The organism is Aurantimonas sp. C2-5-R2, from assembly GCF_036549495.1.
GTDB lineage: Bacteria > Pseudomonadota > Alphaproteobacteria > Rhizobiales > Rhizobiaceae > Aurantimonas > Aurantimonas coralicida_A.
The window spans coordinates 1-115343 of sequence record NZ_JAZHLJ010000002.1 but is presented as its reverse complement, the minus strand read 5'-3'; the positions used below and the strand labels follow the sequence as shown (position 1 = coordinate 115343).

Genomic DNA, 115343 nt, shown 5'->3' with positions numbered 1-115343 from the left:
TTGCTGATCGTTGCGCGGGTAAAGACCTTTCCCCACCAAGACCGAGGCTGAAGTGAACCACCCCGGGTTTCCCGGAGACTGTTTGGTGTTAATCCAACGCCGCGATTGGCATGGCCTCAAGCTGGGCGTAGTAGGCGTCTTCTGCCTCGGCAGGCGGAACGTTGCCGATCGGCTCGAGAAGGCGCCAGTTGTTGAACCAGTCGACCCATTCGAGGGTGGCGAACTCGACGGTTTCGGCGAGACGTTCGGTTTAGCGAATGCTGACGTATTGGGCGGATTCAATCGGTCAACGCAACATGGATCGTGTCACCTTTGAGCAGCCATGGGTCAAGGACATCGGCCAGGGTCTTCCAACCGAGCGTATTTCGTGGGCCTTGCATTGAAGGTGGCAGCTACGGTAGCGATCGCCTCGGTACTATGCGCGCTGAGGTCAGTCCCCTTCGGGAAGTACTGGCGCAGCAGCCCGTTCGTATTCTCGTTGGTACCGCGCTTCGAGGGGCTATGAGGACAGCAGAAGTAGACCTCGATGCAACGGCGTCGATCCTCCAAGCCGCGGATCGTCGGAATTTGCACCACACCCTGCAATACAATTTGCACCACATTGAACACGACCGGCTTCGTAGAGGTTTTCGTACCATGTCGCATTTTAGAGGATATTGTCCCTCGCTGTGATTTTTGATCGAGTTTCGAGTCTTCTCGACCGCACCAGCCTTCCTCATTGGAAATGTTGGCGTTTGGCATCTACGCCAAAGGCCGGTCGCATTTTCCCACCATTTGCATCAAATTTTGCACTACACGCTTTCAAGATGAAGGTCTGCAGACGAAGGCCTCGTTCCTTGAGTGGCGCGGGAAGCGTGGGATATTTCGCTCTGTCCGCGGGGCGAGCGTAGCGCGGTATTTCGTCGCCCGCCGGATTTCGATCCGGAGGCTGTCAACGCAAGAGCAGTTTCAGACCGACGCGGTGTTAAAAATCGGCCAGGCGGTTCAATCGGGCTTCTGCGATCCGTCCGGTGTCTCGACCTGGGCAAGTCCCAGATCGTCCAGGATGACATAGAGCGCGGGCAGTCCGATCAGCACCAGCACGGTAGAGACGACAAGCCCGAATACCACCGCGATCACCAGCGGGATGACGGCGGTGGCCTGGGTGCTGGTTTCCGCCAGCAATGGCAAAAGCCCGGCCGCGGTGGTAGTCGACGAGATCAAGATCGCCCGCAGGCGGGCGCGGCTCGCCTGTCCGGCAGCGGCTTCGATGCCCATTCCTTCGCTGCGATAACTCTTGATGAACTGCACCAGAAGGATGGAATTGTTGACGACGATTCCGGCCAGTGATGCAGCTCCCACCAGCGAGGGCATCGACAGATTGTAGCCCATGAGAACGTGGCCCCAGATCGCGCCCATGAACGCCAGGGGAATGGCCAGCATGACGATGACCGGTTCCAGATAACTGCGGAACTGGAACGACAGGATGAGGAAGATCCCGAGCAGACCGATCGCGAGGCCGCGCGCGATGGACGCGCCGGTTTCCGCCGTGCTGGCCGCCTGACCCTCGATCGCGACACCGATGTCCGGGTAACGGTCGGGGAGGGAGGCAAGCCAACCCGTCTGGAGATCGGCAACGATCGCACCCGCATTGGCGACGCGCTGGTCCAGTTGGGCACTGACGGTGACGGTCCGCTGGCCGTCGATACGATTGATCTTGGCCCAGTCGCGGGCGGCTTCGACCTCCGTCACCTGCGGTAGCGGCATGGGTGCGCCATTCGGTCCGATCACTACGGTGTCGGTCAGAAAATCGTATGTCGCGCGCTCGCCCCTGCTTTGGCGGACGACGATGTCGATGTCCAGATCACCGATCTGCACTGTTTCGACGATGTCTCCCAGGACATCGGTCCGCAATTGCTCAGCCACATCCGCGGCCGACAGCCCGGCGGCCGCCGCGCCCGGCGCCAGCGACAGTCGTCGTTGCGGCTTGCCGGGGCGCAGGTCGGTAATCACGTTGTAGACGCCCGCATAGGTGGCAAGCTCGCCCGCCAGCTCCGCCGCCGCGCGGTCGAGGCGGCTAAGGTCCGAGTTCTTCAGGCGGATTTCGATGGGAACGCCCGCGGGGCCGAACCCCGGTTCCTGGATCATCAGGCTCACCAGCCCGTCGATCGGACCGATCGCCTCGCGCCAGCGCGTCGTGAGATCGTCGAGCGACGTCGCGCGGATTTCGGCGGTCAGAAGGTCGGCCGAGACGGTCGCAACATGCGGTCCGCTCTCGCCGGCGCTGAGGTTGCGGTTGAAGTCGGCGCGGATCGAGCGCACCAGCGCGGCACCCTCGGGCTGATCCGGTGTCAGCGCTTCGTCGACGCTTAGCAGCGCCGCCGTCACCTGCTCGACCACGGCTTCGGTCCGGGCCAGCGGCGTGCCCTGCGGCATGAGAATGCGCGCCTCCAGCACGTCGCCATCGATGTCGGGCATCGCCTCCATGCGGATGTTGCCGCCGGCGATGAAACCGACCGAGCCCAGCAGCAGCGCCAGCATCGCCGCCAGCGTTATGTAGCGCGCGCGGATCGCCCGATCGGCCAGTGCGCCGACGCCGGATTGAAACCGCGCGAAACCTTTGTCGAAGGTCCTGCGCAGGCGCGATTCCGATTCAGGTCCCTTCCGCCCGCCCTTCAGATGGTGCGGCAGGATCCAGAACGCTTCGATGAGACTAGCCGCCAGCGCCGCCACAAGCACGATCGGAACCACCTCCAGAACGGCGCCGAGTTCGCCCGACAGGAACGACAACGGTACAAACACCGCCGCCGTCGTCAGGAATGACGACATCACGCCGGGTAGGACCTCCCGCGTCCCGTTCACCACGGCGGCAAGCGGGGCCTGTCCCTCGGCCGCGCAGCGCGCGACATTGTCGGTAATGACCACGGCGTCATCCATCACGATCCCGATCGCCATCAGGAACGCGACCAGGGTAATCATGTTGATCGACAGACCCAGCAGCGCCATCGCCACGAACGCTCCGGCGAACGCCACCGGCAGGCCCAGCACCCCCCAGAGCGCCATGCGCACGCGGAAGAACAGGCTCATCACCAGCGTCACCAGCACGAGCCCCATAATGCCATTCTCGACCAGCATCACCAGTCGATCGCGCACAATCGAGGTCATGTCGGTGGTGATGGTCAGCCGCACCGCCGCGCCCCGGCGGGCCTGTTCCAGCGCGACGAATTCCTGCAGGCGGTCCATCACGCTCAGCGCGTCGGTGCGGCCGCTCTTGTAGATATCCAGAACCAGCGCCCGTTCGCCGTTGAAGAGGATCTTTTCCTCGGCCTTCTCGAATCCGTCGGTCAACTCGGCGATTTCGCCAAGGCGCAACTCCGCCGCCGACTTTCCTGAAATCACGATCAGATCGGCCAGATCCGCGATCCGCCGCCGCTGATCCGTGAACCGCAACTGCACATCGGCTTGCGGCGTCTCCAGCGTCCCGAGCGGCATATCGACGTTCTGTCGCCCGATCACGCCGGCGATGTCGCGCACCGACAGGCCGTATTGGCGCAGCAGATCGGCCGAAACCTCGACCTGCCATTGCCGCTGCGACACGCCGCGGACCATCACATCGGCCACGTCCGGCAGAGCCAGCACCGCGTCTTCCAATTGCGCGGCGTAGCGTTCCAGATCGTCAAAGCTCATATCCCCGCTGACGGCGAGGGCGGCGACCTGATCGGTGCGGTGCATCTCCCGGATCACCGGGGCGTCGGCGAGGTCGGGGAAGTCGGTGATCGCCTCGACCTCGGTCTTGATGTCGTCCAGAAACTGGCTCGCCGTGCCGCCCGGCGTCATCTTCGCAAGCGCGTTCGCCAGATTGTCCTCGGCGCTGCATCGAAATTCCTCCATGTAATCGACGCGGCGCAGGCCTTCCTCCAGCCGCTGGCAGACCGACTCCTCGACATCGGCCGCCGTGGCGCCCCGATAGAGAACGGCGATGCTGACCTCGGTCGGCAGAAAGTCGGGAAACGTCTCGCGTTTCAGCTGGGGCGCGGCGATCGCGCCCGCCGCAAGAAAAACGATCAGGAGCAGGTTGGCGGCGGTGGGATGGGCGGCGAACCAGCGGATCACGGCGCACTCTCCGCCGCGGCCCGGGCCAGCGCGGCTTCGGCCTCCGCGTCCTGTCGCGGCCGTAGGCGCATACCCTCGACCGCCGGCACGACGTCGTCGATGATCACCCGGTCGCCCGGTGCGAGACCCTCGCCGATCACCGCCAGATCGCGCAGCGAGAGGTCGATCCTGACTGGCACCCGGCGCAGCCGGTCTTCGTCATCCGCGAGATAGACCGTGTCCTGATGAACCGCGCTCATCGGCACAACGATGGCCGGGGCCTCCAGCGGCGAGGACAGCACCGCCTCGACATACATGCCGCGAACCAGCGGCAGCCGTTCGGGCGGACTCGCGCCGCGATAGGGTTCGTCGACCGAGACGATGGCGCGAACGGTGCGGGTCGCCGGATCGATCTCGTTTTCGATCCGCTCCAGCCGACCGGGCCAGCTCATGTCGCCGGCGGCGACCAGACGGACCTCAGCTGTGATCGCCGACAGATCGAAATGCGCGCCGAGATTCAGCGGCGCTGTCGGCACGGCACGCGATTGGGTCGCGAGCAATCGGCGCAGTTCCGAAAGGCGAACCTGAACCACTGCCTCGGCCTTCGCGATCCCGTCGCCGGTGACCAGCCGCTGACCCGGTGTGACCTGCTGTTCCATCTCCACTTCGACCACACCGATCCGCAGGTCGAACGGAGCGATGATCTCGGTGTCCTCCAGATCCCGCCTCGAGCGGGCCAGCGCGGTTTCGGCCCGCGCCTTTTGCGCGGCCAGGTGGTCGAGTTGACTGGGAATCAGCCGCAGGCGGTTTTCCAGCGTTTGAACGGCCACGCGCTGCTGCACCGTTGCGCGCTCCTGATCGTCCAGCCGCGCTCGCGGCACCGTCCCGCTCGCGGTCAGCGACCGCGCGCGCTCCAGTTCCTGCGTCGCCAGTTCCAGCCGGCGCTGCTCGAGCGTCATCAGATCGGATGTGTTGGAACGCTCCTGCTTCAGTTGGCTGATTTCGGTCTCGAGCGCGGCCATGTCGGCCTCGGCCGCGGCGATCGCCAATTCGTAGCGCGTCGGGTCGATCTGCAAGAGGCGCGTATCGGCGGGAAGGATGTTGCCGTTCTTCAAGCCGGGATGGCGAAAGGTGATCGGTCCGTTGACGCTCGCGACCGCCTGCCAGACCCGCGCCGGTCGCGCCGTCCCGAATCCGCGCGCGGTTAGCATGACCGGCAGCAGCCGCGCCTCGATCACCCGCACGGCAGGCGCCGGCGCTTCGTCCGCGACGCGGTCGGGCGGCGTCTTGGACAACACCATGAAGGCAATGACCGCGGTTCCCGCGGCGAGCGCCAGCAGGATTGGAAAGAGACGTTTCGTGAAGGCCGGGATCGTCATTCCAGCGGTTCCGGTACATTTGCGGTGAGGCGAGTTGAGGGCAGCATCTGTCGGGGCACCTTACGGCCGGGGCGGCAGGAGAGTAGCGCTGATCGGCTCCAGCACGAAAGCGCCGGCCCGGGCGAGGCCGGTGCGCACGTCGTCCCCCAGGCGCGGGAGCACCGTCACCAGCCCGACGAACCGGTTGTGGTTGGTTCCGTCGAGAGCCGAGAGCTCGGATATGTCGATCAGTCGGATGTTGTTGACGTCAGCGAGCGCCTGCACTTGCGGATCGTTGACGTCGCGGGTGCCGATCCGGTCGCGGGACCCGGCGATCCGGCTGGAGACCATCAAGGCGCGGTCGTCCTTGGAAACCAGCAGCGTCATCGGCGGGTCCAGAGGGCCGATGATTTCCATCTGGCGGCGAAAGACATCGACATCGATGTCGGGGGCGGCAAGCACGACGCCGCTCAACCGATCGATGACCGCGCCCTGGCCGGTCAGCCGGAGCTGGCGCAGAGCCTCCGCTGTGAGCCAAGCGCCCATGCTGTGCCCGAACACGGTGATCTTTCCCACCTTCGGATCATTGGCGATATCCGTCAGCACGCGAACGAGATCGTCGCGCGAATAGGTGGCGGCGTCCTTGTCGGCGACGTAACCCGCCACGGATGCCGCCGAAGGCCAGGCGAAGAGAACCGGCGTCTCCGTCAGCTTGCCGTCGATGGCGAGTTGCGCCAGCCTGAACAGCGATTCCTCGAAGCTGTAATTGTAGCCGTGGACGAAGATGACGACATCGCGCTTTCCTGCAAGGCCGCCGGTTCGGCGCGACGGCGCCTGGAATTCGAGCTTCGGCAGGATGGTCCGTTCCGTCACCGCGAAGCTTTGTTCCGGATCCGGCGCACCTTTCGGCCATTCGATCGCCGTCATCACATGATCCTTTGGAACGGAGACGGTGAAGCGCTCGAAGTTCAGTGTCGGAGAACGACCGGACGAATAGTTGCCGTTCGTCGTGTCACGCTGGCGCGTCGTGGCAACCTGGATGGTCACCTGCTCGACCGCCGTCGCGCTCGCCGGAACCACTGCGAGAACCTGCGGGCCGGGTCGCGACGCACAGCCGGTCGCCGTCAGAAAGGCCGCCAGCAGCAACATTGCGGTCCAAAGTGTCCCCGAGCCGCATCCCGGTGCCGAAGTCATGTCGCGACCGCTGCGATGCTGATACGGGCGAGGGGACATATGGTCATCATCCTTCCTCTTCCTTCCGCTGACCGCTGCCGGAAATCAGGCCCCCGAACAGGCCAGCGGCCGCCAACTCCGTTCCGCTTCATGTCGGCCGCTCGCTCTCGGTCGCGTCGGCCGGAGGCGCGGCGAACAGCCCGATTTGAACCTCAAGGAGCCGAATACCTTCGTCGGCCAATTGAAAGGACCGGCCGCTCAGCGACCAACGGACCGCCAGTCCCTGAATAAGCCCGAGCACCAGATACGCGGCATCGTCGGGATCAAGATCCCGACGCAACATCCGCTCGTCCTGGGCCTTGGCGATTTGGCCGGCGATTGCCGCGTGAAACCGGTTCATCAGGCCCAGCACCGACTTGCGCAGAAAATCGTTCTCCGCGTGGAGCTCCCTGGAAAAGAGGATCGCGGGAATCGCGGGTGTCGCCTGGATCAGCCGCAATTGGGCGCCGATCAAGCCACGCAAGCGATCGATCGGTGTGCCGCCACGATCAAGGACGGTTCGCCAGCCAGCGGCCATTTTGTCGGTGATCGTCGCCGCGACCGCTTCCCAGATCGCCTGTTTGGTCGGGAAGTGTCGGAAAATTCCCGGCTGGGTCAGCCCGACCGCGCGGGCAATCGCCTCGGTGGAGAGGCGGTCAGGGCCGAGCTCGTCGGCCAGCCGCAAGGTCGCCTCCAAAATCTCGGCCTTGCGCTCCGGGGCGGGTTTTCGAACGGCCATAACGATTCCAAATATTAGTGATGGAGCACTAACTAAACCATGCATGGCTATTTGCCAATCGCGTATCTGCAAGCGGCTGAAAGGGAAGTGTGCGACCGCCAGGTTAGGCGATAGCCAATAAGACGGTCAGCGGCGCGCCACCCATGACGAAGGCAAGGCTCGGATCCGAGGCTCCACGGCTGCCGCCGATGTTTCCTTGATCTCGCCGCGATTACGGCCTGCACAGGCTGACTCAATGGAAGCATCCGCGCAGAACGCCTTCAGTAAGGCTTCGATGATCAGCAGGAGTTCGGTCCGAGCAATTTTGTGAAAGACTGTCGCCCGACGCATCGCGCCAATACGAGTCCATCGGTCCGCAGCCGCATGAGCTGCTACGACATCGGCACCGGGTCGATCGCAAGCTCTTCGCGCGACCGACTCACGGGCTTTTTCCCGTCGGCCAGTGCGCAGAGCACGAGTAGCCGTTACGGATGCGACAGGCGCCCATCAGATCCGCCGCCTCTTCCAAGCCTGAATCAAATCATCTACATTCATGATGTTGAATTTAAGGAATTTGAATGTTAGATGGAGCACCAGCAGGAAGCACCTGGATTTCCAGGGGCGCGGGCCTGGCCCGCCGATTGACAAAGGAGACGAAGATGACGCTCGATCGTGTGGTATTGTCCTTTGCGGGATTGATGGTCCTGCTGTCGGTGGCGCTTGGCGTGTATGTTTCTCCCTACTGGCATTTGTTGACGGTCTTCGTCGGTCTGAACCTGATCCAGTCCTCGATCACCGGCTTTTGCCCTGCCGCCATCGTGTTCAGAAAGCTCGGCGTGAAGCCGGGTTGCGCTTTTTCCTGACGGCTGAGGCGGGCCGCTCGATCGGCCCGTCAGCCAAAACCTGTGATGCGGAGACCTTTCATGGAATCCTTGCGGGCCGGAGGGTTCATTATCCTTGCCGCCGTGATGTCGTGGTCGGCGGCCGGCGCGGCGGAGTTCGTCGTGCGCGCGCAGACGATCGAGGAAACCAAGGCCGTCTTCGGTCAGGTCGAGGCTCGCGACGTGGTGCCCGCCCGGGCCCGCATCGGCGGGACGCTCCGACAGATCTCGGTCGACGAAGGTGCGCAGGTCGAGAAGGGCGAGGAGATTGCGCTTGTCGTGGACGACAAGATCGCGCTTCAGCTTGATGCGGCCGACGCGCAGATCCGGGCGTTGCAATCCCAACTTGGCAGCGTCCAGACAGATCTCAACCGTGCTCAGGAATTGTTGAAGCGTGGGATCTCGCCGCAATCGCGCGTCGATCAGGCCAGTTCCCAAGTGGACGTTTTGACGAACCAGGTCACCGCCGCCGAGGCCGACCGTGCCGTCATCGAGCAGTCCTCGCGCGAAGGTAAGGTTCTCGCGCCGGCATCCGGCCGGATCCTGACGATTCCGGTGACGCCGGGCTCGGTCATCATGGCTGGCGAAGCGGTCGCCCGTGTCGCCGGCGGGGGCTATTTCCTCCGTCTGTCGCTGCCCGAACGCCACGCGGCGGCAATCGTCGAGGGCGACACGGTCAAGGTCGGTCAACGAATGGTGTCGCGTTCAGCCAACGGTCATCCGCCGGAGCTGCGCGAAGGCCGGCTGGTCCAAGTCTATCCGGAAATTGCCGAGGGCAGGGTGCAGGCCGATGTCGAGGTGGAAGGGCTCGGCGATTACTTTGTCGGCGAACGGACCTTGGTGTGGATCCCCGTTGGTCGCCGGGATGCCATTGCCATTCCGCCGGAAGCTGTGACGACCCGCCACGGCGTTGACTATGTCCGCCTCGCCGGCGAACCGGACCCGCTGGATGTGGCCGTGATCCTCGGCGACAGGGTCATGGTCGACGGCAGCGAAAAAATCGAAGTCCTGAGCGGCCTGCGTGAGGGCGACCGGATCTTGCTGCCATGAATCTCGGAATTGCCGGTCGCCTGACCAAGAGCTTCATCGGTTCTCCGTTGACGCCGCTCTTCCTGCTCGCGGCCTTCGCGCTCGGACTGGTCGCGCTGGTTTCCCTTCCGCGCGAGGAAGAGCCTCAAATCTCGGTGCCGATGGTCGACATCCGGGTGCGCGCCGACGGGCTCAAGGCGGAAGATGCGGTCAAGCTTGTCACCGAGCCCCTGGAAACCATCGTCAAAAGCATCAATGGCGTCGAACACGTCTATTCGCAGACTGAGGACGACGGCGCCCTTGTCACCGCGCGGTTCGAGGTCGGCACCAGCGCTGATTCGGCGATCCTGCGCGTTCACGACAAGGTTTTCTCCAATCTCGACCGTATCCCGGTCGGCATCCCGGAACCGCTGATCGTCGGGCGCGGCATCGACGACGTCGCCATCGCCGTCGTTACATTGACGCCGACGGCGGAGGCCGCCGAACGCTGGACCGCCAACGGTCTGACCCGACTCGCCCGCGAGCTTCAGGTCGAACTGTCGAAGCTTCCCGATATCGGCCTCACCTACATCGTCGGACAGCAGCCCGAAGAGATCAGGATCGAGCCGGACCCCGAGCGTCTGTCGCTTTATGGGATCACGCTGCAGCAACTCACCGGCAAGATTCAGGGAGCCAACCGCTCGTTCCAGGCAGGATTGATCCGGGAAGGCGGCCAACAAGAAGTCCTGGTTGCGGGGCAGACGCTGCAGACGCTTCCGGAAATCGGCAATCTTCTGCTCACCGCCCGCGATGGTCGACCTGTCTATGTGCGCGACGTTGCCGATGTGGTGCTCGCCACGGACCCCAACGAGACACGGGTGACCGCGGTGCGCAGGAACGGGGAGGATTTGGAGCGCGTGCCGGCGGTCTCCCTGGCGATCGCCAAGCGGGCGGGAACCAACGCCGTGGTCATCGCGGAAGAGATCATCGATCGCCTGGAACAGGTGCGCGGCCAGATCTTTCCGGCGGATGTCGAGATGACGATCACGCGCAACTATGGCGAGACGGCCAACGAAAAAGCCAACGAACTGCTGTTTCATCTCGGCTTGGCGACCATCTCGATCGTCGTGCTGGTGGCTTTCGCGATCGGCTGGCGTGAGGCGATGGTCGTGGCCGTCGTGATCCCGACGACGATCCTGCTGACCCTCTTCGCCTCATGGCTGATGGGCTACACCCTCAACCGCGTCAGTCTTTTCGCGCTGATCTTCTCCATCGGCATTCTGGTCGATGACGCCATCGTGGTCATCGAGAACATCGCCCGCCATTGGGCGATGAAGGACGATCGCGGCCGCGCGGAAGCGGCGATCGAAGCGGTGGCCGAGGTCGGCAATCCGACCATCGTGGCGACATTGACGGTGGTGGCGGCACTTCTGCCGATGCTCTTCGTCTCCGGGTTGATGGGCCCTTATATGAGCCCGATTCCCGCCAATGCGTCGGCGGCGATGCTGTTTTCTTTCTTCGTCGCGGTGATGCTGACCCCCTGGCTGATGCTCAAGCTCGGCGGCAAGGGTGGGCACGGCAAATCAAACGTCGGTCACGACGCGATCGGACCTCTCGGCCGCTCCTACATCGCGGTCGCGCGCCCGATCCTGAAGACGCGGGCGCGGTCTTGGCTGTTTCTCATCATTGTGGGCATCGCGACGCTGGCCTCGCTGACGCTGCTTTATACCAAGGATGTCACCGTCAAGCTTCTGCCCTTCGACAACAAGAGCGACCTTCAGGTCGTGGTCGATCTGCCGGAGGGCTCGACGCTCGAGGATACCGACCGGGCGTTGCAGGCCATCGTGGAGCGGATGTCGCCGATCCCCGAGGTCGTCTCCTTCCAGACCTATGCCGGTACGTCGGCGCCGTTCAACTTCAACGGCCTGGTCCGGCACTACTATCTGCGGGCGGCGGCGCAGATGGGAGACGTTCAAGTGAACCTTCTTCCCAAGAACGAGCGCGACCGGCCCAGCCACGATGTCGCCCTGGACATTCGCAGCCGCCTCGCCGGACTCGATTTGCCCGAGGGCACGAGCGTCAAGGTAGTGGAGTCGCCGCCCGGCCCGCCGGTGCTCGCCACACTGCTGGCGGAGATCTATGGCCCCGATGCGCAGACGCGTCGCGCCGTCGCCGCGAAGGTGCGCGAGATATTCGCGTCGGTGCCGTTCATCGTCGACATTGATGATTCCTACGGCGTTCAGGCGACGCGCGCGCGCGCCAGCATCGATCAGGACAATCTCGAATATTACCGGGTCGAGCAAGGCGATATCTACGACACGATCCGGGCGCTCTATTCCGGCAACACGGTGGGGTATTCGCATCGCGGCGAGGGACGTCAGCCGATCCCGATCCGTATCGGGATGGCAAAAGGTGACCAGCGACTCGACGAGCGGGCGCTCGCCACGCCCGTTCCCGCCAACGCCTTGCCGGGCGAGAGGGGTATCGTGGAACTCGGCGACGTCGTGGCGATCACGCGCGAGCCCGCGTCTTTCCCGGTATTTCGCCGTAACGGTCGTGCCGCGGAAATGGTGACGGCGGAACTCGCCGGCACGTTCGAAGCGCCGATCTACGGCATGCTGGCCGTGGCGGACGCGATCGAAAAGGCCGATTGGGGCGATCTGCCCAAGCCGGTCATCGCGTTCAACGGCCAGCCGGATGACGAGAGCCATCCGACGCTTCTGTGGGACGGAGAGTGGGAGGTCACCTGGGTGACCTTCCGGGACATGGGCGCGGCGTTCATGGTGGCGATTCTCGCCATCTACATTCTCGTCGTCGCCCAGTTCAGCTCCTTCAAGCTGCCACTGGTCATCCTGACGCCGATTCCACTTACCTTCATCGGGATCATGTTCGGCCACTGGTTGTTCGCCGCGCCGTTCTCGGCGACGTCGATGATCGGCTTCATCGCGCTCGCCGGCATCATCGTGCGCAATTCCATTCTGCTGGTCGATTTCATTCGCCACACCCGTCACCCGGATCGCCCGCTCATCGACGTGCTTTTGGAAGCCGGCGCGATTCGCTTCAAGCCGATCCTTCTGACTGCGCTTGCGGCTATGATCGGCGCCGCGGTGATCCTGACCGACCCGATCTTTCAGGGGCTGGCGATCTCGCTGCTGTTCGGACTTGCGTCATCCACGGTGTTGACCGTTCTCGTCATACCGGCGATCTACGTGGCGCTGCGGGGCGAGGGCGCGCCCAAGACCTCCGTGGAGGATTCGGAGGTGAGCGCGGCAACGCCCGGCTGATGCATCGGTCGAGGACAGGAAGACTGATGTTGACGCTGCGCCGTCTCGCGGGTGGTTTGCGTGTCTGTCCACGCGAACAGGCGCCGAGGATCGCCCTTGGTCCAACGCGCGCTGCAATTTGGCGGAAGCGCCAGGTCAGTCTTTGCCCGTGTTCCTTTCGACCAACAGGCCGGCGAAGAGACGTTGGAGCGTGACCAGCAGCTCCGTGATCTGCGGGTTCGCGAGCCTGTACCAGACGGTTGGGCCGTCCCGTCGAGAGGCGACCACTCCGGCCGCCCGCATCTTGGCCAAGTGCTGAGAAAGGGCCGATTGCGACAGCCCGACCGTCCGGGCGAGCGCGCTGACGTTCACCTCGCGCTCCTTTACCAACTCGCCGACGATCAGAAGCCGCCGCTCATTCGCGAGGATGCGCAGCAAGTCCCCCGCAGCCGTCGCCTTTCGCTCCGTTGCCGGATTTTCGGACGAACTATTTTTCATTTTTCACGGTGAAACCCATTGGTACTTTGTATGGGCGCAATGGAATTTGATTCCGCAATCGATTTCTCCAAGAATCAATTCTGTCGCTCCATTCGCGGTGCCTTGAGATGTTGCCGCGGCCAGCTCCGAATATTCGGAGGGCCGCGGCCGCCGAAGGCGCATCGGCATCGGTTGCCGATATCACGCCTGCCTCAGGCCATGGCCCGGCTGACCCTCACGGGCAGGCCCTGGCGCACGCTGGCGCCGCTGATCGGCTCCAGCCATGTGCCGGCGACGCGGCGTGTCGGGTCGGCGAAGCCCAGATCGTTGAGGTTCACCCCCGCTCCGATCCACTCGTTGCCGGGACGCTCCTGCCCATCGATGACATGGGTGCCGGCGCCCAGTTCCCGGTGGCCGAAGCCGTGCTCGATGCCCAGGCAACCGCGCATGACCCCGTCGCCGACCAGCGCGAGGCCTGTCACCGTGCCCCCGGGGCTTTCGATGCGGATGGTGTCGCCGTGGCTGATCCCCAGCCGGGCGGCATCGTCGCGATGCATCAGGATCGGGTTGTACGGCTTGATCATCCGCAGCCGTTCCAGCCCGATGGCGTAAGGGTTCATCAGGTTCGACTTGTAGGAGAACGCCAGCAAGGGCCAATCGTCCTCGCTATAGACCTCGCGCATGGGGCTGCCGTCGGCCAGTTCGGCCTGCCTGAACTGGGGCACGCCCCGGTGCCGCTGGCCGGTCTGACTGTCGATCGCCGTGCCCACATCTTCATTGTAGACGCAAAGCGTGCGTTTCCACGGATTGCCCAGGTTCTCGCCATCATGTGCAGCCTTGTAAGGCTGGAAGCGGCCACCGCGGGAATAGAGATAGGCGACGGCGCCACGCTCTTCCTCCGGAAGCACAGCCTCGATTTTGGGCAGCAGCAGGTCCAGCCCGCTCAGCGCCACATCCTCCTCGCTCGCGTCCGGCAGCCGATCGCCCAGATAGGCGATATTGGCTCCTGCACGCAGGAAGAAATCCTCGGCGCTTTCGAGCGGCAGCAGGGTTCCGTCGGCCGCCGGGATCGCCTCGGCGCCGAAACCGGTCAGCCCCAGCTGTTTCGCAGTGGCAATGAAGAACGTCTCCATGCTCACCGGTTGGCCGCCCTCCGTTTTCTGCTGGCGCGGCTCGACCACCGGCCAACAGGCCGTGGTCATCTTGGTCAGGTTGCCCGACCATGCCCCGGTAAACCCCCAGACCTCGTACATCACCGAATCCGGCACGATGTAGTCGGCATACAGGTTGGTCTCGTTGATGAAGCCGTCCACTGCTACGTACAAACCGAGTTTCTTGGGGTCGGCGAGCTTCTCCTCGATCAGGGTGTGCAACCCGGCCTGACCGTAGATCGGGTTGGCCATGCACCCGATCAGCGCCTTGATCGGATAGGGATAGCCGTCGAGCGCGGAGGACAGGTGCTCGGTCAGCGTCGGTGGCGCGAGCGACCGCCAAGGCGCCGTTGCTGGATAGGGGTTCTCGCCGGCCGCGACCTTGCGCTTGTATTCCGATGATTTCTCGTAGGGAAACCCCGAGCGGGAGAGGAAGAGCCCCTTCGGCTTGCGCATGCCGGGGAAGGTTTTCAGATCATAGCGCGGACCCTTGCCCATGCCGTTGAAACTGCCGCCGCCTTGGGCGGAGCCGCCGGTGTGGTTTATCGACCCGGCCAGCAGATTCAGCATTTGCACGCCGAAGGTGGCGTAGAATCCGGTGCTCGACATCATGCCGCCATGGCTGTCCGAGACCGCACGGCGGCCCGCCGCCTTGAACCGCTCCGCGATGTCGACGATCCGCGCTTCGGGGATGCCGCACTCGGCGGCATAGTCGGCCAGCGAACGCTCCTGGGCGGATTCGAGCAGCAAGGCGAGGCTACTTTTCACCGCGACCGTCGCGCCATCGGGAAAATCGACCCGAGCCGACACGAAAAGGCTCGCCTTGCCGGCCGCATCGGACGACACAAGGCCATCGTCGGCCATGACCATCGCCGCGTCATCGTCGGCCCCCGCTTCGGCCTGTCCAAGGTCGGAGCGGCGCAGGAAGTGTCCCTGCCGCGCATGCCCGTCCTCGACGATCACCAGATGGGTCGCGTTGGTGTGACCCACCTCGCCAGCCGCCTTTGCCGCCTTGCCCGACGGCAGGGCCAGGAAATCGGCGGCATAGCCGTCGTTCTCCAGCAGCCAGCGAATCAGTGCCATCGCCAATGCGGTATCGGTGCCGGGCCGGACTGGAACCCAGTTCGATGACGCTCCTGCCGATTTGGTAACCGAGGCATTCAACGCCGGGTCGACCACGACATAGTCCAGATTGCCGCGCGCCCTGGCTTCGGCGATCAGTCGTCCCTGCCGCTTGAACGGGTTGCCCGCCTGGCTGGGTGCTGTGCCGATGAACAGGCCGAAAGTGGCGCTGGCGAAGTCCGGCTTCGTGTGCGCGTACTTCTTCATGTCGTTCATGACCGCACCCGAACCCATTCGGAACGCCAGTCCGCAATAGGATCCGTGATGGCCGTAATTGCGGGTGCCGAAAGCGTTGAACACGAATCGCTTGAGCAGAGCCGAACGGCCGTAATCCGTCGCCTCCATCACCAGAAGCTGGTTGGTCTTCGGCCCGTATTCGGGATTGTTCGGATCGATCGGCGTCTCGTAGTCGTTGATCGCGCGCAGGCCCTCCACCGGACCTTCGCCGAACAGATCGCCGCCCTCGCAGATCTCCTCGATCACCTGCTCGAAGGGGACTTGCGTCCACTGGCCGCTGCCGCGCGGCCCGGTGCGTTTCAGGCAGTGGGTCACGCGGTGCGGGCTGGTGATCTGGGCGATCATCGCATTGCCACGCGCGCAGGCCGTCGAGCGGTTTTCCTGTCCCTGGTCCTGCCAGGCGCTGACGCTGCGCAGCGCCTCCTTGACCGGTGTGGCGTGGTCCAGGTGCTGATCCGCCGAGAGCGGATTGTACGGGTTGCCGGTCACGCGCAGAACTTGGCCGGTCTTGTTGTCAATCCGGACGCGAACGCCGCACTTTGTCGTGACTTTGTCGTGCAACCGTAGCAGACCGTGAAGGCCATGCGCTGGTCCGGGTTGGGGGTGAGCTCTCCGGTGTCGAGATCGACGCGATATTCCGGTGCCGGCGCATTGCCGAAGATCGGATGCTTGGGCTTCTCGCCGGCGCTGCCCGACAGCCCGGCGGCCATCTTTTCCAGCGGTTCGGCATAGCCTGCGGCGAAGGTGGCCGCGCCACCGGCGGCGACGGCGCCCTGAAGCAGTCTGCGACGTGTCTTATCCATAGCTTGGCTCTCCTTCGATGCCCGAGATCTCGGGTACTTCCGCGTGGCCGCCGAGGGCGGCGCGCCAGGGCACGAAAAGATTGATGATCAGGACGACGGCCAGCCAAAGACCGAAGGTGCCGACGATGCCCAGAAGACCCTGCGACCCGAGCGAGATGCTGTAGTCGTTGTATCCGGCGCTGTTTCGCGCCACGGTCTGCACATCCATCAACACGGTCCAGCGGAACATCCAGGCGACATGAAGCGCCAGGAGGCCGACGATCCAGCGAAAGCCGCGCAGCGGCCGTATGACCACCATCAGGCCGGCGCTGAGGAACAGCAGGACGCCGGCGCCCGCGGCCCAGAATGCGACGCCTCGCCATTCGGGATTCAGGCGGACCGACTCGAGCGCCGCTGCCACCGACCCTTCGTTCAGCATGAGACCTTGGGCAAACCATCCGGCCGCGGCGAGGCCCGCCAGAACGGTTGTGCCGAGGATCACGGCCAGCATCTGATTGCCGCCGGTCAGATAGCGCAGACCGGAAAAGCGATTGAGGACCAACACCAGACCCGCGGCGCCGATGACCCCGGTCAGGAGGAACATCGCCGGCAGATATTCCGTGTGCCACAGCGGCCGGCCCTTGAGCACCGCGACCTCGGCCCCTGTATAAAGCATGACCGCTAGCGACATGACGATCGCGGCCAGCCCGGTCAGAACGATTAGCCAGTGCGGACTCTTCCAGCCCCCCAGCGGCGCGATGCGTCCGACGGCACCCTGCAGTCCGGGCGCGTTGGCCCAGGCTTTCAGCGGCTCGCGCCAGACCAGCCAGGCCAAGACCACCACCAGGCCGACATAAAGCGGCAGGAACAGGCTGCCCAGCGACATCCAGGACCACGGCGTCGGATAGGCGTAGAAATGCCAGAAACGGAGCGGTTGGTGCAGGTCTGCCAGAAGCGAGACAGGCGCGACCACGGCGGTGGACATCGCCGCCAGCAACGCCAGCCGCGCCGTCGGCTTCCAGCGATCGCTGCCGAAGATCAGGCCGGGCACGGTCAGCCAGAGCGCGCCGTAGGACAGCGCGATCAGGAAAAAATACTGCACGGCCCAAGGATACCAGGCGATGCCATAGCGCGGGGCGATCAGCTCAATGCTCAGCGAATTCATAACCCAACTCCTGTCCTTCCTCGCCGCGCACATCCCAAAGTCCCGGAACGGCCTGGGGCCGGTCGACGAACCGCTCGTCCATGCCGAGATAGAAGACATGCGGCCGCGTGTTCTTCTCCGGCTGAAGCACCATCAGTTCGTCTCGATGCGCCTCGATCATCTTGGAAATCTGGCTGTTCGAATCGTTCAGGTCGCCGATGATCCGCGCACCCCCCACGCAGGATTCGACACAGGCCGGCAACAGCCCGGCCTCCAGTCGATGAGCGCAGAACGTGCATTTGTCGGCGGTCTGGGTCCGCTCGTTGATGAACCTTGCGTCATACGGGCAAGCCTGCACGCAGTAGGCGCAACCCACGCAGCGGTCGCTGTCGACGACGACGATGCCGTCCTCACGTTGGTACGTGGCCTGAACCGGGCATACCGGCACGCAGGGCGGGTTGTCGCAATGGTTGCACAGGCGCGGCAACATGAATTGGGCCAACTCGCCCGTCTCCACGCTTTCGACCTCGTATTGCGAGACGATCGTGCGGAACTTGCCCAAAGGCGCTTCGTTTTCGATGTGGCACGATACGGTGCAGGCTTGGCAGCCGATGCAGCGGCGCAGGTCGATCAGCATGGCGTAGCGCTTGGCGGGGTCGCCGCCGCGGCGCGGGGGCTGTTCGTTGATCGCAGCGTTGGCCACGCCGGCAAACGGCACGAATGCCGCGCCAGCGCTGATACGCGCGATCTGCCCTAGAAAAAGTCGGCGGGCGTTGTCCATGATGCCTCCGTTCTGATCGCGATTCGCCGACGCTGTTCGACGACTTTCGTCAGACCGTTGGTGCTCCGATGTTGCGACGCACGCTTTGACCTGGATCAAGCGAAATGCGGCCCCTTGCGCCAAGGGTGTTCAGCCGCGAGCGAGTCACCCCAGCGGTAACGAAAACCTTAATATTTTTTTTAAAAACCATGTGGATAGCGGCGTTGTGGCCGACGCGAAATCTCATCCGGCAACATACATGATCGAATTGTGCGGCGCCGAAATCGGCATCTCGCGGGCCGAGCCGATCTGGACGAAGTGTCCACTCCTTCCAATCCGGCGTGCCACAGGTGGAAGGGCGGCTGACGGGCCGCCCTTCCCATTTTGCTTGTCGTGGAAGCGGGACGTCCGCTCAACTCGAAGGGACGATCACCATCTGATGGGCTGTGCCCTCGACTTTCACCTCACTGATCGTGCTCAGGTCATTGACGTCCAGCACCCAGACCTTGGGCTCCTCGGCGCTGCTGACATAGATCTTGCCTGTTCCTGGGATCGTTCTCAGGTGGTAGGGCGCCGGCGCCAACTCGGCGAAGCTGACCTCGCCGCTGTCGAGATCGACCCGGCCGATCCGGCCGGTCTCCCGCACTGCGGCGAACAGCGTCTTGCCGTCCTCTGACAAATCGAGGCCATGCAGCATTCCGCCCATCTCGAAGCTGCGGCGAACCGTCATCGTCTCAGGGTCGATCTCGCTGACCGTGCCGTCGCCGTCATTGGTGACGTACAGGGCGCTTTCGTCCGCGGCCATCACCAGGTGCCCGGGATTGGCGCCGGTGGCGACCGTCGGCCCCGCCGTCCAGCCATCGACGGCGATGCGGCTGACGGTGCCGGCGCCGGCATTGCCGACGAACAGCGCCTCGCCATCCTTGCTGAAGATGGCGTAGTTCGGCGTCGCCGCGGTCTTTACCGTCGTGATCAGTTCGAAGTCCTCGAGCCCGATCACCGAGACAGCGTCGGCGTTGATCAGCGTCACCACGGCGAAGCGCCCGTCCGGGCTGACCGTGACGTGATGCACGGCGCCCGGCACGTCGACCTTGCGCAGGATCTCGCCGCTTTTGCGGTCGATGATCGAAACCGTGCTGACGAGCTCGTCGGACGGTTTCGCGGAGGTCTTCTCCGACATCCCGTGGTGCGCCTCATGGTCCTCCTCGGAGACGCCGACAGGCTTTGCGGGCGCCTCTCCCGCCGAACGAGCGGAGAGGCTTCCGGCGATCAGCAGGCGCCCGTCCGGGGTTCCGGCCAGCCCATGCACCGCCTCGGTTCCGGAGATACGGTCGACCTCGGCGTCCGTCGCCGCGTCGATGGCCAGAATCTGGTTCTCCTCGCCGAGCGGTATGTAGACCAACGGCTCCGCATGGACGGAATCGAGGCCAAAGAGCACCATCGCCAGGGCGATCGGTGCGGCGGAGTGGAGGAAGCGTCGGTGGGTTCTCATCATTGTCTCCAGTTTTTTAGGGATTCAGCATTTGCGACGAGAACGGCCGGCGCGGCGCAAACCCCGGCACTGCCGGGGGCTGCATCGCAAGGCGGCGTCGCGACAGGGAGCCGCGATGGACGCCGGCCGTCCGTAAAAATCAGCTGATCGGGGGGTGGTGAGGCGGGCTTTCCGTCCGTTCCCGGAGCGGGTCGGAGACCGTGGCGATCACCCGGTTCGATCCTTGCGCTCGCAGCAGCGGGCGCTCCGGCGCGACGAAGAAATGCACGCATGGCGCGTGCTGAGGGCACGCGGCGGCGGGGAGAAGGGCTTGCCCGGCATCGGCCTCGCCATCTATGGCGGCCGCGTTCAGGAAACAGCGACCCGTCTCATCTCCGGTGGGTGCGTTCGCCTGGACGGCCGACCAGCCGCATTCGGTCATGGCCATCGGTCCGGCTGCGGCTCCGTGACCGAGGCCCGAGAGCACCAGGGCGAGGACGGCGAGAACGCCGACAAACAGGCTGAACGCCGGTCGACGCGCGTACTGCGTCAGAACCGGACGCCGGTGCTGTCCCGACCGTGCTGTGACCATCCGTAGTTCACCTTTCCCCCACGGATTCCCTTGGGGCGTGATGCGCGTCAAGCGCCGTCTTCCAGCAGGCTGAGCGCGCCTTTGAAGTCCTTCGGATTGCCCTTGCGCACCGGTATGGTCGCCTTGTGTTTGTGTCGGCTCACTATTTCTCCCCCGCCGTCTGCCAGTCAATTCCGGCATCGCCGAAAGGCAAGACAACGCCGCTCGGACTCTCCCTGACGTTGCTCACCCGGGAGACGCTGACGGCGGAGGAATTCGCGCCGCCGCAAAGAGGCCGGTAAATCGCGGCGGGTTCGCCCGGCGTCGCGCGGTCGCCGAAGGCCGCGGTGAAGGCCCTCAAGGCAAACGGATCATAGCCGGCTCGACGGGCGGTCCGAGGGAGGCGCCGAGGTCTTTGCGGCATTTCCGGTGGCGGACCGACTGCAGGTGCTGGCGCCGAACAGGGCGTAGGCGGGACAGAACCGGATGAGCGCAGTGAGGACGAGGATCGCGGCGACGGCATAGGCCACCCACGACCAAGGCGATACCAGCGACGCATAGGCATAGGTGGCGAGCGCAATGCCGAAAAGGATTCGGATAACACGGTCGGCGGCGCCGACATTGGCGGTACTGAACATGGAAAGACCTCCTGCTTGGGTTGAGGTCGGGCGAGCCCATTGTGCCATCGGGTACGGCGCCCGCCGATTGATCAGATTTCGTTGATCGGCACCTACAGATACCGTTTTCCGGACGCGTCCGGCTTGCCTGTCGCGGGAATGAACCGGCCCGATCGCGAAGGCCGCGCGTGGGCCTTGCCCGGCTTTGACGGTTGCCCGGATTGCGGATTGATCTGTCGGGTCATCGCGTTCGCCTCATCGGTCGATGGTGCACATTCGCAGGGCGAAACCGACGCGACATTGATCTGGATCAGTGAAGTTGTCGATGATCATCCGCATTCGAGTGGCGGCCGATCTCGCCCAGGATTTCTACGAGATTNTCCCGCATTTGGCGCCGCTGGCCGATCGCGACGGCGGCAAGCGGTTGACGCCGCCGCACTTGCTGCAAACCACACGAGTCTCGGTCATTCCGCTCTCCCTCCGCCTGGTTGGGTGCGACAGCCGGCTGCGTCCGACGGCATGTTTCCATCACCGTCATCCTCGCGCCCAGATCCGAAGCGGCCGACACTGCCGTAGTGACTCCGGGCGGCCTGTACCTCTCGTCATGATGCACATTGTCTCGATCGATTGTTTGACCTTGCGCAAGTCGCGGCATTCTCTCGTCCTCCAATGGTTCAAAAACCATACTTCAGGGAGGACCACTTCCCTAGGGGCACACCAGTCAACGCCCGGTCGGAACTGCTGGTCAGATCTTCGCCCTGAAACGTCACCCGGCCGGCGCTCGCGTGATCGAGTCCTCCCATGATGTTGAGGAGTGTCGACTTTCCCAAGCCGGACGGACCCAGCATGACGACGAATTCGCCGGCCTCGAGTTCGGCGTCGACGCCGCGCAAGGCCCAGACCTCGACGCCGCCGGTCCGGTAGACCTTGGTGACCCCCTACATCTGGAAGACTGGAGTGACGCTGGACATGCTGGCCAGCTTATTGGTCGTGCGGCCTCGGCACGTTGACCTCCGTCAATTCCAGTTGCCGAGCGGCGCATCGGGCTCGCGGAAGCCCGCGTCTTAGCCGGACATCNACATTCGCAGGGCGAAACCGACGCGACATTGATCTGGATCAGTGAAGTTGTCGATGATCATCCGCATTCGAGTGGCGGCCGATCTCGCCCAGGATTTCTACGAGATTGCGCTGAACGTGATCGCGAGCGCATATCGTCATGCACCGATCTCCAGAAGAGCCCGTCGTCGCAGAATGCGGATATCGCGCGAATCGACCAGCTCGATGAGCCGCTGTTCCTTGAGCCTGGTGAACGTCCGCGACACCGTCTCGATGGTCAGGCCGAGATGGTCCGCGATATCCATTCGCGACATCGGCAGATGGACATGCTCCAGGTCACCCTGTCGCTCGACCATCTCGGCGAGGAAGCTCGCAACGCGTTCGAAGGCGGAGTGCCGAGCGAGCACCAAAAGATACCGTTGAGTCGTTCTCAGGCTCTGCAACGCCAAAGACAGTATGTCTGGATCGACACCATCACTGGTCGAAAGAGGACGCCGGCAGATCCCGATGGCATTGATCGCCTCGGCAAAGAATTCTCGCTCCACGCCGGCTTCGAAGCCGAACGTTTCGCCCGCCAGATGGAATGCGATGATCTGCCGGCGGCCATCGGCCAGCAAGCGATAGACGCGAACCGCGCCGAACTCGACCCGGTAGAGATTGCCGGCCGGATCGCCCGCGGCGTAAATTTCCGCGCCTGCCTGGAAGAAGCTGACGATCTGCGGGCGGGGCGATGCGGCAGCAGAGGGAAACGCCCGGTGATCGATCGTGAAGGGATGCGACCGCAAGGGCGACTGGGCGAGGGTGGAAGCGAGCATTGTTGTTTCCCTTTTCCGTTCTGGTGGGGAAACAATGGCGCCGATCATGGTCGCCCGAAATTCGGTTATGTCCTTAGGGAAATTACGTAGCCTCAGCGCGTTGCCGGACTTCCGGCAATGTTTTCAAGCTTTTGAATCAAAGCGTTGCCCAGAAATGGCTTGGTCAGAATTGTCAGTTGGGCAAAGTCGGTCGGAGGGGGCCGCTTATCCATCAGAAAAATGACCGGCGCGCCGAGACGTTCGAGCGCATCCCATTCGGAGGTGTGATCGCGCACCGCATTTTCGTCGACGATCGCGCAGTCCAACCATCTGACGCGCGGCGATGCGAGAGCCGAGGTGAGTCCGGCATGCGAATCCACCTCGTACATTTCCGCTTCGAGCGCGAATTCGAGCGATTTGCGAAAATCACGGTCGGGCGCCACGACAAGAATCAGGCCGATTGTCTCCACGATACGGGATGCTCCGGACATATGCGTCGCGAGCCGGGCAATGCCCGACCCTTGTTGGTGCAATATCCGTTCTTGGAGAGGCCGCGCCTTGCGTCAGATCAATTTGACCGGTCCCGTGCGCTCGTCGCCGTCCGCTCACCACCCATGTCCACCAGCAGTGCCATGCGGACAAGTTCGGCAAGGCTGCCAGCCTGCATCTTCACCATGATATTGGCGCGGTGAACCTCGACCGTGCGCGGGCTGATATTGAGGTCGAAGGCGACGGATTTGTTGGGAAGCCCTCTCACAACGCCAGACAGGACCTCAGATTCGCGTTCGGTCAATGTCGTGATCCTGGCTTGGATCGCCTGAACATCGACGCCGTCGAGTCGTTGCTCGAGCTCGGCGGCGGCGCGATGAATCGCCGCGATCAACACCTCATCCTCAAACGGCTTTTCGATGAAATCGAGCGCACCGGCCTTCATGGCTTCCACCGCCATCGGCACGTCGCCATGGCCGGTGACGACGATCGCCGGCATCAGTGCCTGCGCGTCCTTCAGACGATGCAGCAAGTCGACGCCGCTCATATCCGGCATGCGCAGATCGGTCACCAGGCAGCTTTTCCCAAGCCCGGGCGCGGCCGCTAGAAAGGCCGTCGCCGAGCCGTGCACGCGCACCGTGAAGCCGACCATGGTCAGCAGGAAGGCGAGCGACTTTCTCACTGCCTCCTCGTCGTCGACGATGTGAACCGTATAGTCACCGATCTCCATTCGAGACCTCCTTCATCGCCGGCAGCGTGAAGCGGAATGTGGCGCCGCCCTTGTCGTTGCCACTCGCCGATATGTTGCCGCCATGGGCCTCCACGATGCGCTTGGAGATGGCGAGGCCGACGCCCATACCGGTGGATTTGGACGTAACGAAGGGCTTGAACAACTGGGCCCCGATCTCGTCGATGATTCCCGTTCCCGTGTCGGAGACTTCCACCACGATATCGCCGCGTCCGTTGGAAGCGGTTCGGATGAGAAGCTCCCGCACTTCGCTGCTGCGCATGGCATCCATCGCGTTACGCATGAGATTCACCAGCACCTGTTGCACCTGAATCTTGTCCACGATGACCATGTCGGCGCCGGGGCTGAACTCGAAAATCGAGCGCACACCCAACTGCCGTGATCCGACCAGCGCCAGCGCCCCGGCTTCCTCGACCAGCACGCGGATATTTTCCGGGGTCTTCTCGGTTTCCCCGCGCGTTACGAATTCGCGCAGATGCCGGATGATCTGGCCGGCGCGGAGCGATTGTCGGACAATCTCTTCCAGCGCTTCGCGCATGCGGATCGCCAGCGCGTCGTCCATATCGCGCAGCAGCCGGGTGCAGCCCTGGGCATAGTTGGAGATCGCCGACAGAGGCTGGTTGAGTTCGTGGGCGAGGGTCGATGCCATTTCGCCGAGATCGCTGAGGCGTCCAAGCCTTGCCATCTCGCCCTGGATTTCCTGCAGCCGCGCCGCCGACTCCTCGCGCTCCGTCAGATCGCGAATGAACCCGGTGAAAAAGATCGAGTCGCCCATCCTCATCTCACCGACCGCCAGCTTCATGGGAAAGGTGGAGCCATCCTTTCGCTGTCCGACCACGACGCGGTCAACGCCGATGATCCGCTTTTCGCCCGTGGTCAGGTAGCGTTGCAGATAGCCGTCATGCTCACCGCGATAGGGTTCGGGCATCAAGACCCGGACGTTCTGACCGACGATCTCGTCCTCGCTATAGCCGAACTGGCGCGTCGCGGCAGCATTGAAGGATACGATCTTGCCGTCCCGTTCAATCACGACAGTCGCGTCGAGAACCGTGTCGAGGATCGAGCGCAGGTGCATCTCGCGGGCATCGAGGGCGCGTTCGGTCGTCGCGATTTTTTCCAGGGCATGACGCAGCGCCGCGCCGGCCAGAGTGATAACGCCGCCGGCCGTGACAAAGCCGACGGCGGTCAGAAGATCGCCGGAGAGCGCCGTCGATGACCTGCCGAAATAAAGCGAGCCGATCAGGGAGAGGACAAGCGCGAGCAGACCTGGCCAGATTCCCCCGGAGATGGAGGCGAAGAGAATCGCTGGCACGAACCAGGCGATGGGCGGATCATCAAGACCGCCCGGCAGCATAATGCCGAGCGCGACCGTTGCGACGACGGCCACCAGTGCCAGGGCATAAGCTGGAAGCCCTTCCGTCCGGACTGCGCCGGCCGCCCGCAGCAGAGGGCCTTTTGCTGCGGGGGTCCCATTACGTGGCACCATTGGTTGGTCGGACATCGCCTTGGAACCTTGCTGGAGCATTTCGGGGCCAGAAAACAGTAAACTCTGACAGGATCAAGAGAGCGCGGCGGCACGGATCTTCGGTGGGGCAGCCGAGGGACGGAAGCGAAGACGATCCACGTTGACCCCTTGAAACCCTCGGATATAGTGACCGCAAAAAAGACGATGCAGAGAAAATATTGCATTGCAACAGCAACGGCGGTGAATGGACTTATGGCCTGGCGCTGTCAAACGGGAGGGACAAAAATGAACAGCTTCAAATTGTTTGGAGGAACAGCTGTCGCGCTTGTCGTCACCATGGGCGTTGCGACCCTCGGTGCTACGGCTCCGGCTCTCGCCCAGATCAAGCTGGTCGGGGCCAGTCAGTTCGACGAGAACCATGCCTTCACCAAGACCATGCGCAAGTTCGAGGAGTTGGTGAAGGCCTGCTATACCGACGAGCCGGTCGAGTTCGAGATGCACCTGAACTCCGAATTGGGCCTGGAAAAGGATTACGTCGCCTATATGAACCAGGGCCTGTCGGTCGACTATGCCGTGGCGTCTCCCGCGCATATCTCGACCTTCTCGAACATGGCGCCATTGATGGACATGCCGTTCCTGTTTCGCGACGAGGAACACTGGAACAAGGTGCTTGAGCAGGATTTGCTAAAGCCCGTCGCCGACGACATCCTCGAAAAGGCCGACATTCGTCTCCTCGGCTATGCGGGCGGTGGCACCCGCAATGTTTTCGCCAACAAGCCGGTGACCAACATGGCGGAGCTCAAGGATTTGCCGATCCGCATGCAGGGTGCGCCGATCTGGACGAGCGTTTTCGATGCGCTGGGCGCCGCGCCCACAGTCATTGCCTATAACGAGGTCTATAACGCGATTCAGACCGGCGTGATCGACGCCGCCGAGAACGAAGCGGCCGGCGTCGAGCAGATGAAGTTCTACGAGGTCGGGCCTGATCTCGCTTTGACCAAGCATGCGATTACCATCCGTCCGCTGTTCATCTCCAACAAGACCTATCAGGGGCTGCCGGAGAAACTGCAGGGATGCATCGACGGGGCAGGCGCGGAGGCTGGCAAATTCGGGCGCGATATCGAGAGCGGCGAGGATTCCAAGAAGCTGCAGGCGATGGTCGACAAGGGCTGGATCAAGACCCACGAGTTCACCGAGCGCGACAAGATGCTGGAGGCGGCCAAACCGGTGTTGGAGGAATATGCCGCCGAACTCGGCGCGACAGACGTCCTGAAGGCCATACAGAACGTGCAGTGACGACGGATCGGTTGAGCTGCGCCGGGGCGAGCCATGGCCCGCTCCGGCGCGACTCTGCCACCACTGGTTTCGTTCGTTTCACCTCACAGGACGATCATGACCCGCGTTCTCGACGCCATCCACCTCGTGCTTAGGCTAGCGCTTGGACTGCTCATTGCCGGTCTGCTCGTCCCAGTCACGGCGCAGATCCTTTCCCGGTTCACCGGGATCGTCCCGCGCTACATCTGGACCGAGGAAATTGCGCGGTTCTGCTTCGTCTGGATGATCATGGTCGGCGCCATGTGCGCGGTGCGGGACGGCACGCATTTCGACCTGGAAGTGCTTCCGGTGTCAGCCAACGCCAAGGTCGAGGCGGCCAAACGCATTTTCGTCCAGCTCATGATCCTCGCGGTCGCCCTGATCTTCATCTGGTATGGCTGGGACTTCATGCTGTTCGGCTGGTACCAGAAGTCGGAAATCGCGGCCCTGCCGATGAACTGGATTTTCGTCGCCTGGCCTTTGACCGGCGTGGTGACGACGCTCTTCGTGATCGAAAAGATCGTCGAGGAGATCGCCGTCGCCAAAGGTACCGCGGCATGACGCCGGGCACTGTCGCGAGCATTTTGTTCGGTCTTCTGTTTCTTCTCATAATCCTGCGCGTGCCGGTCGCGTTCGCCCTGGCGCTTGCCTGCATCCCGGTTTTCTTCATCGAGCCTCGCCTGACACCGGTGCTGGTGCTGCAGGAGATGTTCCGCTCCTACAATTCCTTCGTCCTTCTGGCCGTGCCGTTCTTTCTGCTCGCCGCCAATTTGATGAACGCGGCCGGAATTACCGACAGGCTGATCCGCCTGTCCCGCGCGATGGTCGGCCACCTGCCGGGCGGGCTCGGCCACGTCAACGTGGTCGTCTCGATGTTCTTCGCCGGCATTTCCGGCAGTTCCACCGCCGACGCGGCGGGGATCGGGTCGCTGCTGATTCCGCAAATGAAGAAGGAAGGTTTCTCCCCGTCCTTCTCCGTGGCGGTCACGGCCTGTTCGTCGGTGATGGGCGTCATCATTCCCCCGTCGATCCTGATGGTCGTCTGGGGCGGCTTGATGTCGGTGTCGATCGGCGGCCTCTTCGTCGCCGGCATCCTGCCCGGCATCCTGATTGGGATGGCGATGATGGTGGCGGTGTACGTCTATGCCCGCCGGCATGGCATGCAACCGCACGGCCGCGCGACGCTTGGCGAATTCGCCAGCGCTCTGGTGGGGGCTCTGCTGGCGCTGCTGACGCCGGTCATCATCGTTGGCGGTATCGTCGGCGGTCTGTTCACGCCGACCGAAGCATCGGTCGTCGCTGCGCTCTATGCACTCGTTCTTGGCCTGATCGTCTACCGCGCGGTCGGTCCGCGCGAAGTCGCCCATGTCTTCTATGATACCGGCCGGTTTGCGGCGATCGCCCTGTTCTGCATCGGCACCGCGAGCGCCTTTGGCTGGACGCTGGCCTATTTCAGAATTCCCGCGGCCCTTGTCAGCTATGTGCAAGTCCTGGATCTTGGAATCGTCGAAATGGGTTTCGCGGTCGCGATCGCCTTCCTGATCATCGGCCTCTTCATCGACGCCATTCCGGCCATCATCATCCTCGGCACCGTGCTCTATCCGGTGACCCTCGAGGTCGGGATGCACCCGATCCACTTCGCCATGATCGGCATCATCAGCCTCGCCTTCGGTCTGGTGACGCCGCCATACGGGCTCTGTCTGCTGATCTCGTGTTCGATCGGCGGGATTCCGGTGAAGGCGGCGATGCGTGACGTGGCGTTCATCCTGCTGCCGATGCTGACCATCCTGGTGCTGGTCGTTCTTTTCCCTTCCATCACACTCTGGCTACCACGCCTCTTGATGCCGCAGTTCGTCAACTAATCCTTCGACGCGCCACGTCGGGCGAGAGGCTCGAAACATTGGGCGATCGCGAGGATATCCCAGTCCGCTCCGCCGGGGCCAAAGACCATCAGACCCGTCGGCAGCGATCCGGCGGCATGCATCGGGATCGTCGCGGCGCAACCGTCAAGACAATTGACCGTCGATGGATTGCGTAGAACCAGGGCGTTGAGCCGATCGTAATCGGCCTCCACCTCCGCGATCAGCGGCGGAACGATCGGAATCGTTGGGGCGATGAAGGCGTCGAAATCCGCCGCGAGACCGACAAAGGCGGCCTGGGCGGCGGATCGCTCCACCCGCGCGTGCTTTTCCTCGTCCGGCGCGAAGCTCGCCGCGGCCATGATCCGCTTGAGCACCCGCGGGTCGCCGACCGTCTCCAGCGCATCGAGATGATCGGCGTGGGCGCGGTGCGCTTCCGAGGCCACGATCACCCGATTGATCGCTCCCGCCTGGGCGAGGGCCGGCATGTCGACGTCGACTAGCTCGACGCCGTTGTCGGCCAGCACCTGGAGGACGGAGGCGAAGTCGGCAGCCACCTGCTCGTCGAGGCCCTCGGTGAGAACCGTGCGGACGACACCGATTCGCAAACCCTTGGTTTCCCGTCTTGGCAAGGTTGGCGGTGACTCGCCACTGAGGACGGCATGGACGCCAGCGCAGATCCGGATATCTCTGGCGAGGGGGCCGACGCTGTCGTAGGACTGCGACAGCGGAAAGGCACCGTCGAGCGGCACCTTCGCTTGGGTCGGCTTGAAGCCGGCCAGCCCGTTGAACGCGGCCGGGATGCGCACGGAACCGCCGGTGTCCGATCCAAGCGCGACATCGGCGAGGCCGAGAGCCACGCTGAGCGCGCCGCCCGACGTCGATCCGCCCGGTATTCGCGACGGGTCGTAGCTATTGCCGGGCGTGCCGAAATGCGGATTGAGCCCGACGCCGGAATAGGCGAATTCCGACATGGTGGTTCGACCGAAGGGGATGGCGCCCGCCGCTTTCAATCGTGCCACAGCGGTGGCGTCCGCTTCGGCCGGCGCTCTGTCGGCCAGATAGACGGACGCCGCCGTGGTAATCTCGCCAGCTTCATCGAAGAGGTCCTTGATCGAGATGGTCAGGCCGGCGAGGGGGCCTTGCCGCAGGGTGGGGTCGCGATCAAGCGCTTCCGCCGCACGCATCACTTTTACCGCATCGAAGCGGGTGAAGATTCTCCCGACCGCCTCATCGCTCAAGGCTTCAACCCGGCCGATCGCGGCGGCTGTTCGCTCGGCCGCTCGAAAGCTGAGACGGCCGGACAGGCGGCTTAGAGGCGAGAGGCCGGGCATGGGAATTCCTCCTGCTTGTCAGCGGCAGGCCGAGGCGCCGCCCTTATGGTTCGACAGAGCTCTGCTTGGCTCGTTTTCGGGTGAACGGTGGCCGAAGGACACGCCTTCGCCGTAGGCGGCATGCTTCACTCACCAGGATTTTGTCGGTCGTCCTCGTTACAGGACCGGGGACTCATTCGGGTCCCTGAGCCGTCGAACGTTGGAGACCTCTTCGCCAAGCTCGACCATGCCGATTTTCTCGATCAGCATGGTCGGAGCGAGGCGCTGAACGTCCGATTATCCGCCTCGATCAGCCGTCGAACCGGCCCGAAGCATGGGCCAGCATGGTGTAGACCTTGCCCGTGTCCGACGTGAGATAGGTCTTTGTGAGGTTGTTCTCAGGATCTTTCTTCGCGATATCGCCGAGCAAGCTCTCGAAGTCTGAGAGATAGCGGTCCACGGCCTTCTTGAACTCGCCGTCGCGCTGATATTTGCGACGGATTTCGTCGAAGGTCTGCTGCCCCTTCATCGTGTAGAGACGGCGGGTAAAGACGTTGCGTTCGCCGCTGCGATAGCGGTCCCACAGCTCGACCGATGCCTTGTGGTCGATGGCCCGCGCGATATCGACGGACAGTGAATTCAGCGAGTCCATCACCGAGTCTGGCGAACGGGCCGCTTGCGGCGAACGCACTGCCGGCTGCGGCTCGTCTGGATTCAACGCGGAACTTCCACCCTGCTCCTCGTCGCGCGAGGCCCGACGCAGAAGGTCCGACACCCAGCCGCCCGAACGGCCGCCAGCTTCAGGAGGGCCTGCCGTCTCGCCTGATTGTGCCGCCGGGCGCATCGGCAACGAGTGGTCGCCGCTGGGCCGAGGCTCGGTCGAGCGCATCTCGGCAGACTTTGCCGGTGTGGTTCCCGTGCGGCTTGGCGGATCAAAGTTCGAGCCGCGCAGGTCCCGCGCCAGATTTCCGTCAGTCATGAAGGACGCCGCGATCTGCTCCTCGACATCGCGTTCCTGCTCCTCCGTCAGCTCGGCATCCGGGGAGGGCTGCGTTGTCTGCGGTGCCACCCGGCGCTTTGCGCTGGCCGGTTGCGGAGCCGCCGCAGCGGACCGCGTCGGCGCCGCGCCACGAGTCGACACGTCGAAGGCGCGGCCGGATTGAGAGACGACTTCGGAAAGATCGCGCAGTGCCCGGATCTGGTCCGAGACCGCCCGCCGCATCGCCTCGGTGCTCGTGCGCGTTTCCTCCGGCAATTCGACGACACCGCGTTTGATCTCGCTTCGGGTCGCTTCGAGCTCCTGGCGAATCTCAGCGGCAGTGCGGCGCATTTCCTCGGTTGCGCCTTCGAAACGCTGGCTCGCGTCCTCGATCACCGACTGGACCGCATCGCGCATGGCCTCGGCCGTGGCACGCGATCGCTGTTCCGCTCCCTGCATCTTGCGATCAGCCTCGCCGAGGGTTTCCCCGACCTCGGAAGAGAGCCGCGTCGAGATCAGACGGGAGCGCTGTTCGGTCCGATCGAACAGGCCGTCCATGACCCCCTCGAAGGAACGCATCAGCTCGCCGATTTCCTCGGAGCGCTTTACCAGCCCGGCTGAGAGCTCTTCGATGCCGCCATGTCCACCCTCCAGGGTGGAGCGCAGCGTGGCCTCGCTGGTATCGATGAGTTGCACGGCCTCTGCGAGGACGGCTCCGTGCTCCTGAAACCGGTCGGCGATGCTGGCGACCTTGGAGAAGGCGGTCATCGACAGCTTGTCGAGACGCTCGACATTGCTTTCCAGAAGGCGCGAGGACAGCGAGATCGAATTGGAGGCCTGCTCGGCGCCCTGCGTGAAGCGCGTCCCGCTCTCCTGCAAAGTCGCGTCGATTGCACCGAGATTGCTCGCGGTTTCCTCGACGAGCCCGCGCAGCGAACCACTCGTCTGCGACAGGCGGCCGATCAGGGATCCAACCTCGTGCTGCAGCTGATCGCGCATATCCGCAACGAGGCCGACTGCGGTTGACGTCTTCTCGTCCAATGCGCCGAGAATCTCGTTGGAGGACTGATTGAGACTATCGATCGTTTCGCTGGCCCGCCGGCCGAGCGCGGCGACGAGAGCTGCGTTCTCCGCCCGGAGGCGCTCGGAGGCATCCCTGGTACTATGTTCGAGCAATTGGGCGAACTCGGACCCGTTCTCGCCGAGGCGATCGAACATCGGCCGGGCCTCTTCGTCGAGAATACGCGAGATATCCGCCGTGCGCGCGCTCAACAGTGTGGTCAGATCGCGGGTCTTGGCATCGAGTTCCTCGCCCATCATCCGGGCGCGGGCCGCGATCGCCTGCTCGGACTGACTCATCCTGTTCGACAGGTCTTCGCCGACCGTTCCAGCGCTTTCCAGGAGTTGCTCGCGGGCGCGCTCGGTCTCGACCCGGATCGCGCTCGAAATCGAGGCGAGGTGGTCGGCGAGCTCGCGGCTCCGAACCATCATTTCCTCGCGCGCGCCGTCGGCGTCGCGAAGCAGGCTCTGCGAGGCGTCCGTAACGTCGCCGCGCAGTTGCGAGGCAACCTCCATGACGCCGTCACGCATCGACTGCGATGCGTTGGCGAGCTCGCTGCGGATAAGCTCCGTTGCCCCGGAGAGTTCGCTGCTGAGCGTGTTCGAGCTCAACATTTCGGACAAGCGCTCCGAAACGCCGGCAAGTTCCTCCGTAAAGCGCTGCGAACGCTCCTCAAGGGTTCCCGCCACGCGGTCGGTTTCCGTGCGCAACTGGTACGAGGTGCCGGACAGTCGGCGTGCAAAGCCTTCCGTGTTTTCGCGCAGCGCGACTTCCGCCACTTCGGTCATTTCACGCATCTTCGCCGAGGCATTTTCGACCTGGCTCGCGATCTCACCGGCATCGGCAACAAATCGCTCGCGGCTTTCGTCGCCCGCCGAGCGAATCCGCTCGCTGGCCGCGCCGATCTGGGCCGCGAAGCTCTCGGTGTTGCGGGCCAGCTGGCTCTCAACGGACGTGGTGATCCCGGCGAGGCTGTCGACGAGGGCCAGACGCTGTCCGGCGAGTTCCTCGCGCACGCCCTGTCCCTCTTCGCGCAGGCGACTCGACAGATCGGCCATGGTCCTGGCAAGTTCATCCGCTTCGGTGGCGAACCGCGTGCGCGATTGCTCGGACAGCGAACGGATCACTTCCGCCGCGCCGCCGATGTTTTCGGCAATCCGGCCGCCTTCACCGACGAGGGTGGCGCTGGCCTCGGCCGAGCGGCTCGCCAGATCATCGGCCAGGGCGCCGAGACGCTCGGCAAGACGATCGGCTTCACCGGCGATCTTGACGCGGGCCTCTTCTCCGGACGCCAGGAACAAGCGATCGATGCCGGAGACACTTGCGGAAATCTTGTTGCCTTCGGCTTCGAGGCTCTCGCGGGCGCGGCCCGTTTCCTCGCTCAACGCGGTGGTGGCCGCCGTCACCGTTTGACGGAGCGATTCCGCGATCATCGCAGCGCGATTGTTCAACGTACGCTCGACATTGCCGAGGCCCCGCTCGAGCGCGGCGGAGATCGCGTCGGTCCGCTCGTCCAGCGCGCCGGTGAGGGTGGTCGAGCCGGTTTCCAACGCCGATACGAGATCGTTGCGCCGAAGCTCCAAGGACGACGAGACGTCACCGACACTTTGCTCGATGGCGCGGCGGACGTCATCGGCACGGTCGCCGAGTGTTGCGGCTGCGGAGCGCGCGGCTTCCTCGACGATCGCGGCGAGGCTATCGCGACGCTCTTCAAGCACCGAAGCGAGGCGTAGATCGGCATCGAACAGCGCGTCGCTGATACCTTTGACGCGATCCTCGATTGCCGCGGCGATCGACGCGCGGCCGGAATCGAATTCCTCGCCGATCCGAGCCGTGCGCTCGTCGAGACCGGCAAGGAGTGATCCCTGCGAGCCGTCGACAACGGCGTGAATCGCCGCCATGCGCTCGTCGAGACCATCGACCAGAATGGTGCGCGCCTCCTCGACAATGCCGCGTAGCGCGGCCGTGCGGGCATCCAGCCCTTCGCCGACGCGCATCACCCGATCGCCGATCTCGTCGGCGATGATGCGGGTACGCCCGTCCAGATCACCGATCAACGTCTCGCGACCTTCGGCCATGACGGAGCGAATGGTCTCGAAGCGGCCATCGAGTTCGTCACGCAGAGAGGTCGCGACCCCATCCGCCGCGTTTTGTAGCTGTGCGGTCCGTTCGTCGAGACCCTCGACCACGAGGGACAAGGCGCTCTCGATCGCCGCGAGCTGGGACCCGGCGCTGACAGCGATCCGATTTCCAAAGTCCTCGGTCCGCTCGTCCATCTCGCCGCGCAGGCGCTCGGTGTTTCTGTCGACGTCTCCAACGATCGCAAGGCGCGAATCCTCGATGACGGTTCGCAGCGACTGGACGCGCTCGGAGAGCTCGTCGGCGACATGGCGCACGGCGTCGTCGAAGCCGCCGGAAATTCCGGCAATTCGTTCGTCGAGCGCGGCCAGAAGGGCGCTGTGGCTTTCTTGCGAAGCCGACCGCAACAGGCTCGTTCGTTCGTCGAGCGTCGTGCGAATGGCTTGTTGACGCTCGTCGAGAAGGTTGGCCAACGCGCTCGTCCGTTCGTCGATACCCTTGGCCAAGGCACCCTCACTCGCGCCGATGAGGTCTTCCATGCGAGCAACGGTTTCCTCGATGGCGGTAGTCAGGCTGGAACCACGCTCTTCGAGGTTGCCGAGCAGACTCTGCTGCGCGAAAGCGAAGGATGCGTCGAGATTCTCGCCGTGAGAGGCAATGGTCTCTTCGAGCGCGCTTGCCCGGCCATCGAACGCCGTACGCACTCCTTCCGCCCCGCGTTCGATCGAGGCCTCGATCTCGGCGCGGCGTTGTTCGAGCAAGGTCTCGAGGCGCTCCGCCGTCCGCTCCAGGGCAGCGTCCATCTCGTCGGCCCGCTGCGCAATATTGTCGACGCGGCTGTCACTGGCCAGATCGAAGGCCAACAAGCGATCGTCGATGGTGCCGGCGAGCTTGCCCGTCCGTTCTTCCATCAGACCGTCGAAGCCCGCAACACGCTCGTCAAAGAGGGCGCGCAATTCGCTCGTGCGGGCCTCGAGCGCCATCTGCGTCAGCGCTACCGCATCGCTGGCTTTCATCGAAAGATCCGAATGGCCGGACTGGAAGGCCTCGACGATCTCCTGTGTCCGCTCGGAAAGGACGCCCGCGAAGTCCTTGGTGCGCGTCTCCAGAGCCGCCGTGATGCGATCGGTCGAACGCTCGATCGCATCGGCCCGCTGTTCGATGTTGGTGACCAGCAAGCCGCCGCGGTCGGCCAATGTGCGATCGATCGACGCAATCCGTTCGTCGAGATCGCCGATGGTCCGGCTGTTGGCGTCGGCGAGAATCTGGGTGGCGCGCTCGGTGCGCTCGACGAGGCTGGTGTCGAGGACCTCCAGGAAGCGTCCGGATTCTTCCTCCAGTTTCCGGCTGCGCGAGTCGACGCTCTCGGTGAGACTGGTGAGGAACAAACCGTTCTTTTCGCCGATTTCGCGCATCCGCTCCTCGAACGCGCCATCCAGGCTGGCCAGGAAGGTTTCGCCGTCCATCGCGATGCCGATGGCACGGTCGTCCAGAACGCTGGTGAGATCGGTGAGGAATTTCTCGCTGTTCGCCGCGAGCGTCTCGCCACGTGATTTCAGCAGGCCGGAGGCCGCGTCGCCTGATGCGACAAGGCGGCTCTGGATGTCATGGCCCACGGAATCGAGCTGCTCGAGCAGTTCCACCGACCGGTTCTTGATCTCGGCCGTCCGATTTTCCAGGAGGCGCCCGACCTCGTCGCCGGTCGCGCTCAGCCGTTCGCTCGCCGCGTCGCCCGCCCCAGTGAGCCGGGCCATCAGGCTCTCGCTGTTGGCGGCAATGGTTTCACTGGCGAGGCGGCTGCGCTCCTCGAACATGGCTATGAAATTCTCGCTACGCTTCACATGGTCGCGGGCAAATGCCTCGCCGCGCTCGTCGAGCAGACTGGTGAAACGCTGGGATGCCTCCTCGATCCGCTGCAGGATGTGTTCGGACGTCTGATCGACATCCTCCACGAGCCGCTGATGCGAACCGACGACGGAGGAGCGGAGGTGCTCGGCGTGCGACAGCATCGCCTCACGCTCTGTTCCCAGATCCTGGACGAGCGTGCGAATCTTGCCTTCGTTGTCGGCATACGCCCGCTCGAGGGCACCGACCTCGGTGCTGATGATGTTTTCCAGATCGGAGGTGCGCGACAGTGCGCGCTCGACGCCCTCTCCGAGAGCGGCCACCTCGCGACGAACCGCCTGGCCGACGCTCATCACCCGTTCCGTCGCGATCGTTTCGGGCTCGGCGAGACGCAGCGCCACTTCGGCGAGCGAACGGCTTGTCAGGCGCAAATCGGCGGCACGACGGATCATCACGGCGAAGGCGAAGATCAACAGGACCGGAACGAGGGCGACGGCCGTCAGCAGGAGCAGGTCACGCTGCCGCGCCGGACTGACCAGGCCGCTGGAAAGCGTGGCGACATCGATGCCATAAAGACCCGATGCCATGAAGCCGACAAAGCCGATCCAGGCGATCGATACGGCAAGTGCGATCCATATCGGAGCGCTGGAGGCCCGCCGGTCGAGCAGCGCTTGCGCCATGACGGTCGTGCGTCTTTGCTCGTCGTTGGCGGCGGACTGGGCGTAGGCGCGCGGCGGTTCCGCGCTCCGAGGCGCCGACGGTCCCACCGTCGCGGGCTCGCCAGCCTGTTGAGGACGCGTGGAAGTGCCGCTATCGCGGGACGGTCTCGCAGTCGAATCCGGCGCGATATTTGACGGCCGAGCTGCTTTCTCGCTGGGAGCCGCACTTATCGGAGCTTTCGCACGGCCACCGCCGACCAGGTCGGAAACCGAAGCGCGTCTTGCTCCGCCAGAGGGGGCGGCGTTTTCTTCCGTACGCAGGCGGCCTGCCGTTTCATTGATCTGCCGCTCGAAATCGTCGAGCGAAAATTCGACCTTCGTCGCATCGGCGGATGCGCTTTCCTCGAGATGACCTGACGCCTCCTTCAGATCGTCCGTATTGCCCGGTTCCTCGAAATCGACCCGAAGCGCCTCTTCGATTTCGTTGACCGCGTCGTCAGTGAGCGGGTCGAAGGATTTGGTCTTGGACATCGCTGTCGCGCCTCAATACTCGTTACTATGAACCCGTCACGCCGACGGTCGCCGCGGCGGAGCAAGAGAGTAGCGCCCCCAACCGATGCGGCATGCGCAGATGCCTGGTCGACCGGAGGCGGCTGACAGGCAGTTTCGCATGCTTCATGCTAGTTAGCGACGTCGTTGAAAGAAACCGTAAAACGGGCCGATAGGTACAAGTTTAAACATAAGGTTAACGATCTGGCGAGAAATGCACAGAATTTTCGATCATGGCCGTGGGAGCAAGGGTTGCGCCGCAGCCGCACTGCACCATCAGGCCGCCGCACACCTTTATTCTTCCAAAAAATTTAAGCTTATCTCCACCCTGACTGCTGATGGTGGAGGCTGCGATGCAACTGGGATTGAACAGGATAGCCGGTCGAATCGCGGATGTCAGGTTCGGAGAATGAGTATGGCAGCGGCAACACGGCAGATGGAAGAGGCTTCTACCATCGAATTGGCGGACGGTGCGGTCCGATGTCCGTCGGGGCGGCGGCCGATCGATTTGGTGCACCTCGCCCGTCAGACCTCGGGCGATCGGGGGCTTGAGACCGAAGTGCTCGGGCTCTTGCTGCGGCATCTCGAATTGTTCGAAGGCCGCCTTGAAATTGCTAGCGAAGACGAATGTCGATTTATCGCTCACGCGCTGAAAGGGACGGCCCGTAATATCGGCGCATTTCCGCTTGCCGACGCGGCCCAGCGCTTCGAGGACTCGGTTCTCGACGACGAGGCTGTCGCGGCCTTGCGTTCTGAACTCGATCAGACCGCTCGGTTTGTCCGCGCGCTACTCGGCTAACGCGGCCGCCCTCGCGTCATCGTCGCTTTCATCGTGTTCCTGTTGACTTTCGTCGGCGCCAAACTCTAACGAAGCAAATGAGCGAGCCTTAGCCCGTTCGGTCCGGGCAAGGCGCGCGCGATGGCCAGGACATCATTGGTCCTTGGTCCGGTGTTTCTTGGCCCCGTCTGTTTGGGGGGCGATCCTGTCCCCGAAATTGAAAGCAGAGCGTTGCAGGCATGACAAAGATCACCTTCCTGGCCCCGGACGGAACCCGTTACGACGTCGATGCGCCGAACGGCTCGACGGCAATGGAGAACGCGATCAAGAACGATGTCCCCGGGATCGAAGCGGAATGCGGCGGCGCCTGCGCATGCGCGACCTGCCACGTCTATGTCGACGACGCCTGGACGCAAAAGACTGGCGAGCCCGAGGCGATGGAAGAGGACATGCTCGACTTCGCTTACGATGTCCGTCCGAACTCGCGGCTGTCCTGTCAGATCAAGATCCGCGACGAACTGGACGGCCTCGTTCTGACCGTGCCGGAACGCCAGGCCTGAAAGGCGCGCCGCGTCCCCTTTCGCGGGGAAAAAGCCCAACGGAGACTTGTTTCGATGCAGCGCGTGAAGACCGATGTGGTGATCGTCGGGGCCGGCCCGGTCGGGCTGTTCGCCGTATTCGAGCTCGGACTCTACGATCTCAAATGCCATTTGATCGACATTCTAGACCGACCCGGCGGTCAATGTGCCGAGCTCTACCCCGAAAAGCCGATCTACGACATTCCCGCATGGCCGGTGATTTCGGGCCACGACCTCACCGAGAAACTGCTGCAGCAGATCGAGCCGTTTCACCCGACCTTCCACTTCAACCGCATGGTGACCAGTCTGGAGCGGCTCGAGGGGGGCAGTTACCTGGTGACGACCGACGAAGGCGAGGAATTCGAGTGCAAGGTCGTCGTCATCGCGGCCGGGGGCGGCTCATTTCAGCCCAAGCGGCCGCCGGTGCCGGGCATCGAGGTCTATGAAGGCACCAGCGTCTTCTACTCGGTGCGCCGCATGGACGAGTTCCGTGGCCGTGACGTCCTCATTGTCGGTGGCGGCGACTCCGCGCTGGATTGGACGCTGAACCTGCAGCCGATCGTGAAAAGCCTAACCCTCGTTCACCGACGCGACCAGTTCCGCGCGGCGCCGGACAGCGTCGCCAAAATGATGGCTTTGCGCGAAGCGGGTAAGGTCACATTCCAGATGGGGCAGGTGACGAGTATCGTCGGCCGCGACGGCGTCATGCAAGGCGCCATCGTCAAAGGCCCCGACGGCGACGTCGAGGTGACCGCCGACCGCATGCTGCCGTTCTTCGGTCTGACGATGAAGCTGGGACCAGTCGCCAACTGGGGGCTGAACCTTCACGAAAATCTCATTCCCGTCGATACCGCCAGATTCGAGACGTCCGAGCCGGGCATTTTCGCCATCGGCGACATCAACTGGTATGAGGGCAAGTTGAAGCTGATCCTCTCCGGCTTTCACGAGGCGGCGTTGATGACGCAGGCGGCCAAACGCATCGTTCACCCCGACGACCGGGTGGTGTTTCAGTACACGACGTCTTCGACCAATTTGCAGAAGAAGCTGGGGGTCGGCGGAGCCAGATAGGCAAGGAGCGGTTCTCCCACCGACTCCAGGCGACGCCGGCGCTCACGAACCATCGCCCGTGGGCGGCTTTGCGCCCTTGGTCACAGAGGTGCCGCCGCTTTTTAGATCCTACCCGCCGGCTTCGCCCCACAGATTACGATTAAGGGCGCGCCGGAGCCGGAAATTGACTTCACGACCTTCGATTGTGTCGAATTCGATCTGCGCCTGCTCGTGGCCGGCAAGATAGCGCTGCGTGACCGTGTTCACATGCATTTCCATGTCGGCGCAGGTTCGCTCAGTTCGCAGGTTCCTGACCGCCATCTCCATCCGCTTCAGCCACGTCTTGGCAATGGTCGCGTGCTGGTTCTCATGCCGTTTGATGTCTGCTTCGAGCGTCCGCCAGACCAGCACCGTGCGCGCGGAAACACGCTTGGGTGGCGTCCATTTCGGCAGGGTGATGTGCAGTGTGAGCCCCAGATCCGCGCGGTCAACCGCACAACCTTTGGTAACCTTCTTGTAGGTCACCTTGCCGTCGAATTTCACCTCGGTCGCACCGGGGTGGCGCAGGCCGGTCTCGGCGACATAGGGACCCTGTCGGTTGAGGTCCTCGTCGAGTTCGGCAAGTGTCGAGCCGCGAACGGCGAAATAGCTGGTTTCCTGATCGACCGATCCGGCATGGGCGACGCCCGCCCATAGCCAGGCAAGACCCACCACGATCGACCCCATCCCCGCGCGCATTGCACAGATTCCTTGCGACAAGAAGTTCGTAAGGGACACGCTACCCGATCGCGCACGCAACACAAGCGCCGCCCATCGGCCGTCATAAAACACATGGCCGTGGAACGCCGGTGCTAACGGCCGGCTCCTTGTACGACCGGCCCGTCCGACATCCGCCTTGACAGCGCCTCAGTAAATGGAACATAAAGCGAACATCGAACAAAAAGGGAACTCACTATGCTCACCTTCGCCAAGGACTTGCTGTCTCTCGCCGCTGTGTCGGGTTTCGTCCTCAGCCTGAGTCTTCTGATCCACGCGGTTTAATGCAACGTTTTCTGGGGATCGGACGGTTCGGGTCTTACCCCGTCGAATGGCGTGGGTTACCTCTTGGGCGATGCGCGTAGGGCTTTGCTCTGACGCGCGGTTTGCGAGGAAACGGGACGGGTCCTCCAATCGGTATCGTGCCGCGGTGCCGGAGCCAGTAAAGACGGGGTGATCGGCCATGACGGAACCGGTGGAATGCGATCCGAAATTCATTCACCTTCGGGTCCATAGCGCGTTTTCGCTGCTGGAAGGCGCGTTGCGGCTGGACCAGATCATCCAGTTCGCCAAGACGGACGGATTGCCGGCGATCGGGATCAGTGACACGAACAACCTGTTCGGCGCACTGGAGTTTTCCGAAAAGGCCGCGAAGGCCGGCATACAGCCGATTATCGGATGTCAGCTCGACGTCGACTTTGGCGATACCGAGTCTGAGGAGCGCGGCGGCCGCAAGGACCGGAATTTGGCGTCGATCGCGCCGCTGGTGTTGATCGCCGCGAGCGAGGTGGGGTTCGCCAATCTCGTCGAAATCGTTTCGCTAGCCTATCTCGGACATCCGGATAACCCCAAACCGCACGTCTTGTTCGATTGGGTGGCGGAGCGTGCCGAGGGGGTGATCGCCCTGACTGGCGGGCCGCTGGGGCCGATCGGCGCGGCACTTGCCGCCGACCGGGAGGCGATCGCCCGGACCCGGTTGGAGCGTCTGGCGGCGATCTTCGGCGACCGGCTTTATGTCGAACTGCAGCGCCAGGAAGGGCGGAGCCGCAAGGTGGAGGCCGGAACGGTTCGGCTAGCCTATGATTTCGCGCTTCCCCTCGTGGCGACCAACGAGCCGTTCTTTTTTGGCCGAGACGATTTCGAGGCCCATGACGCGCTGATGGCGGTGGCGAGCAACCGGCTGGTCAGTCACGAGGATCGGCGTCGGCTTTCGCGGGACCACAGCCTCAAATCGCAGGGCGAAATGGCGGTGCTGTTCGCCGATTTGCCGGAAGCCCTTCACAATACGGTCGAGATCGCCCGGCGTTGTTCCTACCGGCCAACGACGCGGGCGCCGATCTTGCCACGTTTCGCCGGCGCCGACGCCGACCCGGTCGAGGCGGAGGGCGCGGAAACCGCCGAACTTCGCCGGCAGGCCGTCGAAGGCTTGGAGAAGCGGCTCGCGGCGCACGGCCTGGCCCCCGGCGAGACCGAGGCGAGCTACCGCGAGCGCCTGGATTTCGAGCTGTCGATCATCGAGCGTATGAAGTTCCCAGGCTACTTCCTGATCGTTTCGGACTTCATCAAGTGGGCCAAGGGGCAGGGGATTCCGGTCGGACCCGGCCGTGGTTCGGGCGCCGGTTCGCTGGTCGCCTATTCCCTGACGATCACAGATCTCGACCCGCTGCGCTTTTCGCTGCTCTTCGAGCGCTTCCTCAACCCCGAACGCGTCTCGATGCCGGACTTCGATATCGATTTCTGCCAGGAGCGGCGCGAGGAGGTGATCCGCTACGTCCAGGAGAAATACGGGCGCGAGCAGGTCGGCCAGATCATTACCTTCGGAACGCTCCAGGCGCGTGCAGTGCTACGCGACGTCGGCCGTGTGCTGGAGATGTCGTACGGCCAGGTGGACAAGCTCTGCAAGCTGGTGCCGCAGAACCCCGCCAACCCGGTGACACTCGCCCAGGCGCTGGTTGAGGAGCCGCGGCTGCAGGAAGCGCGCGAGAAGGAAGAGATCGTCGACCGGCTGATCTCGATCGCGCTGAAGCTGGAGGGGCTCTACCGCCACGCCTCGACCCACGCGGCGGGGATCGTCATCGGCGATCGGCCGCTATCGCAGCTCGTGCCGATGTACCGCGATCCGCGCTCTGACATGCCGGTGACCCAATACAATATGAAATGGGTCGAGCCGGCGGGCCTGGTCAAATTCGACTTTCTGGGGCTGAAGACCCTGACGGTGCTGCAGACGGCGGTGCAGCTCATTGCCCGAAAAGGCATCGAGATCGATCTCACGGCTATCCCGCTCGATGATGCCAAGAGCTACGAGATGATGACCCGCGGCGAGACCGTGGGCGTGTTCCAGGTGGAATCGGTCGGTATGCGCAAGGCGCTGATCGGTATGCGCCCGGACCGGTTCGAGGACATCATCGCCCTGGTCGCGCTCTATCGGCCGGGTCCGATGGAGAACATCCCGACCTATAACGCCCGCAAGCACGGGGAGGAGGAGCCGGACTTCATTCACCCGATGATAGCGCCGATTCTGAAGGAGACGCAGGGCGTCATCATCTATCAGGAACAGGTGATGCAGATCGCGCAGGTGCTTGCGGGATACTCGCTTGGCGAAGCCGACCTCTTGCGCCGCGCGATGGGCAAGAAAATTCGCGCGGAGATGGACAAGCAGCGGGTCCGTTTCGTCGAGGGCGCGGTCAAGAACGGTCTGCAAAAGGCCCAGGCGAACATGATCTTCGACCTGCTGGCCAAGTTTGCCGATTACGGCTTCAACAAGAGCCATGCGGCGGCTTACGCCCTGGTGGCGTATCAGACGGCCTATCTGAAGGCGAACCATCCGGTCGAGTTCCTGGCCGCCTCGATGACCCTCGACGCGGGCAACACCGAAAAACTCAATGATTTCCGCATGGATGCCATGCGGCTCGGCATCGCGGTCGTGCCGCCATGCGTCCGGACATCCTACAAATCCTTCGAGGTGGGTGAAAACCGAATCTTCTATGCCCTCGCCGCGATCAAGGGCGTCGGGGAACATGCGGTCGAGCACATCGTGGAGCGACGCGGCGACGTGGGTTTCGCCTCGCTGGAGGATTTCTGCGCCCGGATCGACCCGAAGATCGTCAACAAGCGCACGCTCGAATTCCTGATCGCGGCGGGCGCGCTCGACTGTTTCGGCCACGATCGGTCGCTGTTGAGCGGCAATATCGAACTGATGTCCTCTTATGCGCTGCGGGTCCATGAGGGGCGGACGTCGGGGCAGCACGACATGTTCGGCTCGGCCGGCGATGCGCCTGAGCCGCTGCGGCTCAACCCGGCGCCGTTGTGGATCGCGTCGGAGAAGTTGTTGCGGGAATTCCAGGCAATCGGCTTCTACCTCTCGGCCCACCCGCTGGACGAATACAAGGCGACGTTGAAGCGGCTGCGGGTGCAGACCCACGCGGAAGTCGTCGCTGGTGTGAAACGGGGCGCCAGCGCCGGCAAACTCGCTGGTACGGTCACCTCGCGGCAGGAACGCAAGACGCGGAGCGGCGGCAAGCTCGGAATTGTCCAATTGTCGGACCCCAGCGGCCAGTACGAGGTCGTACTGTTCTCGGAAGCCCTCTACGCCTTTCGCGACATGCTCGAGCCCGGCACGTCGGTGATCGTGACGGTGTCGGCGGAGGAACGGCCGGAGGGAATCTCGTTCCGCGTCCAGTCGGTTCAGTCGCTGGAAGACGAGGCGGTGCGCATGCAGAAATCACTGCGTGTCTTCATGCGCGACGCCGCGCCGCTGCAAAGTTTTCGCGGTCAGCTCCAAGGCGATGGCGACAGTGAGGTCTCGCTCGTTCTGGTCCGCGACGGCGGCGAACGGGAGATCGAGATCATGCTTCCGGGCCGCTACCGTGTCTCGCCGCAGATGGCGAGCGCCGTCAAGGCGGCACCAGGGGTCCTCGACGTCGAGCTTTTATAAGCGTTTGACGGGAAAGCCGCCAGCAGGGGGAGGGCGCGTGTCCTGTCGTGAGCCGTTCTTGGACTCCTGGGAAGCCGGGTCGTTTTCGTGTCGCCGTGCTGGGCGGGGCACCTCGGAATCGGCGGCCTGTCGGAACGTATAGCCGGTCTCGATCGAGCCTTGGCCGAAGCGGTCGCGCAGGCGATCGAGCGCTGCCTCCGCCTTGGCCCGCTTGGCAGCGCCCGGATCGACGAGATCGTCGGGGTCGGCAAGGGCGGCGGGCCCAAAATCCGCGCAGCCGATACCAATGAGCCGGAACCGCGTTCCATCGATCTCCTTTTCGATCAGGGCGAGACCGGTCTCGAATATCCGATCGGCCAGACGCGTCGGATCGTGGAGTTTGCGATTGCGGGTGCGTGTCCGAAAATCCGCGGATTTCATCTTGAGAACGATCGTCGAAGCGGACAGGTCGGTCGCTTTCAGACGTCGTGCGACCTTTTCGCTCAAGCTCCGCAGGACCGGGACAAGCTGGTCGCGCGTCGACAGGTCGTGATGGAACGTCGTTTCCGCCGATATGCTCTTCATGTCGCCGCGCGGATCGACCGTGCGGATGTCGATGCCGCGCGAGAGGCCGAACAATCGCTGGCCCATGCGGCCATATCGCCTCATCAGGTCGGCCTCGTCCATCGTCTGAAGCTGGCCGATGGTTGCGAGCCCGTCGCGCCGCAATGACCGGTCCATCGCTTCACCGACCCCCCAGATCATCGAGATCGGCTTGTCGCGGAGAAATGCGAGGGTTTCGGCGCGGCCGATCACCGAGAACCCCCGCGGCTTTTCCAGATCGCTGGCGATCTTGGCGAGGAACTTGTTGTGCGACAACCCGACCGAGACGCTGATGCCGAGGTCCCGTTCCACATCGCGCGCGAGACGCGCGAGGGTCAACGCCGGCGGTTGGCCGTGAAGCCGTTCCGTGCCGCTCAGGTCCAGAAACGCCTCGTCGATCGACAGCGGCTCGACCAGCGGCGTGATGGCCAGCATCATGTCGCGGACCGCGCGTCCGACCTCGGCGTATTTCGCCATGTTCGGCGGCAGCACAATCGCATCCGGGCAGAGCTTCAACGCCCTGAACATCGGCATGGCCGAACGGACGCCGTGGATGCGTGCGATATAGCAGGCGGTGGCGACGACCCCGCGGTGGCCACCACCGATGATCACGGGCTGCTGGCGAAGCTCCGGCCGGTCGCGCTTTTCGACGGCCGCGTAGAAGGCATCGCAATCGATATGGGCAATGGCGAGCTCGGCGAGCTCGCCATGACCGACGACCCGCGGGCTGCCGCAGGCGCGACAACGCGCTCCCGCCGTGGCGTCCCGGGCCAGGCAATCCCGGCAAAACCGCAAATGGGGTGGGATGGACATCACGACCTCGGACGATTCCCCGCGGCCAGATTAGCCAAGTCCGTTGGAAAAGGGAATTTCCGGCGATCCGACCGTCGCGATCTATTCAACCCGGTAGGACGCCAGAATGCTCTCGATGATCGTCTCGGCCTCGTTCCAATGGGCCGCCGCATGCGCGCCGGCAGGAAGCGGCGGCAGATGCGGCCGGAAGACGGTGTTTGCCATCAAATGCAGCAGATGTACCTCAGGCACGCTCTTGCGGACACCGGCAAGATTGGGCGGCAGATCGTCGGCGAAGACGAGCGGACCGGGCCAGCGTTCCGAGAGTTCAGCGACGATCGCGCCTTTCGAGCGCTCGGTTGCGATCATCGGATAATGCAGACCCTTTTTGTCGAGCAGGGCCCGCCGGTATGGATAGTAGGACGGCGTCATCGCTGTCAGAAATACGATGTCGGCCTTGCAGGACAGCCGGTCGAGAGCGGCGGCGACGCCCGCGACCAAGGGCTGTCGCGTTTCCTGGGTCTCGTAGAGGAGCTCGGTCACGCGATCCAGCTCCGACCCCGACAGGGCCGCTCCAGTCGAAATCGACCGGACGTTGCCGGTCAGCTTGAAGCTCTCAGGGTGGAGGCGCGCGCCGTGTTCCTCGAGCAGCCGGCCGAACGGATCGATGAATTCGAGGACGACCTCGTCGACATCCAGCACCAACAGCGCGTCATGGGACTTGGTCAGCGATGCGATCGGTGGACCGGCGGTGACGCTGCCGCGGCTCACGGTTGCTCCACAAATGCGCTGTCGCCCAACGCCTGCCGGGCTGCGGCGACCCGGGAAGGATCGGTTTCGGCGTCGGCCGCGAAGGCGAGGACCGTCGGCTCGTGTGCGAGAATGAAATCGAGAACCCCGGGTAAAAAGCCCGGTGTCGCGGCGGCTTGACGCAGCGCCGGCACGTCGAGTCCGGTCAGCGCCAGGAAGCGGTCGAACAGCGTCCGATCGGCAGCGATAAAGGCGAGCGCCGCGACCGCCAGGGCTTCCGCTTCCTGGCGATTCATCCCGGCGCCGCCAACGCCGCCGTGCAACCTTTTGTTATCGTTAAGAGATGGCAACCCGTCCATTCCCACTTCTTAAATCGAATCAGCGTAGAAGGGACCTCGATAGCGCAAGATCGCAAGTCGGTCGAGGCAAGGAGTGTCGCCCATGGCGAAGACCGTGATGATCGTCGAAGACAACGAACTCAACATGAAGCTCTTTCGCGACCTGATTGAGGCACATGGTTACGCAACCGTGCAGACTCGCAGCGGACTGACCGCGATGGATCTCGCCCGCGAACATCGTCCCGACCTGATCCTGATGGATATCCAGCTTCCGGAAATTTCCGGCCTCGACGTGACGCGTGACCTCAAGGCCGATCCCGAGCTGAGCAGGATCCCCGTGATTGCGGTTACGGCCTTCGCGATGAAGGGCGACGAGGAGCGAATCCGTCAGGGCGGCTGTGAAGCCTATATTTCGAAGCCGATCTCGGTCACCAAGTTCATCGACACCATCCGCTCCTTCCTGGGCGAAGCCTGAGGGCCGCGCCATGACCGCTCGAATCCTGCTCGTCGACGATATCGAGATGAACCTTCGCGTGCTCGAGGCGCGGCTGTCGGCCGAATACTACGATGTGGTGACCGCGATGAGCGGCGCGGACGCGCTGGAGATCTGCCGTAACCAGCCCATCGATCTCGTGCTCCTCGACGTGATGATGCCGGAGATGGACGGCTTCGAGGTCTGCCGCCAGCTGAAGGCCGACCCCCGCACGATGTATCTTCCCATCGTTCTGATTACCGCCCTCGATCAGCCCTCCGACCGGCTTGCCGGGCTTGAGGCGGGCGCCGACGATTTTCTGACCAAGCCAGTCCGCGATCTGCCGCTGTTCTCTCGGGTCCGCAGTCTGACGCGCCTCAAGCTGGTGACAGACGAATTGCGGCGCCGCGCCGAAACGGCGATCAACCTCGTCGCGGAGGAGCATGCCGGCGACGGGCGCGAGGTGCTCGCCAGGCTCGCCTTCTACGGGGAGGATGTCGACGAGACGCGGCGGATCCAGAAATATCTGAAGGGCGTGGTGCAGGTCGAGGCCGTCGCCGATGCGGCAAGCTTGATCGCCGCCGCCGTCAATGGGGCGGCCGACGCCGTGTTGGTCGACATGGCAGCAAAAGCGGTCGATCCGTTGCGGCTCGTATCGCAGTTGCGGTCGAACGAGGCGTCGCGGCTCCTGCCGGTCCTCGCGATCGCGGAAGCGGAAGATGATGAAACGGCTGCCCGTGCCCTGGAACTGGGTGCCAACGACTACATCCAGCGTCCGCTCGACCGCCACGAACTGATCGCCCGCATCCGAACCCAAATGCGGCGCAAACGCAACGACGAGCGCCTTCGGCAATCGGTCGAACAGACAATTGAGCTTGCCCTGTCCGATTCCCTGACGGGGCTGCATAATCGCCGCTTCTTCGAGACCCATCTCGCCACGGCCGTGCAGCGCGCTCGCACCACCGGAGCGAGCTTCTCGGTGCTGATCGCCGACATCGATCACTTCAAGCGGGTCAACGACGGCTGGGGGCACGAGGCGGGCGACCGCGTGCTCAAGCAGTTTTCCGCAAGGCTCAACGATTGCCTGCGTTCCAGCGATCTGGCGTGCCGGTTCGGCGGCGAGGAGTTCGCGATCCTGATGATCGACGCCGATTTCGACACCGCCATGTCGATCGCCGACCGTATCCGTCGCAGCGTATGCGATACACCCTTCGACATCGGCGGCGAAATGATCGATGTGACCGTCAGCGAAGGCTTTGCCGTCTTCGACGGCGCGCGCGACGACGCGGCGAATTTGGTGAGGCGGGCCGACCAGGCGCTTTATGCGGCCAAGCGCGGCGGCCGCAACCGGGTCGGTACCGCGGAGGCGGCTTGAAAACAGACCGGAGGTTGCAACGGCGGTTTGGCCTCTCGACCTCGGAAGCATCGGCCCCGTAGGGAGGGGCCACCGCCGGTCGAGGAAGCGCCTAGCGTATCATCTTGATACCGCTTCGAACGAAGCCGAAACAAAACGGCCTTAACCATTTCTTAAAAGTCTAGACCCAATGGCGCGCAATGTCGTTGCAATTGAATCGGTTCTGGGCGAGTCTCCAGACAGAAATCGAAGGTCAAGAGCTAGACGGAAGACCTTCGAAGTTACCCCCATGGAATGCTCAGGTCCGCCGCATCTCCTGGGTCCCGTGGGGAGGTCGGTCGGTAGCGTGCGCATGCGGTTTCCTCGTACCGTTGTGCGTTGCCGGCCGGCCACTTTTTTGCGGCGCCCCCCGCCGACGATCACCCGATCCCTATTGCCGCTGATATCGCGCTTCGTTCAACCGATGCCGTTTGGCGAACATGCGCGCCAACGGTTTTCTCGCCGTGGCCTGTGGCCCGGCGGCGCTTGGCAAAACAAGGCGGCACTCCAAAACCAAAAGCGCCGCCCCGTTGCCGGAGCGGCGCCATCATCGGCCGATCGTGCCGAAAATTATTTGATTTTCGCCTCACGAAACTCGACGTGCTTGCGCGCGACCGGGTCGTACTTGGTCTTCACCATCTTCTCGGTCATCGTGCGGCTGTTCTTGCTCGTGACATAGAAGAAGCCGGTGTCGGCTGTCGAGAGGAGCTTGATCTTGATGGTGGTTGCCTTCGCCATGGCCTTATCCGTTCGCTGATGCGCGTCGTCATTTTCGATCGAACCGGGCGCGGGCCGATTCCGTTCGCTACGACTGCGGCTGAAACTGTTTCGGCTTGTGGGATTAACTGCATAACAGCCGACACACCACGCACCAACGCGCCGTCGCGATGCGGCGGCGAATTCGACGCGGACCATAGCCAAGCTCGTCGGCAAGTCAAGCCCGTCTCGCCCACGCCATTCGCCCCAGCGTAAGGACGAGGTAGAGGCCGAAGAAGAGGGCGAGCGCCCAAGCGAATCCGTTGGCTCCGAACAGATCCATCGACGAGCCGATGGCCTGCGGACCGACGAGCATGCCTGCGGAATAACAGAAGATGAAGGCGGCATTCGCCGAGGCGAGTTCGGAGCCGGCGAGCTTCGATCCCAGATGCGCCAGCCCCACAGTGTAAAGGCCGGCCACGACGCCGCCCCACAGGAACAGGAGTGTGGCCATCAACATCCAGTCTTGGGCCACCAAAGGCAGCGACAGGGTTCCGATGAGGCCGATCAGCGCGAAGAGCGACAACAGGCTGCGGCGATCCCGGACACGATCGGACACAAGGCCGATCGGAATCTGCATCAGGACATTGCCGAGGCCTATCGCGGTCAGCAACAGGGCGGCGGATGATTCCGAAAAGCCAAGCCGTTCGCCATAGATCGGAAACAGCGCGAAGCCGCCTGACTCCACGGCTCCGAAGATCAGCACGGCGCCGGTCGCGGTCGGGACGGCGAATATGTATCGCCAGAAGGAGCCGCGTTGACGCTCTCCGAGAGCGGGCTGTCGGTTCCAGGCGAAGAACAAGGGAATCGCCGAGGCAAAGATGACGCCAGCGCCGATCGCGAAGGGCAGGATTCCCGTCGAGCCGACTTGCGAGAAGATGAACGGTCCGGCGGCGAAGCCGAGCGACAGGACGGTCGCGTAGATGCCCAGAACGAAGCCGCGCTTGCCGGGCGGTGCCGCCGCGGTGATCCAGAATTCGGAGAGGACGAACAGCGCCGTGATCGCGAAGTGGAAGACCAGCCGCAGCGGAAACCAGGTCCAGAACGGTGTCAGGAAATAGAAGCCGAGAGCCGAGATGCCTGAGAGAGCAATGGCAATCAGCATCGACAAGCGAACGCCGAGACGGCGTGCGATCGGCGTGATCAAGGGCGCCGCGAGGAGCGAGGCAATTCCGGCAACGGCGGTGTTGGCGCCGATCAGGCTTGCCGAGATCCCCCGTTGCTCGAGAATGACACTGAGCAGGGGCAGGCCAAGGCCAAGGGCGATACCGACCGCGCTGATCGAAGCGATGGCGGCGCCGGCCGAGACCCAGTCGACCTGTTCGATCTCGTGTTCGGCTTGTGCGACGATGTCATCGGGCGTCCATTTGCCCATCCGGCGGGTCCGCCCATGCCGTCAGAGAAAATCGCGGACGAATCGCCCGCGAACGGCCCGGTAGAAGGGCATGGGGCGTGTCGCGTCGCGCCACGATCCGTCCGCGATCCGCGCCTCCAGATCCGCGAGAACCCGCAAGGTGATGGCGGCGAGTGATAGTTGCTTGACCTGATCGATGGTGAACCATTCGACCGCTTCGAGTTCATCGGTCGGCAGGTCCTCGAGCGACGGCCCGTGCGACATCTCGGTAGCGGACACACAGAAGAAGCGGGTGTCGTAGCGCCGAGGCGGCCCCGGCGGCGTGATCGCGCGCGCCAACGGCACAAGGCGTCCGGGATCCGGGCGAATTCCCCGGTCGGCGAACATGCCCCAAAAGCCGGCCGTCCGGCCTTCGAACGCACCAGGCGCCCCCACCATCGCGCCCGCCTCCTCGAAGGTCTCCCGAATCGCGGCGAGGGCGGTCGCGGTCGCCCTGCGAGAATCGAACCGGGCTGGGGGCCCCGCGCAAAGCCGCGCAAGGGCCGGTTCGGAGAGGGTGAAGGCCGAAGCCAGGGCGAGATCAGCGGCATCCACCCGGCCGCCGGGAAAGACATAGCGGCCTGGCATGAACACGTGTCCGGCCGCCCGCCGCCCCATCAAGAGACGCGGCGCCGGGCCAGCCTCGTCGACGATGATCAATGTTCCCGCGTCGCGGGGCCGCTGCTTGGGTCCGGCAGGCCGCGGGCCGTCGGGCCGCATTCGTCCGGCATCCAGCGCCGCCATGGCTCCGGTCTCGCTCAACCGTATGGCTCCTCGTCGGCCTCTCCGCCGAAGCCGCCGAGACGCAACGCCCACTGCAATGCGATAGTTGCGCCTTTCAACGGTTGAAGCAGCGCGAGCGAAAGGAAGAGCGTGATCGGGACCCAAATCGCCAAATGCGTCCACATGGACAGCGTGACAGCACGCTCCACGAACATGAACAGGCCGACCACGATATGGCCGACGATAAACACCGTCAGATAGGGCGGCAGGTCGTCGGCGCGGTGATGGTGAATTTCCTGGTGGCAGACCGAGCAGGCGTCCACGCTCTTGAGATAGCCGCTGAAGAGCTTGCCCACGCCGCAATTAGGGCACCGGCAACGAAGGCCCTTGAGCAGCGCCGGCCCCACCGGCCGGACGCTGTCGGGGCTGCTTGCCCGAACCGCGTATTCGCTGTCGATCATCTGCTGGCTCATCGCCGTTTCCTGGCCTTCCCCGCAACGTTCTTGTCGCGTCCTGTGGAGCGCCGGCGTCCGCCTGCCTTGTGGAAGGAGCCGGTCGTGCGCGGCAGTTTGCGGGGCTCGCTCAACATCTCGAACTGCATCGAGCCGGCCAGTGGCAGCGCCTCTTTGAGGCGCACCTCTACCGAATCGCCCAGGCGAAAGCCATGACCGCTCCGGTCGCCGACCAGCGAGCGGCCCACCTCGTCATAATGGAAGAACTCGTTGCCGAGCGTCGAGATCGGCACGAAACCGTCCGCCCCAAAGGCTGGGAGAACGACAAACAGTCCGGCCTTGGTCACGCCGGTAATCCGCCCGTCGAAATCCTCGCCGACGCGATCGGCGAGATGATGGGCGATCAGCCGGTCGACGGTGTCGCGTTCCGCCGCCATGGCGCGACGTTCGGCGCGCGAAATGTTCTCGGCGGTCTGTTCCAGGGTCTCCTCGTCCTCGCGGCTCAGCCCACCCTCGCCAAGGCCGAGCGCGGTGATCAGCGCCCGGTGAACGATCAAATCGGCATAACGACGGATCGGCGAGGTGAAGTGGGCGTAGCGGACGAGGTTGAGACCGAAATGTCCGATATTCTCAGGTGAATAGACCGCCTGCGACTGCGACCGCAGCACTACCTCGTTGACGAGGCTCTCGTGCTCGCTCGCCTTCACCTGGGTGAGGATGCCGTTGAAATGCGATGGCCGCAGCGAGCCGCTCTTGGCCAGCGATATCTCCAGCGTCCGCAGAAAGTCGCGCAAGGATTCGAGCTTGGCGAGCGAGGGCGCGTCGTGGGCCCGGTAGATCAGTGCTTGGCGCTTCGCCTCGAGCGTTTCGGCCGCGGCCACATTGGCCAGGATCATGAACTCCTCGATCAGCCGGTGGGCGTCGAGGCGCGGCGGCACGACGACCTTGTCGACATGCCCGTCCGGCCCCAGGACGATCTTCTTCTCCGGCAGGTCGAGATCCAGCGGTTGCCGGCGCGCGCGCTCCGCCTTGGCGAGGCCATAGGCTTTCCAGAGCGGCTTCAGCATGTCGTCGACGACCGTCGGATGCACGTCACCCGGCGCACCGTCGATCGCCGCCTGGGCCGCCTCGTAGGACAGCTTGGCGTGGCTTTTCATCATGATGCGATGGAAGCTGTGACGCCGCTTTTCGCCATGCGCCCCGAGAATCATCCGGACGGCGAGGGCGGGGCGGTCCACCCCCTCACGCAGCGAGCAGAGTTCGTTCGAAATGCGCTCCGGCAGCATCGGCACGACGCGATCCGGGAAATAGACCGAATTGCCGCGAAGCCGGGCTTCGGCGTCGAGCTTCGAGCCCGGGCGGACATACAGCGCGACATCGGCGATGGCGACCGTGACGACCATGCCGCCGGGATTGGCGGGATCGTCGTCCTCCACCGCATGCACCGCGTCGTCATGGTCCTTGGCGTCGGCCGGATCGATGGTGACGAGAGACAGCCTCCGCCAATCCTCGCGGTCCTTCATCGTTGCCGGGCCGGCGGCCTCGGCTTCGGTGATCACGGCTTTCGGAAAAATATGCGGGATGGAGTGAGCATGCAGCGCGATGGTCGAAATCGCGCGCTCGGAGTTCATCGAGCCGACGACGTCGACGACCGTAGCGATCGGCAGGCTCGTGCGATGGCGCGGCCCCGGCGCGATCTCCACCAGATCGCCGTCCTTGGCGTGGTTCGTGTCGCCCGCCCGCACGATATATTCAAGTTGCTTGCGCTCGACCGGTTCGACGCGGCCCCCGCCGCCCGGCTGCGCGCGGAACACGCCGAGCGCCAAGGTTTTCTGCCGTTCCAGCACCCGGATCACGCGGGCGATTTTAGCGCCGCCCTCGTCCTCGTCGATCCGCGCCAGGATACGCTCGCCAAGACCGGCCACCGGGCCCTTGTCACGATCCTGGCTAACGGGCAGGCGAGGGCGCTCGCCGTCTCTTTCCGCGTCCCAGCTCACGGGTTCGGCGATCAGTCCGCCATCATCGTCGCGGCTACGGATTTCGAGAACCGCCACGTCCGGCAACGCACCGGGCGTCGAAAACCGTTTGCGGCCGCCGGCGAGGACGCCTTCGGCCTGCAGGTCGGCAAGGAGGTCCTTCAGGGCGACGCGCTCGTCGCCCTTGACCTGAAACGCCTTGGCGATGTCGCGTTTGCACGAGCGCCCCGGATTGTCCGTGATGAAGCGGAGCACCGCCTCCCGGCTCAATTCCGGGCGCGTTTCGCCCTGAGGCCGACCCCGCGCCATCGGATCAGTCCGCGTCCCAAGGCAGCGACTCGTCGCCGGTCGCGGAGGATTCGGCGGGTGGCTTCTTCGCCGCTTTGCTCTTGGCGGGTGCCTTCGCCGCCGCCTTCTTCGCCGGCGTCTTGCCGTCTGCGGCAGTTTTGGCGGCAGCTGCCTTCGCCTTGGGCTTGGCGGCCGCCTTAGGCTTGCTCTTGGCTGCAGCCTTTTTCGCGGGTCCCTTCTTGCCGGTCTTTTCCGCCCGTTCGTTGAGCAGCTGGATCGCCTCTTCCAGCGTCACGCTCGACGGGTCCTTGCCCTTCGGCAGCGTGGCGTTGATCTTGCCGGTGTTGACATAGGGGCCGAAACGGCCGTCGCGCACGGTGATCTGGCCGCCGAGCTGCGGGTGTTCGCCGAGTGTCGCCAGAGCCGCCGGTTTGCCGCGACCGCGACCACCGTTCTCCTTCTTTTCGGCGATGACGGTAACGGCCCGGTTGAGCCCGACCTCGAACACGTCCTCGATGGTCTCGAGGTTCGCGTACATGCCGTCATGCTGCAGAAACGGACCATAGCGGCCGAGGCCAGCGAGAATCGGCTTGCCGCTCTCGGGATGAAGTCCCACCTCGCGCGGCAGCGACAAGAGCCGCAAAGCCTTTTCCAGATCGATCTCTGCCGGCTGCCAACCCTTGGGCAGGGACGAGCGCTTGGCCTCCTTGCCTTCGCCACGCTGGACATAGGGCCCAAAGCGGCCGCTGCGCAGCGTCACCGGGTCGCTGGTTTCCGGATCGACGCCCAGATCCTTGGGACCCTCTGCTTCATCGCCATTGCCGTTCCCCGAAAGGCTGGTGCCGAGCTGCCGGGTGAAGCCGCATTCGGGGTAGTTCGAGCAGCCGACGAAGGCGCCGAACTTGCCGAGCTTGAGCGATAGCTTGCCCTCGCCGCAGCGGGGGCAGGCGCGCGGCTCGGTGCCATCCTCCTTGGGCGGGAACACGAGCGGTCCGAGTTCCTCGTTCAGCGCGTCGAGGACATCGGTGACCCGCAACTCCTTGGTGCCGTCGACATGGGTCGAGAAGTTCTGCCAGAACTCGCGCAGAACGTCCTTCCAGGCCAATTTGCCGGCGGAGATGAGATCGAGCTTCTCTTCGAGTTCGGCGGTGAAATCGTACTCGACATAGCGCTCGAAGAAATTGTGCAGGAAGGCCGTGACCAACCGGCCCTTGGCCTCGGGCAGAAGCTTGCGCTTTTCATGCACGACGTAGTCGCGGTCCTGCAGCGTCTGCAGCGTCGAGGCGTAGGTCGAAGGACGGCCGATGCCGAGCTCTTCCATCCGCTTGATCAGGGAGGCCTCCGAGTAACGCGGCGGCGGCTCGGTGAAGTGCTGCGAGGCGTCGATGGCGCGTTTGGCGAGGTCGTCGTTCGCCAGAATCTCCGGCAGACGCGCCGAATCCTCGTCGTCATCGCCAGCATCCGGGGCGCGACTATCGTCGCGATGGTCGACATAGGCGCCGATGAAGCCGTCGAACTTGATCACCTGACCGGTCGCACGCAGCGTCGCGGTCTTGCCGCCACCGCTCGCGAAGATGTCGACGGTCGTGCGTTCGATTTCGGCCGAGGCCATCTGGCTGGCGATGCAGCGCTTCCAGATGAGGTCGTAGAGACGCGCCTGGTCGCGATCGAGATAGCGCTCGACATCCTTCGGCGCACGGCCGAACTCGGTCGGACGAATGGCCTCGTGCGCCTCCTGAGCGTTCTTGGCCTTGGTCGCGTAATAGCGCGGCTTCTCGGGGACGTAGCGCTCGCCGAAGCTGGCGCCGATGGATTGGCGCGCGTCCGCAACGGCCTCCGGCGCCATCTGCACGCCGTCGGTCCGCATATAGGTGATCAGGCCGACGGTCTCGCCGCCGACATCGACACCTTCGTAGAGCTTCTGCGCGACCTGCATGGTTCGCGAGGCCGAAAAGCCGAGCTTGGCGGAGGCGGCCTGCTGCAATGTCGAGGTGGTGAAGGGCGGGCCGGGATTGCGCTTCGTCGGCTTGGCTTCGACGCTGTCAACGCGGTAGGTCGCGCCTTCGAGCATCGAACGAACCACCGATGCGCGCTCCTCGTTGCCGATCGACAGCTTCTGCAGCTTCTCCCCGTCGAAAACCGTCAGGCGCGCCTTGAAGTCATCGCCGCGCGGCGTGGCGAGCTGGGCGGCGATCTGCCAGTATTCGTCCGTCTTGAAGCGCTCGATCTCGGCTTCCCGGTCGCAGATGAGCCGCAGCGCCACCGACTGGACCCGGCCGGCGGAGCGGGCGCCCGGCAGCTTGCGCCAGAGTACTGGCGACAGGGTAAACCCGACCAGATAGTCGAGTGCCCGGCGGGCGAGATAGGCATTGACTAGCGGTTCGTCGATCTCCCGCGGATTGGCCATGGCGTCGAGGACGGCCTTCTTGGTGATGGCATTGAAGACGACGCGGCTGACCGGCTTCTTGCCGATCGCCTTTTTCTGGCGCAGCACTTCCAGAACATGCCAGGAAATCGCTTCGCCTTCGCGATCGGGATCGGTGGCGAGGACGAGGCCGTCGGCGGCCCGAACCGCTTGGGCGATCTCCGTCAGCCGCTTCTGGGACGGTTTGGCGACCTCCCAGATCATCTCGAAATCCTCGTCCGGCCGCACGGACCCGTCTTTTGGCGGCAGATCGCGGACATGACCGTAGGAGGCGATAACCTTGTAGTTTCCGCCGAGATATTTGTTGATCGTCTTCGCTTTGGCAGGCGATTCAACGATGACGACATCCATAGATATTATGTCCTGGCAGGAGAAAGGTCATACCGGCAGCCGAATGCACAGCCGAAGATGGCGAGATTCCGACTGTCGACCGTCCCGTCACATGGACAGTCCGGCGCGGGCGGTCAACCCCGACGAGGACTACGTAAGATGGGCTTGCAACTATAGAGGGAATTTTTCTATAAATGCCTATCGTCAGGTGATCCGGGCTCCGCCACATCTGAACTGCCGATATCCTTGAGTTTCTGGAGTTTTTCCGTCCATGTCAGCCAATCCAACCGATCGACGGGAAAATCTCCAATATGTCCGTGATATGCTCGAGCAATTAAAGGTTGTGTCCGGGGCCAGGGAGGGGTCGATCCTCGGATATTTGATGGACATGGCGCGACTCGAGACAGAGCAACAGATCGGTTCCTCCGCCGAGACATCAAAGAAGCAGTGACACCCGGCCGTTGGCGTGCCGTTCAAGACGCCCAGCAAGATCGAGTTCAAGCAAGACCAACTGTACGGCGCCGGGCGACGATCCGGTGTGCGCAATGATGTCGTCGATATCGATGGGGGTCGTCCCCAGCGTTTCGACGATGCGCTCGCGTTCGCCTTCGGCGGGTTCATCGGCGGGGCCATTCCCCGCGGGCTCTTCCAACGCGACATCGCCGTCGTTCGGCGTCATCCGTGCGTCGAGGGGACGCAGTGCTGCGATGACATCTTCGGCATCCGTCGCCAGAATCGCACCCTCCTTGAGAAGGCCGTTGGTGCCGACCGCGCGCGGATCGAGCGGCGATCCGGGAACGGCGAAGACGAGCCGGCCCATTTCGGCGGACAAGCGGGCACTGATCAGGGAGCCCGACCGCGTGGCTGCTTCCACCACCAAAAGCCCGAGCGCCATCCCGGCAACCAGACGGTTGCGACGCGGAAAGTCCCTGGCACGCGGCTCCCAGCCGAATGGCATTTCGGAGATGAGGCAACCGTCGGCATCGACGATTTGTCGCATCAGTGGCCGGTTTTCGTTCGGATAGGGTCGGTCCAGGCCACCGGCGAAAACCCCCACCGTGCCGGTCGCAAGCGATGCCTCGTGCGCAGCGGCGTCGATCCCGCGGGCAAGCCCGGAAACAATGGAGTAGCCGGCGCGACCGAGTTCGACGGCAAACCGTCGGGTCAACTTGATGCCGGAGAGCGAGGCGTTGCGGGCACCGACGATGGCGACCGCCGGGCGCATCAGGACGTCCGTGCCGCCCATGACGGCCAGAACCGGCGGTGCCTGTTCCATGCGGCGCAGCAGGACCGGATAATCCGGCTCACCGAGGCAGACGAAGCGCGCGCTGAGCCGCTCGGCATTTGCCATCTCGTCTTCGATCGCCGCCAAGCTGGCCACGCGGATCTTGCGACCGCCGCGAGCCGCCAGGTCCGGCAGTGCCTCCAGCGCCGCCTCGGCGCCGCCGTAGCGATTGATGAGCGCGCGAAACGTGGCGGGGCCGACATTCTCGCTGCGGATCAGGCGCAGCCACGCGAGCCGCGTGGTCAGGGGGAGGTGGACGCCGGGCTTCTGAGCGTCCGTAAGAGTCACCCCTTCGCTCCGATCTTGCCTTCCTCACCGGAGAGCAGACGGCGGATATTGGCGTGGTGCTTGATATAGACCAGCAGCGTCAGCACTGCGGTAAGCGTCGCGGCCGTCTCGAAGCCGAGCGCGAAATAGGCGGGCGGCACCACCAGCGTCGCGGCGAGGGCGGCGAGGGACGAATAGCGAGAGAAATAAGCGACCGACAGCCAGACGGCCGCAAAGATCAGCACTCCAACTGGAGCGATGCCCAGCAAGATGCCGAGATAGGTGGCGACGCCCTTGCCGCCCTTGAAGCTCAGCCAGACCGGAAAAAGGTGGCCGAGGAAGGCACCAAGGCCAGCAAACGCGGCCGGCACGTCTCCCCAGATTGCCGCGGCGACGACAACGGGGACCGTCCCCTTCAGGATATCGCCCGCGAGCGTCAGTGCCGCCATCGGCTTGTTGCCGGTGCGCAACGCGTTGGTCGCGCCGATATTGCCCGACCCGATCTTGCGGATGTCGCCGAGGCCGAAAAGCCTCGCAAAGATCAGGCCGAACGGAATCGTACCGCAGAGATAACCACCGGCAAGCGCCGCCGCGATGATCAGACCCATCCCCCCTTCGCTCACCAAAAGACTCAACCCCCGTCCGTTTCGGTTGCAGAAAAGACTGTGCGGCCCGCAACGAAGGTTCGCAAGACCCGGCCCTGGAAGCGGGCGTTTTCGAATGCAGTGTTCTTCGAGCGCGAATGGATTGCTTCCTCGCTGAAGATGAAGGGCGCATCGAGGTCGACGAGCGCCATATCCGCCGGCCGGCCGGGAACGAGCGTGCCCCGGTCGAGACCCAGCAAGCCGGCTGGAGCCGAGGTCATCGACTCGATGATCCGAAACAGCGGAACATCGCCGGCGTGGTGCAACCGCAAGGCCGCGGGCAGGAGGGTTTCCAGACCGATGGCGCCGCTCTCGGCTTCGGCGAAGGGGCGGCGTTTGCCGTCGGCGTCCTGCGGATCGTGGGAGGAGACAATAATGTCGATCGTTCCGTCGGCCAGCGCGGCGACCATCGCGGAACGGTCGTCCTCGCCGCGCAACGGCGGAGACAGGCGAAAATAGGTCCGGTATTCGCCGATGTCGTTCTCGTTCAGCGACAGATGGTTGATCGAGACGCCGGCGCTCGCCCTGATGCCGCGCTGCTTGGCACGCCGTATGACCTCAGCCGATTCGCCAAGCGAAATCTTGGCCGCATGATAGCGGCAGGTCGTCAGGGCGGCGAGCCGCAGATCCCGCTCCAGCGGGATGATTTCGGCCTCGGCCGGCGCACCCGGCAGGCCGAGCCAGGAGGCGAGAAGGCCCTCGTTCATGACGCCGTCGCCGCTGAGCGCCGCGTCCTGGGTCTCGTGCATGACGAGAGCGTCGAAATCGCGCGCATACGTCATGATCCGGCGCAGCAGCGCCGGGTTCGCTATGGTCCGACGGCCGTCGGTGAAGGCGCGGACGCCCGCGTCCGACAGGAGGCCGATCTCGGTCATCTCCTCGCCCTTCAGGCCGCGGGTCAAAGCCGCGGCGGGAAAGACATTGACGGATGCGGTGTCGCGTGCGGTTCGCATGACGAATTCGGCGATGGCGACATCGTCGACCACCGGATTGGTGTCGGGCATGGTGAGGATCGACGTCACGCCGCCAGCCGCGGCCGCCGCGGAGGCCGACGCGATCGTCTCGCGGTGTTCGCCGCCGGGTTCGCCGATGAACACCCTCGCATCGACGAGGCCCGGCAAAAGCACGAGCCCACGCCCGTCGATTACCTCCGCGCCATCCGGCCGTCCCTGGTTCAGTGCATCGGCGCCTGACGCTGCTATCTGGCCGTCGGCGATCACGACCGACCCGACCGTGTCGAGCGATCGGGCCGGGTCGATGATTCGCACCTGTTCGATGACGAGGGGGCGAAGCGGGTCGCTCATATCGTATCCTCCGGACCGCCGATCAGGGCCTCCATCACGGCCATCCGAACGGCGACACCCATCTCGACCTGTTCCTCGATGACGCTTTGCGGTCCGTCGGCGATCTCGGAGGCGATCTCGACCCCCCGATTCATCGGCCCCGGATGCATGACCAGCGCATCCGGCTTGGCAATCTTCAGCTTGTCTGAGTCGAGGCCGAAATAGCGGAAATACTCGCGCACCGACGGCACGAAGGAGCCGGCCATGCGCTCGCGCTGGAGCCGCAGCATCATCACCACGTCGGCATCTTTCAGGCCGTCCGCCATCCGCCGGTGAACCTCGACGCCCATCTGCTCGATGCCGCGCGGCAAAAGGGTCGAGGGCGCGACGACCCGGACCTGAGCGCCCAGCGCGTTCAGCAGGAGAATGTTCGAGCGGGCGACGCGGCTGTGCAAGACGTCGCCGCAGATCGTCACGATGAGCCCCGCTATCCGCCCCTTTCGCCGCCGGATGGTCAGGGCGTCGAGCAACGCCTGGGTCGGGTGCTCATGGGCTCCGTCGCCGGCATTGACCACGGAACAGGCCACCTTCTGGGCGAGCAGCGCGACGGCGCCCGCCGAGTGGTGCCGCACGACGAGAATATCAGGTCGCATGGCGTTCAGCGTCATCGCCGTGTCGATCAGCGTCTCGCCCTTTTTGACGGAGGAGTTCGCGACCGACATGTTCATAACGTCGGCGCCGAGACGCTTGCCGGCGAGTTCGAACGAGGCCTGGGTTCGGGTAGAGGCCTCGAAGAAGAGATTGATCTGGGTCCGCCCCTTGAGGGTCGACTTTTTCTTGTCTCGGCGGCGGCCGACTGCGACCTCCGCTTCGGCCAAATCGATCAACTGCTCGATCTCGTGCGGTTGCAGGCTGGCAATGCCGAGAAGGTGTCGCTGGGAAAATGCGGGAGAGGAAGGGGTCGCGTTCATAAAAACCACGCCTATAGGCAATCGCGGGTTTTGCGGCAAGGATCGTCATGGCGAGCCAACCGAACGAGGAGGCTGATATGGCCGAAACGACATTACAGACCCATGATGTGGTCAACCAGTCTTCCGATTACGCCGGCTTCAATGCTTTTCGAAGCGACCCGCTGCTGAGGCATCTCGCGGCGGAGTTCGGCGACGCGACGCTCCTGGCGCTGGAGCAGCATGGGCGGTTTTGCGGTTCCGCCGAGGCGCACGATCTTGCGCGCCTTGCCAATACCGAACCGCCAAAGTTGCGTCGTTTCGACGAGAAGGGCCGTCGGCTGGAACTCGTCGACTATCATCCGGCCTATCACGCGCTGATGCGCCGCTCGATCGCGGACGGTTTGCATGCGTCGCTGTGGAGCGGTCCGGCGGAGGAGGAGGGCTTTCGCCATCGCGCACGGGCGGTGCGCTTCTATATGACGGCTGGCGTTGAATGCGGTCATTTATGCCCGATAACGATGACCAGCGCGGCGGTCGCGCCTCTCGCCGCGGCGCCGGAGGTGCGGGAGGCGTGGCTGCCGGCAATCGCGACCCGGCAGTACGACCCCGGCGTCAAGCCGCCGCTGACGAAGGCTGGCGTCACGCTCGGCATGGGCATGACCGAGAAGCAGGGCGGAACGGACGTTCGCGCCAACACCTCGCGGGCGATCGAAGCCGGAAACGGCCGCTATCGCATCACCGGCCACAAATGGTTCATGTCCGCGCCGATGTCGGATGCTTTCCTTGTTCTCGCACAGACCGGCGACGGCCCGACCTGCTTCCTGATGCCGCGGCGGCGCGACGACGGTATGCTCAACGGCCTTTTCATCCAGCGGCTCAAGGACAAGCTCGGCAACCGCTCCAACGCTTCGGCGGAGGTCGAATTCATCGATGCCGAGGCGGTCCGGATCGGCGATTCGGGGAGGGGCGTCCGCACGATCATCGACATGGTCACGCTGACCCGGCTCGATTGTGCGCTTGCCTCCGCCGGCCTGATGCGAGGCGCGCTCGCCGAGGCGGTACATCATTGCCGCGAGCGTCAGGTGTTCGGCAATGTCCTGGTCGATCAGCCTCAGATGATCAGGGTGCTCGCTGACATGGCCCTGGACGTCGCCGGTGCGACGGCGCTGTCGTTGCGCCTGGCCGAGTCCTTCGACCGTCGCTCGCAGGATGGCGACGGCGCCGCCGAGGCGGCCTGGGCGCGGGTCATGACGCCGGTGACGAAATATTGGGTCTGCAAGCTGGCGCCCGCGCTCACCTACGAAGCGATGGAGTGCCTCGGCGGCAACGGTTATGTGGAGGATGGGCGGCTCGCCAGAGCTTATCGGGAGGCGCCGGTGAACGCCATCTGGGAAGGCTCGGGCAACGTCATGGCGCTCGATCTCGCCCGGGTGCTGCGGCAGGACCCGGATGCCTTCGAGACGGTAATCGGGCTGATCGAAACGGATCTGGGCGTCACGGCGGGCGGCACGCCAGGCGTCCTGCGGGCCGCGCTGTCGATGGCCCTGTCCGACGAAGGCGCATGCCGGCTGTTTGCCGAGCAACTGGCGCTCGCCGGCGCGGCTGCCGCGTTGCGTCGTCTGAACGCCGCGCGCGCCGCTGATGCCTTCGTCGATACGCGGCTCGGCGGCGTGTTCCGCCACACCTACGGGATGCTCGATCTGCGTCACGACTCCCGCGCCATCGTCGATAATCTTTATCCACCGATCCGCTGACGACGGTATACCTCGGGTTTTTGCGGCAACCCTATGGGGAGTTGGAAGTTATTCCAGAACCGGAGAGAAATCGGGGGAGTGGCCCGGAGCCATTAAGGTTAACGTTCGGTATCGGTTGCGGCGAAGGGAGCGGATCGCGAGACTGGGCGTTAATGAACTGGTAACCATGACGTAGGGAGGCACCCATGCGCCGTTTGGCGACGACCCTGGCACTGAGTGCCTGGACGGGGTTCACCGCTCTCACAGGCCTGCGCCTCGCTCAAGAGGCAGGGATGCTCGGAGGTCTGTCGGGTGACGGGTGGGGCGGCCTGCTGGCCCTGATGCCCAATCCCCTTGATCTCGGCCTGCTTCCGCATCAGGCGCTCGCCTTCGCTGCGATGTTCGCCGCATTGGCGATCGGTTTCGGCGTGGGGATTGCCGGCCTGAACGTATCGTCGGTGGCCGCCGCGCGCAGGGCCGAGCCCATCGCCGGTGCCGTGCTTGTAGCGCTTGTCGCCCTTTACGCATCGACGGCACTGATGGGTTCGCCGGTCGCCGAGGTCTTCGGGGAGGGGTCGGGCTTCCTCGTCTCAGTAGCGTTCACATTTGGAGCGCTGCTGTTCGACCATCTGATGGAAGTCGACGAGGACGGCGCCGACGACGCGACGTTCGAGACGATACTCCAGTCCATTCGGGCAGCCGAGCGCAGGGCGTTGATCGAAAATCAGCGGTCGTCGAAATTCGAAGAAAGCGATGGCCACTGATGCGTAAGCTTCTCGCCCTTTGGCTCGGCCCGCTGGCGTTCTTCTGGGGCTGGTATTTCCTGTCGCTCAACGATCTGGGCGGGGTGTTCTTCTCCCGCGCGCTGCATGATCAAGTCTTCAACATGTATGGGACCATGCTGGGGATCGAGCCGACTGCCATTCCCGGCATGATCGCCGAGGCCCTTGTCGTCGACAGTCTGATTCTCGGGGCCATCGTCGCATTTCGCAAGCGTCGCAAGATCGCCGCGTGGTGGGAGAACCGCCGAGCATCCGAGCCGAATGCATTTGCGGCGCCTGCCTACGTCGCCTATGGCCGCAGCGACGAAAGCCTGTCCAGCGCGCCCTGAAGGATGAAGGCAGCAGCAGCCGAATCGATCCGCTCGGCGCGTTTGCGGCGCGAGACGTCCGCTTCCAGCAAGCCGCGTTCCGCTGCCACCGTCGACAGCCGCTCGTCCCAAAGAAGCACCGGACGCGGGTCGAACTGCGCGTAATTGCGCACGAAAGCCCGGGTCGACTGGACGCGAGGCCCCTCGGAGCCGTTCATATTGAGGGGCAGGCCGACCACGATGCCAGCGACGCGTTCGCTGTCCAGAGCGGCCAACAGGGCCTTGGCGTCGATCGTGAACTTGACCCGCCGGATTACCTTGCGCGGCGTCGCGAAGCCTTGTCCGAGATCCGAGACGGCGAGCCCGATGGTCTTGGTTCCGAGGTCGATACCAGCGATCGTTGCACCTTCCGGCACATTTGCGGCGAACTCATCGATTGCGAGGATGGGCATTCCAAATCCTTGACCGTTCCGCCTTTACGCGCAGTTAGCACGGCGAGCGCAGACTATGGCAAACCGCCCGGTTTTCCCTCCACGGCAAGGAGCAGCTTCATGAAGATCACCTATTTCGGCCATTCCGCGTTTCGAATCGAGACAGCGGCTTCGGTTATCCTGATCGACCCGTTTCTCACGGGAAATCCCCATTTCAACGGAGATGTGGCAGCGGCGGCCGAAGGCGTGACGCATATCGTGCTCAGCCACGGCCACGCCGATCATGTCGGCGATACGGTGGAACTGGCGAAGCGACACGACTGCAAGGTCGTGGGCAATTTCGAGCTGGTGAACTGGCTGGGCAAGCAGGGCGCCGGAAACGGCGAAGGGGGAAACACCGGCGGCACGATCGCCTTCGGCGATTTTACCGTGACTTTCACACAAGCGTTCCATTCGTCCGGCCATGTCGAGGAGGACGGGACGGTGACCTATCTCGGCATGCCGAACGGCCTCGTCTTCCATTTCGACGACGGGCCGACGGTCTATCATATGGGCGACACCGACATTTTCGCCGACATGGCGCTGATCGAGGAGCTGCACGCGCCGAAGATCGCGATGGTGCCTATCGGCGACCGCTTCACCATGGGGGCGGCTGTGGCGGCCTTGGCCTGCCGACGCTACTTCAACTTCGATACGATCATGCCAATCCACTGGGGCACCTTCCCCATGCTCGACGCGACGTCGGACAAGTTCATCGAAGCGATGGAAGGGGAGGCCAGCAAGGTCCGCAATCCGGCGATCGGAGAAGCCTTCGGGGTCTGAGGGGTTCTGCCGTCAGACCCTCCTTCGACCAGCGTGAGGATGATGGACGGGACGCGCCGTTGCCTCGTGCCGGCCACGCCGCTATAGCTCGCGAAAATCTTGTCACAACCATAGGGCCGCAATGTCCGTCGATGCCAATACCGTCCGCCGGGTCGCCCGGCTGGCCCGAATCGCCGTTACCGACGACGATGTCGCAGCCATGGAGGGCGAACTCAACGCCATCCTCGTCTTCGTGGAGCACCTCGGCGAGGTCGACGTCGAAGGCGTCGAGCCGATGACCTCCGTGATCCCGATGGCGATGAAGAAGCGCGCCGACGTCGTCACCGACGGGGCGAAGGTCGACGACATCATGGCCAATGCCCCGGTGAGCGACGACCATTTCTTCGTCGTGCCGAAGGTGGTGGAATAGCCGGCGATGGCCGTTACGATCGCGGTGGAAACGCCGCTCCAGGATGAAGTGCGGACGCTGGTTGCCAGCCTCAATGGCTATCTGCAACCACTCTCGCCCCCGGAGTTTCAATTCCAGCTGACCGCCGAACAGATGGCGGATGCGGATACCACCGTGTTTGTAATGCGCGACGACACCGGCGAAGCGATCGGGATCGGCGCGTTGAAAGTGCATGATGTAACGCTTGGCGAGATCAAGCGAATGTTCACGACACCAGCCGTGCGTGGCACTGGTGCGGGCTGGAAAATTCTGCGGGCGATCGAAGCCAAGGCTCGCGACCTCGGTCTTGCCCGGCTGGTCCTCGAAACCGGGTCGACCGCAGGCTTCGAACCGGCCTGGGCGCTCTACGAGCGCTCGGGTTTCACGCCTTGCGGCCCAGTCCTCGACTATCCGGATTCCGCCTACAATTGCTTTTACGAAAAGACCCTGACCCGATGAATGATCTGACTTCACTGACCATAGCGGAAGCGCGCGGCAAGCTGGCGTCGAAGGACATCGGCGCCGTCGAACTGACCGACGCCTATCTGGCCGCCATCGACCAGGCCAATGGCGCGCTCAATGCCTATGTCGCGGTGACGGCCGATAAGGCGCGCGACATGGCGAAGGCGTCCGACGCGCGCTTGGCCAAGGGCGAGGGCAGGGCGCTCGAAGGCATTCCGCTCGGCATCAAGGATCTGTTCGCGACCGAGGGCATCCACACCCAGGCCTGCAGCCACATTCTCGACGGCTTCAAGCCGCGCTACGAATCCACCGTCACGGCCAATTTGTGGGCTGACGGCGCGGTAATGCTCGGCAAGCTCAACATGGACGAGTTCGCCATGGGCTCGTCGAACGAGACGTCCTATTACGGCCCGGTCAAGAACCCTTGGCGGAAGAAGGGTTCCAACCTCGACCTCGTGCCCGGCGGCTCGTCCGGCGGATCGGCCGCGGCGGTGGCGGCGCATCTTTGCGCCGGTGCGACGGCGACCGACACCGGCGGCTCCATCCGCCAGCCGGCCGCCTTCACCGGCACGGTCGGCATCAAGCCCACCTACGGGCGCTGCTCGCGCTGGGGCACCGTCGCCTTTGCCTCCTCGCTCGACCAGGCCGGGCCGATTGCCCGTGATGTCCGCGACGCGGCGATCCTGTTGAAATCGATGGCCTCCGTCGATGCGAAGGACACGACATCGGTCGACCGTGACGTGCCGGACTATGAGGCAGCGATCGGCCGCTCCGTGAAGGGGCTCAGGATCGGCATCCCGAAGGAATACCGGGTGGACGGCATGCCGGGCGAGATCGAAACCCTTTGGCAGCAGGGTGTCGCCTGGCTGAAGGACGCTGGCGCCGAGATCGTCGACGTCTCGCTGCCGCATACGAAATACGCGCTGCCGGCCTATTACATCGTCGCGCCGGCCGAGGCGTCGTCCAATCTGGCGCGCTATGACGGCGTGCGCTACGGGCTGCGGGTGCCGGGCAAGGACATCGCGGATATGTACGAGAAGACCCGCGCCGAGGGATTCGGTCGCGAGGTCAAACGCCGCGTCATGATCGGCACCTATGTGCTCTCGTCCGGCTATTACGATGCCTACTACCTGCGGGCGCAGAAGGTCCGGACCTTGATCAAGCGCGATTTCGAGACCGTCTATGCCGATGGTATCGACGCGCTGCTGACCCCGGCGACGCCCTCGGCGGCCTTCGGCATCGCCGACCAGGACATGGCCTCGGACCCGGTGAAAATGTATCTCAACGACATCTTCACGGTCACCGTGAACATGGCGGGTCTGCCGGGAATTGCGGTGCCGGCCGGACTGACTGGCGACGGACTGCCGCTGGGACTCCAATTGATCGGTCGGCCGTTTGACGAGGAAACGCTGTTCGCGCTCGGCTCGGTGATCGAGCAGGCGGCCGGGCGGTTCGAGCCGGCCAAGTGGTGGTAACATCAGCGAGAGTTCGCAATTCACCCGCCAGTGCGCAGACCGCTTCTTCCTCTGAAAGCCGACCATGACCCTCATCGACACCCGCACACCCGATCCGAAAAACTTCATCTCCGGTGCTACCGGCGACTGGGAGATCGTCATCGGCATGGAGGTTCACGCCCAGGTCTCGTCTCAGGCCAAGCTGTTTTCCGGCGCATCCGCCGAATATGGCGGCGAGGCGAATGATCACGTCAGCCTCGTCGACGCGGCGATGCCGGGCATGCTGCCAGTGATCAACGAGGAGTGCGTGCGCCAGGCGGTCCGCACCGGGCTCGGTCTCAAGGCCGAGATCAAGCATCGCTCCGTGTTCGACCGGAAGAACTATTTCTATCCGGACTTGCCACAGGGCTACCAGATTTCGCAGTTCAAGGATCCGATCGTCGGCGAGGGGGTCGTCAGCGTTTCGGTCGGACCGAACTCGAAGGGCGAGTTTGAGGAGATCGAAGTGGGCGTCGAGCGGCTGCATCTGGAACAGGACGCCGGCAAGTCGATGCACGACCAGCATCCGACCATGTCCTTCGTCGATCTCAACCGCTCGGGCGTCGCGCTGATGGAAATCGTCTCCAAGCCCGACATGCGCTCGGCCGACGAGGCGAAAGCCTATCTGACCAAGCTGCGCACTATCCTGCGCTATCTCGGCACCTGCGACGGCAATATGGACGAAGGCTCGATGCGCGCCGACGTCAATGTCTCGGTGCGCCGTCCCGGCGGCGCCTTCGGTACCCGCTGCGAGATCAAGAACGTCAACTCGATCCGCTTCGTCGGCCAGTCGATCGAAGCGGAGGCCCGGCGGCAGATCGCGATCATCGAGGACGGCGGCACCATCGACCAGAAGACGCGGCTGTTCGATCCGGTCAAGGGCGAGACGCGGGCGATGCGCACCAAGGAAGACGCGCATGACTACCGCTATTTCCCCGATCCGGACCTGTTGCCGCTGGAATTCGACCAGGCCTATATCGACGCGCTGCTGAAGGAACTGCCGGAGCTCCCCGACGACAAGAAGAACCGGCTAATCAAGGATGCCGGGCTGTCGCCCTACGACGCCTCCATCCTCGTTTCCGAAAAGGCGATCGCTGACTTCTTCGAGAAGGTCGCGGGCGGCCGCGACGCCAAGCAGGCCGCCAACTGGACGATCAACGACCTGCTCGGGGCGCTGAACAAAGCCGGCAAGGGGATCGATGAGTCGCCCGTCTCGGCCGAGCAGCTCGGAGCGATCCTCGACCTGATCCGCGAAGGCACGATCTCGGGCAAGATCGCCAAGGACCTCTTCGAGATCGTCTGGAACGAGGGGGGTGATCCCAAGCAGCTCGTCGACGAGCGCGGGATGAAGCAGGTGACCGACACCAGCGCGATCGAAAAGGCGGTGGACGAGGTGATTGCCGCTAACCCCGACAAGGTCAGCCAAGCCATGGCCAAGCCGACGATGGCCGGCTGGTTCGTCGGCCAGGTGATGAAGGCAACTGGCGGCAAGGCCAACCCCCAGGCGGTGAACGCGCTGGTCAAGGCCAAGCTCGGGCTCGAATGACGTCGTTCTTCATCCGCACGGCCGGGCCGCGCGATCTTCAGGCGATCAGCGATCTGCTTCGCGAGACCTGGCACGCGACCTATGACGGCATCTACGGCGCTGCGAGGGTGTCGGAACTCACCGCGTCGTGGCATTCGGTGGATGCGCTGAAGCCAAGGCTCGGGCGGCTGAATTCCGAGTTTCTGGTCGCCGACGACGGCGAGCGGCTTGGCGGCATGGTTTATGGCGCCGCGACCGAAGGAAACGGCAGGACAGTCGTCCTGCACCAACTCTACGTTCGGCCTGGCTGCCAGCGTGCCGGCATCGGTCGGAGCCTGCTGGCCGAGATCGAGGAATGCTTCCCGCAGGCCGAGCGGCTGCGGCTTGAGGTCGAGGAGGCCAACGAACCGGCCATCCGATTCTACCGGAGCGCGGGATTCGCATGTACGAGGTCGACCGCCAATTGCTGCGACGACACATCGGGAATCCCGGCCGCGGTCTATGAAAAGCGCCTGACCTGACCGCTCGCGGCCGGGTGGACATTTTTCCCCGGCGGCAGCATAACGAGCCCGCATCGCGGCGGCGCGCATCGAGACGGATTGAGATTCCCATGAAGGAATGGCTGCTTCAGATATTCACCTGGTGGAACGGTCAGACGATCGGCACCCGGTTTTTCACCTGGCGGTTCGGCCGGAGCCTTGGCGAGGATCATCTGGGCAATGTCTATTACCAGAACGCGGACGGGTCCAAGCGCTGGGTGATCTACAACGGTCCGGCGGACGCGTCGGCGATTCCTCCCGGCTGGCATGGCTGGATGCACCACCGTGTCGATACGCCGCCGTCGTCAGAGGACTACGTCCCTCGTACCTGGCAGAAGCCGCACCAGCCGAACCATACCGGCACAGCCTTGGCGTACCGGCCCAAAGGCTCGCTGCTCAATCCGGCGGAGCGTCCGCGTGTCACCGGAGATTACGACGCCTGGACGCCGTAATCGACAGAGAGGCGCGTTGCCCATCCAGACTGCTGATGGACCGGCACCGTTCCGATGTCCCGGTTTGCCCTGCGTCGGCAAATTGGCGCCGGTTTCAAACGCTCAATTCTCTGCCGTAATCGTCCGGCACAGGGTGGTGCGGTCAAGTCGGGATGGCGGCTTTCGACACGTCGAGGAAGATTTGATGAACAACCGTATTCTGGGTCCGATTTTGGTGGCCGCGACCCTTGGCTTGGGGGTCTCGCCGGCGGCTGCGCAGGAACGCGTCTCGAATCCGGTCGCGGTGTTTTCCGGTCTCGACAAGATCACCGGCCGGATCACCAGCTTCGACGTCTATATCGACGAGACGGTCCAGTTCGGCGCGCTGCAGGTCACGCCGAAAGTCTGCTATAGCAGCGCCGAGGGACAAGTCGCCAAGACGGACGCGTTCGTGCAGGTCGACGAGATCACGCTGCAGCGCGATATCCGGCAGATTTTTTCCGGCTGGATGTTCGCCGATTCCCCGGGTCTCAACGCCGTCGAGCACCCGGTCTACGATGTCTGGTTGAAGAGCTGTAAGAGCGATTCGGCCGTTCCCGCTCCGGAGGGGTAAAAGGTCGCATCCTCGGAGACCGCTTCCGCCAGAAGCACCTGATAGGCATCGCGATGCACCTCGATCGCGCCGAACGAAGCGAGATGATCGGTCAGGAACTGCGTGTCGAGCAGGCGGTAGCCGCCGCGGCTGAGGCGCTCCCACAGATAGGCGAGCGCGATCTTCGAGGCGTCGGTCCGGCGTGAGAACATGCTCTCGCCGAAGAAGGCCGCGCCGAGCGAAACGCCATAAAGTCCCCCGACCAACTCCTCGCCATCCCAGGCCTCGACGGAATGCGCGAAGCCTTCGCGAAACAGCGACAGGGTCAGCGATCGAATCTGGGAGTTGATCCAGGTTTGTGACCGGCCGGGAGAAGCCTCGGCACAGCCGTCGACCACGGCCGGAAAGGCGGTGTCCACCCGGATATCGAACGGAGCGCGCCGGATCGTCTTGCGCAGGCTCCGCGACAAATGGAACTCGTCGAGCGGCAAGATCCCACGCTCGGTCGGGTCGATCCAGAAAATGCCAGGATCGTCGGCGGTTTCCGCCATCGGAAAAATCCCGCAGGCATAGGCTTTCAGGAGGATGCTTGGCGTGATCTCGAACCGCTGTCCGCCGCGCCGGGCCATGGCGTTATACCAACCTGCGGTGATAGGGACTCATTCGATCGGGACAATCACCGATGTCTGGCAAGAAGCGGGGCGACGCGCGATGCGGCGCATCGGGCGAGGCCCGCGACGAAGCCAGACACGGCGAGCGCCCGGCCATAGGTGGGCTGGTCGGGCTCGCCGGACGGCGTCGCACCGCTTGCCCGATGCGCCGCATCGCACCGCGCATCGCTCCTGGCCGGCCAAGCCCGTTCAGCTCCATCGAATGCGTTCCTATCACCGCAGGTTGGTATCAATTCGTCGCCTTGGCCGCGAGATAGTTTTCCAGCCAATGGATGTCGTAGTCGCCGGTGCCGATGTCGGGATTGTCGACCAGATCACGGAACAGCGGCAGCGTCGTCTTGACCCCATCGACGACGATCTCGTCCAACGCTCGGCGTAGCCGCATCATGCATTCGGCGCGGTTGCGGCCATGCACGATCAGCTTGCCGATCAGGCTGTCGTAGAAAGGCGGAATCTTGTAGCCCTGATAGACGCCGGAATCGACCCGCACCCCCAGGCCGCCAGGCATATGATAATGCGTGATCTCACCGGGTGAGGGAGCGAAGGTCTTCGGATCCTCGGCATTGATCCGGCATTCGATGGCATGGCCGGAGAACTGAATCTCGGATTGTTTAATGGACAGTCCTTGACCGCTCGCCACACGAATCTGTTCATGTACGAGGTCGAGACCGGTGATGGCCTCGGTCACGGGGTGCTCGACCTGGAGACGGGTGTTCATTTCGATGAAATAGAACTCGCCGTTCTCGTAGAGAAATTCAATCGTTCCCGCGCCCCGGTAGCGAAGCTCGGACATGGCGTTGGCGCAGATGCTGCCGATCCTGGCGCGCTGCGCATCGTCGAGTGCGGGCGAGTTCGCTTCTTCCCAAACCTTTTGATGGCGCCGCTGCAGCGAGCAGTCGCGCTCGCCGAGATGGATGGCGTTGCCGGCTCCGTCGCCGAAAACCTGCACCTCGATATGGCGCGGCTTTTGCAGATATTTCTCGAGATAGACCGCGTCGTCGCCGAAGGCCGATCCCGCTTCGGCGCGGGCGGTCGCCAGCGCGTTGGAAAGGTCGCCGGCCGAGTGCGCGACCTTCATGCCACGTCCGCCGCCGCCGGCGGATGCCTTGACCAGTACGGGGAAGCCGATGTCGTTGGCGATTTTCAAAGCTTCGTCGTCGTCGGTCACCGCACCCGGCGAGCCGGGAACGACTGGGATGCCGAGGCGCTTGGCCGTGCGCTTGGCCTCGATCTTGTCGCCCATGATCCGGATATGGTCGGCGGTTGGGCCGATAAAGGTGATGTTATGAGCCTCGAGAATGTCGGCGAAGCGGGCATTTTCGGACAGAAAACCATAGCCGGGATGAACCGCGTCGGCCCCCGATATCTCACAGGCGGCGACGATCTGGGGAATATTGAGATAACTGTCGCGCGCCGGCGGTGGTCCGATGCAGACGCTTTCATCGGCAAGACGCACATGCATCGCCGTGTTGTCGGCGGTCGAATGCACCGCGACCGTCGAGATGCCGAGTTCCTTGCAGGCGCGCAGAACTCGCAGTGCGATCTCGCCGCGATTGGCAATCAGAACCTTCTTGACCATCCCGTGCCCCTCAAGCGACCACGACGAGCGGCTCGCCGTATTCCACTGGCTGGGCATTCTCGACCAGGATCTTGATGACCTTGCCGGCCCGCGGTGCCGGGATCTGGTTCATCGTCTTCATTGCTTCGATGATCAGCAGCGTTTCGCCTTCCGCGACCTGCTGGCCGATTTCAATGAAATGCCGGCCCCCAGGGGCGGAGGAGAGATAAACTGTTCCGACCATGGGCGAGGGGACAGTGCCGGGCTCCGGACCGGTAGAGGCAGGTACGTTGACAGGGGATACTCCGGATTGCGACGCCACAGGCGCCGGCTGACCGTGCTCGGGAGATGGAGCGTAGGTCAATGCCTGCGGATGACCGACCACGTAGTCCTTTTGGCGCGACACCCGGACACGAAGCGTACCGTGCTCGACCTCGATCTCGGTGAGGTCAGTGTCGTTCAGGATTGTCGCCAGCTCGCGAACGAGGGCGGAGTCCACATTGTTTTGTGCGTTCGACATTCCGGTCCTTCGGCCCCTTCGGGCTCGCTTTTATCGAAGACGTGCTTTGAGTGCGGTGATGGCGAGTTCGTAACCAACCGGCCCAAACCCCACGATCATCCCAACCGCGATCGGGGCAATCAGGCTCTTATGCCGGATTTCCTCGCGCGCATGGATGTTCGAGATATGGACCTCGACCACTGGTTTGCCAAAAAAACGGAGCGCGTCGTGAATGGCCAGGGAGGTATGCGTGTAGGCGCCGGCATTGATGATGATCGCCGCGGCGGCGTCTCGCGCCTCCTGTATCCACTCGACCAATTCGCCTTCATGGTTCGATTGCCGAAACACGATTTCGAATCCGGCTTCCGTACCCGCTGCCTCGCACCGGGTCTGAACGTCCGCAAGTGTCGCGGACCCATAGATCTCAGGCTCTCTGAGGCCAAGGGTATTCAAATTGGGTCCGTTGAGGATGTAGATCGTCGGGGTCATCGATCCTCGGTGGGTTCAACAATCACGTACGGCGCCCGCACGGCTTGCAAATCCCTATAGTGCGATAGGTGGCGCGGGGAAAGCGCCACCTATCGCGTTTCCTCGTCATCCAAAGGATTCAGCAGTTCGCACTGCCGCATTTTCGAACATTGGCGATGGTGGCGGTCAGATCCGCCACGCCAACGGCACCAGGCAGCACCTTGTCCGCGATGACGTAGGAGGGCGTGCCATTGATCGCCAGCCCTTGGGCAAGTTGATCCGCCTCCTGCAGGGCCGCCTTGACGGCCGAGGACCCCATCACCGGCCGCAGTTGTTCCTCGCTGATACCAAAACCCTCCGCCACCGTCAGCGCTTTGGCCTCGTCGGCGACTCCCCGTCCGGCAAGTAGGTCACGATGGAACGCGGCATATTTTTCGGGAGCAAGTTCACGGAATGCCAGACTGACGGTCGCCGCTTCGAGCGACTGCGGGCCGAGCACCGGAATTTCCTTGAGGATGAAACGCACATTGGGGTCATTCTCGACCAGCGCGTCCATATCCGCCATCGCCCTTTTGCAGAAACTGCAATTGTAGTCGAAAAATTCGACCACGGTGACATCGCCGTCGGGATTGCCCAGAGCCGTGCCTTCGGGCGTTTCGAACAGTGCCGGCCCAGTGTCGGTAATCGCCTTCTTCTGGGAGGCCAGCTGCTGCGCTGATCGCTTGGTCTCCAGCGCGTCCATCACCTCCAGAAGAACCTCGGGGTTCGTCACCAGATAGTCATGAACGATCTCTTCGATAGCCCGGCTCTCGGCCTCGTCGAAGGATGTCTGTGCCGGCTTTGCGGTCATCGTTTGCTGGGCGCTGGCGGGCACGGCGAATGCGATCGCCAGTGCGGCGGCGGCGAGGAGCTTGATTTTGGTCACGAGGAGGCGGTTCCTTCTGGATCGTCAGCGGATCTTGGTCTGGATGATGTCTTGGGCCTTCAGCCATGCTGGGGAGCCTGGCTTCAATTTCTGCTGGGCCCGCGTCGCGAAAATCTTCGCCTGACGGAAAGACCCACCGTGCCAGTAGCCCTCTGCGGTGGCAAGCTCCGCGCGACCGACATCGCCGAGGCGGCCATAGGCCATGGCGAGAAATCGATAAGCGACGGAGTTGACCGGGTCGCTTTGCAGGCCGGATTGGATCAAATCCACAGCCTTGTCCATTTGCGAGCGATCCCCGCCAGTGACGAGCGCCTGTCCGACCTCAGCCTTGAGGATGCCCGAACCGCTCTTGTCGAGCTTGACGGCCTTGGAGAACGCGGCTGCCGCTTCCTGCCAGCGACCGGCATCCATCAAAATCTCGCCGCGCATCTCGTGAAACCACGGGCTGTTCGGCTGGGCCGCAATCAGCGCCTCGATCTTTTGCAGGGCGGTCGCAGGCGAACCGGACAGATGCGTCGCGATGGCGTCGCCATACAGCGCCGCCAGACCGCGCGGATTGCGGGCAAATAGCCGCCGGACCTCCGACGCTCCCCCATTGTAGGCGACGATCTTGGCCCGTGCCAGATCATGCCGCTGAGCCAGGCCCGGCGAATCCTGGCGACTGAAATCGGGACTTTCCTGCGCGACCTGCTTCAAGGCCGCAATACGTTCGCGCGGCAAAGGATGCGACGACAGATAGTTGCCCGAGCGTCCGCTGGCGAAAAGATTGTTGCGATCGAGGGTCTCGAAGGTCTCCAGAAGCCCTTTCCCCGACTGGCCGGTCTTTCGCAGATAGGTCAGCGCAGCCCGGTCGGCGGTCGATTCCTCGCCGCGCTGATAGCTGAGCAGCCCCCGTCGCGCGAGATCGCCGCCGCCGGCCATAAGACCCGCACCGGCTTGAGCCGCCCCCCGCGCGCCTGATGACGCACCGGCCACAGCGACGCCGGCGCCGAGCAGTCCGGCCACGATGGCGATCGTCTTGGCGCGTTCCAATTGCTGGCGCAGTCGCTGTTGGTGGCCGCCCGCCAGATGCCCGATCTCGTGGGCGAGAATGCCGATCAACTGGTTGGGGGTCTCGGTCGCGATGATCGCCCCGGTGTTGACGAAAATCCGGCGACCGGCGACGAAGGCGTTGAAGCTGCCGGAATTGACCAGGACGATCTCGATGCCCGAGCGGGATAATCCCGCCGCCTTGAGGATCGGCCGCGCGTACTCGCCGATCAGCGCTTCGATCTCGGCGTCCCGGACCACGGGAAGACTGGCTTTTTCACTTCGCGCGGCCTCGGCCGCGACCGGGGCCAGCGCGACGGCAAGGGCGACGGCGATCGCGGTCAAACGGGCCGACAGACGGCGGGGCGACAAATTCATGCTAGGTCCTCTTCCAAACCCGGCCATTCAAGCGGATATCCTCCCCGGATCAAGGGGCCAAACTCCCGCTGTTCCGGCATTCTAATCCGGCGAATTCGAGGCGAAACAGGAATGAAACAGTGTCCGATCTGCTCACAATGACGGCATCCCGGCGGTCGGACATCGATCCGTTTCGCGCGATGGACGTGCTGGCCGAGGCCAACCGGATGATCGCACAAGGAGATTCGGTCCTCTCGCTGGCTGTCGGGCAACCGGCGGCGCCGGCACCGGAGATCGCGCGCGCTGCGGCGCGCGGCGTATGCTCGATCATGGCCGCATCGCCTATACGGACGCTCTCGGCCGGCGCGATTTGCGCGAGCGGATCGCGCGGCATTATGCCGAGGCTTACGGGCAGTCGCTCGACGCGGACCGAATCATGGTCACGACCGGCTCGTCGGCTGGTTTCAACCTCGCTTTTCTCGCCGCCTTCGACCCCGGTGATCGAATCGCCATCGCCGCTCCCGGCTATCCCGCCTATCGCAACATCCTGCGCGCGCTCGGTCTGGTCCCGGTGGAAATCGAAGTCGATCGATCGACCGAATACGTGTTTACGGCCGAGCATCTACGCAGCGCGCATGAGGCCGGCCCGATTGCCGGCGTCCTCGTGGCAAGCCCGGCGAATCCGACAGGCACCATGACGCCGTGCGAGGAACTGCGTCGTCTGGTCGAATATGCGGACGCTGAGGGCATCCGGTTCATTTCGGACGAAAGTCTATCATGGCCTGGCCTACGGCAAGGCTGAGGCGACAGCGCTCGAATTCTCGAAGCGACCGATCGTCGTCAACTCATTCTCGAAATACTACTGCATGACCGGTTGGCGGATCGGCTGGCTGGTGCTGCCGCCGGACCTGATGCGCGCGGCCGAGCGAATTGGCCAGAGCCTCTATATCTCAGCGCCCGAGCTTTCCCAGGTCGCCGCAACGGCCGTCTTCGATGCGAGAGACGAGCTCGACCGGGTTCGCGATGGCTATGTGCGCAACCGTGATCTTCTGATCGATCGCCTGCCATCGCTCGGTTTCCGAGACATCGCGCCGATCGACGGCGCCTTCTATGCCTATGCGGCCATCCCGGAGGGTGAGGCGAGTTCGACCGCCTTCGCCAAGGCCATCCTCGAAAACTGCCATGTCGCGATCACCCCCGGCACGGACTTCGATCCACGCCGCGGCGAGGGGTTCGTTCGACTCTCCTATGCCTGCGACCACGCGACGCTCAGCGAAGCTCTGGATCGAATCGCGGCGAACTCCGTCCGGTAGGTGCAAGCCAGCCTCGCTTGCCAACAGAAACGGGCGGCCCCTTGCGAGGCCGCCCGTTGTCTTTGTGCGTTGCGTTGGAAGACCAAACGCGATCGGCGCTCCGAAACCGCGCGGCCGAGAACAGGCAGCACGGAGGTCGCGAGCACTCAGAAGAACGAGCGCCGCGCCCACCAGCCGGTACGTCGCGGTTTTTCCGCGGTTTCGGTAGTTTCCTTCGTCGCGTCGCTGGATGTCACCACCGGCTCACCGGACTCTTCGACTTGGGTTTCGCGCACGTCGTCATTGGCCGCGGAGGCGGGCGACACCATCTCCTGGTCCGCCATCTCGCTCGGCGCGGCTTCCGGCGTTTCGCGCGAAGCGGATTCCGCGGCCGGAGCAGACTCCGGCGCCGCTGCTGCCAGCTCTTCCCCATTGCGTTCGCCGGATGTCGCGACGGACGTTTCGGCGGACGCGGCATTCGTCTCCCCAGCCGCATCCATAGCGACTGGCTGGAGCGGGGCCGAAGGCACTACCTCGACGTGCGGCACGGCAACGGCATCGCCAGCTTCCTCGGCGTTCGCGGGCTGCGCCTCCTGCGCAGCGTCGCCGCCCGCCTCGGTCCCGTCGTCCGCACCGCCGGTCTCGTCACGATTGCGACGACCGCCACGCCGTCCGCGGCGCCGACGTTTGCGTCCCCGATCCGAATCATCCTCGCTTCGATCTGAAGCACGGTCATCGCCCGCCGATTCATCATCGGCGTCGCTGTCGGTCTCCGGCTCGGACTGGTCGCTTTCGGCAGAAACCGTCTCGTCGTCGTTCTCGCCCCGCCGCTTGCGCCGCCTGCGGCGTCTGCGCTTGCCACCGTCAGAACCATCCGAATCGGTCTGTTCATCTGCCTCCTCGATCGTTTCAGGCGACTTGCGGGCAGCTTCCTCGTCAGCCGCTTCGTCCAAAGCGTCGATCTCGGCCGCCGCCACCGATTCGGGATTGACGACGTCGGAGGAGATTTCCGGTTTCACCGCCTCGCTGCCATGCTCGATAGCGAGGCTTTGATGACCGGCGCTCTCATCGGCGGCGAGGACGATGCGCAGACCGTAATGGCGTTCCAGCTCTTCGATCCGCTGGCGCTTTTCATTGAGCACGTAGAGCGCGGTCGCCGTCTGGATCTTGACGATCAGGTCGTGGCTCGAATGCTTCTGGAGGTGTTCCTCGATGGTGCGCAGGACATGCAGCGCGGAGGAGGAAGCCGATCGGATGTGGCCGGCGCCTTCGCAGACCGGGCAGGGCTGCATTGTGGATTCGAGAACGCTGGCGCGAATGCGCTGGCGACTCATTTCCAGAAGGCCGAAATGCGAAATGCTGCCGACCTGAATGCGCGCCCGATCGCTCTTCAGGCAATCCTTGATCTTCTTCTCGACCGTCCGGTTGTTGCGCTTTTCCTCCATGTCGATGAAGTCGATGACGATCAGACCCGCGAGATCGCGCAGACGGAGCTGCCGCGCGACTTCCTCGGCGGCCTCCATATTGGTCTGGAACGCCGTATCCTCGATCGAGTGCTCGCGCGTCGAGCGTCCCGAATTGACGTCGATGGCAACCAATGCCTCGGTCTGATTGATGATGATGTACCCGCCGGACTTCAGCGTGACATGCGGATGCACCATCTTTTCAAGCTGCGATTCGATGCCCTGGCGCGCGAAGATCGGCGTCTGATCCCGATAGGGCTGCACAACCTTCGCCTGGCTCGGCATCAGCATCCGCATGAAGTCCTTGGCTTCACGGTAACCGGCCTCGCCGGCGACGAGGATCTCGTCGATATCCTTGTTGTAGAGGTCGCGGATCGATCGCTTGATCAGGCTGCCCTCTTCATAGACCAGGGCCGGGGCGATCGACGACAGCGTCAGATTGCGGACGGTCTCCCACAACCGCATCAAATACTCGTAGTCGCGCTTGACCTCGGGCTTCGTCCGGTTCGCGCCAGCCGTGCGCAGGATGATGCCCATGCCCTTCGGCACGTCGAGATCGCGCACGACATCTTTCAGACGCTTGCGATCGGACGCGTTGGTGATCTTGCGGGAAATGCCGCCGCCGCGCGCCGTATTCGGCATCAGAACCGAATAACGACCGGCGAGGGACAGGTAGGTGGTGAGCGCCGCGCCCTTGTTGCCGCGTTCCTCCTTGACCACCTGGACCAGCAGAATCTGGCGCCGCTTGATCACTTCCTGGATCTTGTATTGGCGGCGCGGGCGGCTCTGGCGAACCGGGACCTCCTCCATCGCATCCTCGGAGCCGATTTCGTCGATCTGCTCCGATTCGTCGCCATTCGCCTCGTCATTGGCGTCGTCGTCGCTTGTCGAGCGGCCACGGCCGCGCCGAGCTCTGCTGCTGCGTCGACCGCGTTGTGATTGACTAGAGGTCGGCTCGTCGTCGCCATCGGAATCGTCGGCGTCGGTCTCCGCGGCGTCGTCTGCCGACTCGCCTTGCGGCATCCCGGCGGCTGCTACGTCAGGCTGATCCCGGTCTTCGGATAATTCGCCGCCTTCGCCCGACGCGGGTTCGCCGTCCTGCGAATCGACGGTCTCCGAGATGCTTTCCTCGTCGTTGCGCTCTGCCGCCTTGTTCCGCGACCCCCTGCGGCTACGCCCACGGCTGGGGCGCGGCTCGTCGGCCTCGTCCTCTTCCTCCTGGACGCGGGCGAGTTCTTCGTCGATCAACGCCTGCCGGTCGGCCTTGGGGATCTGGTAGTAGTCCGGATGGATTTCGCTGAAGGCAAGAAAGCCGTGGCGGTTGCCGCCATATTCGACGAAGGCGGCCTGCAGTGACGGCTCGACCCGTGTCACCTTGGCCAGATAGATGTTTCCCTTAAGCTGCTTCTTGTGCTCCGATTCGAAATCGAATTCCTCGATCCGACTACCGCGGACGACGACGACCCGCGTCTCCTCCGGGTGGGACGCGTCGATCAGCATTTTGTTTGCCATGAATGGACTCCCGGGCGCTCGCGCCGGGCCGTAACGAGGCGTGTGAAGCCTGCGGGACGACCGTGGGGCGCGAGCCCGTAAGGGGCGTGATTCGCTGCCGTTCCTCTCCGCGCGGCGACGACCGTCCGGCCCGGGAAGGGCTGGCGATGAACGTCGGGCTATAAGCGGAGGCTGACGACAAAATCACGACCTGCAACAATTGGATGGCCGCTGTAGCGGCCGACGAAACGCGCGGACCGGCTGCTGTTTCGAACAGGGCGCATCCGCATCGTTGGAAAATCGCCTGGAGCTGCGCTCCAGTATCGATTGAAAATCTTCCGAGAAGCTGATGACCGGTGTCGATGCCGTCAAGGATCCAAGTGCCGCAACCGCTGCAACCAGACGCTAGCGTCCACTGGCGGTTCCGCTTTCGACCCGACGACGACACGGTCCTCCCGTCATAGTCAGCCTCGTCTGCGCTTTTATGCTGGCCGAGGGCAAGAAACAAGGGGAACATCGCAATGGGGCGTAGCGCGGTACCGATCTGCCAAGGCCAACGCAAGCTTTGGCCGCTAGCCAAGCGCTAGGACCAAAAAAACTGCCCTGGCGTTGCGGAGCTGGCGATGGGTACGCGCGGGAGCATGGTCGAATCCGATGCGGCTTCCGCCCCAGTCTGATCATCTTTATAGCGTTCGACCGGGCGATGCGGGGTCGAAGGTCGGCTCCGCCTCGGCTAGGTGCGGCGAGGATTACCAGATGGGAGCACGGGCTGGATCGAGGGGCATGACACGCTTCGTCCAAATACTGGTTTCCGGTTGTCGGCGATGGGTCCGGGTTGCGGCATTTGCGCTGCTTGCGATTTTGGCCTGGCGGGTGGAGGCACACGCTCGGGACTTGGTCATTACCGACATGAGCCAGAGGGCGGGAAAGGACGAATATTCCGCGTCCTTCGTTCTGCGAGGCAAACCCCAGACCCGCATTCTGCGGCTTGCCAATCCCGATCGGGTCGCGGTCGACTTCATCGATACGCTTTCAGCCGCTTCAATCGCGGCACCGCCGGACAACGGTTTCGTCGAGAGCATCCGCCACGGGCTCGTCTCCAGCAACCGCTATCGTTTCATCTTTCGCCTCAAGCGAGAGGCATTCGCCGCGATCCGGACCGAGGAACGGCCGGACGGGCAAGTCATCGTCCTGTCGATTCAGCCGTCGGACGTGGCGCACGCGCCTGTGGCGAGGGCCGAAACACCGGGCGCACAGCCCGATGCCATTGATTTGCAGCAGAACGCGGCGAAGCCGGAGCGGAAGCTGACGATCGTGCTCGACCCTGGCCACGGCGGAATCGACAACGGCGCGGTGTCGCGCTCCGGCACGCATGAGAAGGATATCAATCTGGAACTGGCGTTCGCCCTGAGGGATTCGCTGCTCGCCAAGGGTGGCGTCAGAGTGGTTTTGACCCGCGAAGATGACACCTTCATTCCATTGGACGCGCGGGCCGCCGCCGGCCGCCGGGAGCGGGCCGATCTTTTCATCTCGATCCACGCCGATTCGATTCGCCAATCCGCTTTGCGCGGCGCGACAGTCTATACGCTTTCGGAAACGGCATCGGACGAGCTGTCTCGGCAGGTCGCCGCCGCGGAAAATGCCTCCGACCGCTTTGCCGGCGAGGAATGGCAGAAGGAGAAACCGGATGTCTTCGACATCCTGCTGGACCTCACGCGCCGGGAGACCGTCAGCTTCTCGGAGCACTTCGCGACGTCGCTCGTCCACGATCTGGCGACCCGTGACATCCGCCTGATCAATCGACCCAAGCGGTCAGCGGGGTTCAAGGTTCTAAAGGCACCGGATGTTCCCTCTGTCCTGGTCGAATTCGGTTTTCTTTCCAACCGTCAGGACGAAAGGCTCTTGCAGGACGATGCCTGGCGCGAGGAGGTGGCCGCCGCCACGGCGGATGCTGTGATGAATTTTTTCGGGGGAACGGAGCAGGGAGGACGACGAGGCTGCACTGCAGCCGACGAGTGTGATAAATCAACAACGAAGACGGCAATTGATCGACCGAACGCCGATTGAGTTCACGGCCTTGCCGCAATTGCCGACAACAAGGTTGATGGATTGTATGCGGAAAGGGCAATCGTTCGTCCCGACCGTATTTGTAGACCTGCCGGATGGCCAATCGGCGCCATGATCGGGTAGGAGACCGAACCGGAGTGTCGCACCTGGGGCGGACGGAGTTTTTATGATTAGATTGCTCGGCTATTTCTTCGGAATCGGAGCCATCTTCTTCCTGATCGTGGCGGGCGGTTTTGCCTGGTACGTCGAGAAGATGGCGCAGGATTTGCCGGACTATCAGGTGCTGGCCAACTACGAGCCACCGGTGACGACGCGGGTTCACGCTTCCGACGGATCGCTCATGGCCGAATACGCGCGCCAACGCCGTTTGTTTCTGCCGATCCAGGCGATTCCCGATCTGGTCAAGAACGCGTTTCTCTCGGCCGAAGACAAGAATTTCTATCAGCATCCCGGCATCGACCTCGAAGGTGTCGCCCGTGCCGTCCTGGTCCTGGCCAAGGGTGGGCGCATGCAGGGTGCATCGACGATCACCCAGCAGGTCGCCAAGAACTTTCTGTTGACGAACGAGCGCACGCTGGATCGCAAGGTGAAGGAAGCGATCCTTTCGCTGCGCATCGAGCAAGCCTATTCGAAGGACAAGATCTTCGAGCTTTATCTCAACGAGATCTACCTCGGGCTCGGCTCCTATGGCATCGCCGCGGCGTCGCTGGCCTATTTCGACAAGCCGGTCAGCGAACTGACGATCGAGGAATCGGCTTATCTCGCGGCGCTGCCCAAGGCGCCGGAGAACTACAATCCGTTCCGCGATGAAGACAAAGCGCTCGAGCGTCGCAATTGGGTCATCGATCAGATGGCCACGAATCAGATCATTACCGATGCCGAGGCCGCCGAGGCTCAACAAAAGCCGCTGGGCGTTAATCCGCGCACGTCCGACACCTATCTGGCGGCAGCGGAGTATTTCACTGAGGATGTCCGGCGCGAAATCATCCAGCGCTATGGGGTCGATGCGCTCTACGAAGGCGGATTGTCAGTCCGAACGACGCTTGATCCACAGCTGCAGGCCGAAGCGCGCGCCGCGCTGCAGCGTGGGCTGGTCAAATATGACGAGGCGCGTGGGTTTCGGGGCGCGGTGACGCGGATCGACATTGGAAGCGACTGGGGGCCGGCGCTCGGCAAGGTCGAACCGCTCGCGGACGTGCCCGAGTGGCGCTTGGCGGTGGTTCTCGCCACCGACAGCGACCGGATCAGCATCGGCCTTCAGCCGGTCTCCGGCGCGCTCGGCCCAAAACGCGAAGTCGGCACGATCGCGCTCGCCGATATGAAGTGGGCGCTACGGCTGAACACCAAAGAGCGACAGGGCACGGTGAAATCGGCCTCGGATGTCGTCTCGCGTGGTGACGTCGTCTATGTCGAGAGCATCGAGGAAGGCGGCGGCTATCGGCTCCGCCAACCGCCGAAGATTCAGGGCGCGCTAGTTGCGATGGAGCCGCAGACCGGCCGCGTATTGGCCATGGTCGGCGGCTTCTCCTTCGCCGAGTCGGAGTTCAACCGGGCCTCGCAGGCCTATCGGCAGCCCGGATCGTCGTTCAAACCATTCGTCTACGCCGCGGCACTCGACAATGGCTACACCCCCGCGTCCGTCATCCTCGACGCGCCGATTTCACTGCCCGACGGCAATGGCGGTTTCTGGGAGCCTTCCAATTACGGCGGCGGCTCCGCCGGCCCATCGACACTGCGCCTCGGAATCGAAAAGAGCCGCAACCTCATGACGGTCCGCCTGGCCAAGGACATGGGCATGCAACTCGTCGCCGAATACGCGGAACGGTTCGGCATTTACGACAAGCTCTTGCCCTATCTTCCCATGGCGCTCGGCGCGGGCGAAACGACGGTCCTGCGGATGGTGTCGGCTTTTTCGATGATCGCCAATGGCGGGCGTTCGCTCCAGCCCTCGCTGATCGATCGCATCCAGGACCGGTATGGACGCACGATCTACAAACACGATCAGCGCCAATGCCAGTCATGCGATGCGACCCGATATGACGGCCAGCCCGAGCCGGAGCTGATCGACGAGCGCGATCAGATCCTCGATCCGATGACGGCCTACCAGATCACCTCGATGATGGAAGGCGTCGTGCAGCGCGGTACGGCGACCAAGGTGAAGGAACTCGGCGTTCCAATCGCCGGCAAGACCGGGACGACCAATGAGGAGAAGGACGTCTGGTTCGTGGGCTTCACGCCGGATATCGTCACCGGCGTCTTTCTCGGCTACGACAATCCGACGCCGATGGGCCGCGGGGCGACGGGTGGCGGAATGGCTGCCCCGGTCTTCATCGATTTCATGCGTGAGGCTTTGAAAGACCGCAAGCCGATCGAGTTCCAACCTCCGGAGGGCATGGAGATCATCGCCGTCAACCGGAAGTCCGGCATGCGCGCCAGCGGCTCGGGACCCGACGTGATCATGGAGGCGTTCAAGCCCGGAACCGGCCCGTCGGATGCCTACCAGGTCATCGGCATGGACGAGGTCGCGTCGGGTTTCGGCTCCGGCGAAGTCTCGCAGGAAGCCGAGCAGGCCATCGTCCAGGGCGCTGGCGGGCTGTTCTAGCCAAGCGCTGCCATCGGCGTTATAGACGCTTCAAGGGCGGGCCGACCGCCCTTTTCCTTGCGCAAAGCGCCCCGGCGACCGTCGGGGCGGCATTCAAATCACCAGTAAATCAGGAGATTGCGGCATGCGTGCCGAGATCGAGACCATGGTCGACGAAATCAAGCAGGCCATAAGCCTGCTGAGGAGGCATCTTTGACTGGGATCAATCCCTCAAGCGCCTCGATCATCTGAACCAGAAGGCGGAAGATCCGTCGATCTGGGACGATGCGGCGGAGGCGCAGAAGCTGATGCGCGAGCGCCAGCATCTCGACGAAGCGGTCAGCTCCATCAAGCGCCTCGACCAGTCGCTCAGCGATAACGTCGAACTCATCGCCATGGGCGAGGAGGAGGGCGATTCTGAGATCGTGACGGAAGCCGAAAAGGCGATCCGCGGAATTCGGGCCGACGTCGACAAACGGCAGATCGAGGCGTTGCTGGCCGGCGAGGCCGATTCCAACGACACCTATGTCGAGGTCCATTCCGGTGCCGGTGGCACCGAGAGCCAGGACTGGGCGGCCATGCTTTTGCGCATGTATATGCGCTGGGCCGACCGCTCCAAGATGAAGGTGGAGGTTCTCGAGGAACATGCCGGCGAAGAGGCAGGCATCAAATCGGCGACGCTGCTCATCAAGGGCCACAACGCCTATGGCTGGATGAAAACCGAATCGGGCGTGCATCGCCTCGTGCGGATTTCGCCGTATGATAGCCAGGCGCGACGCCACACGTCCTTTGCGTCGGTTTGGGTGTATCCGGTGATCGACGACACGATCCAGATCGACGTGTCCGAGTCCGACGTGCGTATCGATACCTATCGCGCGTCCGGCGCCGGCGGTCAGCACGTCAATACGACGGATTCGGCCGTGCGCATCACCCATTTGGCGACCGGCATCGTCGTTCAGTGTCAGGCCGAGCGCTCACAGCACAAGAACCGCGCAACGGCGTGGAACATGTTGCGCGCGCGGCTCTACGAGGCCGAACTCGAGCGGCGCGAGGAAGAGGCGAGTGCCGAGGCCGCATCGAAGACCGATATCGGCTGGGGTCACCAGATCCGGTCTTACGTCCTGCAGCCTTATCAGCTGGTGAAGGACTTGCGCACCGGGGTGGAGAGCACGTCACCCCAAGACGTGCTGGATGGTTACATCGACGAGTTCATGGAAGCGGCACTGGCCCATCGCGTGCATGGCAGCGACGTGGAAGTCGAAGATATCGCCTGAGAACAGGATGGACGGGCGGGTAAAGGCCGGTCGTCAGCTGAGCGCGCCAATCCTCAGGCCGATGCGACGAAATCGTGCCGGGTCGACGGCTCGGTCATCGCGCCGCACTTCGTAGTGAAGGTGGGGGCCGGTACTGCGCCCGGTGCTGCCGACCTCGCCGATCTTGGTGCCTTTCGCGACGGTCTGGCCCACGCTAACGTCGACCCGCAACATATGTGCGTATCGCGTGGTAATGCCGTTGCCGTGGTCGATTTCGACGAGGTTGCCGTAGCCACCGGCGCGGCCGGCTTTGGTGACGGTGCCGGGCGCGGTGGCCGGGACCGGCGTGCCTGCCGCCGCGGCATAATCGTCGCCCGAGTGCAATCCGCGCCGTCCGAGAAAGGGATCGGAGCGAATTCCGAACGAGCTGGAGAGGCGACTGCCGGGCAGCGGCGCCGAGATCGGAAGGGTCGTCGCCACCAAATGGACCTTCTGCAAAGATGCCAGGGCCGTATCGAGTTCGGCATACGATTCGTCGAAATCATAGTCCACAGGTACCGGCTCGAACGGACCACCCGTGGCAGTCTGCTCATCGAGCTCAGGAACGTCGATCCCGGCCGCTTTCAGTGCCGCGGCGATCTTGAGCGTTCGTGTCCGGGCCGTCTCCGCCATACTCTGTAGATGTTCGATCTGACGAAGTTCGGCGATGTCGATGGAGCGTCCGACCTCGCGGATCATCGCGTCGGCGACCTGGGTCTTCCCGGCCAATTCGGCGGGCGCCGCCGCGGAGGGGCGCAATCCGGTCGTGAGAGCGGCCCGCTCGCCGAGCGAGCCGGTACGGATCGGATCGACGAGGGCCGCAGCGGGCTGCGAAACCGCAGCGCCGACCTCGTCCTCGACGAGCGTGTCGAGCACTCCCATCGGCAAATCCGCCACCTCGAGTCGAGGATTGGGTGTGGGCAGGGGAATCGACGCCAGGGCGACCCCAACCTCTTGGGCGCGTTCATACAAGGGGCGCAACTTGTCGTAGCGGGCGGTGAGCTCTTCCTGCTGATCGAGAAGCACGTCGACCTTTGTCTCGACGATCTTTTGCGAAATCATCTGTCGGCTGGTGACTGTGTCGAGTTGCGAACGCAGCGATGCGATCCGCTGTTCGTAATCCTGACGGATCTGGGCTTGTCGCGCGGTCAGCCGCGCCGCGATATCGTCTTGCATGAGGAACCAGGTCGGCGCCGCGACAATGGTCAGAGAGATCAGAGCCGCAAAGGCCGTTCCGAGCAGAAGCGACCGTCGCCCCACCGTGAAATGGCGAACCTGTTCGCCGCGGGCGATGATGATGGTGTGAGGCTCGCGGTACTCCCCAAAGGTTCGTCTGTGTTTGCTCGCCGCCATTTCCCGTTCCTCGTTGATGGGACGGAGGCCCAGTCATCGATGAACCGATTGCACACGATTAAGGTTAACGATCCTTTGCCTGTTGCTCACAATTCCGCTTCTCAGCTGGAAAGCGGCGATAGCGAGCGATAGAAGGTTGGGGTCAACCCCGCTTCGGATCGGGCGCGATCGTTGAAGGGCGCTTTTACCTGGCCGCGGAAACTCGCGCGAACGAGTTCTTGAAAGCGCTCGGCGGGATCGCGCCGTTCCCGGGCGCAGAGGAACCGGAACCACTTGGCGCCGATCGCCACATGCTTTTTCTCGTCGCGATAGATGATTTCCAGGATGGCCGCGGTGCCGGCGTCGCCGACACCTTCCAGTTTTTCCAGAAGCGAGGGCGTCACATCCAGCCCCCGCGCTTCGAGGATCAGCGGAACGACCGCGAGGCGGGCGCCGAGATCATGCGCTGTCGCTACCACGGCCTCCCACAATCCGTCATGGGCGGGCAGGGCGCCATAGTGGGAGCCGAGGGCTTCCAGCCTTCGCGCCAACAGGCGGAAGTGCTTGGCCTCTTCCAGCGCGACGGTCATCCAGCCATCGAAGAACGAGCGCGGCACCGCTTCGCTGGCAAAGCGGGCGACGATGTCGAGCGCGAGGTCGATGGCGTTCAGCTCGATGTGGGCAATCGCGTGGATCAGAGCGATGCGGCCCTCGACCGTGTGCACGGAGCGCCGTTTGACCTTGCGCGGCGAAACGAGAATCGGGGCGGCCGGGCGGCCGGGCCGATCTGGCAGCGCAGGATCCCCAGGAGCGTGCAGGCCTATGCGCCGGCCGAACCAGAGGCGGCAGGCGAGGTTGGTGCGCTCCACCTTGGCGTCGAGGTCGCTTTCGCGCAGCGCTTCGATGGTCGCTTGCCGAAGCGTCGAGGGTTCCTTGCTGGCTCTGCTCATGTCGAGGATGCGAGTTGGCGCGCGGCCTCCAGCACCTCCTCGGCGTGCCCCGGCACTTTCACCTTCTGCCAGAGCCGAATGATCGTGCCGTCCGGACCGACCAGCGCGGTGGTGCGTTCGACGCCCATGTAACGGCGGCCATACATGCTCTTCTCGACCCAAACCCCGCAGGCATCGAGCAGCAGCTTTTCCTCGTCCGACAGGAGACGGACGGTTAGATTGTGCTTGTGCTTGAATTTGCCATGCTTTTTGACCGTATCCGGCGAGACCCCGAATACCGGGACACCGAGGGAATCGAATTCGCCCTTCAGCCGCGAGAAATCAACAGCTTCAACCGTGCAACCGGACGTATCGTCCTTTGGGTAGAAATAAAGAACGAATGGTGTGCCCTTCAGATCATCGCGTGAGACGATCTCCCCCTTGTCATCCGGCAAGCGGAATTCGGGGCAGGTATCGCCGGCTGAAAGTGCCATCATGTCGTCCTATTGAGTTCAGGGGCCTGAGAAATCAGCCTTGGGATGTTTTGTGAACCTTGGCTGCCAGAATTTTTTATCAATATCTCTATTGTGTTGGAGCAGCCATGCCGCCCTCGACGCATCTTCAGGAGCGAGAATGAGCATCTTTTCGCGTGGGAAGGCATGGCGACAATGCGCGCTGCGTTCGGCACGCGTGTGATTTGCCCATGAAAACCGCGATTCGGATTGTCGCCGGGCTTGCCAGTCTCGCCATATTCGTTGTTCTGGCGCTCGCCATCGCCATTAGCGCACTGCTGTGGACCGATCGCGGCAAAGACTTGCTGCGTTGGCAGACCGAACGGATCGCCTCGGCGTTTGTCGGGCCAGCCTTCTCGGTTGAGTTCGGTCGCCAGCAGGTCGGATTCGGTCCGGCGGGAACTCTTGGTATTCGCTTTTCCGACGTCGCGATCAAGAATCGGCGGACCGGTCAAGCGGTTGGAACCGCCGGCAGCGTCCGGGCGGGTGTCGGCCTGGGCGCGCTCTTTGGTGGGGGGCTCGCCGTCGATCGCCTCTCAGTCGAGACCGTGCGTCTCGACTCGTCTGTCTTCGACCATATGCTGTCCGGCAAGGAGTTTGCGGCAGAAGACCTCTTTATCGCTCTCGACCGACCCTTCGTCGCGATCGAGGCCATTGGGTTGCGCCATATCGAGGTCAGCGATCTTGCCGTGCTTGGCCGGGACGCAGACCGACTTGAGAACTTCGAGATCGCGGCTGACGCCTCGGGCCAATTCACGATGGACGCCAAGGGCATCATCGCCGCGCACGCACTGGCCTTATCCGGGACAGCCAAGCTCGATCCGAACCGGCAGCGAATTGTCGAATTCGCGGCAAGAACGTCCGAGCAGGAACTGCGGTGGGGCAGGGTGACGGCGAATGGCGATCACGACGCGCTCGGGCTCGTGTTGCCAGCAAGCTTCTCCGTTTCGCTCGCCACGACCGCGTCCGGCCGCCGTTTTACCGCCAACGTGAACGGTCACGACGGCCGGATTGTCGGCAAAACCACACAACCTGTGGCCACGGCAAGGGGCAGTGTTAGCCTTGCTGAAGGCGAGGATGACCTGACGATCAGCGATGGGCGGATCGATTTCGGGACGGCCGAGGCGGAGTTCGCTGGCCGGATCGCTCTGATGCCGGACGGCTCCGGGCGCCGTCGGCTGGAACTTCGTACGACCCGGCTGGCCTCGACGGCAGGACGCTCTGACGTGGCGGCATCGGCGTCGTTCAAGGCGGTGGGAGCGGTCGATTTCGGTGGGGCGCACGTCGCATTCGATGAATTGTCCCTAAGGACCAATCTCGGCGAGCTTGCCGGTGCCGGCGAACTCACGGGTGTGAATTCCGCAGACCGCGTTCGGCTGGACCTTACCGCAATCGCGCTGATGGCGGCGGACATCAGGGCCTTCTGGCCCTTCTTCATCGCCGAAAAGGCCCGCGACTGGGTGCTGGACCATGTTGCCGAGGCTGGATCCGTGCCGACGGGTTCGCTCGCGCTGGATATCAGTCTTGCGCGGCTTGCCGAGATCGCAGTGCCGGACGAGGGACCAATCGGGGATGAAGTGCGGCTTGCGCTCGATTTCGAGGATGGCACCTTCGCGACGATCGGCGACATGCCCGCCGTCGAGACTGTTTCCGGAACGCTGGACTATCGCGACGGTACGACGCTGATCACGGTCGCGGCAGGAAGCATCACCGGCTTTTCGAGCCTCGACATCGTGCCGTCGTCGTTGGATTTCGTTCGGGCGGACCATGGCGTGGCCGCGTCACTGTCCCTCAATCTCGTCGGCGATGCGCCGGCGCTGCTTCGGCTGGCCGACCGCGGGCCGGTGGGGGCTTTGCGAAAGTTCGGCTGGCGGAGCGACGACGTGACCGGCCGAGCGAAGGTCGGGGTCGGAGCGGCATTTCTTCTCGGTCAACCGGCGCCGGAACAAGAGCGGCTGGAGAGTTGGTCGGTCTTCGCCGATCTCGATGGGGTCGACCTCAAACGCCAGATCGACGGGCGCGAGATCAAAGCCATCTCCGGGATGGTCACACTTGCCCCCGGCGCGGCCATCGGAGACATTGCGGCTGCGATTGACGGGATTCCCGCCAGGGTGGAATTCTCTCAGCCGATCGGGCCGAACCCGATCGGCGAGGCGACGCTCGACGTGACCGCGCGATTGACCGACGACGAAGTTCGCGCAGCGTTGCCGATGCTCGGCGAGATCGTCGATGGCCCGCTGTCGGCGCGTTTGACGCGCGTCCAGGACGGATTTCACGCCCGGCTCGATCTCGGGACGGCACGACTTGACATGCCGGCGGTCGGCTGGAGCAAAGGTCCGGGTGTCCCTGCAATGCTCGCTTTCGATCTGAGCGTATCGGGCGAACAGATCTCGATGCGCAATGTCGAATTGTCGGGAGAGGGTTTCTCGGCCAAAGGCAGCATCGAAGCCGACAGCTCCGGTCTCAGGAGCGTGACGCTGGATAGTGCGGCTCTAAATCGGGGCGACGACATCTCCGGACAGCTCATACGCGGCGACGAGGGGTATGTGCTCGACATGACCGGGCGCAGCCTGGACGCCCGTGCGATGCTCGATCGGCTTCGCCGGGAAGGCGTGGCGGCGAAACCGGGCCAAGCGAGTAAAAGCAAGGCCGTCGACGCCACGATCGTGCTCGAGCGCTTGCTGGGTTTTGACGGTGAGGAGTTTCGGGATGCAACAATTCGCTACAAAGCCGGGGGAGCGATTTCGCTTTCTGCCCACACCGTAGCCGGCCGTTCGATCGAGCTCGCCGTCCGGCCACGCGGGGCGGATCGGATGATCAGTCTTGCCACCGACGACGCTGGATCGCTGCTCCGGTTCGGCGGGCTTTATAGGCGCATGCAGGGTGGCAGCGCACGCTTGCAGCTCTCGGGAATGGCGTCAGGCGGTTTCAGCGGGGCTTTAACGCTGCAAGATTTCACCCTGGTGGATGAACCGAGATTGGCAAATTTGGTGGGGACCACGCGCGTCGGTAGCGAAAGCCTGGCAGGCGCGATCGGCCGCGACCTCGAAGTATCGCAAGCCTATTTCGACTCTGCGTCCGTCGGCCTTGCCTGGGAAGGCGGCCGTCTTGTTGCGCAGGATGGCATTCTGCGCGGCCCGATCTTCGGCTCGAGCTTCGAAGGCACCATCTACGACTCTCGCGAGCAGATCGACATATCCGGCTCGTTCATGCCGGCTTACGCAATCAACCGGTTGTTCGGAGCCCTGCCGTTTGTCGGCGGCATTCTGGGCAACGGGGCCGAGGGCGCGCTGATCGGAATAACCTACCGATTGGCTGGCGCCTTCGGCGATCCGACTTTGACCGTCAATCCGATATCGGCGATCGCGCCGGGGATATTTCGCCGGATCTTCGAATATTAGCTCCTCGGAGGATCAGACGCTTCAGGCGACCGGCCGCACGAGAACGTGCTTTTTGCGCCCGACCGACAGTTTGGCCACGCCTTCGGCGAGGTTCTGCGGTCCCACCATAAGCCGCTCGTCAGAAACCGACACGTCGTTGAGGCGAACCGCGCCGCCCTTCACATGCCGCCGCGCCTCGCCGTTCGAAGCCGCGAGCCCGGCCGAGACGAGGAGGGACAGAAGCCCGATGCCGGATTCAAAGGACGCCGCCGGCACCTCGATCGTCGGCAATTTTTCGGCGAGCGCGCCTTCCTCGAAGGTCTTGCGCGCCGTCTCGGACGCCTCGTCGGCGGCCTCGCGCCCATGTAGCATCGCCGTGACTTCGTTGGCGAGGCGCTTCTTCGCCTCATTGATTTCCGACCCGCCAAGCGCTTCCAGCCGCGCGATCTCGTCCATCGGCATTGTCGTGTACAGCTTGAGGAAGCGGCCGACGTCGGCGTCCTCGGTGTTTCGCCAATACTGCCAGAAATCGTAAGGCGAGAGCATGTCGGCATTCAGCCAGATCGCGCCGCTGGCGGTCTTGCCCATCTTGGCGCCCGAAGCGGTGGTCAGGAGCGGCGAGGTGAGGGCGAACAGCTCCGCCCCATCCATGCGCCGGCCAAGGTCGATGCCGTTGACGATATTGCCCCATTGATCCGAGCCGCCCATCTGCAGCCGGCAGCCAAAGCGGCGATAAAGCTCGACGAAATCGTAGGCCTGCAGGATCATGTAGTTGAATTCGAGGAAGGACAGCGACTGCTCGCGATCGAGCCGCAGCTTGACCGAATCGAAGGACAGCATCCGGTTGACCGAGAAATGCCGTCCGACGTCCCGCAGGAACGACACGTAGTTGAGGTCGAGAAGCCAGTCGGCATTGTCGACCATGACGGCATCGTTCGGACCCTCGCCGAAGCGGACATAGCGCTCAAAGGAGCGCCTGATCCCGGCAAGGTTCTGCTGGATTCCCTCCACGGTCTGAAGCTTGCGCGCTTCGTCCTTGAAGGACGGGTCGCCGATCATGCCGGTGCCGCCGCCCATCAGCGCGATCGGGCGATGGCCGGTCTTCTGCATCCAGTGCAGCATCATGATCTGCATCAGCGATCCGACATGGAGGCTGGCCGCCGTCGGGTCGAAACCGATATAGCCGGTGACGGTCTCGGTGCGAAACAGCTCATCGAGGGCGGAGTCGCCCGATGTCTGGTGAATGAAGCCGCGTTCGCAGAGCGTCGCCAGAAACTCGGACTTGAAACCGGTCATGGGATAGTGATCCTGAGAGGTTCATGGGAACGCTGAGGTTCCTTCGTTCGTCGAGAGCCGTTTACCAGCCCTGACCAACAATTCCAGATGCGGAGCCGATTTTGGCCGAAACGCCCCAACGCCGAGCGATCGGCCTGATGAGCGGAACCTCGCTTGACGGGATCGACGTGGCGCTCCTCGACACCGACGGAGACGGCCTCGTGAAGCGCGGGCCGGCGCGGGTCTATGAATATGACGCCGCATTCCGGCGCCGTCTCGCCGAGGGGCTCGAAACCGCGAAGTCGATCATCCGCCGGACCGATCGTCCCGGTGATCTGCAAGCCTTGGAAACCGAATTGACCCGGCGCCACGCGGAGGCGGTGCGGCGCTTTTTCGCAGACTGCGACGTCGACCCCGCGACTGTCGACATCATAGGGTTCCATGGCCAGACCGTGCTGCACCGGCCCGACAAGGCAGTGACAGTGCAACTCGGGAACGGTCAGCTGCTTGCGGACATGCTCGGACTGCCGGTCGTCTTCGACATGCGCGCGAACGACATGGCCGAGGGCGGGCAGGGCGCACCGCTGGTTCCCGCCTATCATGCGGCGCTGGCGAAGAATCTGGCGCCCGAATGCCGGGAACTCCCGGTTGTCTTCGTCAATATCGGCGGCATTTCCAACGTCACCTATCTCGACGGCGAGCATGACCCCATCGCTTTCGATTCCGGTCCCGGCAACGCCTTGCTCGACCAGTGGCTGGACCGCGAGGCGGGAATTCCCTTCGACCAGAACGGCGCGATCGCCAGCGAGGGCGGCATTTTGTCCGCGCTTTCCGAACGCTATCTGTCCGCCGAATTCTTCGCGCAGGCGGCGCCGAAGTCACTCGATCGCTTCGATTTTGCCGTTCCGCCGCCCGGCGTCGGCTCGCTGGAGGACGTCGCCCGCACCCTCTGCTTCGTCAGCGCGCAAGCCATTCTCAAGGCGGCCGCGCATTTTCCCGAACCGCCGAAACTGTGGATCGTCTGCGGCGGCGGGCGGCGGCATCCGGCGATCATGGCCGATCTTCGCAATGGCGCCGCGCCGCATGCTCGCGTCGTCACGGCCGAGGAGGTCGGCTTCGACGGCGACGCAATGGAGGCGGAGGCCTGGGCCTATCTCGCGGTCCGCTCGCTCGACGGGAGGCCGCTGACATGGCCGACGACCACCGGCTGCCGCGAGCCGTCGAGCGGCGGCAGCCTCGTGCGACCCGCCTTAAGGCGGGTCGCGTCGGTGTGACATGGCAAGCCGCTTTGCACCGAGGTCATTGGCTATCTCAGCCGTTTGGGCCTCGGGTCTGACAATTCGCCGGCAAGCCGTCGATCGAGATAGTCGGCGCACTCGGCAAGCAGCTGGTCGGTATGTTCGGTGAAGAAGTGGTTCGCACCCTCCATCGTATTCTGGGTGATGACGATACCCTTTTGCGTCTTCAGCTTGTCGACGAGCGTCTGCACGTCCTTGGGCGGCGCCACGCGATCCTGATCGCCATGAATGATCAGGCCCGACGACGGGCAGGGCGCCAGGAACGAAAAATCGTAGGAGTTCGGCTGCGGGGCAATCGACAGGAAGCCTTCGATCTCGGGGCGACGCATCAAAAGCTGCATGCCGATCCAAGAACCGAAGGAATAGCCGGCCACCCAGCACTGCTTGGAATCGGGATGCAGGCTCTGCACCCAGTCGAGTGCCGAGGCGGCGTCCGAGAGTTCGCCGGCGCCATGATCGAATTCGCCTTGGCTGCGGCCAATGCTGCGGAAGTTAAAGCGTAGCGTCGTGAAACCACGTTCGACGAACATATAGAAAAGCTGATAAACGATCTGATTGTTCATCGTGCCGCCGAACCGCGGATGCGGATGCAGGACGATGGCGATCGGGGCGTTCTTCTCCTTGGCGGCCTGGTACCGGCCTTCCAGGCGGCCGGCAGGGCCATTGAAGATCACTTCGGGCATAATTGTCTTCCTTGGCGAGCAGGATTGCTCGGCGGGACGCTTCTTGACGAAGCCAAAGCGGCCTCGTAAGCTCTAGTTTAGAATGATTCAAAACTACCGGCCGGCGTTGAAGGCGTCTTTTAGTCCAAGCGCTGCGGAAAATTCAAGAATTTTGCGTCGACCGGCCACGAAATCGAACCGCTGCGAGAGCGAATGACCGCAAGCCAGCGACGCCTCTATCTGGATTACAACGCGACGGCGCCGCTGCTCGAGGAGGCACGGGACGCGCTCGTGTCGGCGCTCGACGCCGCCAATCCGTCGTCGGTCCATAGCGAGGGGCGCCACGCGCGTGCCCTGGTGGAGGAGGCGCGACGCTCGATCGCCCGCCTGTTGTCGTGCGATCCGGCCGACGTCGTCTTCACCAGCGGAGCGAGCGAGGCGGCCATGACAGCCCTCTCACAACGTTGGTTGATCGACGGTCGGGAGACGGAGATCAAAAAGCTCGCGGTCATCGACACCGATCACCCCTGCATTCGCGAAGGCGGCAGCTTCGCGGCGGATCACGTAACCCGTCTGCCGGTGGATGTGAATGGCATTGTGGACTGCGAGGCGCTTGCGGCCTGGGCCGCCGGGCTCGGCGAGGGCAATGTCGGCCTACTGGCGCTGACGCTGGCCAATTCCGAAACCGGCGTCCTGCAGCCCCTGGATCGTATCCACGCGGCGATCGTCGGTCGCTCGGTCCGGCTGGTGGTCGACGCCGTGCAGGCGATTGGCCGCATACCGCTCGACCTTGCCGAGACGGGAGCCGACGTGTTGCTGGTTTCCGGCCACAAGCTCGGCGCGGCCAAGGGCGTCGGCGCTTTTGTCCTTCGTCATTCCACGACGCGTCCGTTTCCGCTGGTGCGGGGTGGCGGACAGGAGTCGGGGCGGCGGGCCGGCACCGAATCGGTTCCGGCGATAGCAAGCTTCGGCGCGGCTGCCGACGTGGCTCGTGAACGTTTCGAGAGCATGCCGGACCGGCTTGTGACACTGCGCCACCATCTCGAAGCGGCCATCCGGAAAGCGCTTCCAGGTGTCGTCGTGCTCGGCGCGGACGCGGAACGGCTGCCAAATACGGTGGCAGTCGCGACTCCAGGGCTTCGCAGCGAAACGGCGCAGATGGCACTCGACCTCGCCGGTATCGCGATCTCGGCGGGATCGGCGTGTTCGTCGGGCAAGGTCGGTCGTAGCCACGTCGTTGCCGCGATGGCGGAAGCGGGTCTGGCAATCTCGGCTGAGGAGGGGGCCATCCGCGTCAGTTTCGGTTATGAGACGAGCGCGGACGATCTCGACTGGTTCGTCAGGGAATATGCCGGATTGGCCAATCGCGTCACGCACGCGCACCGACAAGATCACGCGGCATGAGGATTCAATCTTGCACTACGGCTCCGGGAGCCTAAAAAGCAGGACGCCTCGTTGCTATGTTAAGAGCCGCGTCGATGATATCGCGGCCGCACACGCCCAACCACCGGACCTTGAATCCGGCGAGTATGGAGAATTGGAATGCCTGCAGTCCAGGAGACCATCGATCAGGTCCGAAAGATCGACGTCGATCAATACAAATACGGGTTCGAGACGCTCATCGAGATGGATGTCGCCCCGAAGGGCCTCACCGAAGACACGATCAAGCTGATCTCGGCCAAGAAGAACGAGCCGCAATGGATGCTCGACTGGCGTCTCCAGGCTTTCGAGCGCTGGAAGACGATGGAAAGCCCGAGCTGGGCGCGGCTCGAATATCCCGAGATCGATTTCCAGGACATTCACTATTACGCGGCGCCCAAGTCGATGTCCGGGCCGGCCTCGCTGGACGAGGTGGATCCGGAAATCCTGCGCACCTATGAAAAGCTGGGAATCCCTCTGCGCGAGCAGGAGATCCTGGCTGGCGTCGTGAAGACCGTGGAGCCATCGGAGTTCGACGAGAATTCGCTGATGCCGCCGGGCTCCAACGGCTCCTCGCGGGTCGCTGTCGACGCCGTGTTCGATTCGGTGTCGGTCGCCACGACCTTCAAGAAGGAGCTCCAGAAGGCCGGCGTGATCTTCATGCCAATCTCCGAGGCGATCCGCGAGCACCCCGATCTGGTGAAGAAATATCTCGGCACGGTGGTTCCGGTGTCCGATAATTTCTTCGCAACGATGAATTCGGCGGTCTTCACCGACGGGTCCTTCGTCTACATCCCCAAGGGCGTTCGCTGCCCGATGGAACTGTCGACTTATTTCCGGATCAACGAGAAGAACACCGGCCAGTTCGAGCGCACGCTGATCATCGCCGACGAAGGCTCCTACGTTTCCTATCTGGAAGGCTGCACGGCGCCCCAGCGCGACGAAAACCAGTTGCACGCCGCCGTGGTCGAACTGATCGCGCTGGACGACGCCGAGATCAAATATTCGACGGTCCAGAACTGGTATCCGGGCGACAAGGACGGCAAGGGCGGCATCTACAATTTCGTCACCAAGCGTGGCGATTGTCGCGGCAAGCGCTCGAAAATTTCGTGGACACAGGTCGAGACCGGCTCGGCGATCACCTGGAAATACCCGTCCTGCATCCTGCGCGGCGACCACTCGCAGGGCGAATTCTACTCGATCGCCGTCTCCAACGGTCGCCAGCAGATCGACAGCGGCACCAAGATGCTGCATCTCGGCAAGAACACCACCAGCCGGATCATCTCGAAGGGGATTTCCGCCGGGCGCTCGAACAACACCTATCGCGGCCAGGTTTCGGCCCACCGCAGGGCGGCCGACGCGCGCAACTTCACACAGTGCGACTCGCTTCTGATCGGCAACGAGTGCGGCGCGCACACGGTCCCTTATATCGAGACCAAGAACGCCACCGCGCAGTTTGAGCACGAGGCGACCACCTCGAAAATCTCCGACGACCAGCTGTTCTACTGCATGCAGCGGGGCATCCCGGAGGAAGAGGCCGTGGCGCTGATCGTCAACGGCTTCGTCCGGGACGTGATCCAGCAATTGCCGATGGAATTCGCCGTGGAGGCGCAGAAGCTGATCGGCATCAGCCTCGAGGGCTCGGTCGGATAATGTCGCGCCCCAATGTGCCGCAGGATGCCGCCCGCGACGAACGCCTGAGCGATATCGAAGACGAGATCGCGCAGGCCCGGGAGACGATCGGGATGGCGCAGGGAAATGCCACTGACTCGACCGTCGCCGACGCACTTGAAGCGCTTCAGAACGAGCGCGATCGTCTTCTGACAGAAATCCAATCGGCCGACCTCGCCGACAACACCGAACGTTGAAGAAAACACCGATGCTTGAAATCAAAAACCTTCATGCCCGCGTGGCGGACGACGAGACCGAAATCCTGCGTGGCGTCGACCTGACGGTCCAGGCCGGCGAAGTGGCCGCGATCATGGGGCCGAACGGCTCCGGCAAATCGACCCTGTCCTATATTCTCGCCGGCCGCAGCGATTACGAAGTGACCGAGGGTGACATCCTCTACAACGGCGAGTCGATCCTGGAGATGGACCCGGCCGAGCGTGCCGCCGCAGGCGTTTTCCTTGCCTTCCAGTATCCGCTGGAAATTCCCGGCGTGGCGACGATGACGTTTCTCAAGACGGCGCTCAACTCCCAGCGCAAGGCGCGCGGCGAGGGCGAAATGACGACGCCGGACCTGATGCGCCGGGTGAAGGCGGCGGCGGCCGATCTGAAGATCGACGCGGCCATGCTGAAGCGCCCGCTCAATGTCGGATTTTCCGGCGGCGAGAAGAAGCGCGCCGAAATCCTGCAGATGGCGTTGCTGGAGCCCAAGCTCTGCGTCATGGACGAGACCGATTCCGGCCTCGACATCGATGCGTTGAAAATCGTCGCCGACGGGGTCAACGCGTTGCGTTCGCCGGAGCGGTCCTTCCTCGTGATCACTCACTATCAGCGTTTGCTCGACTACATTGTGCCAGACACGGTGCATGTCCTCTACAAGGGACGGATCATCAAGACCGGCACCAAGGAGTTGGCGCTGCAGCTCGAGAACGAGGGCTACAGCCAGATCATCGACGAGGCGGCGTGACGATGAATGTGCATCAGATGAACCCGCGGACGCCGGCGGAAACGGCGCTGATCGAGCGTGCTGAAAGCACCGGCGTTGTCGCCGACGCCAAGGATTCGGCGGTTGAGGCGCTGCGCCGCGATGGGCTGCCGAACCGGCGCGTCGAAGCCTGGCACTACACCGACCTGCGCTTGCTGATGAGCCGGCTGGAAGACAAGGGCACAGCAGCCGCAGGCCCGTCAGGCGAGGGGAGCACGCTGCTGTCGCCGCTCCTGCCGAACAGCCATGTCGTCGAGATCGGTGCGCCCGACAATGGCGCGATACCGGTGGGTGTCACCGTCTCGGCGATCACGGAATCGGCGGATTGGAGCCGATCGCCGAACCACCTCGACCGGCCGGTCGATACGATCCGGCTTTTGAACGCGTCGTTTGGCGCGGCGGCCGTCGCCATCGAGATTGCGCCGAACACCAACGTGACAGCGCCGCTGGAACTGCGTTCCCAGGCGGGGGATCGCTCGCATGGCCTGGCGCGCTGCACCGTCGGCGCGGGCGCAAAAGCGGTGTTCGTCGAGCGGATCGAGGGAGCGGCGTCGCCGACGCCCTCGACCGGGGTCTCGCATCTGGCGATCGGCGAGGGCGCGGATGTGCTCTGGATCGTCGATCAGGCCAAGGGCGCGTCGGCCGCGCATCTCGGCCAGCTCAATGTCGAACTCGGCACCGATGCCTCGTTCCGGATGTTCGTCCTCAACACGGGCGGCGCGCTGGTGCGCTACGAGGTGCATGCCGAGACGATGGGCGAGGGCGGCGATATCAAGATCCGCGGCGTCAATCTCATCGAGAAAGGCCAGCATATCGACGTGACGACCACGTTGAGGCACACAGCTCCGCATACGACGGCGACCGAGACGTTCCGCAATGTCGTTACCGGCGGTCACGGCGTGTTCCAAGGCATGATCAAGGTGGCCAAGGAGGCGCAGAAGACCGACGCCAAGATGGCCTGCAACACGCTGCTCCTGTCGGACGACGGCGATTTCTCGGCGAAGCCCGAACTCGAAATCTTCGCCGACGACGTGCAGTGCGGCCACGGGGCGACAGCCGGCGAGATCAACGCCGACCATCTGTTCTACCTGATGTCGCGCGGCATTCCCGAACAGTCGGCCCGAGCACTTCTGGTGAAGGCTTTCGTCGCCGAAATCGTCGAGGAACTGGAGCATGAGGCCGCCGAAGATGCGCTGATGCAACGCATCGACACCTGGCTCGAACGGAGCCACTGATCGTCGCTGCTTTTTGATCCGGTCGCCATTGGGCGGCCCTGATCAGATCCAGCCTAGTTTCGCGAGCCCACGGGTTCGCCACGGGAGTCCGTTTCCATGAAGGCCGAAGCGACAGCCGCAGACATCGGGGCCTACGACGTCGAAGCCGTGCGCCAGGATTTTCCCATCCTGTCGAAACAGGTCTACGGCAAGCCGCTGGTCTATCTCGACAACGGCGCCTCGGCGCAGAAGCCGCGCGTCGTTCTCGACGCAATCCAGAAGGCTTATAGCGAGGACTATTCCAACGTCCATCGCGGGCTACATTTCCTGTCGAACAAGGCGACCGAGGAATTCGAAAGCGCGCGGGACAAGGTGCGCGACTTCCTCCACGCCGCCAGCAGCGAGGAAATCGTCTTCACCCGCTCGGCCACCGAGGCGATCAATGTCGTCGCCTATGGCTACGGGATGAGCGAGATCGGCGAGGACGACGAGATCGTCCTGACCATCATGGAACACCACTCCAATATCGTTCCCTGGCACTTCATTCGCGAGAAGAACGGCGCCAAGCTCGTCTTCGTGCCGGTGGAAGACGACGGTTCAATCGACATCGAGGCCTTTGAAAAGGCGATCACGCCGCGCACCAAGCTGGTGGCGACGACCCATATGTCCAATGTGCTGGGCACGGTCGTCGACGTGAAGGCGGTGACCGCGCTCGCTCACGCCAAGGGCATTCCGGTTCTTGTCGACGGCAGCCAGGCCGCCGTCCACATGCCGGTCGACGTCCAGGACATCGGCTGCGACTTCTATGTCCTCACCGGTCACAAGCTCTATGGCCCGACCGGAATCGGGATTCTTTACGGTCGGCGCGATATGCTCGAGCGCACACGGCCGTTCAACGGCGGCGGCGAGATGATCGTCGAGGTCACCGAGGAAACCGTGACCTACAATGCGCCGCCGCACCGCTTCGAGGCCGGCACGCCACCGATCGTCCAGGCGATCGGGCTCGGCGCTGCGATCGACTACATGAACATGATCGGCCGCGATGCGATCGCGGCCCATGAGAAAAGCCTCAGGGACTACGCGCATGAGCGGCTGAAAGCAGTGAATTCGCTCCGAATCTACGGCGAAGCGCCGGGCAAGGGGGCGATCGTCTCCTTCGACCTGGAAGGCATCCACGCCCACGACGTGTCGATGGTGATCGACCGGGAGGGGGTTGCGGTCAGGGCCGGGACCCACTGCGCCCAGCCGCTCTTGAAGCGTTTCGGCGCGACCTCCACATGTCGGGCATCATTTGGTATGTACAACACACTGGCGGAAATCGACCGCCTCGCGGAAGCCCTCGAAAAAGCCAGACGCTTCTTTGCCTGACGACCGGGCCTGAGGATCAATTCATGACTGACGAAGCCGAGATCACGACGCCGGCGAACGATGATACTCCGGATGCAAACGGTGCGGTGGCCTCCGAGGACGCGGCGCCCGTGTCGGCGCTGCCCGCGGAGGAGTTGACGCGCCTCACCGACGACATCGTCGGCGCGCTGAAGACCGTCTACGACCCGGAGATTCCGGCCGACATCTATGAGCTCGGCCTGATTTACAAGATCGACATCGACGACGAGCGCAATGTCGATGTCGAAATGACGCTGACGGCGCCAGGCTGCCCCGTCGCCGGCGAAATGCCGATCTGGGTCGAGAACGCCGTTAACTCCGTCGCCGGCGTCGGGCAGGTCCGGGTCGATCTCGTCTTCGATCCGCCGTGGACGCCGGAGCGCATGAGCGAAGAGGCACAGGTCGCCGTCGGCTGGTTCTGATCGGCGACGCAGGCGTACCCATGGCTCCACCACTCGCCGGGCTTTTGGAAACCTGCCTTTATGTCGACGACATGGAACGGTCGCGCGACTTCTACCGCCGCGTTCTGGGCCTGTCGCCGCTGTTCGCGGAAGACCGTATCACCGTCTTCCGTATGCCCGACGGTACGGTTCTGATCCTTTTCGCGCGCGGTTCGACGCTCGAAGCCGTGACGACGCCCGGCGGTACGATCCCGCCGCATGACGGCAGCGGGCCCATTCATTTCGCGTTGGCGATACCGGATGGCTCACTCGATACATGGCGCGATCATCTGATGGCATGCGGCGTTCTAATCGAAAGCGAAGTGACGTGGTCGAAGGGGCGGGGGAACAGCCTCTATTTCCGCGATCCCGACGGCCATGCCGCGGAACTCGCCACCCGCGAGTTGTGGACGCGCTCTTGAGCGCCCGACAATCATAGCCGGGCGAGAGGAGGACATTGTGTTCAGCTTGCGTAGTGCCGCCATACCGCCCATGTTTCGTGTAGAATCCGCACGACCCTGCACAGCCGAAAAGGAAACCGCCATGGGCCGTTTCACCGTCATGAGCATGACCGACACCGCCGCCGACCGCGTGAAGGCGGTCCTGGCCACCAAGGGCGAGGACGCCCTTGGCCTTCGCGTTGGCATCAAGAAGGGCGGCTGCGCCGGCATGGAATATACGGTCGATCTGGCAACGGAAGCGAAGCCGGGTGAAGACTCGATCGAAAAAGACGGCGCACGCGTTTTCATCGCCCCGGAGGCGGTGCTGTTCCTGTTGGGCACCGAGATGGACTACGAGGAGACCGTACTGCGCTCGGGCTTTACCTTCCGCAATCCCAATCAGACCTCGGCCTGCGGCTGCGGCGAGTCGGTTGAATTGAAGCAGGCGGATCTGGCGGCGCTTGCCGGTCACGCTGGCTAACGGCGAAAGGCAATCGGATGGACGAGGATTTCCTGCGGGACCTCTTCGTCTCGCTTGCTGATGTCCGCGTTCGCAGGATGTTCGGCGGGCAGGGGGTCTACTCCGGAGATCGGATCGTCGCCGTCGTGGTCCAGGGCGAACTCTATTTGAAGAGCGATGCGGTCAGTGAGCCCATCTACGAGGCGGCCGATCTGACGCGCTGGACCTATGCGCGCGAGGGCCGGGCGCCGACGCGCATGCCCTATTACCGCATGCCGGAGTCGGCACTCGACGATCAGGACGAGGCCGAAAGTTGGATCGCTATCGCCGATGCGGCTTCACGTCGCGCTTCCCAGCAGTCGCGACGTCCAAAACGAGCAACCAAGGCAAAATAGAAGACATCCGTCGCCTGGCGCCTCAGTCTGGCGAGGGAGCCGATCGGCGCTTCGCCGCCACCCACAAGGCCTCCATCTCGTCGAGACTCGCCGAATGCAGCGATCGGTTGGTCGTTTCGAGCTGATCCTCGATAAAGCCGAACCGGTCCCGGAATTTGCGCACGCAGCGTCTTAACGCCAGTTCCGGGTCGATCTCGTGGAAGCGGGCGAGATTGACGACGCTGAACAAAAGGTCGCCGAGTTCCGCCTCGCTTGCATCTCGGTCATGGGCCGCTATCGCCTCTGCGAATTCGCCCAGTTCCTCGTCGATCTTCTCAAGGATCGGCTCCGGCCGGTCCCAGTCGAAGCCGGTGTCGGCGGCCTTCTTCTGCACCTTGAGCGCCAGCGTCAGCGCCGGAAACGCGGCGGGAATCCCGTCGAGATGCCGCGGCCGGTCGGCGCCGTTCGCACCGGTTGGTAGGCTTGCGTCGCCGGAAAGTTTTGCCCGCAATGCTGCTCTCTCGGCCTTTTCCTCTGCTTTGATCTTTTCCCACTGGCCCTTGGCGGAGCGGGCCGAGCGCGCAACGGCGTCACCGAACACATGCGGATGCCGGCGGACCATCTTTCCCGTGATTGCCTCGACGACGTCGCCGAATTCAAACAGGCCTTGTTCGGCGGCGAGCTGGGCGTGATAGACGACCTGAAGCAAGAGGTCGCCCAATTCCTCGCGCAAATCGACCATGTCGTCGCGTTCGATCGCGTCGGACACTTCGTAGGCTTCCTCGACCGTATAGGGCGCGATCGTCGCGAAACTCTGCTCGATATCCCACGGACACCCAGTTTTTGGGTCGCGCAGCGCTTCCATGATCTCCACGAGCCGGGCCACGTTTTTGGAGGGTGTCATGTGGTCGTCCTTGCGCGGGTTGTGACGCTGCCGGGCCGATCCTATCGGATCGCCCGGGCAGATTGCACCCTCATCGCCTGACCGGCTTGTGAACAAGGGCGAGGGCAGTTGTTACCCTCACGCCGCGCCAACGTGAAGGTGCCCATCACACCACAAGGATCCGGGCGCCGCAGCAAGCTGCCGCAGCGCCAGGACGGTTCATCAGTTGCGCAGGCTTTCGGGCACAACGCCGCCATTTTCCGAGAGTTTCTGCATCACCGCCTTATGAAGCGCAATGTTCTCCTCCGCGCTGCCATCTGGCCCTGCATGGACGTTCAATTCGTCGGCCAGTTCCTTGCGGGCAGCAAGGCTGGAATCCATGTCGAGAAGCTTGAGGAGGTCGACGATCGATGTCTGGTAATGGCCGCCGCCGCCCTTGTGCGAAGCCGCCATCTTGTCGAGAGCCGCGCCGACGTCGACAGTTCGGGCCGGCGCCGAGGCTGTCGAAGCGCCGGTTGCCGGCGGCATGGAGGTTGCCGGTTGCGCGGGTTTTGGCGACGTCACCTGAGCAGTCGCGGTCGGTGATGCACCCTGATCGTTGCTGGCTGGCTTCTGGGGTGCGGGGCTCGCCGAAGGTGCTTTCGAGGAAGCAGGCGCCTCCGCCGCCTCTGCGGACCCTTGCCCGAAAATCTTGTTCATGATGTTGCCGAACATGCTCATTGTCGTCTCCTTGAAAGCGTGCGCATCCGAACCGGTGCGCGATCCGTGGAGGGTTAAGCCGTCTGCCCGCGAAAGGTTGCTCGCGGTGATGCACTTGGCTCCAGCACCAGGGATGACAAGGCGGACGCTGATCCTTCTGAACCGGAGCGATTGGTTCCGGCGAAGCGATATTCGAAAGCGCATGCCGACCCTCATGCACATCGAAAGACCGTTCATGTGTCGGTCGCGGAGAACACCGACTGCAACAGGACGACGAGCAGGGCAGTGCGCATGGCCGGGATGTGTCGTCATCGACGTTCAACCCTGGTCCTGCCGCCAGCTACTCTCACGTCATTAAGTGGCATAAGATATATTATGGAACCAAATATGTAGGCGACGGCTGGCTGGTGTAACGGTGGCGCAACCTCCACTGTCCGATGGCTGGATCGGTGCCGATCGACACGGACCTCAGTCCAGCGGGAATTCGATCGTCAGGCCGTCATATCCCGGCCGCACATGCGCCGGCAGTTCGGCGCAGAGCGTGTCGTAGTCGAGCGGCGTGTTCATGTGTGTCAGCGTCGCGCCGTCGACATGGAAGCGGTCGATCCATGCGAGCGCCTGGGCGACGGTCAGATGGCTCGGATGCGGTTTGTATTGGAGCGCATCGATGACGACGTGCCGGGCGCCGTCGATCGCGGCGATTGCTTCATTGGGGAAATCGCTGACGTCGCTGCAATAAGCGATGGGTCCGACTCGGAAGCCGAGCGAATGAATCGCGCCATGCTCCTGCCGAAACGGCGTCACCGAGAGCAATCCGCCAGGTCCGGCGATCTCGAAACTCTGCCCGGCAGTGATGGCGACGTGCCGGGCGACCGGCGGATAGTTGCTGCCCGGCGGCGTCTCGAAACAATAGCGAAACGCCTCGAGCACGCGATCGTGGGTCGCGGCGTCGGCATGGAGCGGTATCCGTGTCTGCTGTGCGAGCATATAGCCGCGCAGATCGTCGATGCCGTGAATATGGTCGGCGTGTGAGTGCGTCAGCGCGACGGCGTCGAGGCGCGTCACGGATGCACTGAGCATTTGCTGGTGAAAATCCGGTCCGCAATCGATGGCGACCACGGTTCGACCGGCGGCGCCAATTCGTTCGATGAGAGCGGCGCTGCGGGTGCGTCGATTCCTGGGGTTTGCCGGATCGCAGACGCCCCAATCACCATTGATCCGGGGCACCCCCGGCGAGGAAGCGCATCCCAGAATCGTCAATCGCAGCGTATCGCTCACTAAGCAGTCCTCCACCGCTCAGCCGCCGCGCGGATCGGGGATTTTCGTGAACAAGGCAAGGAAGTTGTCCGACGTTTGTTGCGCGATTTCGCCGAGATCAACGCCCTTGGTTTCGGCTAGAACCTCTGCTGTGTGACGCACGTAAGCCGGCTCGTTTCGCTTGCCACGATACGGCGGCGGCGCGAGATATGGCGCGTCCGTCTCGACGAGCAACCGGCTCATCGGCACATCGGCGGCGATGGCGCGGATCTCCTCGGATTTCTTGAACGCCAGAATTCCGGAAAACGACACATAGCCGCCGAGCGCGATCCCGGCCTCGGCGAGGCCGCGGCCGGAGGAGAAACAGTGGAGAATGAACGGGAAGGCCCCCTTCCCGCTTTCGTCTTCCAGAATTCGGATCATATCGGCGTCAGCGTCGCGCGAATGGATGACGAGCGGCAAACCCGTTTCGCGCGCCGCTTCGATATGGCGCCGAAAGACAGTCTCCTGGATGTCTCGCGGGGCTTTGTCGTAGAAGTAATCGAGGCCGGCTTCGCCGATGGCGACGATCTTTTCGTCCTGGCTCAGCCGCACCAAGTCCGCCACGGGCGTATCTGGCTCCGTCGCTGCATTGTGTGGATGGGTTCCCACCGAGGCGAAGATTTCCGCGTGCGCGCGGGTCAACTGTTTCAATCGCTCGATCCGGGCCACATGGGTCGAGATCGTCACGAACAGACCAACCCCTTCAGCCTTTGCACGACTGAGCAATTCGACGTGCTCACCCTCGAAATCAGGGAAATCGAGGTGGCAATGGCTGTCGACCAGAAACGGCATCGTCACGCGGGCGTCTCCGCCTCGACAAAACGCGGAAATACCGGTTGCGGCGCCGGAAGTGATTGGCCGGGCACCAAGGCGACGTCCGGCGTCAGGTCGGTGAAGCTTCGTTCGTCGTCGGCCACGCCGAGCGTGTCGAGCAGCTTGGCGGCGCTCTCCGGCACGAAGGGCTGCAGCAGGATCGCCACCCGCCGGATCACCTCGGCGGTGACATAGAGGACAGTCTCCATGCGCGCCGGGTCGCTCTTGCGCAGCGCCCAGGGTTCTTGCCCTGCGAAATATCGGTTCGCCTCGCTGACGACCGCAATGATCGCGGCAAGGACCGCGTGGAGTTCCTGCCGGTCGATCGCCTCGCGCGCCTTCGGCAAAAGGTTGCTCGCGGCCGACAGGATGGCTTCATCGGCTTCGCTCAAATGACATGGCGTCGGCACCGCGCCGGCGCAGTGCTTGGCGACCATCGACAGCGAACGCTGGGCCAGATTGCCCAGATCGTTGGCGAGCTCGGAATTCGTTCGGTTGACGATGGCGTCGTGCGAGTAATTTCCGTCCTGGCCGAACGGCACCTCGCGCAAGAGGAAATAGCGCAGACGATCGAGGCCGTAGACGTCGATCAGCGCGAACGGATCGATGACGTTGCCGACTGATTTCGACATTTTCTCGCCGCGGTTGAACAGAAAGCCGTGGGCAAAGACGCGACGCGGCAGCGGTATCCCCGCCGACATCAGAAAGGCCGGCCAATAGACAGCGTGAAACCGCACGATGTCCTTGCCGATCACGTGCAGATCGGCGGGCCAGAAGGACGTCCGCTCGCCCTCGCCCGGAAATCCTGTCGCCGTCAGATAGTTCGTCAGCGCGTCGACCCACACGTACATGACGTGCTTTTCATCGTCCGGCACCGGAATTCCCCAATCGAAGGTCGTGCGGGACACCGACAGATCCTTCAGGCCGGAACGAACGAAGGAGACGACCTCGTTGCGCCGTTCGGCCGGGCCGATGAAGTCCGGATTGGCCTCGTAGTGTGCCAGAAGACGGTCCTGGAAATTCGAGAGCCGGAAGAAATAGCTTTCCTCCTCGACCCACTCGACCGGCGAGCCTTGCGGTCCGCGGCGCTTGCCGTCCTCGCCGACGGTGGTTTCGTCGGCGCCGTAATAGGCCTCGTCGCGGACCGAATACCAGCCGGAATAGGCGCCTTTGTAAATGTCGCCAGCGGCCGCCATCTTCGTCCAGATCGCCTGGCTCGCAGCGACATGCCGCTTTTCGCTGGTGCGGATGAAGTCGTCGTTTGTGCCGCCGAGCGCTTCGGCCATGCGCTCGAACTCAGCGGAATTGCGCTCGGCCAGTTCGTTCGGCGCCAGCCCCTGGTCGCGCGCGCTCTGCAGCATCTTGATGCCGTGTTCGTCCGTGCCGGTCAGGAAAAACACCTCGTAGCCGTCGAGCCGCTTGAAGCGCGCCAGCGCGTCGGTCGCGATCAGCTCGTACGCGTGGCCGATATGCGGGCGACCGTTCGGATAGGAGATCGCGGTGGTCAGGTAGAAGCGTTCGGCCATCGGGGCTTTCGTCAAATCCGGTGCGGGAAGCAATGTCGTACCCGCGACATAGAGCATTGCGCCAGACGGCTCAATCGGCGCCGTTGCCGGTTCGGCGCGGGCACAGGGGGCGTGTCAGGCGGCCCGGTGCCGCGCACGCCGGTGATAGAACCCGTCGAACAGTGTGAGGAGAGCCTGCTTTCGGTCCAGATTATAGGCTGCGGCTTCCCGAAGCCGCGTGGTTTCGTCCTGCCACAGCGAGGCCAACGCCGCCGCGCCCTCCCCGTCGCCGGCCAGAAGGCATGTCTCGCTGGCTTCCGCGATCGCGGAGAGCAGCGCCGCGACAAGCAGCTCATAGGCCGATTCCCGCCCCTTGAGCGTCAAGGCGTCGGCCAGGGAATGGATAGCGTTCCAATCAGGCCTGTTGGCCTGGAGCAACTGGTCCAGAGTGCTGCGAATCTCTATCCCGCCGTGAGCGATCAGCGAGATGGCCTCGCGGACGCTGCCCTCGGCAATCCGTGCCGCGGCACGAATTTCCTCCGCGTCGGCGCTCGGCAGGCAATGGGCGAGGGTCGCCGCGAGGTCGTCCTCATCCAGCGGCTTGAACTGCAACAGCCGGCAACGAGAGCGGATCGTCGGAAGCAACCGGCCGGGGGTGTGGTTGGTGATCAGAAACAGCGACCGCGGCGGGGGCTCCTCCAAGATCTTCAAAAGCGCATTGGCCGCGCTGCGGTTCATGTCGTCGGCCGGGTCGATCAACGCGATCCGCCAATTGGAACCCGATGCCGTCGCATGAAAGAAGCGGTTGAGCTTGCGGACCTCGTCGACGGTGATCTGCGTCCTGAAGCCCGTACCCTTTTCGACTGGCGGCCGCGCGACGTGGATCAGGTTCGGATGCGTCCCGAAGGCGATTTGACGGACAGTCGCGTCGTCTGGCGAGAATACCGGCGTTGCCGCCTCCGGTTCGTCCGGCCGCGGCCCCGCCAGTAGATGCCGCGCGAAGGCGAAGGCCGTCGTGGCCTTGCCGATGCCGCGCGGCCCCTGGAAAAGCCATGCATGATGAAGACGTCCGCTAGCCCCGGCCGCAACGAGTTCCCGCCATTCGTTCTCATGGCCCGACAGCGTGAGTGTCGCCGGCGGCGCCGGTACGCCGTCGAGATCGTCGTGGGCTTCCGGCGTTTCGAGCGGCAGGTCGTTCATGACGTTCCCTGCCTCGCGTTGAGAGATTGGCAAATTGCCTCGAATCGCGCCGCTTCTAGCCGATCATCGACGATGCCGGCGATTTCCGCGGCGACCACATCCTCCGCCCGTGTCCCATCGACGACGACGCAGCGATCCGGCTCTTCGGCGGCAATCTTGAGGAAGGCCTGCCGCCGTCTCTCGTGCAGGGCCTCGCCTTCCTTCTCGAACCGGTCGGCCGTGCCGCCTTTTCGTCGTTCACGGGCGCGCTCCGCCCCGATGCCGGCCGGGACATCGAGGATGATCGTCAGATTTGGGTATAGCCCCGCGGTCGCGGCCTGCTCGAGGCGTTTCATCAGATCACGGTCGAGGGAGGCGTCCAGGAATTGATAGACACGGGTGGAATCGTGAAACCGATCGCACAGAACGACCTCGCCGCGCTGGATCGCCGGACGTATCACGGCCGCCACATGATCGGCGCGCGCCGCGGCGAACAGAATGGCCTCTACCTCCGGCCCAAGTTCCTCGGCCGCGCCCGACAGGATGACGTGCCGGATCGCATCGGCGCCGGGCGAACCGCCGGGTTCGCGTGTGGTCACCACGATACGGCCCTGGGCTTCCAGGTGGCGGGCAAGACGGGCGATTTGCGTCGTCTTGCCGCTGCCCTCGCCGCCTTCGAATGTGATGAAAAAACTGGTCAATGGGCGTCCGAATCTCGCAGATCAAAAGGCGCGGAGCCAGCCGACGGCCAGTTCCTTGACCGCTCCCATCGCGCGGTCCGCGAAGTCCCCGGCGAAGACGGAAGCGCCAGCATAAAGAGCTTGGGTCATCACTATGTCCTCATCGACGCGGATTTCCAGCGAAGCAACCCTGTCACCTTCATTGATTGGCGGGATCAGCGGCCCATTGTAGCGGATCTGGGCCGAGACGCGGTCCTGAGCATCGACCGGAACCAATAGCTTGACGGGTTGGCGGACGGCCAGCGGGACGCTGCCCGAACTGCCGCCAAAGACGCTTGCGGTGCCAATGCTCGCGCCGCTCTCGAACAGGATGCGGGGCTCGAAGGCCTCCTCGGCAAAGGTCAACAGACGGCGGGCCTCATCGGCGCGCTCCTTGGACTTCTCGAGGCCGCTCATCGCCAGAAAGGTCACCCGGCCGTCCATCTGCGTCACACCGACCAGGGCATAACCCGACGCTTCCGTATAGCCGGTTCCCATGCCGTCGGCACCGAGTTCCATCGCCAGAAGCGGATTGCGATTGCGCTGGAAAATCCCGTTCCATTCGAAGGCGGGCTCGGCATAGATCTTGTACAACTCGGGATATGTTGCGCGGATATAGCGCGCTAAAGTCAGCAGATCGCGCACCGTGACTTCTTGGCCGTCAGCCGGGAGCCCGGTCGGATTGACGAAACGCGAGGCGGTCATTCCCAATTCACGGGCGCGCTCGTTCATCCTCTGTGCAAAAGCCTCCTCCGAGCCGTCCATCCCCTCAGCAATGGCGATCGCCGCGTCGTTCGCCGACTGGACGATGGTGCCGCGGATCAACGCCTCGACCGGAACGCGGGAATTCAGCTTGGCGAACATGGTGGAGGAGCCCGACGGAGCGCCGCCGGTCCGCCAGGCGTGTTCGCTGATCGGAAATTCCGTATCCATGCGCAACTCGCCGGCGCGCAATGCCGCGAATACGATCTCCATCGTCATCATCTTGGCGAGAGAGACAGGGGGAAATGGCGCGTCGGGATCTTTCTGGAAAAGCACCGTCCCGGTTTCGCCGTCGACCAGGAGCGCTTGCTTCGCCGCCGTTTCGATCCGCGACGCCGTAGCAGGTTCCTGCGAAAATGTCGGATTCGATGCGACCACCGCCGCCAGAATACCTGCCGCGAACAGGACACGCGTCTTGAGGAAACCTGCTCGACTCATGGACACCATCTTTCCCGGAAGGCCCGTTGCGAACGCGCGCTGATGCCGTTCTTGACCCCAAACTAGGCTATCGGGTGTTTCGATCGCAAGAATTGGCGTCAGATGGTTGCGGAAGCCGGTCGAAATCAGTTCCGAACGACGAAGGCTTCGTCGGCGCCAGCCTGCCACAGCGCGAGAAGCACCGCGTCGACATCCTCGCCCCGAGCGACGGCGAGGCTCGCCGAGATCAGACCGGCCTCCGGTCCGGCTTCTTCAATCAGATCGCCCTTCCCATTGACGAGGAAACGAACACGTTCGGCCACCGCTTCGTCGATCAGGCCAATTGCGATCCGCTCAGCTGAAGCGCCGCGGGCGCCAAACGCCCTGAGAGCACGGGGTGCTCCCGACGCTCGTGACTCAGATGCATAGGACGAGCTGAAGGCCGGCGATGTCGGGACCGGCACTGACTGTCCGACAGACGGGACTGGTGTCCAGAGATCCCGCGCCAGATGGTCGAGCGGTCGAACCCCAGGCAACTCTGGTTTCGCCGCGTCGTATGCGACATGCGCGAGGCCGTTCCTGCCCGAGATTGGCTGGTCTGCCGCCGCCACCATGACGGCCTCGGCGCCGGAGGAATTCCATTCCCCACCGCGCTCGAAGCTGGCCATCAGCATTTGGGTGTCATCGCCTTCGAGCGGCGCCCGGCCGATATATTCCACCTTCACATTGGCCGTGCCGGCGGTCTTGAAGTCGAGGAGGTCGGCGGCCTGCGAGGACACATCAATCTCGCGGCCGTGGGCATAAGGCCCTCGGTCGTTGACCCGCACCATCACCCGGTTTCCGTTCGTCAGATTGGTGACCATCGCATAGGACGGCAGCGGAAAGGTCTTATGGGCGGCCGACAACCCGTACATGTCGTAGATTTCGCCATTGGCGGTCAGGCGGCCGTGGAAGTTCGGTCCATACCAGGAGGAGATGCCGGTGTTCACATAACCCGGCTCATCCTTGGGATAATACCATTGGCCGCGCACCTTGTAGGGCTTGCCGACCTGGGAGCGGCCGCCGCCCTTGCGGATGTTTTTCGAGGTCGTCACCCGCGGACTGGCTGGAACACCAAAGGTCTTGGAATCGAACTTCACGGTCGTACTGATGTCGGCCATCTCTTGGACCGGCGATCGCGCGCCCTGGCAACCCGATACCAGAAGTCCAACCGAGACGAGCATACCCGTCAGGATCGCGCTCCGTTTCATATCCGCAATGGCATAGCCCATGCGGCACCCCCTCTTCCATGCATCTGTCAACGCGGGTGCGAACAGACGCTCCCCAGCGCAGCGCACCCATGCAGACAAAGACTTAACAACCGCCGAACACGCGAATCAACGCATTCCGGCCGAACGATCCTGGCATCGCCGCCATGCCGCGAACCTGACCTGCCGGGGTCAGGGAGTCGCGCAACGGTTACGACGACAGCAAGTTGGAGGCGAATGGCCCTGTGTCGGCGTCCGCGGCCCCGGTCATGAAGGTGGTAAGGCACTGTCGGGAAAGCCGGAAATTCTGTGCGACGGCCACGCCTTTCTCGAGCGGGGACGTAGGAAATCGGCAACTCGCCTCAGCCTTCGCCTTACATCCGCCAAAATTCCGCCACGCTTTCGCCTCTTCGTCAATTTTGTCACGATTTGTTTCAATCACCGCGCGAATCCGTGAATCGCCCCGGCGACGAACGTCCATCCGGCTGGCGCAGGGCGAGCCAGGCGGACCGATATGCATTCCTGCGCCGACTCGCCTTGCCTCCCGTCGCCATCGCCATTATGCGGTCGGAGCGGGATGGGTGGCCGAGCGGTTGAAGGCACCGGTCTTGAAAACCGGCAGGCGGGAGACCGTCTCGTGGGTTCGAATCCCACCCCATCCGCCACTTCAGTCCCTGAGTGGGCACTGAATTTACGCCATTTTTTCCGATCAGCGCCTGTAGCAGCCGAGACTTCGATCCCATGATCCGAACCTCGCCATCGGCGACTTCGACACGCTGGGCAAGCGCACGCAGGTGGTCGCGGCGGTAGCCGCCACCTTCGAGCCGGATGCGCTGGCGGGCGGTTTTAGCGAAAGCGCGGACCAACTGCGGGGTGACGGCCTTGCTGCCGGAGTTGTCGAGCATGGCCTGCGCTCGCTCTGCGTCGGCCTTGGCCTGATCCCGGATGGCCTTGAGCCCGTCGATGCGGTCTTTGAGCGCGGGATCGTCGATGTCGGCCACGCCCGCCTCTATGGCGTCGTAGAGACGTTTGAGCCGCAGTTCCGATTCGGCGGCCCGCTTGTTCAGTTCGGCGATATGGTCGCTGCGGCGCTCGGATTGCTCCTGCCGCCGGTCGAGCACGCTTGCGAGGATGGTTTCCAGCCGCTTGGGCTGAAGAAGCTGGCTCTCAAGGTGATCGGCGACCAGATCGTCCAGCTTCTCCATCGGCACGGCCATGCCCTCGCAGGCGGTTGGTCCCTGCCGCGCCTTCATCGAGCAGGCGTAATAGCGGTAGCGCCCGCCCTTGCCGGTGCGGATCGTCATGGCCCCACCGCATTTGGCGCAATGGATCAGGCCGGTGAGCATGGTCGGCCCGCTGATGACGCGGGCGGGCATGACCTTGGGATTGCGCGCCTTGAGCCGCGCCTGCACCGCGTCGAACGTCTCCCGGTCGATGATCGGCGGGACCGGAACCGTCACGATCTCGCTGGCCGGCTTCAGTTCCTTGGACTTGCTACGCTTGTTGAACTCATGCTCGCCCATATAGGTGCGGCGCGTCAGAATGCGGTGGACCTGCCCGATAC

93 protein-coding genes, 1 tRNA gene and 5 pseudogenes are annotated in these 115343 nt (G+C 63.6%); 40 read left to right on the top strand and 59 right to left on the bottom strand.

Annotated features, from left to right (window positions below):
* Positions 1 to 88 precede the first annotated feature (88 nt).
* The 6 genes and pseudogenes from VQ044_RS01540 to VQ044_RS01515 form a co-directional block, all read right to left on the bottom strand.
* A pseudogene (locus VQ044_RS01540) lies at positions 89 to 235 on the bottom strand (IS3 family transposase); the annotation flags it as partial.
* Between the two features lie 92 nt (positions 236 to 327).
* Positions 328 to 522: pseudogene (locus VQ044_RS01535) on the bottom strand (IS30 family transposase); the annotation flags it as partial.
* A gap of 462 nt (positions 523 to 984) precedes the next feature.
* Complete coding sequence (locus tag VQ044_RS01530; protein WP_327646378.1) at positions 985 to 4092, bottom strand: efflux RND transporter permease subunit; 3108 nt, start codon at positions 4090 to 4092, stop codon at positions 985 to 987.
* The gene (locus VQ044_RS01525; RefSeq protein WP_327646380.1) at positions 4089 to 5450 is read right to left on the bottom strand and encodes an efflux RND transporter periplasmic adaptor subunit; all 1362 of its coding nucleotides are present in this window, start codon (positions 5448 to 5450) and stop codon (positions 4089 to 4091) included. The genes VQ044_RS01530 and VQ044_RS01525 overlap by 4 nt, the downstream gene beginning before the upstream one ends.
* A gap of 60 nt (positions 5451 to 5510) precedes the next feature.
* Positions 5511 to 6578 (bottom strand): alpha/beta hydrolase, encoded by a 1068-nt coding sequence (locus VQ044_RS01520; protein ID WP_327646381.1) that lies wholly within the window; start codon positions 6576 to 6578, stop codon positions 5511 to 5513.
* Positions 6579 to 6750: 172 nt separating this feature from the next.
* Complete coding sequence (locus tag VQ044_RS01515) at positions 6751 to 7380, bottom strand: TetR/AcrR family transcriptional regulator (RefSeq protein WP_327646382.1); 630 nt, start codon at positions 7378 to 7380, stop codon at positions 6751 to 6753.
* 638 nt (positions 7381 to 8018) lie between these two features.
* On the opposite strand from VQ044_RS01515, the gene VQ044_RS01510 reads away from it, so the two are divergent.
* The 3 genes from VQ044_RS01510 to VQ044_RS01500 are packed head-to-tail and all read left to right on the top strand — an operon-like array spanning position 8019 to position 12532.
* On the top strand, positions 8019 to 8222 hold the full coding sequence (locus VQ044_RS01510) for a YgaP family membrane protein (protein WP_327646384.1): 204 nt from the start codon (positions 8019 to 8021) through the stop codon (positions 8220 to 8222).
* 45 nt (positions 8223 to 8267) lie between these two features.
* Positions 8268 to 9290 carry an efflux RND transporter periplasmic adaptor subunit gene (locus VQ044_RS01505; RefSeq protein WP_327650887.1) on the top strand — a complete coding sequence of 341 codons (1023 nt, stop codon included), beginning with the start codon at positions 8268 to 8270 and terminating at the stop codon, positions 9288 to 9290.
* Positions 9287 to 12532, top strand: coding sequence for an efflux RND transporter permease subunit (locus VQ044_RS01500; RefSeq protein ID WP_327646386.1), 3246 nt, complete (start codon positions 9287 to 9289; stop codon positions 12530 to 12532). Before VQ044_RS01505 ends, VQ044_RS01500 begins: the two co-directional genes overlap by 4 nt.
* Positions 12533 to 12667: 135 nt before the next feature.
* Here VQ044_RS01500 and VQ044_RS01495 read toward each other — a convergent pair whose 3' ends face one another.
* The 14 genes and pseudogenes from VQ044_RS01495 to VQ044_RS01430 all read right to left on the bottom strand — a co-directional run bounded on the left by VQ044_RS01495 (position 12668) and on the right by VQ044_RS01430 (position 25431).
* Complete coding sequence (locus VQ044_RS01495; RefSeq protein WP_327646388.1) at positions 12668 to 12949, bottom strand: ArsR/SmtB family transcription factor; 282 nt, start codon at positions 12947 to 12949, stop codon at positions 12668 to 12670.
* A gap of 251 nt (positions 12950 to 13200) precedes the next feature.
* Entirely contained in the window at positions 13201 to 15987 is a 2787-nt protein-coding gene (locus VQ044_RS01490) for a molybdopterin dinucleotide binding domain-containing protein (RefSeq protein WP_331827591.1), read from the bottom strand.
* Positions 15984 to 16301 carry a hypothetical protein gene (locus tag VQ044_RS01485; RefSeq protein WP_331827590.1) on the bottom strand — a complete coding sequence of 106 codons (318 nt, stop codon included), beginning with the start codon at positions 16299 to 16301 and terminating at the stop codon, positions 15984 to 15986. The genes VQ044_RS01490 and VQ044_RS01485 overlap by 4 nt, the downstream gene beginning before the upstream one ends.
* Positions 16294 to 17445, bottom strand: a complete 1152-nt coding sequence (nrfD, locus tag VQ044_RS01480; protein WP_327646391.1) for an NrfD/PsrC family molybdoenzyme membrane anchor subunit — start codon at positions 17443 to 17445, stop codon at positions 16294 to 16296. The genes VQ044_RS01485 and nrfD overlap by 8 nt, the downstream gene beginning before the upstream one ends.
* The gene (gene dsrO / locus VQ044_RS01475) at positions 17426 to 18205 is read right to left on the bottom strand and encodes a sulfate reduction electron transfer complex DsrMKJOP subunit DsrO (RefSeq protein WP_327646393.1); all 780 of its coding nucleotides are present in this window, start codon (positions 18203 to 18205) and stop codon (positions 17426 to 17428) included. The genes nrfD and dsrO overlap by 20 nt, the downstream gene beginning before the upstream one ends.
* A gap of 391 nt (positions 18206 to 18596) precedes the next feature.
* Complete coding sequence (locus VQ044_RS01470) at positions 18597 to 19679, bottom strand: YncE family protein (RefSeq protein WP_331827589.1); 1083 nt, start codon at positions 19677 to 19679, stop codon at positions 18597 to 18599.
* 136 nt (positions 19680 to 19815) lie between these two features.
* Positions 19816 to 20247: a hypothetical protein gene (locus tag VQ044_RS01465; RefSeq protein WP_327646395.1), complete on the bottom strand. Its 432-nt coding sequence runs from the start codon at positions 20245 to 20247 to the stop codon at positions 19816 to 19818.
* A gap of 350 nt (positions 20248 to 20597) precedes the next feature.
* Positions 20598 to 20864, bottom strand: a complete 267-nt coding sequence (locus VQ044_RS01460; protein WP_327646396.1) for a YgaP family membrane protein — start codon at positions 20862 to 20864, stop codon at positions 20598 to 20600.
* Between the two features lie 348 nt (positions 20865 to 21212).
* Complete coding sequence (locus VQ044_RS01455; RefSeq protein WP_331827587.1) at positions 21213 to 21311, bottom strand: hypothetical protein; 99 nt, start codon at positions 21309 to 21311, stop codon at positions 21213 to 21215.
* A 254-nt stretch (positions 21312 to 21565) separates the two neighbouring features.
* Positions 21566 to 21736, bottom strand: a pseudogene (locus VQ044_RS01450) (ATP-binding cassette domain-containing protein); the annotation flags it as partial.
* Between the two features lie 321 nt (positions 21737 to 22057).
* The gene (locus VQ044_RS01445; protein WP_327650467.1) at positions 22058 to 22714 is read right to left on the bottom strand and encodes a helix-turn-helix domain-containing protein; all 657 of its coding nucleotides are present in this window, start codon (positions 22712 to 22714) and stop codon (positions 22058 to 22060) included.
* 92 nt (positions 22715 to 22806) lie between these two features.
* Positions 22807 to 23136, bottom strand: coding sequence for a hypothetical protein (locus VQ044_RS01440; RefSeq protein ID WP_327646690.1), 330 nt, complete (start codon positions 23134 to 23136; stop codon positions 22807 to 22809).
* 125 nt (positions 23137 to 23261) lie between these two features.
* Positions 23262 to 23906 (bottom strand): response regulator FixJ, encoded by a 645-nt coding sequence (gene fixJ / locus VQ044_RS01435; RefSeq protein WP_327646693.1) that lies wholly within the window; start codon positions 23904 to 23906, stop codon positions 23262 to 23264.
* A complete protein-coding gene (locus tag VQ044_RS01430) occupies positions 23899 to 25431 on the bottom strand; it encodes a PAS domain S-box protein (protein ID WP_327646689.1) in 1533 nt (510 codons plus the stop codon). The genes fixJ and VQ044_RS01430 overlap by 8 nt, the downstream gene beginning before the upstream one ends.
* 249 nt (positions 25432 to 25680) lie before the next feature.
* On the opposite strand from VQ044_RS01430, the gene VQ044_RS01425 reads away from it, so the two are divergent.
* The 3 genes from VQ044_RS01425 to VQ044_RS01415 all read left to right on the top strand — a co-directional run bounded on the left by VQ044_RS01425 (position 25681) and on the right by VQ044_RS01415 (position 28571).
* On the top strand, positions 25681 to 26691 hold the full coding sequence (locus tag VQ044_RS01425; protein WP_327646688.1) for a TRAP transporter substrate-binding protein: 1011 nt from the start codon (positions 25681 to 25683) through the stop codon (positions 26689 to 26691).
* 96 nt (positions 26692 to 26787) lie between these two features.
* Positions 26788 to 27270 carry a TRAP transporter small permease gene (locus tag VQ044_RS01420; RefSeq protein ID WP_327622261.1) on the top strand — a complete coding sequence of 161 codons (483 nt, stop codon included), beginning with the start codon at positions 26788 to 26790 and terminating at the stop codon, positions 27268 to 27270.
* Positions 27267 to 28571, top strand: a complete 1305-nt coding sequence (locus VQ044_RS01415; protein ID WP_327622260.1) for a TRAP transporter large permease — start codon at positions 27267 to 27269, stop codon at positions 28569 to 28571. The genes VQ044_RS01420 and VQ044_RS01415 overlap by 4 nt, the downstream gene beginning before the upstream one ends.
* On the opposite strand, the gene VQ044_RS01410 is transcribed toward VQ044_RS01415, so the two are convergent.
* Together VQ044_RS01410 and VQ044_RS01405 are read right to left on the bottom strand one after the other, a co-directional pair.
* Positions 28568 to 29902 carry an amidase family protein gene (locus VQ044_RS01410; protein WP_327646687.1) on the bottom strand — a complete coding sequence of 445 codons (1335 nt, stop codon included), beginning with the start codon at positions 29900 to 29902 and terminating at the stop codon, positions 28568 to 28570. The genes VQ044_RS01415 and VQ044_RS01410 overlap by 4 nt on opposite strands.
* A 289-nt stretch (positions 29903 to 30191) precedes the next feature.
* Positions 30192 to 37034, bottom strand: a complete 6843-nt coding sequence (locus VQ044_RS01405) for a hypothetical protein (RefSeq protein ID WP_327646686.1) — start codon at positions 37032 to 37034, stop codon at positions 30192 to 30194.
* A 232-nt stretch (positions 37035 to 37266) separates the two neighbouring features.
* Here VQ044_RS01405 and VQ044_RS01400 point away from each other — a divergent pair, with 232 nt between their 5' ends.
* From VQ044_RS01400 to VQ044_RS01390, 3 genes are all read left to right on the top strand, one after another.
* Positions 37267 to 37851 carry an Hpt domain-containing protein gene (locus VQ044_RS01400; RefSeq protein WP_327646685.1) on the top strand — a complete coding sequence of 195 codons (585 nt, stop codon included), beginning with the start codon at positions 37267 to 37269 and terminating at the stop codon, positions 37849 to 37851.
* 218 nt (positions 37852 to 38069) lie between these two features.
* Entirely contained in the window at positions 38070 to 38390 is a 321-nt protein-coding gene (locus tag VQ044_RS01395; RefSeq protein ID WP_327646684.1) for a 2Fe-2S iron-sulfur cluster-binding protein, read from the top strand.
* Between the two features lie 54 nt (positions 38391 to 38444).
* Positions 38445 to 39476: an NAD(P)/FAD-dependent oxidoreductase gene (locus VQ044_RS01390; protein ID WP_327646683.1), complete on the top strand. Its 1032-nt coding sequence runs from the start codon at positions 38445 to 38447 to the stop codon at positions 39474 to 39476.
* Positions 39477 to 39584: 108 nt separating this feature from the next.
* Here the strand turns inward: VQ044_RS01390 and VQ044_RS01385 are convergent, their stop codons facing one another.
* Positions 39585 to 40193: a DUF922 domain-containing Zn-dependent protease gene (locus VQ044_RS01385; protein ID WP_327646682.1), complete on the bottom strand. Its 609-nt coding sequence runs from the start codon at positions 40191 to 40193 to the stop codon at positions 39585 to 39587.
* Positions 40194 to 40674: 481 nt separating this feature from the next.
* Between VQ044_RS01385 and dnaE the strand changes: the two genes are divergently transcribed.
* Positions 40675 to 44145, top strand: coding sequence for a DNA polymerase III subunit alpha (dnaE, locus tag VQ044_RS01380; protein WP_327646681.1), 3471 nt, complete (start codon positions 40675 to 40677; stop codon positions 44143 to 44145).
* Here dnaE and VQ044_RS01375 read toward each other — a convergent pair.
* The 3 genes from VQ044_RS01375 to VQ044_RS01365 all read right to left on the bottom strand — a co-directional run bounded on the left by VQ044_RS01375 (position 44140) and on the right by VQ044_RS01365 (position 46565).
* Positions 44140 to 45540, bottom strand: a complete 1401-nt coding sequence (locus VQ044_RS01375; protein ID WP_442872890.1) for a DNA polymerase IV — start codon at positions 45538 to 45540, stop codon at positions 44140 to 44142. The genes dnaE and VQ044_RS01375 overlap by 6 nt on opposite strands.
* 81 nt (positions 45541 to 45621) lie before the next feature.
* Positions 45622 to 46290 (bottom strand): hypothetical protein, encoded by a 669-nt coding sequence (locus tag VQ044_RS01370; RefSeq protein ID WP_327646680.1) that lies wholly within the window; start codon positions 46288 to 46290, stop codon positions 45622 to 45624.
* Entirely contained in the window at positions 46287 to 46565 is a 279-nt protein-coding gene (locus VQ044_RS01365) for a DUF3572 family protein (protein WP_327646679.1), read from the bottom strand. The genes VQ044_RS01370 and VQ044_RS01365 overlap by 4 nt, the downstream gene beginning before the upstream one ends.
* Before the next feature lie 145 nt (positions 46566 to 46710).
* On the opposite strand from VQ044_RS01365, the gene VQ044_RS01360 reads away from it, so the two are divergent.
* Complete coding sequence (locus tag VQ044_RS01360; RefSeq protein ID WP_327622250.1) at positions 46711 to 47082, top strand: response regulator; 372 nt, start codon at positions 46711 to 46713, stop codon at positions 47080 to 47082.
* A 10-nt stretch (positions 47083 to 47092) separates the two neighbouring features.
* The gene (locus tag VQ044_RS01355) at positions 47093 to 48454 is read left to right on the top strand and encodes a PleD family two-component system response regulator (RefSeq protein WP_327646678.1); all 1362 of its coding nucleotides are present in this window, start codon (positions 47093 to 47095) and stop codon (positions 48452 to 48454) included.
* 588 nt (positions 48455 to 49042) lie between these two features.
* Here the strand turns inward: VQ044_RS01355 and rpmG are convergent.
* The 10 genes from rpmG to VQ044_RS01305 all read right to left on the bottom strand — a co-directional run bounded on the left by rpmG (position 49043) and on the right by VQ044_RS01305 (position 61265).
* Positions 49043 to 49210 (bottom strand): 50S ribosomal protein L33, encoded by a 168-nt coding sequence (gene rpmG / locus VQ044_RS01350; protein ID WP_206454054.1) that lies wholly within the window; start codon positions 49208 to 49210, stop codon positions 49043 to 49045.
* Between the two features lie 196 nt (positions 49211 to 49406).
* Positions 49407 to 50603, bottom strand: a complete 1197-nt coding sequence (locus VQ044_RS01345) for an MFS transporter (RefSeq protein WP_327622248.1) — start codon at positions 50601 to 50603, stop codon at positions 49407 to 49409.
* A gap of 21 nt (positions 50604 to 50624) precedes the next feature.
* Positions 50625 to 51383 carry an NUDIX hydrolase gene (locus VQ044_RS01340; protein WP_327646677.1) on the bottom strand — a complete coding sequence of 253 codons (759 nt, stop codon included), beginning with the start codon at positions 51381 to 51383 and terminating at the stop codon, positions 50625 to 50627.
* On the bottom strand, positions 51380 to 51817 hold the full coding sequence (locus tag VQ044_RS01335; RefSeq protein WP_327622246.1) for a DUF983 domain-containing protein: 438 nt from the start codon (positions 51815 to 51817) through the stop codon (positions 51380 to 51382). The genes VQ044_RS01340 and VQ044_RS01335 overlap by 4 nt, the downstream gene beginning before the upstream one ends.
* The gene (gene rnr, locus VQ044_RS01330) at positions 51814 to 54081 is read right to left on the bottom strand and encodes a ribonuclease R (protein WP_327646676.1); all 2268 of its coding nucleotides are present in this window, start codon (positions 54079 to 54081) and stop codon (positions 51814 to 51816) included. The genes VQ044_RS01335 and rnr overlap by 4 nt, the downstream gene beginning before the upstream one ends.
* Before the next feature lie 4 nt (positions 54082 to 54085).
* Positions 54086 to 56836, bottom strand: a complete 2751-nt coding sequence (gene topA / locus VQ044_RS01325; protein ID WP_327622244.1) for a type I DNA topoisomerase — start codon at positions 56834 to 56836, stop codon at positions 54086 to 54088.
* Between the two features lie 415 nt (positions 56837 to 57251).
* Entirely contained in the window at positions 57252 to 58388 is a 1137-nt protein-coding gene (gene dprA, locus VQ044_RS01320; RefSeq protein ID WP_327622243.1) for a DNA-processing protein DprA, read from the bottom strand.
* Complete coding sequence (gene plsY, locus VQ044_RS01315; RefSeq protein ID WP_327646675.1) at positions 58385 to 58975, bottom strand: glycerol-3-phosphate 1-O-acyltransferase PlsY; 591 nt, start codon at positions 58973 to 58975, stop codon at positions 58385 to 58387. The genes dprA and plsY overlap by 4 nt, the downstream gene beginning before the upstream one ends.
* Before the next feature lie 23 nt (positions 58976 to 58998).
* Complete coding sequence (locus tag VQ044_RS01310) at positions 58999 to 60315, bottom strand: dihydroorotase (RefSeq protein ID WP_327646674.1); 1317 nt, start codon at positions 60313 to 60315, stop codon at positions 58999 to 59001.
* Positions 60312 to 61265, bottom strand: coding sequence for an aspartate carbamoyltransferase catalytic subunit (locus VQ044_RS01305; protein WP_327646673.1), 954 nt, complete (start codon positions 61263 to 61265; stop codon positions 60312 to 60314). Before VQ044_RS01305 ends, VQ044_RS01310 begins: the two co-directional genes overlap by 4 nt.
* A 77-nt stretch (positions 61266 to 61342) precedes the next feature.
* Here VQ044_RS01305 and VQ044_RS01300 point away from each other — a divergent pair, with 77 nt between their 5' ends.
* The 3 genes from VQ044_RS01300 (at position 61343) to VQ044_RS01290 (ending at position 64088) form a co-directional block, all read left to right on the top strand.
* A complete protein-coding gene (locus VQ044_RS01300; protein ID WP_327646672.1) occupies positions 61343 to 62998 on the top strand; it encodes an acyl-CoA dehydrogenase family protein in 1656 nt (551 codons plus the stop codon).
* Positions 62999 to 63183: 185 nt separating this feature from the next.
* The gene (locus VQ044_RS01295; protein ID WP_327646671.1) at positions 63184 to 63741 is read left to right on the top strand and encodes a hypothetical protein; all 558 of its coding nucleotides are present in this window, start codon (positions 63184 to 63186) and stop codon (positions 63739 to 63741) included.
* The gene (locus VQ044_RS01290; RefSeq protein ID WP_327622238.1) at positions 63741 to 64088 is read left to right on the top strand and encodes a DUF6105 family protein; all 348 of its coding nucleotides are present in this window, start codon (positions 63741 to 63743) and stop codon (positions 64086 to 64088) included. The genes VQ044_RS01295 and VQ044_RS01290 overlap by 1 nt, the downstream gene beginning before the upstream one ends.
* On the opposite strand, the gene ruvX is transcribed toward VQ044_RS01290, so the two are convergent.
* A complete protein-coding gene (ruvX, locus tag VQ044_RS01285; protein ID WP_327622237.1) occupies positions 64049 to 64519 on the bottom strand; it encodes a Holliday junction resolvase RuvX in 471 nt (156 codons plus the stop codon). The two genes, VQ044_RS01290 and ruvX, sit on opposite strands and share 40 nt — an antisense overlap.
* A gap of 99 nt (positions 64520 to 64618) precedes the next feature.
* Here ruvX and VQ044_RS01280 point away from each other — a divergent pair, with 99 nt between their 5' ends.
* The 8 genes from VQ044_RS01280 (at position 64619) to VQ044_RS01245 (ending at position 70810) form a co-directional block, all read left to right on the top strand.
* Positions 64619 to 65320, top strand: a complete 702-nt coding sequence (locus VQ044_RS01280) for a metal-dependent hydrolase (RefSeq protein WP_327646670.1) — start codon at positions 64619 to 64621, stop codon at positions 65318 to 65320.
* 121 nt (positions 65321 to 65441) lie between these two features.
* Positions 65442 to 65729: an Asp-tRNA(Asn)/Glu-tRNA(Gln) amidotransferase subunit GatC gene (gene gatC, locus VQ044_RS01275; protein WP_327646669.1), complete on the top strand. Its 288-nt coding sequence runs from the start codon at positions 65442 to 65444 to the stop codon at positions 65727 to 65729.
* 6 nt (positions 65730 to 65735) lie between these two features.
* A complete protein-coding gene (locus tag VQ044_RS01270; protein WP_327646668.1) occupies positions 65736 to 66206 on the top strand; it encodes a GNAT family N-acetyltransferase in 471 nt (156 codons plus the stop codon).
* Entirely contained in the window at positions 66203 to 67684 is a 1482-nt protein-coding gene (gene gatA / locus VQ044_RS01265; protein ID WP_327646667.1) for an Asp-tRNA(Asn)/Glu-tRNA(Gln) amidotransferase subunit GatA, read from the top strand. Before VQ044_RS01270 ends, gatA begins: the two co-directional genes overlap by 4 nt.
* A 64-nt stretch (positions 67685 to 67748) precedes the next feature.
* Positions 67749 to 69248 carry an Asp-tRNA(Asn)/Glu-tRNA(Gln) amidotransferase subunit GatB gene (gene gatB, locus VQ044_RS01260; protein WP_327646666.1) on the top strand — a complete coding sequence of 500 codons (1500 nt, stop codon included), beginning with the start codon at positions 67749 to 67751 and terminating at the stop codon, positions 69246 to 69248.
* The gene (locus VQ044_RS01255; RefSeq protein ID WP_327646665.1) at positions 69245 to 69748 is read left to right on the top strand and encodes a GNAT family N-acetyltransferase; all 504 of its coding nucleotides are present in this window, start codon (positions 69245 to 69247) and stop codon (positions 69746 to 69748) included. Before gatB ends, VQ044_RS01255 begins: the two co-directional genes overlap by 4 nt.
* 89 nt (positions 69749 to 69837) lie before the next feature.
* The gene (locus VQ044_RS01250; RefSeq protein ID WP_327646664.1) at positions 69838 to 70218 is read left to right on the top strand and encodes an NADH:ubiquinone oxidoreductase subunit NDUFA12; all 381 of its coding nucleotides are present in this window, start codon (positions 69838 to 69840) and stop codon (positions 70216 to 70218) included.
* Positions 70219 to 70402: 184 nt separating this feature from the next.
* A complete protein-coding gene (locus VQ044_RS01245) occupies positions 70403 to 70810 on the top strand; it encodes a DUF2155 domain-containing protein (RefSeq protein WP_327646663.1) in 408 nt (135 codons plus the stop codon).
* Here the strand turns inward: VQ044_RS01245 and aat are convergent.
* The 6 genes from aat to VQ044_RS01215 form a co-directional block, all read right to left on the bottom strand.
* Positions 70750 to 71418 carry a leucyl/phenylalanyl-tRNA--protein transferase gene (gene aat / locus VQ044_RS01240; protein WP_327646662.1) on the bottom strand — a complete coding sequence of 223 codons (669 nt, stop codon included), beginning with the start codon at positions 71416 to 71418 and terminating at the stop codon, positions 70750 to 70752. The genes VQ044_RS01245 and aat overlap by 61 nt on opposite strands.
* 271 nt (positions 71419 to 71689) lie before the next feature.
* Positions 71690 to 73039, bottom strand: a complete 1350-nt coding sequence (gene accC / locus VQ044_RS01235; RefSeq protein WP_327646661.1) for an acetyl-CoA carboxylase biotin carboxylase subunit — start codon at positions 73037 to 73039, stop codon at positions 71690 to 71692.
* Positions 73040 to 73049: 10 nt separating this feature from the next.
* Complete coding sequence (accB, locus tag VQ044_RS01230) at positions 73050 to 73538, bottom strand: acetyl-CoA carboxylase biotin carboxyl carrier protein (RefSeq protein ID WP_327646660.1); 489 nt, start codon at positions 73536 to 73538, stop codon at positions 73050 to 73052.
* Between the two features lie 30 nt (positions 73539 to 73568).
* Positions 73569 to 74006, bottom strand: coding sequence for a type II 3-dehydroquinate dehydratase (gene aroQ / locus VQ044_RS01225; RefSeq protein ID WP_327646659.1), 438 nt, complete (start codon positions 74004 to 74006; stop codon positions 73569 to 73571).
* Between the two features lie 118 nt (positions 74007 to 74124).
* The gene (locus VQ044_RS01220; protein ID WP_327646658.1) at positions 74125 to 74910 is read right to left on the bottom strand and encodes a DsbA family protein; all 786 of its coding nucleotides are present in this window, start codon (positions 74908 to 74910) and stop codon (positions 74125 to 74127) included.
* 24 nt (positions 74911 to 74934) lie between these two features.
* A complete protein-coding gene (locus VQ044_RS01215) occupies positions 74935 to 76317 on the bottom strand; it encodes a M48 family metalloprotease (RefSeq protein WP_327646657.1) in 1383 nt (460 codons plus the stop codon).
* 137 nt (positions 76318 to 76454) lie between these two features.
* Here VQ044_RS01215 and VQ044_RS01210 point away from each other — a divergent pair.
* A pseudogene (locus VQ044_RS01210) lies at positions 76455 to 77609 on the top strand (pyridoxal phosphate-dependent aminotransferase).
* A 146-nt stretch (positions 77610 to 77755) separates the two neighbouring features.
* Here the strand turns inward: VQ044_RS01210 and VQ044_RS01205 are convergent.
* Positions 77756 to 80563 (bottom strand): Rne/Rng family ribonuclease, encoded by a 2808-nt coding sequence (locus VQ044_RS01205; protein ID WP_327646656.1) that lies wholly within the window; start codon positions 80561 to 80563, stop codon positions 77756 to 77758.
* A 762-nt stretch (positions 80564 to 81325) separates the two neighbouring features.
* Here VQ044_RS01205 and VQ044_RS01200 point away from each other — a divergent pair.
* From VQ044_RS01200 to prfB, 3 genes are all read left to right on the top strand, one after another.
* Positions 81326 to 82609 (top strand): N-acetylmuramoyl-L-alanine amidase, encoded by a 1284-nt coding sequence (locus tag VQ044_RS01200; protein WP_327646655.1) that lies wholly within the window; start codon positions 81326 to 81328, stop codon positions 82607 to 82609.
* Positions 82610 to 82775: 166 nt separating this feature from the next.
* On the top strand, positions 82776 to 85211 hold the full coding sequence (locus VQ044_RS01195; protein WP_327646654.1) for a penicillin-binding protein 1A: 2436 nt from the start codon (positions 82776 to 82778) through the stop codon (positions 85209 to 85211).
* Between the two features lie 124 nt (positions 85212 to 85335).
* Positions 85336 to 86464 (top strand): peptide chain release factor 2 gene (gene prfB / locus VQ044_RS01190; protein WP_327646653.1). Its coding sequence is split into 2 segments (ribosomal slippage): positions 85336 to 85404 and positions 85406 to 86464, totalling 1128 coding nucleotides; the frame shifts between segments, so codons are not numbered across the junction.
* Between the two features lie 33 nt (positions 86465 to 86497).
* On the opposite strand, the gene VQ044_RS01185 is transcribed toward prfB, so the two are convergent.
* The 3 genes from VQ044_RS01185 to VQ044_RS01175 form a co-directional block, all read right to left on the bottom strand.
* The gene (locus VQ044_RS01185; protein WP_327622215.1) at positions 86498 to 87835 is read right to left on the bottom strand and encodes a peptidoglycan DD-metalloendopeptidase family protein; all 1338 of its coding nucleotides are present in this window, start codon (positions 87833 to 87835) and stop codon (positions 86498 to 86500) included.
* A gap of 101 nt (positions 87836 to 87936) precedes the next feature.
* Positions 87937 to 88764 (bottom strand): ferritin-like domain-containing protein, encoded by an 828-nt coding sequence (locus VQ044_RS01180; protein WP_327622214.1) that lies wholly within the window; start codon positions 88762 to 88764, stop codon positions 87937 to 87939.
* On the bottom strand, positions 88761 to 89240 hold the full coding sequence (locus tag VQ044_RS01175) for a peroxiredoxin (protein ID WP_327622213.1): 480 nt from the start codon (positions 89238 to 89240) through the stop codon (positions 88761 to 88763). Before VQ044_RS01175 ends, VQ044_RS01180 begins: the two co-directional genes overlap by 4 nt.
* A 206-nt stretch (positions 89241 to 89446) precedes the next feature.
* Here VQ044_RS01175 and VQ044_RS01170 point away from each other — a divergent pair, with 206 nt between their 5' ends.
* Positions 89447 to 92656 carry a hypothetical protein gene (locus VQ044_RS01170; protein WP_327646652.1) on the top strand — a complete coding sequence of 1070 codons (3210 nt, stop codon included), beginning with the start codon at positions 89447 to 89449 and terminating at the stop codon, positions 92654 to 92656.
* Positions 92657 to 92677: 21 nt separating this feature from the next.
* Here VQ044_RS01170 and tyrS read toward each other — a convergent pair whose 3' ends face one another.
* Positions 92678 to 93931, bottom strand: a complete 1254-nt coding sequence (gene tyrS, locus VQ044_RS01165; RefSeq protein ID WP_327646651.1) for a tyrosine--tRNA ligase — start codon at positions 93929 to 93931, stop codon at positions 92678 to 92680.
* Between the two features lie 101 nt (positions 93932 to 94032).
* Here tyrS and VQ044_RS01160 point away from each other — a divergent pair, with 101 nt between their 5' ends.
* The gene (locus VQ044_RS01160) at positions 94033 to 95184 is read left to right on the top strand and encodes an anhydro-N-acetylmuramic acid kinase (RefSeq protein WP_327622210.1); all 1152 of its coding nucleotides are present in this window, start codon (positions 94033 to 94035) and stop codon (positions 95182 to 95184) included.
* Positions 95185 to 95216: 32 nt separating this feature from the next.
* On the opposite strand, the gene VQ044_RS01155 is transcribed toward VQ044_RS01160, so the two are convergent.
* On the bottom strand, positions 95217 to 95891 hold the full coding sequence (locus tag VQ044_RS01155) for an alpha/beta hydrolase (protein ID WP_327622209.1): 675 nt from the start codon (positions 95889 to 95891) through the stop codon (positions 95217 to 95219).
* Positions 95892 to 96083: 192 nt separating this feature from the next.
* On the opposite strand from VQ044_RS01155, the gene VQ044_RS01150 reads away from it, so the two are divergent.
* The 10 genes from VQ044_RS01150 (at position 96084) to VQ044_RS01105 (ending at position 104277) form a co-directional block, all read left to right on the top strand.
* The gene (locus VQ044_RS01150; RefSeq protein WP_327646649.1) at positions 96084 to 97274 is read left to right on the top strand and encodes a cysteine desulfurase family protein; all 1191 of its coding nucleotides are present in this window, start codon (positions 96084 to 96086) and stop codon (positions 97272 to 97274) included.
* A gap of 138 nt (positions 97275 to 97412) precedes the next feature.
* Positions 97413 to 98942: a Fe-S cluster assembly protein SufB gene (gene sufB, locus VQ044_RS01145; RefSeq protein ID WP_327622207.1), complete on the top strand. Its 1530-nt coding sequence runs from the start codon at positions 97413 to 97415 to the stop codon at positions 98940 to 98942.
* A 14-nt stretch (positions 98943 to 98956) separates the two neighbouring features.
* Positions 98957 to 99157, top strand: a complete 201-nt coding sequence (locus tag VQ044_RS01140; protein WP_327646648.1) for a hypothetical protein — start codon at positions 98957 to 98959, stop codon at positions 99155 to 99157.
* An 11-nt stretch (positions 99158 to 99168) separates the two neighbouring features.
* Positions 99169 to 99924 (top strand): Fe-S cluster assembly ATPase SufC, encoded by a 756-nt coding sequence (gene sufC / locus VQ044_RS01135; protein WP_327646647.1) that lies wholly within the window; start codon positions 99169 to 99171, stop codon positions 99922 to 99924.
* A gap of 2 nt (positions 99925 to 99926) precedes the next feature.
* On the top strand, positions 99927 to 101177 hold the full coding sequence (gene sufD / locus VQ044_RS01130; RefSeq protein WP_327646646.1) for a Fe-S cluster assembly protein SufD: 1251 nt from the start codon (positions 99927 to 99929) through the stop codon (positions 101175 to 101177).
* Positions 101178 to 101273: 96 nt separating this feature from the next.
* On the top strand, positions 101274 to 102524 hold the full coding sequence (locus VQ044_RS01125; RefSeq protein ID WP_327646645.1) for a cysteine desulfurase: 1251 nt from the start codon (positions 101274 to 101276) through the stop codon (positions 102522 to 102524).
* Positions 102525 to 102547: 23 nt separating this feature from the next.
* On the top strand, positions 102548 to 102964 hold the full coding sequence (locus tag VQ044_RS01120; protein ID WP_442872889.1) for an SUF system Fe-S cluster assembly protein: 417 nt from the start codon (positions 102548 to 102550) through the stop codon (positions 102962 to 102964).
* A 20-nt stretch (positions 102965 to 102984) separates the two neighbouring features.
* A complete protein-coding gene (locus VQ044_RS01115; protein WP_327646644.1) occupies positions 102985 to 103404 on the top strand; it encodes a VOC family protein in 420 nt (139 codons plus the stop codon).
* A gap of 121 nt (positions 103405 to 103525) precedes the next feature.
* Positions 103526 to 103903: a Fe-S cluster assembly scaffold SufA gene (gene sufA / locus VQ044_RS01110; protein ID WP_206454098.1), complete on the top strand. Its 378-nt coding sequence runs from the start codon at positions 103526 to 103528 to the stop codon at positions 103901 to 103903.
* Between the two features lie 17 nt (positions 103904 to 103920).
* Complete coding sequence (locus VQ044_RS01105; RefSeq protein ID WP_327646643.1) at positions 103921 to 104277, top strand: TfoX/Sxy family protein; 357 nt, start codon at positions 103921 to 103923, stop codon at positions 104275 to 104277.
* 22 nt (positions 104278 to 104299) lie between these two features.
* Here VQ044_RS01105 and mazG read toward each other — a convergent pair whose 3' ends face one another.
* The 9 genes from mazG to VQ044_RS01060 all read right to left on the bottom strand — a co-directional run bounded on the left by mazG (position 104300) and on the right by VQ044_RS01060 (position 113803).
* Positions 104300 to 105160, bottom strand: coding sequence for a nucleoside triphosphate pyrophosphohydrolase (gene mazG / locus VQ044_RS01100; protein WP_327646642.1), 861 nt, complete (start codon positions 105158 to 105160; stop codon positions 104300 to 104302).
* A gap of 201 nt (positions 105161 to 105361) precedes the next feature.
* Positions 105362 to 105859, bottom strand: coding sequence for a DUF3597 domain-containing protein (locus VQ044_RS01095; RefSeq protein WP_327646641.1), 498 nt, complete (start codon positions 105857 to 105859; stop codon positions 105362 to 105364).
* A gap of 447 nt (positions 105860 to 106306) precedes the next feature.
* Entirely contained in the window at positions 106307 to 107065 is a 759-nt protein-coding gene (locus VQ044_RS01090; protein WP_327646692.1) for an MBL fold metallo-hydrolase, read from the bottom strand.
* Positions 107066 to 107134: 69 nt separating this feature from the next.
* The gene (locus tag VQ044_RS01085) at positions 107135 to 107929 is read right to left on the bottom strand and encodes a TatD family hydrolase (RefSeq protein WP_327646691.1); all 795 of its coding nucleotides are present in this window, start codon (positions 107927 to 107929) and stop codon (positions 107135 to 107137) included.
* 2 nt (positions 107930 to 107931) lie between these two features.
* The gene (gene metG, locus VQ044_RS01080; protein ID WP_327646640.1) at positions 107932 to 109476 is read right to left on the bottom strand and encodes a methionine--tRNA ligase; all 1545 of its coding nucleotides are present in this window, start codon (positions 109474 to 109476) and stop codon (positions 107932 to 107934) included.
* Between the two features lie 114 nt (positions 109477 to 109590).
* The gene (locus VQ044_RS01075) at positions 109591 to 110655 is read right to left on the bottom strand and encodes a DNA polymerase III subunit delta' (RefSeq protein WP_327646639.1); all 1065 of its coding nucleotides are present in this window, start codon (positions 110653 to 110655) and stop codon (positions 109591 to 109593) included.
* Complete coding sequence (gene tmk, locus VQ044_RS01070; protein WP_327622196.1) at positions 110652 to 111335, bottom strand: dTMP kinase; 684 nt, start codon at positions 111333 to 111335, stop codon at positions 110652 to 110654. The genes VQ044_RS01075 and tmk overlap by 4 nt, the downstream gene beginning before the upstream one ends.
* 21 nt (positions 111336 to 111356) lie before the next feature.
* The gene (locus VQ044_RS01065; protein WP_327646638.1) at positions 111357 to 112553 is read right to left on the bottom strand and encodes a D-alanyl-D-alanine carboxypeptidase family protein; all 1197 of its coding nucleotides are present in this window, start codon (positions 112551 to 112553) and stop codon (positions 111357 to 111359) included.
* 125 nt (positions 112554 to 112678) lie between these two features.
* Positions 112679 to 113803 (bottom strand): septal ring lytic transglycosylase RlpA family protein, encoded by a 1125-nt coding sequence (locus tag VQ044_RS01060; protein ID WP_327622194.1) that lies wholly within the window; start codon positions 113801 to 113803, stop codon positions 112679 to 112681.
* 551 nt (positions 113804 to 114354) lie between these two features.
* Here VQ044_RS01060 and VQ044_RS01055 point away from each other — a divergent pair.
* A tRNA-Ser gene (locus tag VQ044_RS01055) sits at positions 114355 to 114444 on the top strand.
* A gap of 516 nt (positions 114445 to 114960) precedes the next feature.
* Here the strand turns inward: VQ044_RS01055 and VQ044_RS01050 are convergent.
* A pseudogene (locus tag VQ044_RS01050) lies at positions 114961 to 115323 on the bottom strand (recombinase family protein); the annotation flags it as partial.
* Positions 115324 to 115343 lie beyond the last annotated feature (20 nt).

Excerpts from the sequence above, each read along its gene's own strand:
- gatB (WP_327646666.1), top strand. The coding sequence starts at position 67,749 with ATGACCCTCATCGACACCCGCACACCCGATCCGAAAAACTTCATCTCC.
- aroQ (WP_327646659.1), bottom strand. The coding sequence starts at position 74,006 with ATGACCCCGACGATCTACATCCTCAACGGACCCAATTTGAATACCCTT.
- VQ044_RS01270 (WP_327646668.1), top strand. The coding sequence starts at position 65,736 with ATGGCCGTTACGATCGCGGTGGAAACGCCGCTCCAGGATGAAGTGCGG.
- dsrO (WP_327646393.1), bottom strand. The coding sequence starts at position 18,205 with ATGGACAACGCCCGCCGACTTTTTCTAGGGCAGATCGCGCGTATCAGC.
- VQ044_RS01335 (WP_327622246.1), bottom strand. The coding sequence starts at position 51,817 with ATGAGCCAGCAGATGATCGACAGCGAATACGCGGTTCGGGCAAGCAGC.
- tyrS (WP_327646651.1), bottom strand. The coding sequence starts at position 93,931 with ATGACCGGTTTCAAGTCCGAGTTTCTGGCGACGCTCTGCGAACGCGGC.
- aat (WP_327646662.1), bottom strand. The coding sequence starts at position 71,418 with ATGGCCCGGCGCGGCGGACAGCGGTTCGAGATCACGCCAAGCATCCTC.
- VQ044_RS01400 (WP_327646685.1), top strand. The coding sequence starts at position 37,267 with ATGCACAGAATTTTCGATCATGGCCGTGGGAGCAAGGGTTGCGCCGCA.
- metG (WP_327646640.1), bottom strand. The coding sequence starts at position 109,476 with ATGGCCGAACGCTTCTACCTGACCACCGCGATCTCCTATCCGAACGGT.
- VQ044_RS01105 (WP_327646643.1), top strand. The coding sequence starts at position 103,921 with ATGGACGAGGATTTCCTGCGGGACCTCTTCGTCTCGCTTGCTGATGTC.
- VQ044_RS01295 (WP_327646671.1), top strand. The coding sequence starts at position 63,184 with ATGCGCCGTTTGGCGACGACCCTGGCACTGAGTGCCTGGACGGGGTTC.
- gatA (WP_327646667.1), top strand. The coding sequence starts at position 66,203 with ATGAATGATCTGACTTCACTGACCATAGCGGAAGCGCGCGGCAAGCTG.
- topA (WP_327622244.1), bottom strand. The coding sequence starts at position 56,836 with ATGGATGTCGTCATCGTTGAATCGCCTGCCAAAGCGAAGACGATCAAC.
- VQ044_RS01065 (WP_327646638.1), bottom strand. The coding sequence starts at position 112,553 with ATGAGTCGAGCAGGTTTCCTCAAGACGCGTGTCCTGTTCGCGGCAGGT.
- VQ044_RS01425 (WP_327646688.1), top strand. The coding sequence starts at position 25,681 with ATGAACAGCTTCAAATTGTTTGGAGGAACAGCTGTCGCGCTTGTCGTC.
- VQ044_RS01180 (WP_327622214.1), bottom strand. The coding sequence starts at position 88,764 with ATGAGCAGAGCCAGCAAGGAACCCTCGACGCTTCGGCAAGCGACCATC.
- VQ044_RS01170 (WP_327646652.1), top strand. The coding sequence starts at position 89,447 with ATGAAAACCGCGATTCGGATTGTCGCCGGGCTTGCCAGTCTCGCCATA.
- VQ044_RS01150 (WP_327646649.1), top strand. The coding sequence starts at position 96,084 with ATGACCGCAAGCCAGCGACGCCTCTATCTGGATTACAACGCGACGGCG.
- sufA (WP_206454098.1), top strand. The coding sequence starts at position 103,526 with ATGGGCCGTTTCACCGTCATGAGCATGACCGACACCGCCGCCGACCGC.
- VQ044_RS01175 (WP_327622213.1), bottom strand. The coding sequence starts at position 89,240 with ATGATGGCACTTTCAGCCGGCGATACCTGCCCCGAATTCCGCTTGCCG.
- VQ044_RS01115 (WP_327646644.1), top strand. The coding sequence starts at position 102,985 with ATGGCTCCACCACTCGCCGGGCTTTTGGAAACCTGCCTTTATGTCGAC.
- accB (WP_327646660.1), bottom strand. The coding sequence starts at position 73,538 with ATGTCGAACGCACAAAACAATGTGGACTCCGCCCTCGTTCGCGAGCTG.
- VQ044_RS01085 (WP_327646691.1), bottom strand. The coding sequence starts at position 107,929 with ATGCCGTTTCTGGTCGACAGCCATTGCCACCTCGATTTCCCTGATTTC.
- VQ044_RS01125 (WP_327646645.1), top strand. The coding sequence starts at position 101,274 with ATGAAGGCCGAAGCGACAGCCGCAGACATCGGGGCCTACGACGTCGAA.
- VQ044_RS01415 (WP_327622260.1), top strand. The coding sequence starts at position 27,267 with ATGACGCCGGGCACTGTCGCGAGCATTTTGTTCGGTCTTCTGTTTCTT.
- dnaE (WP_327646681.1), top strand. The coding sequence starts at position 40,675 with ATGACGGAACCGGTGGAATGCGATCCGAAATTCATTCACCTTCGGGTC.
- VQ044_RS01470 (WP_331827589.1), bottom strand. The coding sequence starts at position 19,679 with ATGATGAGAACCCACCGACGCTTCCTCCACTCCGCCGCACCGATCGCC.
- accC (WP_327646661.1), bottom strand. The coding sequence starts at position 73,039 with ATGGTCAAGAAGGTTCTGATTGCCAATCGCGGCGAGATCGCACTGCGA.
- VQ044_RS01515 (WP_327646382.1), bottom strand. The coding sequence starts at position 7,380 with ATGGCCGTTCGAAAACCCGCCCCGGAGCGCAAGGCCGAGATTTTGGAG.
- VQ044_RS01245 (WP_327646663.1), top strand. The coding sequence starts at position 70,403 with ATGAACAACCGTATTCTGGGTCCGATTTTGGTGGCCGCGACCCTTGGC.
- VQ044_RS01360 (WP_327622250.1), top strand. The coding sequence starts at position 46,711 with ATGGCGAAGACCGTGATGATCGTCGAAGACAACGAACTCAACATGAAG.
- rpmG (WP_206454054.1), bottom strand. The coding sequence starts at position 49,210 with ATGGCGAAGGCAACCACCATCAAGATCAAGCTCCTCTCGACAGCCGAC.
- VQ044_RS01385 (WP_327646682.1), bottom strand. The coding sequence starts at position 40,193 with ATGCGCGCGGGGATGGGGTCGATCGTGGTGGGTCTTGCCTGGCTATGG.
- VQ044_RS01430 (WP_327646689.1), bottom strand. The coding sequence starts at position 25,431 with ATGTCCGACCAACCAATGGTGCCACGTAATGGGACCCCCGCAGCAAAA.
- ruvX (WP_327622237.1), bottom strand. The coding sequence starts at position 64,519 with ATGCCCATCCTCGCAATCGATGAGTTCGCCGCAAATGTGCCGGAAGGT.
- VQ044_RS01460 (WP_327646396.1), bottom strand. The coding sequence starts at position 20,864 with ATGTTCAGTACCGCCAATGTCGGCGCCGCCGACCGTGTTATCCGAATC.
- sufD (WP_327646646.1), top strand. The coding sequence starts at position 99,927 with ATGAATGTGCATCAGATGAACCCGCGGACGCCGGCGGAAACGGCGCTG.
- gatC (WP_327646669.1), top strand. The coding sequence starts at position 65,442 with ATGTCCGTCGATGCCAATACCGTCCGCCGGGTCGCCCGGCTGGCCCGA.
- VQ044_RS01195 (WP_327646654.1), top strand. The coding sequence starts at position 82,776 with ATGATTAGATTGCTCGGCTATTTCTTCGGAATCGGAGCCATCTTCTTC.
- VQ044_RS01185 (WP_327622215.1), bottom strand. The coding sequence starts at position 87,835 with ATGGCGGCGAGCAAACACAGACGAACCTTTGGGGAGTACCGCGAGCCT.
- sufB (WP_327622207.1), top strand. The coding sequence starts at position 97,413 with ATGCCTGCAGTCCAGGAGACCATCGATCAGGTCCGAAAGATCGACGTC.
- VQ044_RS01500 (WP_327646386.1), top strand. The coding sequence starts at position 9,287 with ATGAATCTCGGAATTGCCGGTCGCCTGACCAAGAGCTTCATCGGTTCT.
- VQ044_RS01395 (WP_327646684.1), top strand. The coding sequence starts at position 38,070 with ATGACAAAGATCACCTTCCTGGCCCCGGACGGAACCCGTTACGACGTC.
- VQ044_RS01465 (WP_327646395.1), bottom strand. The coding sequence starts at position 20,247 with ATGGTCACAGCACGGTCGGGACAGCACCGGCGTCCGGTTCTGACGCAG.
- VQ044_RS01120 (WP_442872889.1), top strand. The coding sequence starts at position 102,548 with ATGACTGACGAAGCCGAGATCACGACGCCGGCGAACGATGATACTCCG.
- VQ044_RS01520 (WP_327646381.1), bottom strand. The coding sequence starts at position 6,578 with ATGTTGCTGCTGGCGGCCTTTCTGACGGCGACCGGCTGTGCGTCGCGA.
- VQ044_RS01075 (WP_327646639.1), bottom strand. The coding sequence starts at position 110,655 with ATGAACGACCTGCCGCTCGAAACGCCGGAAGCCCACGACGATCTCGAC.
- VQ044_RS01310 (WP_327646674.1), bottom strand. The coding sequence starts at position 60,315 with ATGAGCGACCCGCTTCGCCCCCTCGTCATCGAACAGGTGCGAATCATC.
- VQ044_RS01205 (WP_327646656.1), bottom strand. The coding sequence starts at position 80,563 with ATGGCAAACAAAATGCTGATCGACGCGTCCCACCCGGAGGAGACGCGG.
- VQ044_RS01200 (WP_327646655.1), top strand. The coding sequence starts at position 81,326 with ATGACACGCTTCGTCCAAATACTGGTTTCCGGTTGTCGGCGATGGGTC.
- rnr (WP_327646676.1), bottom strand. The coding sequence starts at position 54,081 with ATGGCGCGGGGTCGGCCTCAGGGCGAAACGCGCCCGGAATTGAGCCGG.
- VQ044_RS01215 (WP_327646657.1), bottom strand. The coding sequence starts at position 76,317 with ATGAATTTGTCGCCCCGCCGTCTGTCGGCCCGTTTGACCGCGATCGCC.
- VQ044_RS01505 (WP_327650887.1), top strand. The coding sequence starts at position 8,268 with ATGCGGAGACCTTTCATGGAATCCTTGCGGGCCGGAGGGTTCATTATC.
- VQ044_RS01300 (WP_327646672.1), top strand. The coding sequence starts at position 61,343 with ATGGCCGAAACGACATTACAGACCCATGATGTGGTCAACCAGTCTTCC.
- sufC (WP_327646647.1), top strand. The coding sequence starts at position 99,169 with ATGCTTGAAATCAAAAACCTTCATGCCCGCGTGGCGGACGACGAGACC.
- VQ044_RS01445 (WP_327650467.1), bottom strand. The coding sequence starts at position 22,714 with ATGCTCGCTTCCACCCTCGCCCAGTCGCCCTTGCGGTCGCATCCCTTC.
- VQ044_RS01525 (WP_327646380.1), bottom strand. The coding sequence starts at position 5,450 with ATGACGATCCCGGCCTTCACGAAACGTCTCTTTCCAATCCTGCTGGCG.
- VQ044_RS01280 (WP_327646670.1), top strand. The coding sequence starts at position 64,619 with ATGAAGATCACCTATTTCGGCCATTCCGCGTTTCGAATCGAGACAGCG.
- VQ044_RS01405 (WP_327646686.1), bottom strand. The coding sequence starts at position 37,034 with ATGTCCAAGACCAAATCCTTCGACCCGCTCACTGACGACGCGGTCAAC.
- VQ044_RS01420 (WP_327622261.1), top strand. The coding sequence starts at position 26,788 with ATGACCCGCGTTCTCGACGCCATCCACCTCGTGCTTAGGCTAGCGCTT.
- VQ044_RS01290 (WP_327622238.1), top strand. The coding sequence starts at position 63,741 with ATGCGTAAGCTTCTCGCCCTTTGGCTCGGCCCGCTGGCGTTCTTCTGG.
- VQ044_RS01305 (WP_327646673.1), bottom strand. The coding sequence starts at position 61,265 with ATGAACGCGACCCCTTCCTCTCCCGCATTTTCCCAGCGACACCTTCTC.
- VQ044_RS01390 (WP_327646683.1), top strand. The coding sequence starts at position 38,445 with ATGCAGCGCGTGAAGACCGATGTGGTGATCGTCGGGGCCGGCCCGGTC.
- VQ044_RS01250 (WP_327646664.1), top strand. The coding sequence starts at position 69,838 with ATGAAGGAATGGCTGCTTCAGATATTCACCTGGTGGAACGGTCAGACG.
- VQ044_RS01345 (WP_327622248.1), bottom strand. The coding sequence starts at position 50,603 with ATGGGCAAATGGACGCCCGATGACATCGTCGCACAAGCCGAACACGAG.
- VQ044_RS01365 (WP_327646679.1), bottom strand. The coding sequence starts at position 46,565 with ATGAATCGCCAGGAAGCGGAAGCCCTGGCGGTCGCGGCGCTCGCCTTT.
- VQ044_RS01410 (WP_327646687.1), bottom strand. The coding sequence starts at position 29,902 with ATGCCCGGCCTCTCGCCTCTAAGCCGCCTGTCCGGCCGTCTCAGCTTT.
- VQ044_RS01375 (WP_442872890.1), bottom strand. The coding sequence starts at position 45,540 with ATGTCCATCCCACCCCATTTGCGGTTTTGCCGGGATTGCCTGGCCCGG.
- mazG (WP_327646642.1), bottom strand. The coding sequence starts at position 105,160 with ATGACACCCTCCAAAAACGTGGCCCGGCTCGTGGAGATCATGGAAGCG.
- VQ044_RS01510 (WP_327646384.1), top strand. The coding sequence starts at position 8,019 with ATGACGCTCGATCGTGTGGTATTGTCCTTTGCGGGATTGATGGTCCTG.
- VQ044_RS01060 (WP_327622194.1), bottom strand. The coding sequence starts at position 113,803 with ATGGGCTATGCCATTGCGGATATGAAACGGAGCGCGATCCTGACGGGT.
- VQ044_RS01155 (WP_327622209.1), bottom strand. The coding sequence starts at position 95,891 with ATGCCCGAAGTGATCTTCAATGGCCCTGCCGGCCGCCTGGAAGGCCGG.
- VQ044_RS01485 (WP_331827590.1), bottom strand. The coding sequence starts at position 16,301 with ATGGATAAGACACGTCGCAGACTGCTTCAGGGCGCCGTCGCCGCCGGT.
- nrfD (WP_327646391.1), bottom strand. The coding sequence starts at position 17,445 with ATGAATTCGCTGAGCATTGAGCTGATCGCCCCGCGCTATGGCATCGCC.
- plsY (WP_327646675.1), bottom strand. The coding sequence starts at position 58,975 with ATGGGTCTGATCATCGCGGCGGCGCTTGCCGGTGGTTATCTCTGCGGT.
- VQ044_RS01355 (WP_327646678.1), top strand. The coding sequence starts at position 47,093 with ATGACCGCTCGAATCCTGCTCGTCGACGATATCGAGATGAACCTTCGC.
- VQ044_RS01095 (WP_327646641.1), bottom strand. The coding sequence starts at position 105,859 with ATGAGCATGTTCGGCAACATCATGAACAAGATTTTCGGGCAAGGGTCC.
- VQ044_RS01255 (WP_327646665.1), top strand. The coding sequence starts at position 69,245 with ATGACGTCGTTCTTCATCCGCACGGCCGGGCCGCGCGATCTTCAGGCG.